The sequence below is a fragment of the Streptomyces sp. NPDC048291 genome (genome assembly GCF_043201715.1).
Classification (GTDB): Bacteria; Actinomycetota; Actinomycetes; order Streptomycetales; family Streptomycetaceae; genus Streptomyces.
In genome coordinates this window covers 114,049-226,867 of the sequence record NZ_JBICZC010000006.1, presented here as the reverse complement: position 1 = coordinate 226,867, position 112,819 = coordinate 114,049, and the positions used below count along the sequence as shown (strand labels likewise).

Below are 112,819 nucleotides of genomic sequence, written 5' to 3'. Positions count from 1 at the left end.
GGTGTCGTACGGGGACTCCATCGAGGAGGACCTCGTCCGCCGTGACTTCACGGTCAACGCGATGGCGGTGGCGCTGCCGGAGAAGGAGTTCATCGACCCCCACGGCGGTCTCGAAGACCTGGCGCTGCGTGTGCTGCGCACCCCGGGGACGCCCGAGGACTCCTTCTCGGACGACCCGCTGCGGATGATGCGGGCCGCCCGCTTCGCCGCCCAGCTCGACTTCGAGGTGGCCCCCGAGGTCGTCGCGGCGATGAAGGACATGGCCGGCCGTCTGGAGATCGTCTCGGCCGAGCGGGTCCGGGACGAGCTGAACAAGCTGATCCTCTCGGCCCACCCCCGCAAGGGGCTGACCCTGCTCGTCGACACCGGCCTCGCCGACCATGTCCTGCCCGAGCTGCCTGCCCTGCGGCTGGAGAGCGACGAGCACCACCGGCACAAGGACGTCTACGAGCACACGCTGATCGTCCTGGAACAGGCCATGGCGCTGGAGGAGAACGGCCCCGACCTCACCCTCCGGCTCGCCGCGCTGCTGCACGACATCGGCAAGCCGCGCACCCGGCGCTTCGAGAACGACGGCAGGGTCTCGTTCCACCACCACGAGGTGGTCGGAGCGAAGATGACCAAGAAGCGCATGACGACGTTGAAGTACTCCAACGAGCTGGTGAAGGACGTCTCGCAGCTGGTCGAACTCCATCTGCGCTTCCATGGCTACGGCACCGGGGAGTGGACGGATTCGGCGGTCCGTCGCTATGTCCGTGACGCGGGCCCACTGCTGGACCGTCTGCACAAGCTCACCCGGTCCGACTGCACCACCCGCAACAAGCGACGGGCCGCGGCGCTCTCCCGTGCCTACGACGGTTTGGAGCAGCGCATCGCCGAACTCCAGGAGAAGGAGGAGCTCGACGCGATCCGTCCGGACCTCGACGGCAACCAGATCATGGAAATCCTGGGTATCCGTCCCGGCCCGGAGGTCGGCGAGGCCTACAAGCACCTGCTGGAGCTTCGGCTGGAGAACGGGCCGATGGGGCACGACGCGGCGGTGACCGCGCTCAAGGAGTGGTGGGCCGGGCAGGGCTGAAGGGGCACGGCGTGGTCATGTTTCACGTGAAACATGACCACGCCGTGACGCAACGAGGGGCGATGTTTCACGTGAAACATCGCCCCTCTTCTCTCTTTGGTCTTCTCTCCTCACTGAGGGGTCGCGTGATCCTGTTGTGCCCGGCGGTCGTACTCGAAGCGGGCCATGGCCGCGGCAACCGCTGCGTAGACAAGGGCGACCGTGATGACGAGGGTCGCGGAGCGGCCGTCCGGCGGAAGCATCAGCGCGGCTACAGCGGCGGCCCCGACGAAGGCGACGTTGAAGAGCACGTCGTAGACGGAGAAGATCCGGCCGCGGAAGCCGTCGTCGACGGACGACTGCACGAGGGTGTCCGTGGCGATCTTCGCGCCCTGGGTGATGAGTCCCAGGACGAAGGCGGCGACGAGCATCGGAACGGTCGTGAACGGGAGGCCCAGGGCGGGCTCCAGTACGGCTGCCGACGCGGCGCACACGACGATCCAGCGGCCGGGGCCGAGCCGCCCCGCGGTCCATGGCGTGATCACGGCCGCGGCGAAGAATCCCGCTCCGGAGATGCTCAGGGCCAGCCCCAGCAACCCGAGCCCGTCGTCCGGGTCGGAGGAGAGGGCGTAGCGGCACAGCATCAGCACCAGGACGAGCAGCGCGCCGTAGCAGAAGCGCATCGCCGTCATGCTGACCAGTGCCCAGGCTGCCTCACGGCGACGCGGTGCGGCGAGATGCCGAATCGCCTCCATGAGGTCGCGCGCTGTGGTGATCGCCGCCGCTCCCAGGCTCGGCTGGGCCGGCTTCCGGTCCGGGCCGAGGAGGTCGGGGGCCATGGTCAGGGAGGCGAGGGCCGCGCCCAGGTACAGCGTGGCACCCAGCAGCACCACGGCGGCATCGGAATCCGAGGCTGCCAGCCGTACGGCGAAGGCGAGTCCGCCGCCGACGGTCGCGGCGAGGGTGCCGGCGGTCGGGGAGAGGGAGTTGGCGAGCACCAGCCGGTCGGTGTCGACCACCCGTGGCAGTGCGGCGGACAGACCGGAAAGGACGAATCGGTTGACGGCCGTGACGCAGAGGGCGGAGGCGTAGAAGAGCCAGTCGGGGACGTGGCTGACCATGAGGACAGCGGTGGCCGCGGCCAGCAGTGCGCGCAGGAGATTGCCGTAGAGAAAGATCTGGCGGCGGCGCCAGCGGTCCAGCAGGACGCCGGCGAAGGGGCCCACGAGGGAGTAAGGGAGGAGCAGGACGGCCATGGCAGAGGCGATCGCGGCCGGCGAGGTCTGCTTCTCGGGGGAGAAGACGACGTAGGCGGCGAGGGCGACCTGGTAGACGCCGTCCGCTCCCTGGGAGAGCAGGCGTATGACGAGTAGACAGCGGAAGTTCCGCAGGCTCAGCAGGACACGCAGGTCGCGGACGACGGGCATGGGGCACAGCCTCACATATGGGGCCGCAGACAGGAGAAGGGTCCCCGGATCGGATGACCCGGGGACCCTTCTGAGCCCTGGCAGGAGCGATTTTTGCGAGCTTGAGCGGTGGAGCTTCAGCGCCCGGCGGTGTGCCGGGTCAGCGCTCGACGTCGCCGCGGATGAACTTCTCCACGTTCTCGCGGGCCTCGTCGTCGAAGTACTGGACCGGCGGGGACTTCATGAAGTAGCTGGACGCGGAGAGGATCGGGCCGCCGATGCCGCGGTCCTTGGCGATCTTCGCGGCACGCAGGGCGTCGATGATGACACCGGCGGAGTTCGGGGAGTCCCAGACCTCGAGCTTGTACTCCAGGTTCAGCGGGACGTCACCGAAGGCGCGACCCTCCAGGCGGACGTACGCCCACTTGCGGTCGTCGAGCCAGGCGACGTAGTCGGACGGGCCGATGTGGACGTTCTTCTCGCCGAGGTCCCGGTCGGGGATCTGGGAGGTGACGGCCTGCGTCTTGGAGATCTTCTTGGACTCCAGGCGCTCACGCTCGAGCATGTTCTTGAAGTCCATGTTGCCGCCGACGTTCAGCTGCATCGTGCGGTCCAGGATGACGCCCCGGTCCTCGAACAGCTTCGCCATGACGCGGTGCGTGATGGTGGCGCCGACCTGCGACTTGATGTCGTCACCGACGATCGGCACACCGGCCTCGGTGAACTTGTCCGCCCACTCCTTGGTGCCGGCGATGAAGACCGGGAGGGCGTTGACGAAGGCGACCTTGGCGTCGATGGCGCACTGGGCGTAGAACTTCGCCGCGGCCTCGGAACCGACGGGCAGGTAGCAGACGAGGACGTCGACCTGCTTGTCCTTGAGGATCTGGACGACGTCGACCGGCTCGGCCTCGGACTCCTCGATGGTCTGGCGGTAGTACTTACCGAGACCGTCGAGGGTGTGGCCGCGCTGGACGGTGACACCGGTGTTGGGCACGTCGCAGATCTTGATGGTGTTGTTCTCGGAGGCGCCGATGGCGTCCGCCAGGTCGAGGCCGACCTTCTTGGCGTCCACGTCGAACGCGGCGACGAACTCCACGTCCTTGACGTGGTAGTCGCCGAACTGCACGTGCATCAGGCCGGGGACCTTGGACGCCGGGTCGGCGTCCTTGTAGTACTCGACGCCCTGCACCAGCGATGCGGCGCAGTTGCCCACGCCGACGATGGCTACGCGAACCGAACCCATTCCGGTTGCTCCCTGTGTGTACGAGTGAGGCCCTGAACGGGTCTCACGTGGCGGTGTCGTCGGACGCATCCGGCCGGAGAGAATCCCCGGACCGGGGCAGGGCGCCCGGCGCTCCATTGGTGGTGTTCTGCTGAGCGGACCCCCCGGAGGCGGAACCCTTCAGGTCCCGCCCGGCCCGCTCGCTCTCGATGAGCTCGTTCAGCCAGCGCACTTCGCGCTCCACGGACTCCATCCCGTGGCGCTGGAGCTCAAGCGTGTAGTCGTCGAGGCGTTCCCGGGTGCGCGTCAGCGAGGCGCGCATCTTCTCCAGGCGCTCCTCCAGCCGGCTGCGGCGGCCCTCCAGCACGCGCATCCGCACATCGCGCGAGGTCTGCCCGAAGAAGGCGAACCGCGCCGCGAAGTGCTCGTCCTCGTACGCGTCGGGGCCGGTCTGGGACAGGAGCTCCTCGAAGTGCTCCTTACCTTCGGCCGTCAACCGGTAGACGATCTTGGCGCGGCGGCCGGCGAGCGGCGCGGCGAGAGCGTCCTCGGCGGTGCTTCCCGGCTCCTCGATCAACCAGCCGTTGGCGACCAGCGTCTTGAGGCAGGGGTAGAGCGTTCCGTAGCTGAAGGCACGGAACACGCCGAGTGACGTGTTGAGGCGTTTCCGCAGCTCATAGCCGTGCATCGGGGACTCGCGGAGCAGACCGAGGACGGCGAACTCAAGGATGCCGGAGCGCCGGCTCATGGTCGCCTCCTCTCGTCCGCGGTGCGCTTATCTCGCTCTGATGTATCGACTCGATACATCACGACGATAGATCGGCTTCCCTCGTGCGACAAGAGGGACGACGGTGAACGGGATCACATCACCAATTCGTTGGAGGCAACTTGCCTGATTTGGGGTGAACTTCAGGGCTCGGCGGGTTTTGGTGGTGCGTAGTCTGTGCGGCATGCACACCACCGGGAACCAAGTGACGCCTGGGGGGCGTCCACGTCCTCGGTGCCGTACGGGTGAATGCAGGACCGACCACATCCGTATTTCGGGGGGACCGGAAATCAGCCGCCGTTCCAGGCGCCCACGGGTGCGCCTGCCCGAGGAGTAATCGTTCGATGAGCGAGCACCGTCGCAAACCGCCGCCGCCGCAGGGAGGCGGACGTGCCGCGGCCCGACGCGGCCAGTCCGGACCGACCTCCAGCCGCCGCGTGGCACCGCGAGGCGCCACCGGGTCTCCTTCCGACTCCTATGGGTCCAGTTCCTATGGGTCGGACTCGGGCTCGGGAGGTGAGGAGCGTCCGTACGGCGGCCGTGCCGAGGCACGCCGGGCGGCGCAGAGAGGTACGGAAAACAGTCGCCGCAGAGGGGCCGACAACGGAAGCCGTGGTCCGGGTGGTCCTGCCGGGCCGGGGCGTGGCAGAGGCCGGGCGTCGACGGCGCCCGGCAAGAAGCGCCTGATCGACTACCCCAGGGCGAACAGATTCGGCTGGCGCCGCTGGGTCCCCTCCTGGAAGCTCGTCTCCGGGCTGTGCATCACCTTCTTCGGCAGCCTGGTGGCGCTGGTCGGCGTCAGCTACGCCATGGTGGGTGTCCCGAACGAGAACACGGCGGCACAGTCCCAGAACAACGTCTACTACTGGGCCGACGGCAAGCAGATGGTGGCGACGGGCACCGGCGTCAACCGGCAGAACGTCAACATCGCCCAGATTCCCGAAGCCATGCAGAGCGCTGTGATCTCGGCGGAGAACAAGAGCTTCTACACGGACCCGGGCGTCGACTTCAAGGGCATCGCCCGCGCTCTCGTCAACATGGCCCAGGGTGGTGAGACGCAGGGTGGTTCGACGATCACCCAGCAGTTCGTCAAGAACACCTACCTCAGCCAGGACCAGACGCTCACGCGCAAGTTCAAGGAGATGTTCATCTCCATCAAGGTCGGCACCAAGTTCAGCAAGTCGCAGATCATGCAGGGCTACCTGAACACCTCGTACTTCGGCCGTGGCGCGTACGGGATCCAGGCCGCCGCCCAGACCTACTACGGCGTGGACGCGAAGGACCTCACCCCGAGCCAGTGTGCCGTCCTGGCGGCTCTGCTCAAGGGCGCGACGTACTACGACCCCGCCGGCAACCCGGACATCGACCCCTCAGCCTCCCAGAAGGCCAATTACCAGCGGTCGCACGACCGCTGGGGCTGGATCCTCGAGGAGATGCACAAGGACCAGCGCCTGACGGACGCCGAGTACCAGACGGCCGTCAAGAAGTACCCGATGCCTCAGGGCCGCAAGGCGGTCAAGGGCATGACCGGGCAGATCAGCTACCTCGCCGACACGGCCAAGAAGTACGTCCTCGCGCACTCCAACGTCACGGAGGCACAGTTCGACCAGGGCGGCTTCCAGATCTACACGACCTTCCAGAAGGACAAGGTCAACGCGCTGACCGGGGCCGTGGAGAAGGTCCAGAAGGCGCGTCTGGACCCGAAGAACCGGGACAAGGACAAGTACGTCCAGTTCGGTGCCGCGTCGGTGGTGCCCAACGACGGTGCGATCGTCGCGCTGTACGGCGGTGCCGGCTACGAGAACAACCACTTCACCAACAACGCCGACACCTCCGGTGTCCCCGTCGGTTCGACGTGGAAGCCGTTCGTCCTGGCTGCCGCCATGCAGTACGGGACGTACAAGACCGACGGCGTGGGCGTCTCGCCGCTGAGCAAGTACAACGGCAACGACAACCTCAAGGTCAGAAACAACGACGGCACCTACGTCCTCAACAAGGATGGCTCGGTCTTCCACCAGAGGAACGAGAGTGGCTATCCCTGGGGCTACATCACGCTGCGCAAGGCGATGGAGCAGTCGATCAACACCCCGTTCGTGCAGCTCGGCGTGGACGTCGGCATGACGAAGGTGCGGGGCGTGGCACAGGCGTCCGGGATCCTGCCCGACAGTATGTCCCAGGACCTGAACCCGTCGTTCGCCATCGGTACGTCCACCCCGAGCGCGATCCGCATGGCCGATGCCTACGCGACCTTCGCCGCCTCCGGCCAGCACGCGGACCCGTACTCGGTGACCGAGGTCAAGCAGGACGGAACCGACCTTCCGGGCTTCAGTAAGCCCAAGGTGACCACGGCGATGCCTGAAAGCATCGCGAACAACGTCACGGACACGCTGGAGAACGTCATCCAGAACGGTACGGGTACCAACGCCAAGGCCCTGGGCCGTACGGCGGCGGGCAAGACCGGTACCACCGACAGCAACAAGTCGGCCTGGTTCGTCGGCTACACCCAGCAGCTGGCCACGTCGGTGGCGATGTTCCGCGAGAACCCGAAGGACGCCGAGCTGCTCTCCATGAACGGCACCGCCGGCGTGGCGTCCATCCACGGTGGTGACATCCCGACCTCGGTGTGGACCGAGTACATGGAGTCCGCGCTCAAGGGCAAGAACGACCCGGGCTTCCCGGACGCCACCAAGATCGGTGATATCGCCGACGAGGTGGGGATGCCCTCGCCGACGCCGAGCCCGAGCATCACGCCGAGCGAGACGCCGACCGAGACGCCGAGCGTCACCCCGAGCGAGACGGCGACCTCTCCTTCGCCCACGGTGACGGAGACCTGCCAGTTCGCCTGGAACTGCTCGACCGACGGCGGTGACACCGGCGGCAGTACATCGGGAACGACGTCCTCGCCGTCAGCAACGGAAACGACCGGCGACACCACCACCAGAGGCAATGCCAACGGCGGAGGAAACCTCTTCGGCGGATCAACCGGCTAGCCGCGCGGTCTGCCGGCTGGTGACCATTTCGCCCGCCGAAGTCTGTTTCACGTGAAACATGGGCCGCCGCACCCGGCGAGGTGCGGCGGCCCTCGGCGTATTCCTAGGGAGGTACGGCAGGATGGGCCCCATGCCCAGTGCAGAGACGACGCCCGCGGGCGTGCGCGAGCCGGAGCCGGTGCGGCCGACCAGGGATGACGAGGTCGCCGCGGCCGGGAGTGAGCTGATCGGCGGCCCCATCGGGCGGCGTGCCCTGCTCGGCACGTCCTGGTGGACGCCGCTACGCGTGGTCGTCATCGTGGCGGTCGGGATGTTCGCCCTCGGCATGGTGCAGAAGATGCCCTGCTACGACAGCGGCTGGTTCTTCGGCGCGAGTTCCCAGTACACCCACGCCTGCTACTCGGACATTCCGCACCTCTACCAGGGGCGTGGTTTCGCCGACGGTCTGGTGCCGTACTTCGACAAGCTCCCCGGCGACATGGACTACCTCGAATACCCGGTGCTGACCGGTGTGTTCATGGAGGTCGCCGCATGGCTCACGCCGGGCAGCGGCAGCATCCAGCTCCAGGAGCAGGTGTACTGGTTCGTCAACGCCGGGATGCTGATGCTGTGCGCGGCCGTCATCGCGGTGTGCGTGGTCCGCACGCACCGCCGGCGGCCCTGGGACGGTCTGCTGGTCGCTCTGGCGCCCGCTTTCGCCCTGACCGCCACCATCAACTGGGACCTCCTGGCGGTCGCTCTGACGGCCGCGGCGATGCTGATGTGGTCCCGGAGCCGTCCCCTGGCCTTCGGCGTCCTCCTGGGGCTTGCCACGGCCGCCAAGCTGTACCCCGTCTTCCTGCTGGGGCCGCTGTTCCTGCTGTGCTGGCGCGCGGGCAAATGGCGGGAGTTCTTCGTTGCCACCGCCGGAGCGGTGGTCGCCTGGCTCGTCGTGAACCTGCCGGTGATGATCTTCGCCTTCGACGGGTGGTCGAAGTTCTACACGTTCAGCCAGGAGCGGGGCGTCGACTTCGGTTCCTTCTGGCTGATCTGGGCGCAGAACACGACCACCCCGCCCAGCACCGACTTCGTGAACACCGCGGCCACGGTCCTGGTGCTGCTCTGCTTCCTGGGTATCGCCGCCCTGGCCCTCACCGCCCCGCGCCGGCCGCGCTTCGCCCAGCTGGCCTTCCTGGTGGTGGCGGCCTTCATCCTCACCAACAAGGTCTACTCCCCGCAGTACGTGCTGTGGCTGGTGCCGCTGGCCGTCCTCGCCCGGCCCAAGTGGCGGGACTTCCTGATCTGGCAGGCGTGCGAGGTGGCGTACTTCCTGGGGATCTGGATGTACCTCGCGTACACGACCAGCGGAGACGCCCACAAGGGGCTGCCGACCGACGGCTACCACTGGGCCATCGCCGTGCACCTGCTGGGCACGCTCTACCTGTGCGGCATGGTTGTGCGCGACATCCTCATGCCCGAGCGGGACGTGGTGCGCCGCACCGGGGAGGACGATCCCTCCGGCGGGGTGCTGGACGGAGCGGAGGACGTCTTCGTGCTCGGCGCGGCGGCCCGTCCCCCGCGCCATGCGGCCCACTTCGAGGGGCCGCAGGTGGAATGGGGAAGCCGATCGCCCGAGGACGGTTCGCTCTGAGCGAACATCCCAGGTTCTGAAGGGAGAAAGGGCCGTACACGGAGTCCGTGTACGGCCCTTTCGATGTCCGGGAGACCGTCAGCGGTCCACGATGCGGTCGAACTGTGTGGTGGTGTGCCGCAGATGGGCCACCAGTTCCTCGCCGACCGTCGGCTCCGGGGCGTCTGTCGGCACGAAGAGGATCGACACCTGCATGTGCGGCGGCTCCGCGAACCAGCGCTGCTTGCCGCCCCAGACGAACGGCGAAAGGTTCCGGTTCACCGTGGCCAGGCCGGCCCGTGCGACGCCCTTGGCGCGCGGCATGACGCCGTGCAGGGCCTTCGGGGCCTCCAGGCCCACCCCGTGCGACGTACCGCCCGCCACGACCACCAGATAGCCGTCCGAGGCCGCCTTCTGCTGCCGGTAGCCGAACCGGTCGCCCTTGGCGACGCGGGTGACGTCCAGGACCGCCCCGCGGTACTCGGTGGCGTCATGGTCCCCCAGCCACAGCCGGGTGCCGATCCGGGCCCGGAACCGGGTCTGCGGGAACTGCTGCTGCAGCCGGGCGAGTTCGTCGGCCTTGAGGTGGCTGACGAACATCGTGTGCAGCGGCAGCCGGGCCGCGCGCAGCCGGTCCATCCAGCCGATGACCTCCTCGACGGCGTCCGAGCCGTCGGTGCGGTCCAGGGGCAGGTGGATGGCGAAGCCCTCCAGCCGCACGTTCTCTATGGCCGAGTGCAGCTGCGGCAGGTCCTGCTCGCTGATGCCGTGCCGCTTCATCGTGGACATCACCTCGATGACCACGCGGGCGCCCACCAGGCCGTACACGCCGTCGATGGACGACACCGAGCGGATGACCCGGTCGGGCAGCGGCACGGGCTCCTCACCCCGTCGGTACGGGGTCAGCACCAGCAGGTCGCCGCCGAACCAGTCCTTGATGCGCGCGGCCTCGTACGTCGTGCCGACGGCGAGGATGTCCGAGCCGAGCCGCGTGGCCTCCTCCGCCAGCCGCTCGTGCCCGAAGCCGTAGCCGTTGCCCTTGCAGACCGGGACCAGGCCGGGGAACTGCTCCTGCACGTGCTTGTGGTGCGCCCGCCAGCGCGCGGTGTCGACGTAGAGCGTGAGCGCCATGGCCGGACCTGGAACCTTTCTGGGTGGCTGGGGTTGCCAGAGGAGTGCGGTGTGTCAGGGCTATAGAAGCACGGAGCGTGACGTCAGCGGCGCGACATGTAGATGTCGAGCGCCTTGTGGAGCAGCTTGTTCAGCGGGAAGTCCCATTCGCCGAGGTACTCGGCGGCCTGGCCGCCGGTGCCCACCTTGAACTGGATCAGGCCGAAGAGGTGGTCCGTCTCGTCCAGCGAGTCGGAGATGCCGCGCAGGTCGTAGACGGTGGCGCCGAGCGCGTAGGCGTCCCGCAGCATCCGCCACTGCATGGCGTTCGAGGGCCGCACCTCGCGGCCGATGTTGTCGGAGGCGCCGTAGGAGTACCAGACGTGCCCGCCGACGATCAGCATGGTCGCCGCGGACAGGTTCACCCCGTTGTGCCGGGCGAAGTACAGCCGCATCCGGTTCGGGTCCTCGGTGTTGAGGGCCGTCCACATGCGCTGGAAGTACGACAGCGGGCGCGGCCGGAAGTGGTCGCGCACGGCCGTGATCTCGTACAGCCGCTGCCACTCCGCCAGGTCCTGGTAGCCGCCCTGCACCACCTCGACGCCGGCCTTCTCGGCCTTCTTGATGTTGCGTCGCCACAGTTGGTTGAAGTTCTTGTGGACGTCTTCCAGGGAACGGTTCGCCAGCGGCACCTGGTAGACGTAGCGCGGCTGGACGTCGCCGAAGCCGGCGCCGCCGTCCTCGCCCTGCTGCCAGCCCATCCGGCGCAGCTTGTCGGCCACCTCGAAGGCGCGCGGCTCGATGAAGTCGGCCTCGATGTCGCGCAGCCGCTTCACGTCCGGGTTCTGGATGCCGGCCTTGATGGAGTTGGCCTCCCAACGCCGGATGATCACCGGCGGGCCCATCTTCACCGAGAACGCGCCCTGCTGCTTGAGGTGGGCCAGCATCGGCTGGAGCCACTCGTCGAGATTCGGCGCGAACCAGTTGATGACCGGGCCCTCGGGGAGGTAGGCGAGGTAGCGCTTGATCTTGGGCAGCTGCCGGTACAGCACCAGGCCCGCGCCGACCATCTCGCCGGTGCGCTCGTCGAACCAGCCGAGGTTCTCCGAACGCCACTCCGCCTTGACATCGGCCCAGGCCGGGACCTGCATGTGGCTAGCCGCCGGCAGACTCTGGATGTACGCCAGATGCTGTTCGCGGCTGATGGTCCTCAGGGTCAGGCTCATGTCGGGGCGCTCCTCGGGCTGGTGTGTCCCCATGGGTACAGGGGCTCCGGCTCTCGCGCCGAAGCCTACTGCGCCTCGCCCGCGGCCCGACTGGCCGTACGGCACCTACGCCCCGGCTCCGGTCCGGCCGGGGCGTTCCACGGTTGTGCGGGGGCGCCTGCTCAGCCGAACAGGCCGCCGTGCGCCATGCCGATGAAGAAGCCGATGCCCGAGGCACCGAGACCCAGGATCAGACCGAAACGCTCGCGTGTGGTGATCGAGACCCACTGCCCGTACAGACCGGTGAAGAGGCCGATCAGGCCGGTCCAGGAGCTGAGCAGGTGCAGGCTGTGGAAGAACGACGTGATGAAGGCGATCAGCCCGAGCGCCAGCGTCACTGCCATCAGTGAGTCCTGGAGCGGATGGGTCTTGCCGTCGGTGGCGAACAGGGATCCGGCGGTGTTGGGTCGCAATGCCTGTGCCATGGGGCACCTCCTGCGGAAGGTGGCGCATCGTAGCGCCGCTCACACCCGATGTGTACAGATTGAGGGCCATGGCCGCCGGATTTCAACCGGAAGCGGGTGTGCGGGTAGTCTGTAGCGTCTGCACCGGTGTCTGCCCAGGCCCTGCCCGGGATCCCAAGGGGAACCCCCGAATGTCAGTGGCTGCCGATACCGTTGCGTACGCATCACAACCCTCCTGCCACGGAACGACCGTGGCCGCTGAGTCCAAAGGAGGTGGGTTCCACATGCGTCACTACGAGGTGATGGTCATCCTCGACCCCGATCTGGAGGAGCGCGCTGTCGCCCCCCTGATCGAGAACTTCCTCTCCGTCGTCCGTGAGGGCAACGGAAAGGTCGAGAAGGTCGACACCTGGGGCCGTCGTCGTCTCTCGTACGAGATCAAGAAGAAGCCCGAGGGCATCTACTCGGTCATCGACCTGCAGGCCGAGCCTGTGGTCGTGAAGGAGCTCGACCGCCAGATGAACCTGAACGAGTCGGTCCTCCGGACCAAGGTCCTCCGCCCCGAGACCCACTGAGCTCTCCGCTCAGCTGATCTCGGGATTTCGAGTAGCAGCACAAGCAGCCAGCAGCAAACCCGCCGAGAGGTTCCCCCATGGCAGGCGAGACCGTCATCACGGTCGTCGGCAATCTTGTCGATGACCCCGAGCTGCGCTTCACCCCCTCCGGTGCGGCGGTCGCGAAGTTCCGTGTCGCGTCCACCCCCCGCACCTTCGACCGTCAGACCAACGAGTGGAAGGACGGCGAGAGCCTGTTCCTGACCTGCTCGGTCTGGCGTCAGGCGGCGGAGAACGTCGCGGAGTCGCTCCAGCGAGGCATGCGCGTCATCGTGCAGGGCCGGCTGAAGCAGCGGTCCTACGAGGACCGTGAGGGTGTCAAGCGCACGGTCTACGAGCTGGACGTCGAGGAAGTCGGCGCCAGCCTGCGGAGCGCCACGGCCAAGGTCACCAAGACCGCCGGTGGCGGTGGCCGCGGTGGCCAGGGTGGTTACGGCGGCGGCGGCGGTGGCGGTGGCGGCCAGGGTGGCGGCGGCTGGGGCGGTAGCTCCGGTGGCGGCAACCAGGGCGGCGCCCCCAACGACGACCCCTGGGCCTCCGGCGCTCCCGCCGGTGGTGGCAACCAGGGCGGTGGCGGCGGCTGGGGCGGCGGCTCCGGCTCCGGCTCCGGCGGCGGTGGCGGCTACTCGGACGAGCCCCCCTTCTAAGGGGCAAGGGCTCGTATCCCCACTTCTTGATCACACAGGAGAAACACCATGGCGAAGCCGCCTGTGCGCAAGCCTAAGAAGAAGGTCTGCGCTTTCTGCAAGGACAAGGTCACGTACGTGGACTACAAGGACACGAACATGCTGCGGAAGTTCATTTCCGACCGCGGCAAGATCCGTGCCCGCCGCGTGACCGGCAACTGCACGCAGCACCAGCGTGACGTCGCCACGGCCGTCAAGAACAGCCGTGAGATGGCGCTGCTGCCCTACACCTCCACTGCGCGCTAAGGGAAGGGTGACCGACTAATGAAGATCATCCTGACCCACGAGGTCTCTGGCCTCGGTGCCGCCGGCGACGTTGTCGACGTCAAGGACGGCTACGCACGCAACTACCTGATCCCGCGGAAGTTCGCGATCCGCTGGACCAAGGGTGGCGAGAAGGACGTCGAGCAGATCCGTCGTGCTCGCAAGATCCACGAGATCCAGACCATCGAGCAGGCCAACCAGGTGAAGGCCCAGCTCGAGGGCGTCAAGGTCCGCCTGGCCGTCCGTGCCGGCGACGCCGGCCGCCTCTTCGGTTCCGTCACCCAGGCCGACATCGCTTCGGCGATCAAGGCTGCCGGTGGCCCCGAGGTCGACAAGCGCCGCATCGAGGTCGGTTCGGCGATCAAGACGCTGGGCGCTCACGAGACGTCCGTGCGTCTGCACCCCGAGGTTGCCGCCAAGGTCAACATCGAGGTCGTCGCGGGCTGACGCTGCGCTCTGCACGAGCCGTAGCTGCATAAGGGCCGCACCCGTGAAGGGTGCGGCCCTTGTCTTTTGGTCGGCTCTCGTCGTCGACAGTGGTGTCGAGTCGCGGGTGTTTCACGTGAAACGTGACAGCCCGCGATGTTTCACGTGAAACCGTCGCCAGTGCGCGTCGGTCAGCGCGTCGCGCCGGTCACGATCCATCGGCCGGAGCGGGCACGCAGCCAGAGGGTGAGCATCCTTACGGCGATCATCAGCGTCATAGCTCCCCAGAGCGCTGTGAGCCCGCCGCCGAGGGCGGGGACGAGCAGCGCCACCGGAGTGAAGACCGCGAGCGTGAGGACCATGGCCCCGGCAAGATACGGCCCGTCTCCGGCGCCCATCAGGACACCGTCGAGGACGAAGACCACGCCGGAGATCGGCTGGGAGAGCGCCACGATGAGCAGTGCGGGCAACGCAGTGCTCTTCACGGCGGGGTCGCCGGTGAACAACGGGAGGAAGAGGGGCCGGGCGGCGATCACGAGCAGGCCCAGGATCACTCCGGTGGCGACGCCCCACTGCACCATGCGTCGGCAGGCTTCGCGGGCACCGACGGCGTCACTCGCGCCGAGATAGCGGCCGATGACGGCCTGTCCGGCGATCGCGATCGCGTCCAAGGCGAAGGCCAGCAGGCTCCACAGGGACAGCACGATCTGGTGGGCGGCGATATCGGCATCGCCCAGCCGGGCCGCCACGGCAGTGGCGATCATCAGGACGGCCCGCAGTGAGATCGTCCGGACGAGCAGGGGCACACCAGCCTGTGCCGAGGCCCGTATCCCGGCGGCATCGGGGCGCAACGACGCCCCGTGCCTGCGGGCACCCCGCACGACGACGGTCAGGTAGACCGCCGCCATTGCGCACTGGGCGATGACGGTGCCCCAGGCGGAGCCGGCGATGCCCAGTCCGGCCCCGTAGACGAGCGCCGCGTTGAGTCCGGCGTTGGCGATGAACCCCGCTACAGCGACGTACAGCGGTGTCCGGGTGTTCTGGAGGCCGCGCAGGACGCCGGTGGCGGCGAGCACGACCAACATGGCCGGGATGCCGAGGGAGGAGATCCTCAGATAGGTGGCCGCGTAGGGAGCCGCGGTGGCCGAGGCGCCGAAGACGTCCACGACGCCGGAGGCGAAGGGCAGGAGGACGGTGATGACCGCCGCACCGAGCAGCAGTGCCAGCCAGATGCCGTCCATTCCCTGGCGGATGGCTGCCTGGAGATCGCCTGCGCCGACCCGGCGGGCGACGGCGGACGTGGTGGCGTAGGCGAGAAAGACGAAGACGCTCACGGCGGTGGTGAGGAGAGCCGAGGCGATTCCGAGACCGGCGAGTTGCGCGGTGCCCAGGTGTCCGACGATCGCGCTGTCGGCCATGACGAAAAGCGGCTCGGCGACGAGTGCGCCGAAGGCCGGGACAGCCAGTGCGATGATCTCTCGGTCGTGCCCCCGTCGGGTGGCCTCGGAGGTCGCGGGAGCCTGTGACATGGGCGCTAATCTAATCGTCCACAGGTAAGTGATGCAAATACTTAGTGCCCCTTACCCGCCTCGGTGCGGCCCGCGCTGTCGCCCGTTGTTCGAAGGGATCTTGGCCCGACTGGGAAAGTTTTTCTTCTGCACAGTCGGTGGATGGGAAAAGTGCTGGTCAGGAGATGTTGTGGATGGCGATCGAGGGCTTGTTCACAGGGCTGTCCACCGTGTCGTGCACAGGTTTTGGCGGGTTCTCCACAGCATACGGGCGGTCGTCCACATGGCCTGTGGATAACCAGATTGGCTGACGGTGCCCGCGGGCCTAACGTGGTCCGGCACCCGCTCCTTGTCGCGGCCTCGGAAACCTCACAAAACCGACGCGTCCAGAACCGGAATGGGGCGTCCTGGTTGTCAGTGCCGTGCCGTACAAAAGAGGGCATGGCGAGGTCCGCGGTGCGGACGGGAGGAGGTGTCTCGGTGAGCATTTCCGAGCCCTTGGACGATCCGTGGGCCGACGCCGGTCCGGGTGATCGTCTGCCCGCCTCCCGCCGGCGGGACGAGGGCGGTCGAGGCCGGGACGACCGGCACGACCGGGGCCGGGACAGCGGAGACTGGGACGGTGGGGGCGCCACCTTCGAGCGGGTTCCCCCGCAGGACCTGGACGCCGAGCAGTCCGTGCTCGGCGGCATGCTCCTCTCCAAGGACGCCATCGCCGACGTCGTCGAGATCCTCAAGGGCCACGACTTCTACAAGCCCGCGCACGAGACGATCTACCAGGCGATCCTCGACATCTACGCGAAGGGCGAGCCGGCCGACCCCATCACCATCGCCGCCGAGCTCACCAAACGCGGCGAGATCAACAAGGTCGGCGGCGCCTCCTATCTGCACACCCTCGTCCAGACGGTACCCACGGCGGCGAACGCCGAGTACTACGCGGAGATCGTCCACGAGCGGGCGGTGCTGCGCCGCCTGGTCGAGGCGGGCACCCGCATCACACAGATGGGATACGCGGCCGACGGCGACATCGACGAGATCGTCAACAGCGCCCAGGCGGAGATCTACGCCGTCACCGAACAGCGGACCAGCGAGGACTACCTGCCGCTCGGCGACATCATGGAGGGCGCCCTCGACGAGATCGAGGCGATCGGCTCCCGCACCGGTGAGATGACGGGTGTGCCCACCGGCTTCACGGACCTGGACTCGCTCACCAACGGCCTGCATCCGGGCCAGATGATCGTCATCGCCGCGCGTCCCGCCATGGGCAAGTCGACCCTCGCGCTGGACTTCGCCCGGGCCGCCTCCATCAAGAACAACCTGCCCAGCGTCATCTTCTCCCTCGAAATGGGCCGCAACGAGATCGCGATGCGTCTGCTGTCCGCCGAGGCCCGGGTCGCCCTGCACCACATGCGCTCCGGCACGATGACCGACGAGGACTGGACCCGGCTGGCCCGCCGGATGCCGGACGTCTCGGCCGCCCCGCTCTACATCGACGACTCCCCGAACCTGTCGATGATGGAGATCCGCGCCAAGTGCCGTCGGCTGAAGCAGCGCAACGACATCAAGCTCGTGATCATCGACTATCTGCAGCTGATGCAGTCCGGCGGCAAGCGGTCCGAGAGCCGCCAGCAGGAGGTGTCGGACATGTCGCGAAACCTCAAGCTGCTGGCCAAGGAGCTGGAGGTGCCGGTAATCGCGCTCTCACAGCTCAACCGTGGTCCCGAGCAGCGTACGGACAAGAAGCCGATGGTCTCCGACCTGCGTGAGTCCGGCTCCATCGAGCAGGACGCCGACATGGTCATCCTGCTCCACCGCGAGGACGCCTACGAGAAGGAGTCGCCGCGCGCGGGCGAGGCCGACATCATCGTCGGCAAGCACCGAAACGGCCCGACCGCGACGATCACCGTGGCCTTCCAGGGCCACTACTCCCGCTTTGTGGACATGGCGCAGACCTGAGTCGACCCATAGAGCAGATCTGCTCCGGGCCGGGTCGGCACCGACCTGGTCCGTCCCGGTGAAATGGACTCGACTCAGGTCCGCCCACCAGATGGACTGGGCGCATGACGACATTCCAGGAAGAGCTGCTCCCCGCCACCCGACGGGCGCTGCTGCACCGGATCGCCGTGGCCCAGTCGGAAGGCCGGGCGCCCTCGCTGGTGGCGGCGGTCGTTCGAGGCGGGCGGGCCGTCTGGCACGGGGCGCGGACCTCGGTGGACGGGCATGGGCCGGACGAGAACGTGCAGTACCGGATCGGCTCGATCACCAAGACGTTCACTGCCGTTCTGGCCCTCCGGCTGCGTGACGAGGGGCTGCTCGACCTCGGTGACCCGTTGGAGAAACATCTGCCGGGCACCGGTGCGGGGGAGGCGACCATCGCCGAACTCCTCGCGCACACCGGTGGCTTGGCGGCCGAGTCACCCGCACCCTGGTGGGAGCGCACCCCGGGCTCGCTACGTCCGGAGCTCAGCGACGTGCTCGGCGAGCAGCCCCTCCTGCACCCCGTCGGCCGCCGCCACCACTACTCCAACCCCGGCTACACCCTGCTCGGCGCGCTGGTCGAGGAACTCCGTGGTGTCCCCTGGGAGGAGGTACTGCGGCAGGAGGTGCTCCGGCCCCTGGGCCTCGACCGCACGAGCGCCCAGCCGCAAGCGCCGCACGCGGGTGGCTGGGCGGTGCACCCCTGGGCCGACGCCCTGCTCCCGGAGCCGTCGGAGGACCTCGGGCGGATGGCACCGGCCGGGCAGCTCTGGTCCACCACCGGCGACCTGGCCCGCTTCGCGGTGTTCCTGGCGGCCGGGGACGACCGGGTACTGAGCGCCGAGTCGGTGCGGGAGATGCGCACCCCGGCAGCCCCCGCCGAACCCGCCGACGTGCTGGACGGTGCCACCTACGGCCTCGGCCTGCAGATCCAGCGCCGTGACGGGAGGCTGTTGGTCGGGCACTCCGGCTCGCTGCCCGGCTTCCTGGCCAACCTCACCATCAGCGTGGACGACGACGTGGCGGCCGTGGTGCTGGCGAACTGCACCTCCGGCCCGCTGCTGTCCGCCACCGGTGCCGACCTCGTCCGGATCGTCGCGGACGCCGAGCCGCGCATCCCCGAACCCTGGCGCCCTCTGCCGCAGGTCGAGCCGTCCGTCCTGGAGCTGGCAGGCCCGTGGTACTGGGGCACACATGCCTTCGTGCTGCGGGTGTCGGCCGACGGGCTTGTCTCACTGGGGCCGCTGACCGGCGCCGGCCGCCGTGCCCGTTTCCGTTCCAACGGCGACGGCACCTGGACCGGCCTGGAGGGCTATTACGCGGGAGAGCTGCTACGGCCTGTACGGCGCCCGGACGGCACCGCGAGCCATCTGGACCTCGGATCGTTCGTGTTCACACGTCAGCCGTACGACGAGACGGCTCCTGTGCCCGGTGGGGTGGACCCCGAGGGATGGCGGGGGATCGGTTAGCGGACGACAGAGCGGGGGCGGTGTTTCACGTGAAACACCGCCCCCGCACGCATGCTCCGCTCGGCGTGAGCCGTCGGGGTTCAGATTTCGAGCTTGAACCCCGTGTGCGACGCGGTGAAACCGAGCCGCTCGTAGAAGCGATGGGCGTCGACCCGGGACGTGTCCGACGTGAGCTGGACCAGCCGGCAGCCCTGGCGGCGGGATTCGTCGATGGCCCACTCGATGAACCGGCTACCCAGCCCGCTGCCGCGCTCGTCGGCGTGGATACGTACACCTTCGATGATCGACCGGGTGGCACCACGCCTCGACAGCCCCGGAATGACCGTGAGTTGGAGTGTGCCGACGACGCGGCCTTCGCGGACGGCGACGACCAGCTGCTGGTTGGGATCGGCGCTGAGCCGTTCCAGGGCGCGCAGATAGGGCGTCAGGTCGTCCGGCGTCTCCCGCTGGGCGCCCAGCGGGTCGTCGGCGAGCATGCCGACGATGTCCGGGACGTCGTCGGCGACCGCGGTGCGTATGTCAAGGTCTCCCATACCCGCAGCCTATGCGGGCACGTGCAGCGACTCCACGGCCCGGACCAGGGGAGCCAGGTCCGGGTTCCTGGCCGCTTCGTCGAGGGACTCGCGCAGTGCCGTGTCGTTGGTGGGGCGAGCCTCTTCCAGCAGCCCGAGGCCTGCCTCGGTGACGTTGGTGTAGATGCCGCGGCGGTCGGTCGGGCAGAGGTAGCGCTCCAGAAGGCCGCGGTCCTCCAGGCGCGTGACCAGCCGGGTGGTGGCGCTCTGGCTGAGTACGACCGCGTCGGCCACCTGCTTCATCTGCAGATGGCCCCCTTCGCCGTCGTGCTGCCGGCTGAGGACGTCGAGCAGGGAGTACTCGCGCACGCTCAGATCGTGCTTGGCCTGAAGGGCGCGCTCGATGTGCGCCTCGATCCTGCCGTGCAGCAGGGAAAGGGCACACCAGCCCTGGGCGAGGGCAGTGAGCGCGGGGTCCGTCGCTGTCATGGGCGTTTTCCTCCGTCCAGGAGCCGCTGCACCCAGGATAGAGCAGTCGCGCAATATCCCTCGCTTGCATATAGCCCGCGTGTGCAACTATTGTGAACGCACGCAAAGCGCACCTGCAATCGTCTGGGAAGGACCTACACCCATGCCTCTCGCGCTTCTGGCCCTCGCGATCGGGGCCTTCGGAATCGGAGCGACCGAATTCGGGATCATGGGCCTGCTGCCCGAGGTCGCTGGTGACTTCGGGGTCTCCATCCCGACCGCCGGCCTGCTCGTCACCGGCTACGCGCTGGGCGTGGTGATCGGCGCCCCGCTGATGACCGTGCTGGGCACGAAGGTTCCTCGCAAGCGGATGCTGATGCTGCTGATGGGCTTCTTCATCGCCGGCAACCTGCTGACCGCCGTAGCCCCCGTCTTCGCCGTCATGCTGATCGGCCGGGTGGTCGCCTCCCTCGCCCACGGCGCCTTCTTCGGGATCGGCTCGGTCGTGGCGGCCGAGCTGGTCTCCCCGAGCAAGAAGGCAGGGGCCATCGCGATGATGTTCACCGGCCTCACCGTCGCCAACGTCATCGGCGTCCCGCTCGGCACCCTCGTGGGTCAGCACGCCGGCTGGCGCGTCACCTTCGGCATCATCGCCGCCCTCGGCGTCGTCGGCCTGGCCGGTATCGCCAAGCTGGTCCCCGAACTGCCCAAGCCGCAGGGCGTGCAGCTGCGGCACGAGCTGGCCGCGTTCAAGAACACCCAGGTCCTGCTCGCCATGGCGATGACCGTCCTCGGCTTCGGCGGGGTCTTCGCGGCCATCACCTACATCGCGCCGATGATGACCCACGTCACCGGTTTCACCGACGGCTCCGTCACCTGGCTGCTGGTTCTCTTCGGTCTCGGCATGGTCGCCGGCAACCTGGTCGGCGGGAAGTTCGCCGACCGCGCCCTGATGCCCATGCTGTACGTGTCCCTGGGTGCCCTGGCCGTCGTCCTCGCCCTCTTCACCCTCACCGCGCACAGCAAGATCGCCGCCGCCGTGACCGTCACCCTGATCGGCGCCCTCGGCTTCGCCACCGTTCCGCCGCTCCAGAAGCGTGTCCTGGACCAGGCACACGGCGCTCCCACCCTGGCCTCGGCCGTGAACATCGGCGCCTTCAACCTCGGCAACGCCCTGTCCGCCTGGCTCGGAGGCATCGTGATCGCCGCCGGCTTCGGCTACACCTCCCCCAACTGGGTCGGCGCCGCCCTCGCCGCGGCCGCTCTCGCCCTCGCCTTCCTGTCGGCCGCACTGGAGCACCGCGACAGCGCCCCGAGCGCGGTGGTCACCGGCGGCACGCCCGCAGGACAGCGGGCCTCGGTCCACCACTGACCGCCCGCGCATTTCTCACCGCACGTCAGCACCATCCAAGGAGAACCATGAGCACCACCCCCGTCGCCCCGCTCACCACCCAGGACGCCGAGTTCCTGATCACCGAGGCCGGCCGCGCCGCCGAGGCCGCCGGGGTCACCGTCAGTGTCACCGTGCTGGACGCCGGGGGTCATCTGCTGGCCTTCCGGCGGGATGACCGCGCCGTGCTGATCTCCGGTGAGACCAGCACCCGCAAGGCCTACACGGCACTCCAGCTGAACACCCCCACCGCCGACCTCGTCGACGCCGTCCAGCCCGGCGGCCTCTTCCACACCCTGCCCACGGCGCTCGACCGGCCGCTGCTCTTCATCGCGGGCGGTGTCCCCGTCCAGCGCGACGGCCGGCTCATCGGGGCGATCGGTGTCGGGGGCGGCGCGCCCGACCAGGACCACGGCTTCGCCACCGCCGCCGTAGCGGCACTCGCCTGACAGAACCTCGCTCGACGGCGGACGCCGGCTCCCCGGGGAGCCGGCGTCCGCCGGTGTCGAAGGCTGCTCAGCCCGCCGCGACCGTCAGCGGCGCGAACCGCCGTGTCCAGTCCCCCGGTGGCTCCGTGATCCCGTAGGTCATCACCGAGTTCATGGCGACGGAGGCCAGCCCGCGCGCCTTGGCCCAGGCCAGCAGTTCCTCGTGCCGGACGTCGATGTCGGTACGGAGCGGGCGGTCGGTGTGGGCGGCGAGTGAGGCGATCAGGGACTTCGCCGTCTCCGTGTCGCGGGCGATCAGCGGTCCGACGACATGCGTGTCCATGTTGGGCCAGGCGGCCGCGTACCCGACGATCCGCCCGTCGCTCACGGCGACGCGCAGCAGGTCCGAGAACGCGGGCAGCCGGGTGATGAGCGGGGTGCGGTCGACGCCGAACACCTCCTCGTCGAGCCGGAGGACGGAACCGAGGTCCTCGGCGGTGGCCGCCCGGGTCACCACCCGAGGCTCGGGCTCGCCCGGCGTGAAGGAGCCGCAGAGCATCTCCGAACGCCCCGTGACCTTGAATCCCAGCTCCTCGTAGAGCGGCCGGCCGTACGGCGTCGCGTACAGGGTCAGCGGAGTCGTTCCCATCGCCGAGATGATGTGCCGCATCAGCCGGCGCCCGATGCCCCGGCGGGCGTGTCGTTCGGCGACCAGGACCATGCCGACCGCGCCGAGATGCGGGCGTTCCCTCGGGCCGTACTCCGTGACGACACAGGCGGCGACCAGGCCGCCTCCGGGGTCGTCGATCCCGTACCCCTTCCCGGCCGTGAGGAGCAAGCGCCACTTGTGTTCCTCACGGGGCCACCCCCGATCCTCGGACAAGTCGGCGCAGGCGCTGAGATCGCGTGGCGTCAGTCGGCGGATGGGCAGAGGGGCGTCGGAAGGAGTTGACACGCAGGTCAGGCTTGCCGACCGATACCCCCGGCGTCCACCTGTTTCAGGTTGGACGTACGTGCTTTTGGCCATGTCGTGTCCGGGGGCTCAGCCCCTGGACAAGGCAAGGGGCGTTTCACGTGAAACATCGCCGTATGGCCCCCACGCGGTGCCGCGCCAAGGAGTCCTGTGTGCTGCCCGTTAGCCTCGAGCCCATGGCGCGACTTCACCTCTTCGATCTCGACGGCACTTTGCTGCACGGCACCTCTGCACCCGTCGAGATATCCCGTCAACTCGGTCTGGAAGCGGAGACCGTGGAGCTTGACCGGGCGATTTCGGCGGGACGGATAGCTCCGCCGGAGTATGCGGCGCGGGTGTACACCCTCTGGGCCGAGCTGACCGAGGCACATGTGACGGCAGCCTTCGACGGCGCGCCGTGGCTGGCCCGTATCCGGGATGTCTGGGCCGAGATCAGGGGAACGGGGGACTACTGCGCGGTGGTCTCGCTCTCGCCCTCGTTCTTCGTGGAACGTCTGCTGGACTGGGGAGCCCACGCGGCCTTCGGATCCCGCTTCCCGGCGGTGCCGTTCGTCGAACCGGTGGATCCGGCGGGAGTCCTCACCGCCGCGGGCAAGGTCACGATCGCGGACCGGCTGTGCGAGCGGTTCGGGGTCGGCCGTGCGGACTGCGTCGCCTACGGCGACTCGATGTCGGACAGGGACTTGTTCGGCGCGGTTCCGGTGTCCGTGGCGGTCAACGCGGACGGACATCTCGCCGGTCTCGCGACGTACTCCTACACGGGCCGGGATCTATGGGATGCCTATGAATTGGCGCGCGGCGCCCGGTAATTGAGGGAACCAGCGGTTCGCCCGTTGCCAGTTTCACGGGGGAGACAGGGGGGACTTGTGTGCGTGGCGACGGCCGGTAGGGTCGACTCCGGTTAACGTCCGGGGCCGGACGCTCCCGGCGGGAGTGATTGCGGCCCATGTCACACTCTCGCCTTACTTGTCCGTACACGGGGAATCGCGGGTTGAATGTGGTCGTGTCGGCCACGGGGCCCGACCGGGGAGAGCTAGCCGTCAACGGGGGAAAGCAAGCACCTTCCGAGTGAAGTGCGCAGACCGACCGCAAGATGTTCGAGGCGAGGGCACACCATGGACGCTCCGACCACCACGTCGGCGGGCAACGACGGGGCCGGCGGAGGCAACTGGTTCCCGTCCCACGACGGGCCCGCGGTCGATCCCTCCGCCGGACCTCCGGGCGTGGCGCCGGGAGGCGGGCAGGAACCGCCCCAGGGCCGTCCTCTCGTGCCCGCAGAGCCCCGGGAGCGAATACGGCAGTCGGCGGAGTCGACGCGCCTTCAGGGAGCCCCTCAGGGCCCCTCCACTGGACAGCGCGCGGCGCCAGGCTCCTTCCCCACCGCGACCGGGCATCCCGCACCCGGCTCCTTCGAAGAGCGCGTCCCGCCACCGCGGAGCGCTCAGCAGCCGCAGAGCGCCTCTCCGGACGCGGTCCGCATCCGCGGCACCATGGCCGAGATCGGTCCGATCGCCGACAAGGTCACCTCGTACTTCTACGCACTGCTCTTCGTCCGCCACCCCGAACTGCGCTCGCTGTTCCCGGCCGCCATGGACACCCAGCGGGACCGGCTGCTGAAGGCGCTGCTCACCGCGGCCGAGCACATCGACAACCCGCCCGTCCTGGTCGAGTACCTCCAGAACCTGGGACGCGGCCACCGCAAGTACGGCACCAGGCCCGAGCACTACCCGGCCGTCGGGGAGTGCCTCATCGGCGCACTCAGCAAGTACGCCGCGGGCAGCTGGGATCCCGAGACGGAGGCGGCCTGGGTACGGGCGTACACGACGATGTCCCAGGTGATGATCGACGCGGCGGCCACGGACGAACTGCGCGCGCCGGCCTGGTGGCACGCGGAGATCGTCGCCCACGACCTCAGGACCGCGGACGTCGCGGTGCTCACACTCCGTCCGGACCAGCCGTACCCCTTCCTTGCCGGGCAGTACGCGAGCCTGGAGACACCTTGGTGGCCGCGCGTGTGGCGGCACTACTCCTTCGCCTCCGCGCCCCGCTCGGACGGCCTGCTCACGTTCCATGTGAAGGCCGTCCCGGCAGGCTGGGTCTCCAACTCACTGGTGCACCGTGCCCGCCCCGGTGACGTCGTCCGCCTCGGCCCGGCCGGTGGCTCGATGACCGTCGACCACATGCGGGACAGCGGACTGCTCTGCCTGGGCGGCGGCACCGGCATCGCGCCCATCAAGGCGATGGTCGAGGACATCGCCGAGCGCGGCTCGCGCCGCCCGGTCGAGGTGTTCTACGGCGCCCGTACCGACCACGACCTCTACGACATCGACACCCTGCTCCGGCTCCAGCAGAGCCATCCCTGGCTCGCGGTCCGTGCGGTCGTCGACCAGCGGGCTCACCTCCAGCTCCCCGACGCCATCCGCGGCTACGGCCCGTGGATCGAGTACGACGCCTATCTCTCGGGTCCGCCCGGCATGATCCGCAACGGGATCACCGCGCTACGGGCCGCCGGCATTCCCGCGCACCGCATCCGGCACGACTCGGTCGAGGAACTGGTCGTCGTCGGCGACTGACCCGTCACCCGAGATCCGGGGCGTGCATGGCCCGCACGCCCTCGATGTTGCCGTCCAGGTAGTGCCGCAGCGACAGCGGTACGAGATGGACGGAGGCGATCCCGACACGGGTGAACGGGACACGCACGATCTCGTACTCGCCGGCGGGCTCGTCGACTTCAGGACCGTGCCGAAGGGCCGGGTCCATGGACTCCAGCCGGCAGACGAAGAAGTGCTGCACCTTCACACCGGTCGCGCTGCCGCTCTCACCGATGTGCTCCACGGTGTCCACGAAGCAGGGCACCACGTCGGTGATCTTGGCGCCGAGCTCCTCGTCCACCTCGCGGTGCAGGGCATCGACGACGGTGGCGTCCTCCGGCTCGACCCCGCCACCAGGCGTAACCCAGTAGGGATCGACACCGGGCTTGGTGCGCTTGATCAGAATCAGGTCGTCGCCGTCCAGGAGAACGGCACGGGCGGTGCGCTTGACCACGGGTCGGACGGTCATGGGAGAAATGTGGCCCAGCTGGTTCCACGTGAAACATCGCGAAGCGCCACCGTACGGCCGCATTGAGTCAACTCCGCAGGATGTGCTCAGCCCCAGTCCGCGGACGCCTGCTGGAGCCACTCGTGCGCACGTGCCACATGCGGCATGGCGAGCGTGCCGGTACGCACCACGAGGAAGTACGTCCGAAGCGGAGGCACTGCGGGATCGTGCAGCGACACGACCTCACCGCGGTCCAGGGCGTACGTGCACAGATACCGGGGCAGCACGGCGAGGCCGGCACCCGCGACCGCGCAGGCGAGGACCGCGCGCAGATCCGGCACCACGACCGTGCCCGAGGCGGCCGGCCGCGTGTCGAAGACGGAACCCCAGTAACGCGAGACGAACGGCAGCGACTCGTGGACCTCGACGACCGGGAGGTTGTCCAGGGCGGCGGCGCCCTTGCCGCGCACCATGCCGTCGCCGATTTCCTCGGCCCAGCGCGGAGCGGCGACCAGTACATGCTCCTCGTCGCAGAGCGCGGCGGCGGTGAGCAGGGCGCCGCGCGGCCGGACCGTACTGATGGCCAGGTCATGGTGACCGGCGGACAGCCCCTCCAGGGTTTCCTCGGCGTTCCCGAACGAGGCACGCAGTGCGAAGCCCTGCCCGTCGTCTCCGGCGAGCTCCGCGAGAGCGGGAAGGGCGCGCTCGGCGGTGAACTCGGGCGGTCCGGCGAGGTGCAGGGTACGCACCGAGGAGTCGTCGTCGAGACCGCGTTCCGCTATCTCCACGAGGGCGTCGAGATGCGGGGCGGCCTTGTGGGCGAGTTCGTCGCCGATGGTCGTGGGGGTCACCCCGCGGGCCTGGCGCAGGAAGAGCGGTCGGCCCAGTTGCCGTTCCAGGGTCCGGATCTGGGAGGTCACGGCGGGCTGCGAGAGGCCGAGCAGGGCCGCGGCGCGGGTGAAGGAGCCGGCCCGGTGCACGGTGACGAAGGTGCGCAGCAAGGTCAGATCCATCGCACGCCCTTCCCTTCGGCCTGCCCTTTTCCGCCTCCGGACAGGCCTTCAACTATAAATAAGTCGATAGGTCTCTGTCGCTACAGTGATTGGACACTGACGCAGAGTCAACTAGCCTTGGTCGCGCGGTTCTTGGCGCGCGAGAACCGGGACGGTCCGAGCCACGAGGGGGGAGGCTCGGACCGTCCGTTATGCGTAGCCGGACCCGTGGGGGCGTCCGTAATCCGGTCACCGGTCCGACTCGTCGAGGGCGCGCAGTACATCGGCCACGAGGTCCTCGGGGTCCTCGGCCCCGACCGAGAGCCGGACGAAGCCGTCCGGCACGTCGTCCCCGCCCCAGCGGCGCCGCCGCTCGGCCGTGGAACGCACTCCGCCGAAGCTCGTCGCGTCGTCGACCAGCCGCAGGGACTCGAGAAAGCGCTCGGCACGCGTGCGCGTGGGCAGCGTGAAGGAGATCACCGAGCCGTAGCGGCGCATCTGCTGCGAGGCGATCTTGTGCGCGGGGTCGTCGGGCAGTCCCGGGTAGCGCAGGGCGGTCACCTCGGGCCGCTCACGCAGTGCCTCCGCGAGCAGCAACGCGGTCGCGTTCTGCCGGTCCACCCGCAACTGGAGGGTGGCGAGGGAGCGATGGGCCAACCAGGCTTCCATCGGTCCCGAGATCGCCCCGATGATCTTGCGCCAGCGGCGTACGGCGGCCATGGCCGCCGCGTCGCGCCCGGCGACGTACCCCAGCAGGACGTCCCCGTGGCCGGTGAGCTGCTTGGTGCCGCTGGCCACGGAGAAGTCGGCGCCCAGCGCCAGCGGCCGCTGGCCGAGCGGGGTGGCGAGGGTGTTGTCGACGGCGACCAGGGCGCCACGTGCGTGTGCCGCCTCGGCGAGCCGCCGGATGTCGCAGACGTCGAGCCCGGGGTTGCACGGCGACTCGATCAGCAGCAGCTTCGCACCGTCCAGGACGTCGAGCTGCGCGTCGCCGGCGGTCGGTGCGGTGCGTACCTCGATGCCGTACGCCTCCAGCTGGGCTCGGACCAGCGGCAGCACCTGGTAGCCGTCGGAGGGCAGGACGACCGCATCCCCGGCGCTCAGCTGGGAGAAGAGCACCGCGGCGATCGCCGCCACACCGGAGGCGAACACCAGCGTCTCGACGCCCGCGTCGCCGGGTGCCTCCAACTCGCCGATGGCCCGCTCCAGATGGGTCCAGGTCGGGTTCTCGTCGCGGCCATAGGCGTACGGGCCGCTCACCTCGCCCGGCAGATGGAAGTGCGCGGCGAAGACCGGCCCGGGCAGGGTCGGCTCGTTCTTGACCGGTTCGGGCAGGCCCGCGCGCACCGCGCGCGTGCCCTCGCCCATCGTCGCGTCGCTCATGCCGCTGTCCCCTCCGCTTCGGCCCGTACCGCGGCGAGCAGACCCGTACTCGCCGCCTCCACCATCTCAAGACACTCCTCGAAGCCGTCCAGACCGCCGTAGTACGGATCCGGTACGTCCGGGTCGTCGCCTGCCGCAGGGTCGAACGAGCGCAGCAGCCGGACCTTGCGCGCGTCCTCCTCGGTGGGCGCGAGGCGGCGCAGCGCCTTGAGGTGGCCGGAGTCGAGGGCGATCACGAGGTCGAGGCGGGCGAACCACGACGCCTGGAACCGGCGGGCGGTGTGCTCGCTGTCGTAGCCGTGCTCCTCCAGGACGCGGGCGGTGCGCGGGTCGGCGCCGTCGCCCTCGTGCCAGCCGCCGGTGCCGGCGCTGTCGGCCTCCACGCGGTCGTCGAGCCCGGCCTCGGCCACGCGGGCGCGGAAGACGGATGCGGCCATCGGGGAACGGCAGATGTTGCCGGTGCAGACGAAGCAGACGCGGTAGGTCATCGGGTTCTCAGTCCGAGTCGGGAAGGATCATGTTGAGGGCCCAGGACACGATCGAGATGATCAGACCGCCGAGGACGGCCGTCCAGAAGCCCTCCACGTGGAAGCTCAGGTCGAGCTTGTCGCACACCCACGAGGTCAGCAGCAGCATCAGCGCGTTGACCACCAGGGTGATCAGGCCGAGCGTGAGGATGAACAGCGGGAAGGTCAGGACCTTCACGATCGGCTTGACCAGGAAGTTGACCAGGCCGAAGACCAGGGCGACCAGGATCAGCGTCCAGACCTTCTTGGCGGTGCTGTCGCCGGTCAGGGTGATCTTGTCGAGCAGCCATACGGCGACCGCCAGGGCGCCCGCGTTGGCGATCGTCTTGACTACGAAATTCTTCATGTGTCTGATCGTGACAGAAGAGATCGGATGCAAATAGTGAGGCGAGGGCGACAACTGCGATGAAGGCATTCCGGCTGGACGAACTGGAGGCGGAGCGCGCCGCCAACGACGGGGCCTACCTGCAGTTCCTGCGCGAGCGGAACATGTCGGTCGGCCTCTACGCCCTCGACGCGGGCTCGCACGACCCGCAGCAGCCGCACAACCAGGACGAGGTCTACTTCGTCGTCAGCGGCCGTGCCGCGATCACCGTGGGCATGGAGACCACGCAGGTGGCCCGGGGCAGCGTGGTGTACGTGCCGGCCGGGGTGGCCCACAAGTTCCATCACATCAGCGAGGATCTGCGGGTTCTGGTCGTCTTCTCTCCCCCCGAGGCCTGACCCCGGCCTCGGGGTTCCCTAGGGGAAGGGTCAGGGGAGGACAAGGGATCCCGGGCCTCCGTACGACCCCTTCGCGGCTCTAGCATCGGGTGCGGGACATCGCATCGTGCGGGACGCACGAGACCGTACGTGCCGGAGCGCACGAGAAAGCGGAGGACAGGGCAATGCGAGAGATCTTCACAGGTCTGCCGTGGTGGGTGAAGTGGATCGCGGTGCCGGTCATCGCGCTGGTGGTGTTCGGCGGCCTGATCACGGCCGTGATCGGTTGGGTGGTCTTCCTGCTCTTCAAGCTGCTGATCTTCGTGGCGCTGGTCGGCGGACTGATCTACATCGTGCGGAAGTTCATGTCGAACTCCTCGTCGAAGAGCGACTGGTGAGGACCGCGGGAATCGGTGGCCGGTAATCAGGAGTCACCGGTTCCCTCGGGCGAGGGAAGTTTCCCGTACGGGCCGACCGGGAGCGTCGGCGGACGGTTAGAGTCGCTGACCCCCTCGCGCTCCGGGAGTGACTCTTGGCCACGCTTGACGCCACCTCCGCACCCACGGAACACCCTCCGCCCCCGACCCAACGCAGTTCCGGCACACCCCCCGTGCAGCGGCCGGCCTCCCCGGCCGTCCCCGCGCAGCCGCATACGGCCACCCTCATCGGCTCCGTGCAGCGCGCGATGCGCCTGCTGGAGTGCGTCGCCGGACACGAACACGGCGCCCCCGCCAAACAACTGGCCCGCGCGACCGGCCTCGCCCTGCCCACCGCGTACCACCTGCTGCGCACCCTGGTCCACGAGGGCTACCTGCGCCGTGACAAGGGGCTGTTCTTCCTCGGTGAGGCGGCGGAGCGGCTGAGCAGCAGCGGAGCGCAGCAGAAACGTCGCAGCGCGGTCGTCGACACCCTCGCCCACTGGCGGGATTCGATCGGTGTCCCGGTGTACTACGCCATGTACCGGGACGGCGAGATCGAGGTCATGAGCATCTCCGACTCCCCGGCCGCCCCGGCGGTCGAGGAGTGGGCCGGCTTCCGTGAGACCGGGCACGCGCACGCCGTCGGCCAGTGCCTCCTCTCCCAGCTGGACCAGGACGTCCGCCGCGACCATCTCCGCCGCTATCCCGCGCGGCCCCTCACCCCGTACACGGTCCGTGACGACCAGACACTGCTGCGACGGCTGGAACGGACGCGGCGGATGGAGCCGGTGGTGGAGCGCCAGGAGTACGCACTGGGGACGGTGTGTGCGGCGATCCCCCTCACCGTCGGCACGACGGCCGCCACGATCGCCATCTCCCTCCCCCTCCACCAGGCCGACCGGCTGCTGCCCGCCGTCCGGCAGTTGCAGGCCGAAGTGGGCCGGCACCTGGGGTCCCTGGCCATCGCTATCAGTATCTGAAAACTCACTCCTTGTGATCTCCCGTGTACTTTCAGCAAGATTTGACCACCAGCAAAGGGATAAAACCCGGCCAGTCGGTGTCATATGACGGGGTAGGCAATGCGCGAGTCCGTACAAGCAGAAGTCATGATGAGCTTTCTCGTCTCGGAGGAGCTCTCCTTCCGCATCCCCGTGGAGTTGCGCTACGAGACCTGTGATCCCTATGCCGTCCGGCTCACCTTCCATCTGCCCGGGGACGCCCCGGTGACCTGGGCCTTCGGCCGGGAGCTGCTGATCGACGGGGTGGGGAGGCCGTGCGGGGAGGGCGATGTGCACATCGCGCCCGCCGATTCCGAGGTGCTGGGAGAGGTGCTGATCCGGCTTCAGGTCGGCGGCGACCAAGCGGTGTTCCGCTCCTCCGCGCCCCCGCTGGTCGCCTTCCTCGACCGCACGGACAAGCTGGTGCCGCTCGGCCAGGAGGGCTCGCTCGCCGACTTCGACGCCCACCTCGACGACGCCCTGGACCGCATCCTGGCCGAGGAGCCAAGCGCCGGGTGAAGCGCCACGGCACGGAGCCGCGCGCCGCTCGGCCGGGCCGTGTGAGGACACGCAGGAACGCTTCTGCGCGTCCGTGCGCGGCCCCTGCCGGAATGCTTCTCCTTAGGTGCACCGTCCGCGCCCCCACCTCGTGGACGGCCTTCTCCCGGGCCGTCCACCGCGCCTCACCGCTTGCGGCGCCGCCCCCGCCCGCCGCGCGCCGCGGCCGGCGCGGCCGGCGCGGCCTCCACGGGTACGGGCGTCCCGGCGCCCGGCCGGTCGGCCGACACCACCAGGGCCGCGAGCAGCGTGGTGACCGGAACCGAGGCGACCAGGCCGATCGAGCCGACCAGGGTGCGCACGATCTCCTCGGCCACCAGTTCGCTGTTGGCGACCGTGGCCACACTGCTCTGCGCGATCGAGAAGAGCAGCAGCAGGGGCAGCGCGGCGCCCGCGTAGGCCAGCACGAGAGTGTTGACGACGGAGGCGATGTGGTCGCGGCCGATGCGGATGCCCGCCCGGTACAGCCCGCGCCAGCCCATCGTCGGGTTGGCCTCGTGCAGTTCCCAGACGGCCGAGGTCTGGGTCACCGTCACGTCGTCCAGGACACCCAGCGAACCGATGATGACACCGGCCAGCAGCAGGCCGCTCATGTCGATCGAGGGGTACAGGCCGTGGATCAGGCCGGTGTTGTCGTCGGTGTTGCCGGTGAGCGCGGCCCAGTCGATGAACTCCGAGCCGAGCAGGCCGATCAGGCACAGGGAGACCAGCGTGCCCAGCACCGCCACCGAGGTCCGGGCCGACAGCCCGTGACAGATGTACAGGGCGATCAGCATGATGGCGCTCGACCCGACCACCGCCATCAGCAGCGGATTCGAACCCTGCAGGATCCCCGGCAGGATGAACATGGTCAGCACCAGGAAGCTGACGGCCAGCGCGACCAGCGCCATCACACCGCGCAGCCGGCCCACCACCACGACGGCGAGCGCGAAGATCCCGGCCAGCAGGGCCATCGGGAACTTCCGGGTCACGTCGGTGACCGAGTACTGCAGGTCCTTGGGGGCGGAGGGCTCGTACGCGGCCACGACCTGCTCGCCCTCGTGCAGTTGCCGTGACTGGTCGGGCTGCACGATCTCGGTGAAGGTACGGCCCTTGTCCTTGCCGGTGTCGACCCGGACCGTGGCCTTCTTGCAGGTACTGTCCTCCTCCTTCGAGGACGTGCCGTCGGCTGTGGAGGCGTCGCCGGTCGAGCCGCCTCCGGAGGCGTTGACCGACTTGCAGCTGACCGAGACGACCTTGGTGACCGTCGCCGCCTGCGTCTGGCGGTCGAAGCCGACGCCGGTGCGCTCGTGGGGCGGGGCGCCGCCGGGCCACAGCACCACCAGGCCGACCACGACCGCCGCGGTGAAGGGGATGAGGATCGCCGCGATGACCTTGCGCAGATGCTTGGAGACGGGCGCGGCGGGACCGTGGCTGTGGCTGTGCCCGTGCGAGTGGCCGTGACCGCCGCCGGGCCCGGAGCCGCTCTGGTCGGGGCCGGGAGCGGGCGAGTGGCCCTGGGCCTGGCCGTGGGCCCCGTGGCCCCCGTTGCTCTGGGCCTCGTCGTGGCCGTGGGCATGGCCGTTGTCGTGATGGTGGGCGTGGCTGAGAGCCTGCCCGCGGTCGTACTGCTCGCCCTGCCCATGGGTGTGTCCGTCACCGGCACCAGGGCCCCCGTGGCCGGGTCCGCCGCCCTGCGGGGCGCCGTTGCCGCGCCGCGGGTCTGGGGGCGGATAGGGGTGCTGCTGTGTCGAGGTCACCGCCCGATCATCGCAAGAACGGCAGGGGCCCTCTGTTCACCGCGCCCGAATTGACGCTAGCGTGGAGGCACCTTTGCACACGCGGGAGCTCGGAGCACCGGGCTGAGAGGGCGCTGACCTCCGTATTCGCGATGTTTCACGTGGAACGAGTGATGTTTCACATGGAACGCCGCCCGACGGAAGCCGCTGCGTCGACCGCCGAACCTGTTACCGGGTAATGCCGGCGTAGGGAGTAGGTCTCATGACCAACAAGGACGTACGCACGCCTGCCTTCAGCCAGGACGAACAGCCCGTTGCGGGCGAAAAGTCCCCGGAGGCCGGGAAGTCCATCGGCTGGCACAAGGGGTATGTCGAGGGCTCCCGCCCCGACCTGCGGGTGCCGGTCCGTCAGGTGCATCTCACCAACGGGCAGTCGGTCACGCTCTACGACACCTCGGGCCCGTACACCGATCCGCTCGTCGAGACCGATGTCCGCCGGGGTCTGTCGCCGCTGCGGGAGAACTGGATCGTCGCCCGGGGCGACACCGAGGAGTACGCGGGCCGGCCCGTCCGTCCCGAGGACGACGGGATCAAGCACACCTCGCCGCGCGGTGGCCTGCGCAACCTGGACGCGGTCTTCCCGGGCCGCCCGCGCCAGCCGCGCCGAGGCCGGGGAGGCGAGCCGGTGACGCAGCTCGCGTACGCCCGCCGGGGCGAGATCACCCCGGAGATGGAGTACGTGGCCATCCGCGAGAACGTTTCTCCCGAGGTGGTCCGCGAGGAGATCGCGGCGGGCAGGGCCGTACTGCCCGCCAACGTCAACCACCCGGAGATCGAGCCGATGATCATCGGGAAGCGGTTCCTGGTGAAGGTCAACGCCAACATCGGCAACTCCGCGGTCACTTCCTCCATCGAGGAGGAGGTCGAGAAGATGACCTGGGCGACCCGCTGGGGCGCCGACACGGTCATGGACCTCTCCACCGGCCGCAACATCCACACCACCCGCGAATGGGTGCTGCGCAACTCCCCCGTCCCCATCGGCACGGTGCCGCTCTACCAGGCGCTGGAGAAGGTCGACGGCAGGGCCGAGGAACTGACCTGGGAGATCTACAAGGACACGGTGATCGAACAGGCCGAGCAGGGCGTGGACTACATGACCGTCCACGCGGGCGTGCGCCTGCCGTACGTGCCGCTCACCGCCAACCGCAAGACCGGCATCGTCTCGCGCGGCGGCTCGATCATGGCGGCCTGGTGCCTCGCGCACCACAAGGAATCGTTCCTGTACGAGAACTTCGAGGAACTCTGCGAGATCCTCGCCGCCTACGACGTCACGTACTCGCTGGGCGACGGGCTGCGCCCCGGCTCCATCGCGGACGCCAACGACGAGGCCCAGTTCGCGGAACTGCGCACGCTGGGGGAACTCAACCGGATCGCCAGGCGTTTCCATGTACAGACGATGATCGAAGGCCCGGGCCATGTCCCGATGCACAAGATCAAGGAGAACATCGACCTTCAGCAGGAGATCTGCGATGAAGCTCCGTTCTATACGCTCGGCCCGCTGACCACGGACGTCGCGCCGGCGTACGACCACATCACCTCGGGCATCGGTGCCGCGATGATCGCTTGGTGGGGCACGGCGATGCTCTGCTACGTCACGCCGAAGGAGCACCTGGGCCTGCCCAACCGGGACGACGTCAAGACCGGCGTGATCACCTACAAGATCGCAGCCCACGCGGCCGACCTCGCCAAGGGCCACCCGGGCGCGCAGGAGTGGGACGACGCGCTGTCCGACGCCCGCTTCGAGTTCCGGTGGGAGGACCAGTTCAACCTCGCCCTGGATCCGGACACGGCCCGCGAGTTCCACGACGAGACGCTTCCGGCGGAGCCGGCGAAGACGGCCCACTTCTGCTCCATGTGCGGGCCGAAGTTCTGCTCGATGAAGATCTCCCAGGACATCCGCCGTGAGCACGGCGGGAGTCGGGCCGAGGTCGAGGCGGGTATGGCGCAGAAGTCGAAGGAGTTCGCGGCGGCGGGGAACCGGGTGTATCTGCCGATCGCGGACTGACGGCGGAATCGGGAGCGTGCCGGAGCCCTGGGAGGCGCGGTGCCCGTCGGCCTTCCCCGACACGGTCTCGTGGACCGGGTGTCCGGCCTGCGCCCCCTCGGCGGGGGCGCAAGCCGGGTTATTCCGGCTGGTGTTCCGGGCCTCCGAAGTCCGGGCTGGTGTAGTCCGGGCTGGTGAAGCTCGGGCGGGGGGCGGGTGCGGCGCCGTCGTCGGTGCTGAAGCCGGGGCGGTCGTAGCCGAGACGCGGCATCCGGCCCGCCGGGCCCGAGGGGGCGGTGCGGCGCAGGCCGGCCGTGCCGGAGTCGGCGGCCAGCGCCTCCCGCAGGAAGGGCAGGATGCCGCGTTCCAGCAAGGCGTCCCGCCAGGCCTCCCGGGCCTTGGCCACCTCCCCGCCGGGTTCGCCGTAGGCTCCGGCCTCCAGCGAGGGGCTGTTGCGCAGTGCGGTGAGCAGCAGCCCCGCGCCGGCCATGATGATGGCGGCCGCGGTCACGACGCCGAACACCCAGCCCGCGGTGAGCATGGTCTGGGCGAACGCCGGAGCCGGGTCCAGCATCTTCAGGACGTAGCCGAAGAGCAGGAAGATCGCCGCGGCGGTGCCGGCGAGCACCGGCGCCAGGACCAGGGCGAGGGCGAAGCCCCCGGCACCGGTGGTCTCGGCGGCCTCGCCGATGGTGGTGGCGAGCCCCATCGCACCGCCCGGGCCCGGTTCCGCGGAACCGGAGTCCTGGACGGCGGCCGGGGTGGACCGCGCAGGATTGCGCAGTTCCTCGCGGACCTTCACGTAGTGCTGGTACTCGGTCGCCGCGGCCGCCGCGATCAGTGCGGTGGCGTTGAGCGCCATGGTGCGCAGCTGTTCGGTGTTCAGACGCTGGCCTATACCGGCCAGTTCGGGACGGTAAGGGGCGGAGCGCAGCGCCTCGTCGAGGATCCGCTCGTAATCCTGGCGGTCCTCGCTGTGCAGGTGCTGCGGAACGCTGTTCATGTGCATCCCCCGATGCTCCGTAGGGCTGGTGGCTCGCACGCCGGCGAACCGTCGGGCAGAAACGGAGGGGAGCCTGCTACGGATAAACCGATGGTAGAGCCGTTACGGCACGCGGTGACAGGGGGTTGCCGGAAATTGGGGGTGGCCCGTGTGTGACGTCGGGGGGATGAAACCGCCCGCCTGACGCTCAGGCGTTCAGCGGGAGTTGCCTCACCAGCAGCTTTCCGGCCATGGTCACGCCGCCGTCCATGGCGATGGCGAGTCCGTCGGCGTAGACGTGCGGTCCTTCCACAACGGGGCCGCTGTCCTCTTCGCCCTCCTCGGAGCCGACTTCGCCCAGCAGATAGGGAATCGGGCTGTGTCCGTGAACGATGCGGGTACCGCCGTACGTATCGAGGAGGGAACGGACTGCGTCTGCACCCCCCTCGTCGCGGAAGGAGAAGCGCTTGGTGAACTTGCGGAAGAGATCCCACACCTCGTCCGCGTCATTGCGCGTGATGGTCTCGCGGACCGTGTCGTTGACCGCCTCGATCGAGTCGCCGTAGTCGAGGTAGGCGGTGGTGTCGGAGTGGACCAGCAGGTAGCCGTCGACCTCCTCGACGGCGTCCAGCCGGGCCATCCACTGGAGGTGGTGGTCCTGGAGCCGGTCCATGTCGGTCTTCTGGCCGCCGTTGAGCAGCCAGGCCGCCTGGAAGGTGGCGGTGCCCGCGCCGGAGTTGACCGGTGTGTCGCCGAACCGCTTGGCGCCGAGCAGCAGCAGCTCGTGGTTGCCCATGAGGGCCTTGCAGTAGCCGCCGGCCGCCGCCGCCTCGGCGGACAGCCGCATCACCAGGTCGATGACGCCGATACCGTCCGGACCCCGGTCGGTGAAGTCGCCGAGGAACCAGAGCCGGGCGACGCCCGCGCACCAGTGCCCGTCCGCGTCGATCAGGCCCTGTTCCCGCAGCGCGGCGAGCAGCTCGTCGAAGTAGCCGTGCACGTCACCGACGACGTACAGCGGGCCGGGCTCGTCCGCGGGCTGCGCGGCCGGTTCGACGGGCGTCTGGAGCGTGTCGCCGCGGTTGATGACCGGCAGGTCGCGCTGGGTGGGCGTGTACCCGTCCGGATACCCCTCGGGGTACATGTCGTCGACCGCCGGGACGACGTCACCGGGGTGGGTGCTGGCGGCGTACGGACCGGTCTCGTTGACGTACCCGGGCACCCGGAAGTCGCGCAACGTCGCCGTCCGCTCCGCCTCGGGTCCCTGACCGGCCCCCTGAGTCATCAGACCCCTCCACCATCGCGCCGCATCTGCACCGCTTCGGACTGCCTGGTCGCAGCGGCCCGCGGTGTCGTGGGCCCATCATAGGAATGCCCGTCGCGCCGTGTGATGACCCAGGGGTGGTGAATCCGGGCAGGACTCCAGTTCAGCGTGGCTTTCGCCCCGGTTGGGCAGGGGTTCGACCACCAGCCGACCGGCTGCCGGCCGCCGTCCGACGACGCCCGGCAGCCGTGCCGCCCCGATCTCCGCGTGTCCGTGCTACTCCTCCTCCGGTGCCCGCGGCGGGCTGACCGTGGTGCGCTGCGCGCGTCGCTGGGAGGAGGTACGCACGATCAGTTCGGTCGGTATCACCTGCTCGACCGGCTGGTCCGACTCGACCCCCTCGATCGCGTCGATGAGCAGCTGCACCACCGCCGTGCCGATGCGGCGCGGCTTCAGGGAGAGCGTGGTGATGGGCGGCTCGGTGTTGGCGTACACGGTCGACTCGCTGCAGCACACCAGGAGCAGGTCGTCGGGGACGCGCAGTCCGTAGCGGCGGGCGGCGGCGAGCAGGTCGGTGCCGTTGGGGTCGAAGAGCCCGTAGACGGCGTCGGGGCGGTCCGGCCGGGCCAGCAGCCGGTCGGCGGCGACGGCGCCCGCGCACGGGTCGTGCGCCGGGTAGGCCTCGTAGACCGGGTCCTGGCCGACCCGCTCGCACCAGCGCAGGTAGGCGGTGGTCGACAGGTGCGTGTACGTGTCCGTCGTGGTGCCGGTGAGCAGGCCGATGCGGCGGGCGCCGGCGTCGGCGAGGTGGTCGAGGATGCCGAGTACGGCGGCCTCGTGGTCGTTGTCCACCCAGGCGGTGACCGGGAGCGAGCCGGCCGGGCGGCCGTCGGAGACCACCGGCAGGCCCTGCCGGACCAGTTCGCTGACCACCGGGTCCTGGTCGGAGGGGTCGATGACGACCGTGCCGTCCAGGGCGACGTTCGACCACACGTCGTGGCGCGAGGTCGCGGGCAGGATGACGAGGGCGTAGCCACGGGCGAGCGCGGCCGAGGTGGCGGCCCGCGCCATCTCGGCGAAGTACGCGAACTCGGTGAAGGTGAAAGGTTCATCCCCGTACGTCGTCACGGTCAGGCCGATGAGTCCCGACTTGCCGGTACGGAGGGTGCGGGCGGCGGCCGAGGGGCGGTACCCCAGCCGGTCGGCGACCTCTCTGACGTGGCGCCGGGTGGCATCCGGGAGCCGCCCCTTGCCGTTCAGGGCGTCGGAGACGGTCGTGATGGAGACTCCGGCGGCGGCGGCCACGTCTCTGATGCCCGCCCGGCCCGGCCGGCTGCCTCGCCGAGAGGTTTCCGCGCGGCTCACCTGGTGCTTCCCTGCTGCTGTCATGGCGAGCCGATAGTAGGGCTCATGCGGTGGGGTAGTGCGGACGCATATGCACGCGTTGACAGGCACGTTTCTGCAAGGTCAAACAGGGTCAACTTCCTTAGAAAGAAAGTCAGTTGAACGATCCAATAGGGAGACGTGACTTGTCGGCACGGATGGGCCTGCCAAGTGCCTGATGTCTCGAAGAGGTCTCAACTCACCTGCACGGGTGATGCGCGCTACGGCGTGAGCCACCGGCGCGTAGATATATGTAGGGCGCGCCCCCGATAAATGCGCCTTCGTGTGGTGATGCCCGTGATGCCAGTGGGACGGACGGGGTTCGCCGGTCCGGCGCTGCACCGGAACTTCCGCTGTACTCGGCGGCGCCGAATCCTCATAAGGTGAGCAGTATTGGATGCCGGCGGCGCGGACGGTCCGCCGGTGGTCGCGAGGAGGACTGCGGTGAGCGAGACGAGCCCCAAGCTGCGCGCCGAGCTGGAGGGTATCCCCACCTACAAGCCGGGCAAGCCGGCCGCGGCGGGCGGCCCGGTCGCGTACAAGCTCTCCTCCAACGAGAACCCGTATCCCCCGCTGCCCGGCGTGATGGAGTCCGTCACCGCGGCCGCCTCCTCCTTCAACCGCTACCCGGACCTGGCGTGCACCGGGCTGGTGAACGAGCTCTCGGACCGCTTCGGTGTCCCGCTCGGGCACCTGGCCACCGGCACCGGGTCGGTCGGTGTGGCCCAGCAGCTGATCCAGGCCACCAGCGGCCCCGGCGACGAGGTGATCTACGCGTGGCGGTCCTTCGAGGCTTATCCGATCATCACGCAGATCAGTGGCGCCCGGTCGGTCCAGGTGCCGCTCACTTCCGGCGACGTGCACGACCTGGACGCGATGGCCGACGCCATCACCGACCGGACCCGCCTGATCTTCGTCTGCAACCCCAACAACCCGACCGGTACGGTCGTGAAGCGGGCCGAACTGGAGCGGTTCCTGGACCGGGTGCCGAGCGACGTGCTGGTGGTCCTGGACGAGGCCTACCGGGAGTTCATCCGCGACCCCGAGGTGCCCGACGGCGTCCAGATCTACCGTGAGCGGCCGAACGTCTGCGTGCTGCGGACCTTCTCCAAGGCGTACGGCCTCGCCGGGCTGCGCGTCGGCTTCGCGATCGCGCACGAGCCGGTGGCCGCGGCGCTGCGCAAGACGGCGGTTCCCTTCGGCGTGAGCCAGCTCGCCCAGGAGGCGGCGATCGCCTCGCTGCGGGCCGAGGACGAGCTGCTGGGCCGGGTCGGCTCGCTGGTGTGCGAGCGGCAGCGCGTGGTCGAGGCGCTGCGCGGGCAGGGCTGGACGGTGCCCGAGACCCAGGCCAACTTCGTGTGGCTGCGGCTGGGGGAGCGTACGACCGCCTTCGCGCAGCTCTGCGAGGCGCACGGTGTGGTCGTCCGGCCCTTCCCGGGCGAGGGGGTGCGGGTGACGGTCGGCGAGACCGAGGCGAACGACATCTTCCTGAAGGTGACCGAGGCGTTCCGCAAGGAGCTGTAGTGCCCGCGGGGCCGCGGCGGGGGCATCCCGCGGTCCGGCGGTGTCAGGTGCACGGGGTCGCACGGCCGGAACGAGGGCCGAGCGGCCCCGTTCGCATGCTCCGGTGGGGCCGGAAGGCTCAAGTGCGACCCCCCTTCGATGTTCGAGAGTGAGTGCGCCATAATGGCTTGTGAATGTGAATGCATTCACAAGCGCGTCCCGTTTGTTCCGTGATGTACGCGACAAAGGGGGCGAAGTGCCGCTGTACCACGGCGACGTAAGGAGACTGACGACGTGTACCTGGCTCTGGCGCCGGAGACACTGGCGCGCTGGCAGTTCGGCATCACCACCGTCTACCACTTCCTGTTCGTCCCGCTGACGATCTCGCTGGCCGCCCTCACGGCCGGCCTGCAGACCGCCTGGGTGCGCACGGAGAAGGAGAAGTACCTCAGGGCGACCAAGTTCTGGGGCAAGCTCTTCCTGATCAACATCGCGATGGGTGTGGTCACCGGCATCGTGCAGGAGTTCCAGTTCGGCATGAACTGGTCCGACTACTCACGGTTCGTCGGTGACATCTTCGGTGCTCCGCTCGCCTTCGAGGCGCTGATCGCCTTCTTCTTCGAGTCCACCTTCATCGGGCTGTGGATCTTCGGCTGGGACAAGCTGCCCAAGAAGATCCACCTGGCCTGCATATGGATGGTCTCCATCGGCACGATCCTGTCCGCGTACTTCATCCTCGCGGCCAACTCGTGGATGCAGCACCCCGTCGGCTACAAGATCAACAAGGCGAAGGGGCGGGCCGAGCTCACCGACTTCTGGGCCGTCCTCACCCAGAACACCGCGCTGGCCCAGGCCTTCCACACGCTGAGCGCCTGCTTCCTCACCGGCGGCGCGTTCATGGTCGGCATCGCCGCCTTCCACCTGTTCCGCAAGAAGCACATCAGCGTGATGAAGACCTCGCTGCGGCTCGGCCTGATCACCGTGGTCATCGGCGGTCTGCTCACCGCGGTCAGCGGCGACACCCTCGGCAAGGTCATGTTCAAGCAGCAGCCCATGAAGATGGCCGCCGCCGAGGCCCTGTGGGACGGCCAGAAATCGGCGCCGTTCTCGATCTTCGCCTACGGCGACGTGAGCAAGGGCCACAACACCGTGGAACTCTCCGTCCCGGGCGTGCTGTCGTTCCTCGCGGACGACGACTTCAACTCGTACGTGCCCGGCATCAACGACACCAACAAGGCCGAGCAGCAGAAGTACGGCGCCGGCGACTACCGGCCCATCGTCCCGGTCACCTTCTGGGCGTTCCGCTGGATGATCGGCTTCGGCATGGCCTCCTTCGCCATCGGCCTCGCCGGGCTCTGGCTGACCCGCAAGAAGTTCATGCTGCCGCAGCACCTGCGGGTCGGTGAGGACGACGTGCCGAACCTGGTCCTCTTCAGGAACAAGGCGCTCAGCCCCAAGCTCGGCAGGCTCTACTGGCTGGTGGCGATCTGGACACTGGGCTTCCCGCTGATAGCCAACTCCTGGGGCTGGATCTTCACCGAGATGGGCCGCCAGCCCTGGGTCGTCTACGGCGTCCTGCAGACCCGCGACGCGGTCTCCCCCGGCGTCTCCCAGACCGAGATCCTCATCTCGATGATCACCTTCACCGCGCTGTACGCCGTCCTCGCCGTCGTCGAGGTCAAGCTGCTCGTGAAGTACGTGAAGGCGGGCCCGCCCGAACTCACCGAGGACGACCTCAACCCGCCCACGAAGATCGGCGGCGAGGCCCGTGACGCCGACAAGCCGATGGCCTTCTCGTACTAGGCCGAGGGAGACGCAGTCATGGAACTTCACGACGTCTGGTTCGTCCTGATCGCCGTCCTGTGGACCGGCTACTTCTTCCTGGAGGGATTCGACTTCGGGGTCGGCATCCTCACCAAGCTGCTCGCCCGGGACCGCCTGGAGAAGCGGGTGCTGATCAACACGATCGGCCCGGTCTGGGACGGCAACGAGGTGTGGCTGCTCACTGCGGGCGGCGCGACCTTCGCCGCCTTCCCCGAGTGGTACGCCACGCTCTTCTCCGGCTTCTACCTGCCGCTGCTGGTCATCCTGGTCTGCCTGATCGTCCGGGGCGTCGCCTTCGAGTACCGGGCCAAGCGCCCGGAGGAGAACTGGCAGCGCAACTGGGAGACCGCGATCTTCTGGACCTCGCTGATCCCGGCGTTCCTGTGGGGCGTGGCCTTCGGGAACATCGTGCACGGGGTGAAGATCGACCGGAACTTCGAGTACGTCGGCACCGTCTGGGACCTGCTCAACCCCTACGCCCTGCTGGGCGGACTGGTGACGCTGACCCTGTTCACCTTCCACGGCTCGGTGTTCACCGCGCTCAAGACGGTCGGTGACATCCGGGTGCGGGCGCGGAAGCTGGCGACCAAGGTCGGGGTCCTCGCCGCCGCACTGGCGCTGGCCTTCCTGCTGTGGACCCAGGTCGACAGCGGTGACGGCAAGAGCCTGGTGGCGCTGGTCGTGGCGGCCGTCGCACTGGTGGCCGCCCTCGGCGCCAACCTGCGGGGCCGTGAGGGATGGGCGTTCGCCTTGTCCGGCGTGACCATCGTGGCCGCCGTGGCGATGCTCTTCCTTTCGCTCTTCCCGAACGTCATGCCGTCGTCGCTCAACGGGGACTGGAACCTCACGGTCACCAACGCCTCGTCGAGCCCGTACACCCTGAAGATCATGACGTGGCTCGCGGCGATCGCCACGCCGCTCGTCATGCTCTACCAGGGCTGGACCTACTGGGTGTTCCGGAAGCGGATCGGTACGCAGCACATCGCGACCGAAGCCGCGCACTGAGTCCGAGGAGTGGGTGTTTCACGTGAAACACCCACTCCGGGTCGAAGGGCATGTTTCACGTGAAACCAATTGATCCTCGTCTGCTGCGTTACGCCCGTGCCACCCGGCTCTTCCTGGTGGCCGTCGTCGGCCTCGGTGTCGTAGGCGCCGGGCTGGTCATCGCCCAGGCCATGCTGATCGCCGAGGTGGTCGTCGGTGCCTTCCAGCACGGTCACTCGGTCTCCGAACTCCGCACCCCCCTACTGCTGTTGGTGGCTGTGGCCGTCGGCCGGGCGGTGGTCTCCTGGCTCACCGAACTCGCCGCGCACCGGGCGAGTGCGGCGGTCAAGTCCGAGCTGCGGGGCCGGCTCCTCGAGCGTGCCGTGGCGCTCGGTCCCGGCTGGCTGAGCGGACAGCGGACCGGGTCACTGGTCACCCTCGCGACGCGCGGGGTCGACGCCCTCGACGACTACTTCTCGCGCTATCTGCCGCAGTTGGGGCTGGCGGTGGTCGTACCGGTCGCGGTGCTGGCCCGGATCGTCACCGAGGACTGGGTGTCCGCGGCGATCATCGTCGGGACCCTGCCGCTGATCCCGCTCTTCATGGTCCTGATCGGCTGGGCCACCCAGTCCCGGACGGAACGTCAGTGGCGGCTGCTGTCCCGGCTCTCCGGGCACTTCCTGGACGTGGTCGCCGGGCTGCCGACGCTGAAGGTGTTCGGCCGGGCCAAGGCGCAGGCCGAGTCCATCCGGCGGATCACCGGCGAGTACCGGCAGGCGACCATGCGGACGCTGCGGATCGCCTTCCTCTCCTCGTTCGCGCTGGAACTGCTCGCCACGCTGTCGGTGGCGCTGGTCGCCGTGACCATCGGCATGCGGCTGGTCCACGGCGACATGGACCTGTACATCGGGTTGGTCATCCTGGTCCTGGCGCCCGAGGCGTATCTGCCGTTGCGGCAGGTGGGCGCCCAGTTCCACGCGGCGGCGGAGGGGCTGGCGGCGGCGGAGGAGATCTTCGCGGTGCTGGAGACGCCGGTGCCGGTGTCCGGGGCCGGTGCGGTGCCCAGCGGTGCCGCTCTGGCCTTCGACGGGGTGACGGTCCGCTACCCGGGGCGCTCGGCGGACGCGGTGACCGACGTGTCGTTCACGGTCGATCCCGGGGAGACCGTCGCGCTGGTCGGCCCGAGCGGTGTGGGCAAGTCGACGCTGCTGAACGTCCTGTTGGGGTTCGTGCGGCCGGAGCGGGGGCGGGTGCGGGTCGGGGACGCAGATCTCGCCGACGTCGACCTGGCGGAGTGGCGGTCGCGGATCGCGTGGGTGCCGCAGCGGCCGCACCTGTACGCCGGGACGATCGCCGAGAACGTGCGGCTCGCGCGTCCCGACGCGGACGATGACGCCGTCCGGGGGGCGTTGCGGGACGCCGGGGCGCTGGAGTTCGTGGATGCGCTGCCGGAGGGGGCGGAGACGGTGCTCGGCGAGGACGGGGCCGGTCTGTCCGCGGGGCAGCGGCAGCGGCTGGCGTTGGCGCGGGCGTTTCTGGCCGACCGGCCTGTGCTGTTGCTGGACGAGCCGACGGCTGCGTTGGACGGGGTGACCGAGGGGGAGGTCGTGGCGGCGGTACGGAGGCTCTCCGAGGGGCGGACCGTGTTGCTGGTGGTGCACCGGCCGGCGTTGCTGTCGGCGGCGGACCGGGTGGTGCGGCTCTCCGGCAGCGAGGTCCCCAGGGGGCTCCGCCCCCTGGCCCCCCAGAACCTTCGCCCACCCACCACCCGACTCGGTCAGTCGGAAGGTGAGGTCGCGGAGGGGCTCGGTGGGCTGGGAAGCGAGCACTCGGACCGGCTCGGACGATCGGGACACGGGGTTGTGGAGCGGCTCGGCCAGCGCGAGGGCGAGGTTGCGGAGCGGCTCGGTGGGCTCGGCAGCGAGGGTGTGGAGCGGCTTGGGGTGTGGGAAGGCGAGGGCGTAGGGCGGCCTGGAGGGTGGGAAGGCCCGGGCGGAGAACAGGTTGGGTGGGCTGTGGGTGGGTCTGTGGAGTCGGTGTCCGGGGGGTGGCGGAGTGTGCTTGGTCGGGTTCGGGCGGCCTCCGGGGCGCGGCGGGGGCGGTTGTTGCTTGCGCTTCTGCTGGGGGCTCTCGCGCTCGGCAGTGCCGTCGGGCTGATGGCGACCTCCGGGTGGCTGATCTCGCGGGCCTCGCAGCAGCCGCCGGTGCTGTATCTGATGGTCGCCGTGACGGCCACGCGGGCCTTCGGGATCGGGCGGGCCGTGTTCCGGTACGGCGAGCGGCTGGTGTCCCACGACGCGGTGCTGCGGATGCTGGCCGACACGCGGGTCGCCGTGTACCGGCGGCTGGAGCGGCTCGCGCCCGCCGGGCTGCGGACGACGAGGCGGGGCGATCTGCTCAGCCGGCTGGTCGCCGACGTGGACACCCTCCAGGACTACTGGCTGCGGTGGCTGCTGCCCGCCGGAGCCGCGGTGGCGGTGTCCGCCGGGGCCGTGGGCTTCACGGCATGGCTCCTGCCCGAGGCCGGGGCCGCACTCGCGGTGGGGCTGCTGGCGGCCGGTGTCGGCGTTCCGCTGGTGACCTCGGCGGTGGCCCGGCGCGCCGAGCACCGGCTGGCACCGGCCCGCGGGCTGCTCGCCACCCGGGTCACCGACCTGCTCACCGGCACCGCCGAACTGACCGTCGCCGGCGCGCTGCCGGCCCGCACCGACGCGGCCCGGCGGGCCGACGGCACGCTCACCCGGATCGCCTCGCGCGGGGCCGCGGCCACCGCACTCGGCGACGGGCTGACCGCGCTGCTGACCGGCCTGACCGTCGCGGCCACCGCGCTGCTGGGGGCCCAGGGGGTCGCCGACGGCCGGCTGAGCGGGGTCGCGATGGCGGTCGTCGTGCTCACGCCGCTGGCCGCCTTCGAGGCCGTACTGGGTCTGCCCCTGGCCGTGCGGCACCGGCAGCGGGTGCGCAGGAGCGCCGAGCGCGTCTACGAGGTGCTGGACGCGCCCGAGCCTGTGCGGGAGCCGGAGCGGCCGCGTCAGGCGCCCGCCGCGCCCTTTCCCGTCGTCCTGAAGGGCCTGACGGCCCGGTACCCGGGGCAGCCGCGGGACGCGCTCGGCGGGCTCGACCTGACCCTGCACGAGGGGCGCAGGGTGGCCGTGGTCGGCGCGTCCGGCGCCGGGAAGTCGACCCTCGCCCAGGTCCTGCTGCGGTTCCTCGACCCGGGCGCGGGCTCCTACACGCTCGCCGGTGTGGACGCGTACGGCATGGACAGCGACGACGTACGGCGGCTCGTCGGGCTGTGCGCCCAGGACGCGCACCTCTTCGACAGTTCCGTGCGGGAGAACCTGCTGCTGGCCCGGAAGGGCGCCACCGAGGAGGAGTTGCGGGACGTGCTGGGCCGGGCCCGGCTGCTCGACTGGGTGGACGGGCTGCCCGACGGGCTCGACACCCTCGTCGGCGAGCACGGGGCGCGGCTGTCCGGCGGGCAGCGGCAGCGGCTGGCCCTCGCCCGGGCACTGCTCGCCGACTTCCCGGTGCTGGTTCTGGACGAGCCGGCCGAGCATCTCGACCTGCCCACGGCGGACGCGCTCACCACGGACCTGCTGGCCGCCACCGAGGGCCGTACGACACTGCTGATCACGCACCGGCTGGCGGGCCTGGCGGCCGTGGACGAGGTGATCGTCCTCGACGCGGGTCGGGTGGTGCAGCGCGGGAGCTACGCGGAGTTGGCCGCCACGGCCGGACCACTGCGCGACATGGCGGAGCGGGAGGCCGCGGCGGATTCGCTGGTGGGAGCGCGGTAGCCCCGCGCTGCGGGCGTCTCAGGCGCGGGCGGCGAGCAGCTGCTCGATCACGACGGCCACCCCGTCCTCGTTGTTGGCGACCGTGCGGCCGGAGGCGGCGGCGACCGCGGCGGGGTGGGCGTTGCCCATGGCGTACGACTGGCCGGCCCAGGTCAGCATCTCGACGTCGTTGGGCATGTCCCCGAAGGCGACGACCTCCGCGGGCGAGATGCCGCGCTCGGCGCACTCCAGGGCGAGTGTGCTGGCCTTGGAGACGCCCGGGCCGCTGATCTCCAGCAGGGCACTGGGGCTGGACCGGGTGACGGTGGCGCGCTCGCCGATGGCGAGGCGGGCGAGCGTGAGGAACGCGTCGGGGTCCAGGTCGGGGTGGTAGGCGAGGATCTTGAGCACGGGCTCGCCGGCGCTCGGACCGTCGGCCGCGAGGATCTCCTCGGCGACGAGCAGGTGGTCCGGTATCTCCAGGTGCAGCTTGGGATAGGCCGGCTCCTGGTGGAAGCCGTACGTCTGCTCGATCGCGTACACGGTGCCGGGCGCGGCCTCGCGCAGCAGCCGTACCGCGTCCAGCGCGTTCTCCCGGGCCAGGTCGCGCACCTTCACGAAGCGGTGGGCGCCGGGGCCGCCGTGCAGGTCGACCACGGCCGCGCCGTTGCCGCAGATCGCCAGGCCGTGGCCGTGGACGTGGTCGCTGACGACGTCCATCCAGCGGGCCGGGCGGCCGGTGACGAAGAAGACCTCGACACCGGCCTCCTCGGCGGCGGCCAGCGCGGCGACCGTCCTCGGGGAGACCGACTTGTCGTCGCGCAGCAGGGTGCCGTCGAGATCGGTGGCGATCAGCCGGGGCGGGGTCGCGAAGGCAGGGGTCTCGGGCTGTCGGGTCGCTGAGGTCACCGGGCCATTCTCGCGCATATGCCCGCACGGCCGTGCGGGCGGTCGCACAGATGAGACACAGACGACTCCGGAGGGTCCTCGGCCGCGCCTCAGGCGAGTTGGGCCGGGGCCTCCATGGCGATCTGCTCGAAGACCTTCTGCTCGGCCGCGAAGTCCGAGTCGGGGATGGGCCAGTGGATCACCAGCTCGGTGAAGCCCAGCTCCTGGTGGCGGCCGGCGAAGTCCACGAAGGCGTCCAGGGACTCCAGGGGACGGCCGCGGTCCGGGGTGAACCCGGTGAGCAAGATCTTGTCCGGTTCCGCCACGTCCCGGCCGATCGCCGCGCAGGCCTCGCCGAGCTTCCCGAGCTGTCCGCGGAGTGCCTCGACCGACTGCTCGGGCGTGCCGTTCTCGTACAGCTTCGGGTCGCCGGTGGTCACCCACGCCTGGCCGTGGCGCGCGGCAAGCTTCAGCCCGCGCGGGCCGGTGGCGGCGACCGCGAAGGGCAGCCGGGGCCGCTGCACACAGCCCGGAATGTCACGCGCCTCGTGGGCCGAGTAGAACTCGCCCTCGTACGTCACGGAGTCCTCGGTGAGCAGCCGGTCGAGCAGCGGCACGAACTCGGCGAACCGGTCGGCGCGCTCGCGCGGGGTCCACGGCTCCTGGCCGAGCGCGGTGGCGTCGAAGCCGTTGCCGCCCGCGCCGATGCCGAGGGTGACCCGGCCGCCGGAGATGTCGTCGAGGGAGATCAGCTCCTTCGCGAGGGGCACCGGATGCCGGAAGTTCGGCGAGGTGACGAGCGTGCCGAGGCGCAGTCGGTCGGTGACGGCCGCGGCGGCGGTCAGCGTCGGGATCGCCCCGAACCACGGGCCGTCCCGGAAGCTGCGCCAGGACAGGTGGTCATAGGTGTAGGCGGTGTGGAAGCCCAGTTCCTCGGCCCGCGTCCAGGCGGTGCTGCCGCCCTCGCTCCAGCGGCGGTACGGGAGGATCACGGTGCTCAGACGCAGACTCATGCGTCCGAGACTAAGGGGACCCGGCGACGGCGGACGAAACGGTCACCGTATGCGGCTGTTCAGCCACGGCGTGAGCAGGCCGACGGCGAGGTGCTCCTTGTCAGTGCGGATCGGGGAAGCGCAGGTACTTCGGCGGTACGGTCCGGGTCAGCCACACCCCGTTCGCGCTGATGTGGAAGACGTGCCCGTCCCGGTGCATCGTGCCCGCGTCGACCGACAGCACGACCGGGCGCCCGCGCCGGACACCGACCCGCGTCGCGGTCTCCCTGTCCGCCGACAGATGCACGTCGTGCCTGTTCATCGGCCTGAGGCCCTCGTCCCGGATCGCCTCCAGGTTCCGTGCGACGGTGCCGTGGTACAGGTACGGCGGCGGGGTCGCCGGGGGCAGTCCGAGGTCGACGTCGATGCTGTGGCCCTGGCTGGCGCGGATCCGGGTGCCCTCGATCGCGAACCGCTGCTTGTCGTTGGCGGCGACGACGTGGTCCAGCTCCTCGCGACTGACCGGGAAACCGTGTGCCGCTACCGCCGCGAGCAGCGCGTCGATCTCCACCCAGCCCGCCTCGTCCAGGCTGAGCCCGATGCGTTCGGGCTGGTGGCGCAGGTGTTTCGAGAGGTACTTCGACACCTTCACGGTGCGCCGCTCGTCCTGCGTTCCTTCGTTGTGTCTCGCGTTCATGCCATCAGCGTGCCGGGCGAGACGCGGATCACGCAGATATTTTTCGCCGCGGGTTTGATCCACAACCAAGTGCGGTTATCCACAAGGAAATTGGCCGAGTTGTGGACAAGTACTGGGCATTTCACGGTGTTTCGTCAAGATCGTTAACAGGGCTGTGATCTGTGGTGATGGCGTCCAACTGCCGTGCGCCGACCTCGCGTTCGGCCGCCAGTGCGATGAACTCCGCGATGCGGTCCGGGCCAACGAGACGTCGCACGGCCTCGATCGTCCCGGCGGGGAGGGACACGGGACGCGTCTCGTCCGGGGCTTTCGGCTGGTCCCCCGCGCCGAGCTGCCGACGGACCTCGCGGGGCGCGAACAGGCGCATGGCGCGGGCCAGTTCGGCGTCCATCGTCTGCCGGGCCAGCGGGCGCAGGCGCCGTACGAGCGAGGCCGCTTCGGCCGCGCCGGCGTCGGTGCGGTGGCCTGGGTCGTCGAGGTAGCGGGCGAAGACATGCTCGGTGGTGAACTCCAGGAAACGGGACGCTATGTGCTCGACCTGGAGTCTCAACTCCCGCAGGTGCTCCGAGATCGCGAGGAGGGGGACGCCGGCCGCGTACAACTCGGCTGCCACGGCCAGCTCCTGGGGGCTGGGGACGAGGAAGGAGCCGGGGTCGTCGGCCACCGGTTCCAGCACGCCGAGTGCCACGGCCTCGGCCACGGCCGCGTCGTCGGGGGTGCCGCCGAAGCGGGCGTCGAGATCGGCGCGGGTCAGGCGCACCGGTTCCTCGTCGGTCCAGGGGCCCTCGGCCTCGGTGACCAGCCCGAGGACGCCGGCCAGACCGCGGCCGGTGTCCCAGGCGTCGAGCAACTCCTTGATGGAGGCGAGGGTGTAGCCGCGGGAGAGGAGGTCGGCGATCTGGTGGAGGCGGGTGAGGTGGGCGTCGGAGTAGAGGTTGGCGCGGCCCCGGCGTTCGGGGCGGGGGAGCAGGCCCTTGTCCTGGTAGGCGCGGATGGTTCGGACGGTGGTGCGGGAGAGGTGGGCGAGGTCCTCGATGCGGTGGGTGGGGGTGGCCGGGGGCTCGGTCATGTGGGGTTCCTTGGATGGTGCGGCCGGGCGGGGGCCGGGGGGTGGGGACGCTTGCCGGCGCCGGCCGGGTGCCGCCGCGCCCACCCGTGCCGCCCCAGCGGCACGACTGCCCGCAGCTGAGTAGCCCCGTAAGGGCCGGAGTCGGAGGACGGCCGGTTACAACTTCGGTTCCACGCGCGCGAGCCTTCTCAGCACCCCCGGCGCCACCCGCGAAAGCACCCGCATCCCCCGCGCCTCCGCCGTCACCGGTACCACCGCGCGGTTGTGTTCCACCGCCTCCAGGATTGCCGAAGCAACCTTCTCCGGCGGGTAGTTGCGCATCCCGTACAGCTTCGCCGAGCGCTGCTGCCGGCGACGCTGCTCCTCCTCGTCGACCCCGGTGAAGCGGGCCGTCGACGTGATGTTGGTGTTGATGAAGCCGGGGCAGATCGCCGTCACCCCGATGCGCCGGGAGGCCAGTTCGGCGCGCAGGCACTCGGACAGCATCAGGACCGCCGCCTTGGAGGTGCTGTAGGCCGGCAGGGCGCGGGAGGGCTGGTAGGCCGCCGCCGAGGCGACGTTGACGATGTGGCCGCCCTGGGCGCGGTCCGCCATCCGGGCTCCGAAGAGGCGGCAACCGTGGATCACACCCCAGAGGTTGACGTCCAGGACCCGCTGCCAGTCCTGCGTCGTCGTCGTGAAGAAGGAGCCCGACAGGCCGATGCCCGCGTTGTTGACCAGCACGTCCAGGACGCCGTACTCGCGGTGGACCTTCTCCGCGAGCTTCTCCATGGCCTGCTCGTCGGAGACGTCCGCCGTCTCCGCCCACGCGTCCGCCGCGCCGACCAGCCGGGACAGCTCGGCGGTGCGGGCGGCGGCCTCCGCGTCCCGGTCCACCGCCACCACCCGCGCGCCCGCCTCCGCGAACGCGAACGCCGTCGCCCGACCGATGCCGCTGCCCGCGCCGGTGACCAGGACCAGCTGGCCGCCGAACCGCTGGGCATGGCGGTCGGCGGGCTTCGGCTCCGACTCCGGGCCGTCCTCGACCGACCGTACGAACTCCTCGATCCAAGCCGCCACCTGGTCCGGCCGGGTGCGCGGGATCCAGTGCTTGTCGGGCAGGGTGCGCCGGGTGAGCCGGGGCACCCAGCGCTCCAGGTCGTCGTAGAGCCGCTCGGAGAGGAAGGCGTCGCCGAGGGGCGTGATGAGCTGCACGGGCGCGTGCGCGTACGCGTCCTCGCGCGGGCGGCGCAGCCGGGCCCGTACGTTGTCGCGGTACAGCCAGGCGCCGTGTGCCGCGTCGGAGGGCAGGGAGGCCGTCGGGTAGTCGCCCGGAGGGAGCTTCTCGGCCCGCTGCAGGATCCCCGGCCAGGCCTTGCCGAGCGGGCCGCGCCAGGCCAGTTCGGGCAGGGCGGGGGTGTGCAGCAGGTACACGTACCAGGACTTGGCGCCCTGGCCGAGCAGCTGGCCCACCCGGCGGGGGGTCGGGCGCCGCACGCGCGCCTTGATCCAGTGCCCGAAGTGGTCCAGGGACGGCCCGGACATCGACGTGAAGGAGGCGATACGGCCCTCTGTGCGTCCCACCGTGGCGAACTCCCAGGACTGCACCGAGCCCCAGTCGTGGCCGACGAGGTGCACCGGGCGGTCCGGGCTGACCGCGTCGACCACCGCCAGGAAGTCGTCCGTGAGCTTGGCGAGGGTGAAGCCGCCGCGCAGGGGCTTCGGGGCCGTGGAGCGGCCGTGGCCGCGGACGTCGTACAGGACGACGTGGAAGCGGCCGGCGAGCCGGGTCGCGACCTCGGACCAGACCTCCTTGCTGTCCGGGTAGCCGTGGACCAGGACGACCGTCGGGTCCGCCGGGTCGCCCAGCTCCGCCACGCACAGGTCGACGCCGCCCGTGTGTACCCGGCGCTCGCGCGCGCCTTCCAGTGCCGTCACTTGTCCTCCGCCCAGCGCCGCACGTGCGGCAGATCGTCGTCCAGCCAGAAGGCGCTCTGCTCGGGGTCCCGGGAGTCGGTGACCACGAGGATCTCCTCGAACTTGGCGCCCGTGCCCCGGAAACCGAGGTGCGGTTCGACCGCCCACAGGCCCGGCCGCGGCGGGTGGTCGGAGAAGCGGTACGGCGACCACAGGGGCGACCAGCCCTCGCGGTGGCCGTGCAGCGCGTCGGCCGCCAGGCCCTTCAGGGACTGGGTGCCGAATCCGAAGAGGTGCGGTGACCAGCGGCGCTGCCGCACCCGGTCCACCTTGTGGGCGATCACCCCGAAGGGATACGCGCGGTGCCGGTTGGCGTAGCCCTGGCGGACCATCAGGCGGTCCACGTCCTCGTAGATCTCGCGCAGCGGGCGCCGCTCGCGCACCTCGCGCAGGATCAGCTCCCGGTGCGCCTCCAGGTCGGCCATCAGCCGGTCCTGCACGGGGTTGGGCCCGAGGGAGCCCGAGTAGCCGATGTCGGCCGTACAGCCCTCGTACACCGGGGCCAGGTCCAGGATGAAGGGCATCCCGGGCTCCAGCCGGCGGTCGGTCGGGAAGAACTGCAGCGGTATCCGGAAGCCGGTGAACGCCGTGCGGTCGCCGAACCAGGCGAAGGGGAGGTGGAACCAGTCCCGCACGCCCCGTGCGCGCAGCCATTCGCGCTGCATCCGGGCCGCCTCACGCTCGGTGATCCCCGGCTCCAGCCGGGCGGCGACCGCCTCCGCGCACTCGTACGCGAGCCGCTGCACCCGCCGGAAACCCTCGAGCTCCGTGGCGCGTTCTTCCTTCGAAGCCACTGCCGTCGTCATCCGCCCCGTCCCGTCCCCGTCTCCGTCGACTGCGGTACGTGCCCGTAACTTGACACCGATGAATGTGACAGTTGTTAGAGGCGGCGTCAATAGGCGGGGAAAGGCCTGTGGATAACTCTGCGTAGCTCTCAAGCAGGGGATCCCCTAGGGCCCCGTAATACTCGAGGCTGACGTCAAGACGGCTCCAAGGTCTGACGACCCGGGTGGCGGGGGTCACTACCTTCTATGGCGTGACTGTGATCGCGACCGAAAGCCTGAGCAAGCGGTTCCCCCGGGTGACCGCGCTCGACCGGCTGTCCGTGGACATCGGACCCGGTGTGACCGGACTCGTCGGAGCCAACGGCGCCGGCAAGTCCACCCTGATCAAGATCCTGCTGGGTCTGTCCCCCGCGACCGAGGGCAGCGCCGAAGTGCTCGGCCTCGACGTCGCGACCAAGGGCGCCGCCATCCGCGAGCGCGTGGGCTACATGCCGGAGCACGACTGCCTGCCGCCCGACGTCTCGGCCACCGAGTTCGTCGTGCACATGGCCCGCATGTCCGGCCTGCCGCCCGCCGCCGCGCGTGAGCGCACCGCCGACACGCTGCGCCACGTCGGGCTCTACGAGGAGCGGTACCGCCCCATCGGCGGCTACTCGACCGGCATGAAGCAGCGCGTGAAGCTCGCCCAGGCCCTGGTGCACGACCCGCAGCTGGTCTTCCTGGACGAGCCGACCAACGGCCTCGACCCGGTCGGCCGCGACGAGATGCTCGGCCTGATCCGCCGGATCCACACCGACTTCGGCATCTCGGTCCTGGTCACCTCGCACCTGCTCGGCGAACTGGAACGCACCTGCGACCACGTGGTCGTCGTCGACGGCGGCAAGCTGCTGCGCTCCAGCTCCACCACCGACTTCACGCAGTCCACGACCACCCTCGCCATCGAGGTCACCGACAGCGACGAGCACCCGGACGGCACCCGCGCGGTGCGCGACGCGCTCCACGCGCACGGGGTGGAGACGGACAACGAGGGCGGCGGCCTCCCCGGCGCCGGCCACATCCTGCTGCTCACCGCCCAGGGCGAGGAGACGTACGACCTGGTCCGCGACGTCGTCGCCGACCTCGGCCTCGGCCTGGTGCGCATGGAGCAGCGCCGGCACCACATCTCCGAGGTCTTCACCAACGACGACGAGCAGCGGAAGGAGGCGACCGTCCATGGCGGTTGACCAGCCCATCGCGGGACCGGGCGACCAGTCCCGCATCCACGACATCGGCTACCGCGGCTACGACGGCCCCCGCCTGGGCCGCGCCTACGCCCGCCTGTCCCTCTACTCGCAGACCCTGCGCGGCTCCTACGGCCTCGGCCGCTCGGTGAAGTCCAAGGTGCTGCCGATGCTGCTGTTCGCGGTGATGTGCGTGCCCGCGGCCATCATGGTCGCCGTCGCCGTCGCCACCAAGGCGCACGACCTGCCGGTGTCCTACACGCGGTACGCGATCATCATGCAGGCCGTCATCAGCCTGTACGTCGCCTCGCAGGCACCCCAGGCCGTCTCCCGCGACCTGCGCTTCAAGACCATCCCGCTGTACTTCTCGCGGCCCATCGAGACCGCCGACTACGTCCAGGCCAAGTTCGCCGCCCTGGCCTCCGCCCTGTTCATCCTGACCGGCGCCCCGCTGGCCGTGCTGTACGTGGGCGCCCTGCTCGCCAAGATGGACTTCGCCCACCAGAGCAAGGGGTTCGGTCAGGGACTGGTATCGGTGGCCCTGCTCTCCCTTCTCCTCGCCGGTATCGGCCTGGTCATCGCGTCGGTCACCCCGCGCCGCGGCTTCGGCATCGCCGCCGTGATCGCCGTACTGACCATCTCCTACGGCGCGGTCTCCACCCTCCAGGCCATCGCCGACTCCCAGGGCAGCACCGGGGCCATCCCGTGGATCGGCCTGTTCTCGCCGGTCACCCTGATCGGCGGCCTGAGCACCGCCCTGCTCGGCGGCACCAACACCTTCCCGGGCGGCGACGGACCCTCCCACGCCCAAGGCGCGGTGTACCTGCTCGTCGTCCTCGGCCTCATCGCCGCGAGTTACGGCCTTCTGCTGCGCCGCTACAAGAAGGTGGGACTGTGACCACGCTCTCCATCGACCACGTCTCCCGCTGGTTCGGCAACGTGGTCGCCGTCAACGACGTCACCATGACCATCGGCCCCGGCGTCACCGGCCTCCTCGGCCCCAACGGCGCCGGCAAGTCCACCCTCATCAACATGATGGGCGGCTTCCTCGCCCCCTCCACCGGCACGGTCACCCTCGACGGGCAGCCGACCTGGCGCAACGAGGCCATCTACAAGCACATCGGCATCGTCCCCGAGCGCGAGGCGATGTACGACTTCCTCACCGGGCGCGAGTTCGTCGTCGCCAACGCCGAGTTGCACGGCCTCGGCGCCAAGGCCGCCCAGAAGGCGCTCGCCACGGTCGAGATGGAGTACGCCCAGAACCGCAGGATCCAGACGTACTCCAAGGGCATGCGCCAGCGCGTGAAGATGGCGTCCGCCCTGGTCCACGACCCGTCCCTGCTCCTGCTCGACGAGCCCTTCAACGGCATGGACCCGCGCCAGCGCATGCAGCTCATGGAACTGCTGCGGCGGATGGGCGACGAGGGCCGCACGGTCCTCTTCTCCTCCCACATCCTCGAAGAGGTCGAGCAACTCGCCTGGCACATCGAGGTCGTGGTCGCCGGACGGCACGCGGCCAGCGGCGACTTCCGCAAGATCCGCCGCCTGATGACCGACCGCCCGCACCGCTACCTGGTCCGCTCCAGCGACGACCGCGCCCTCGCGGCCGCCCTGATCGCCGACCCCTCCACCTCGGGGATCGAGGTCGACCTCGCCGAGGGCGCGTTGCGCATCCAGGCCGTCGACTTCGGCCGCTTCACCGCCCTGCTGCCCAAGGTCGCCCGCGACCACGGCATCCGGCTGCTCACGGTCTCGCCGTCCGACGAGTCCCTCGAATCCGTGTTCTCGTATCTGGTCGCGGCGTAGGAGGCCGAAGATGTACGACCCCACAGTCGCCCGGCTCACCTACCGGGCCCTGCTCGGCCGCCGTCGGGCCCTCATCCTGGGCGCCCTGCCGCTGCTGCTCATCGCGATCTCCGTCGTCGTCCGCGGCCTCGCGGGCGCCGACGACCAGACGGCCGCCGACCTGCTCGGCGGCCTCGGGCTCGCCACGATGGTGCCGATCATCGGCGTCATCGCCGGCACCGGCGCGATCGGCCCGGAGATCGACGACGGCTCGGTGGTGTACCTGCTGTCCAAGCCGATCAAACGGCCGACGATCATCTTCACCAAGCTGATCGTGGCGATCGCCGTGACGATGGTGTTCTCCGCCCTGCCGACGCTCGTCGCGGGCTTCATCCTCAACGGCAACGGCCAGCAGATCGCCATCGCCTACACGGTCGCCGCGCTGGTCGCCTCCATCGCCTACGCCGCGCTCTTCCTGCTGCTCGGCACGGTGTCGCGGCACGCGGTGGTCTTCGGGCTCGTCTACGCCCTGGTCTGGGAGGCCCTGTTCGGCTCCCTGGTCCCCGGGGCGCGGACGCTGAGCGTGCAGCAGTGGTCCCTGGCGGTCGCCCACAAGGTGACCGGCGGCGACCTGGTCACGTCCGACGTGTCCCTGACGACGGGCACGGTGCTGCTGGTCGCGGTGACCGTCCTGGCCACCTGGTACGCCGGCCAGAAGCTGCGTTCGCTGACGCTGGCGGGCGAGGAGTAGACGCCCGCTTTACTGACGGGGGCTTCACCTGGGTCCGGGCACACTGGGCAAAGGGGATGTTCCGTGGAGAGGAACGGGGATGGCCGAGGGTTTCGCGGACGCCGACTGGGACGGTGTCGCGCTGGACGAGGAGTTCATACTCTCCGCGGAGACGTCCGAGCCGTCCGCGCGGGCGCGGATGCTGGCGGCTCGCTGGAAGGCCGAGAGTCCCGAGCCGCAGCCGTGGCGGTCGGACGAGCCGCCGGCGGGGTGGTTCTTCAGCAAGGGCCGGCGGCGTTGGTGGCGCCGGTAGGTGGTTCTTCGGCTGCGGGTGCGTGGGGGGCTGGTCGCGCAGTTCCCCGCGCCTCTAAAAGGGGCGCTTCAGCGGGCTCTTTTAATCAGTGGCACCCAACTCGGCTCACAGGCACAGTTGTTGTGTCACCCCATGAGCCGGGAGAGGAGCCGGACGATGTCCATGCACGACAGTACGTCCCGCTCCCGTCAGGGCAGCCGTCGGCGGATCGCCGTGTAGCTGCCCGGGGCGGCCGCTTCGAGCACGCGACGTCGCTCTCGCGTGGGCCGCCCACCCGGAGGATTGGCCGAGTGGTAAGGCACTGGCTTGCTAAGCCATGGTCGGGCCTGGAAAGCCCGCGCACGTTCGATCCGTGCATCCTCCGCAAGACGTTCAAGACGCCCCGGCCGTAGCGCCCCGTCAAGGGTGCGGGGAACTGCGCGACCAGCCCCCACGCACCCGCGGGCAAACGACGGGCCTCAGCCCAGCAGACGCTCCACGACCACCGCGATCCCGTCCTCCTCGTTGGAGGACGTCACCTCGTCGGCCACCGCCTTCAGCTCTTCATGAGCATTGGCCATGGCCACCCCCCGAGCCGCCCAGGCGAACATCGGGATGTCGTTCGGCATGTCGCCGAAGGCGATCGTGTCGGCGGACTTGAGGCCCAGCCGACGCGCGGCCAGGGAGAGACCCGTCGCCTTCGACAGCCCCAGGGGCAGCAGCTCCACGATGCCCTCGCCCGCCATCGCCACCGTGACGAAGCCCCCGGCCGCCTGCCGGGCCGCTTCCGCGAGCTCGTCGTCGGACAGCTCCGGGTGCTGTATGTAGATCTTGTTCAGCGGGGCCGCCCAGAGGTCGGCGACGTCCGTGAAGGGGGTCGACGGGAGATGCCCCGACACCGCGTACCCCGGCCCCACCAGCACGTCGCCGTCGAGGCCGTCACGGCTCGCCGCGAGGCGCAGCGGGCCGACCTCGGCCTCGATCTTCGCGAGGGCGATCGCGGCGAGCTGCCGGTCCAGCGTCACGGAGGTGAGCAGGCGGTGCGCCCCGGCGTCGTACACCTGCGCGCCCTGGCCGCACACGGCGAGGCCGTCGTAGCCGAGGTCGTCGAGGATGTGCCGGGTCCAGGGGACCGCGCGGCCGGTGACGACGATGTGCGCGGCGCCCGCCGCGGTGGCCGCGGCGAGCGCTTCACGGGTGCGCGGGGAGATCGACTCGTCGGAGCGCAGCAGCGTCCCGTCGAGGTCGGTGGCGATGAGCCCGTAGGGGAAGCTCACCGGGACACCGGCTCCAGGACCTCCCGGCCGCCCAGGTACGGGCGCAGCACCTCGGGCACGCGCACCGAGCCGTCGGCCAGCTGGTGGTTCTCCAGGATCGCCACGATCGTGCGCGGTACGGCGCACAGCGTGCCGTTGAGCGTCGAGAGCGGCTGCACCTTCTTGCCGTCCCGCATCCGGACCGAGAGCCGGCGGGCCTGGAAGCTGTCGCAGTTGGAGGCCGACGTCAGCTCGCGGTACTTGCCCTGGGTCGGGATCCACGCCTCGCAGTCGTACTTGCGGGACGCCGACGAGCCGAGGTCGCCCGAGGCCACGTCGATGACCTGGAAGGGCAGCTGAAGGCCGGTCAGCCACTGCTTCTCCCAGTCCAGGAGCCGCTTGTGCTCGTTCTCCGCGTCCTCGGGCGCGACGTAGGAGAACATCTCGACCTTGTCGAACTGGTGCACCCGGAAGATGCCGCGGGTGTCCTTGCCGTAGGTCCCCGCCTCGCGGCGGAAGCAGGGCGAGAAGCCCGCGTAGCGCAGCGGCAGCTGGTCCGCGTCGAGGATCTCGTCCATGTGGTAGGCGGCGAGCGGGACCTCGGAGGTGCCGACCAGGTAGTAGTCGTCCTTGTCCAGGTGGTACACGTTCTCCGCGGCCTGGCCGAGGAAGCCGGTGCCCTCCATGGCGCGCGGGCGGACCAGCGCGGGGGTCAGCATCGGGATGAACCCGGCCTCGGTGGCCTGCGCGATCGCCGCGTTGACCAGCGCCAGCTCCAGGAGCGCGCCGACGCCTGTCAGGTAGTAGAAGCGCGAGCCGGACACCTTGGCGCCGCGCTCGACGTCGATGGCGCCCAGCGCCTCGCCGAGCTCCAGGTGGTCCTTGGGCTCGAAACCCTCGGCGCCGAAGTCGCGGATGGTGCCGTGCGTCTCCAGGACGACGAAGTCCTCCTCACCGCCGACCGGGACGTCGGGGTGCACGAGGTTGCCGAGCTGCAGCGCGAGGCGCTTGGTCTCCTCGTCGGCCTCGTGCTGCTCGGCGTCGGCGACCTTGACGTCGGCGGCGAGCTGGCCGGCCTTCTTCAGCAGCTCGGCCTTCTCGTCGCCGGCGGCCTTGGGAATGAGCTTGCCGAGCGACTTCTGCTCGTTGCGCAGCTCGTCGAAGCGGACGCCGGAGGACCTGCGCCGCTCGTCGGCAGAGAGGAGGGCGTCGACGAGCGCGACGTCCTCTCCACGGGCGCGCTGGGACGCGCGCACACGGTCGGGGTCCTCACGGAGCAGGCGAAGGTCAATCACGCAGCCAAGGCTACCGGTGCGGGGTTGCCCCCCACGAATCACTATTCACACGTGTTCCGAATCGCGGCTTACGTTCCGTTATGGGGGAATTGCCGAGCGTGTCAATAAAAAGTGTCTCACTCCCCGGGACGGGGCAATGCCGGGGCTCGCGGTTGACTGGATTCCCTTGTGGAGGGCGGGACTTGGAGGTGCGGTTGTCCACAGGAATCCACGCCCTCCCGAGAGTTATCCACAGGGTGTGTGGATGGGGTGTGGACTTCGGAATTGATCACTCCGCGATCAGCGCCTGAAGAGAGGAATTCCCGGATCAAACCGGGACAACACCCTCTTTCGAGTGGAAAGGCATCGCTCCAAAAGATGAACCATGGGAAACGAGTGGACGAAGGGTGATGTGGGCGAGCGGGGTCGCGCCGACGGCCCGTAGGGCGATTTGTCGACAGACTCATGCGTCGCTGTCGACTTGTCCCCAGGTCGAGATGCGTGCCTGTGGATAACCCCTGTGGATAACGAAGATATGAGGGTGTGACCGGTTAGAAGCGGCCGTCCTGGCAGCGCGCCACCCAGTCCGAGGCGGCGACGAACTCCTCGTCCGACGTCCCCGGCAGCGTGGGCCCCACGGTCTCGCCCGGCCTGACGTCCGCCCGCGGGTAGGAGCCCAGGAACCGCACCTGGCGGCAGATCCGCTTCAGCCCCATCAGGGCCTCCGCCACCCGCCGGTCGGAGATGTGACCCTCGGCGTCGATGCAGAAGCAGTAGTTGCCGATGCCGGCGCCGGTCGGCCGGGACTGCAGGAGCATGAGGTTGATGCCCCGGGTGGCGAACTCGCCGAGCAGGTCGCGCAGCCCGCCGGGGTGGTCGTCGTTCTGCCAGAGCACGACCGAGGTCTTGTCCGCGCCGGTCGGGGCCGCGGGCCGGGCCGGACGGCCGACCAGGACGAACCGGGTCTGCGCGTTCTCCGCGTCGTGGATCCCGGTCTCCAGGGCCTCCAGGCCGTACCGCTCGGCCGCGAACTCGCCCGCGAAGGCCGCGTCGTAACGGCCCTCCTGGACCAGCCGGGCACCGTCCGCGTTCGAGGCGGCGGACTCCCAGACGGCCTCCGGGAGGTGGGCCCGCAGCCAGTTGCGGACCTGCGGCTGGGCGACCGGGTGGGCGGTCACCGTCTTGATCTCGGAGAGCTTGGTGCCGGGGCGGACCAGCAGCGCGAAGGTGATCGACAGCAGCACCTCGCGGTAGATCATCAGCGGCCGGCCCGCGACCAGCTCGTCGAGGGTCGTGGTGACCCCGCCCTCGACGGAGTTCTCGATCGGCACGAACGCGGCCTCGGCCTCGCCGTTGCGTACGGCGTCCAGCGCGGACTGCACGGAGACGTACGGGATGAGCTCCCGGGTGGCGGCCTCCGGAAGCGTGCGCAGGGCGACTTCGGTGAAGGTGCCTTCGGGACCGAGATACGCATAGCTCGCTGGCATGTCCCTCACCCTAATGGGCGCAGGGGGACGCGGCTCCCTTGTCTCATCGGATCCACTCGACCGGGTGGTTTGAACCCCGGAAACGCACCAATAGTGATCAGAAACCACTGTGGTAACCGGAGATCGCCCGGCCATCGCCGGATATCACCCGATTGTCGGCCCTCTCTCAGCCCTCCAGGAGCCGCTGCCCCACGTACTCCCCGGAGGCCGCGCCGCCCGGCACCGCGAACAGGCCGCTTGCCTCGTGGCGGATGTACTCGGACAGTGCGTCGCCGCGGTCCAGCTTCCGCTGCAGCGGCACGAACCCGCGCAGCGGATCCGCCTGCCAGCAGACGAAGAGCAGCCCCGCGTCCGGCGTCCCGTCCGCGTCGATGCCGTCGTGGTACGAGAACGGGCGCCGCAGGATGGCCGAGCCCCCGTTCTGGTCGGGCCGGGTGATCCGGGCGTGGGCGTTGACCGGGACGACGTACTCCCCGTCCGCCCTGGCCTTCTCCAAGTCCATCGCCGTCGTCTCGGTGCCCCCGGTCAGCGGTGCCCCGTTCGACTTCTTCCGCCCGATCACGTTCTCCTGGGCCGTGAGCGACAGCTTCTCCCAGTCGTCGAGGAGCATGCGGATCCGGCGTACGACGGCGTAGGAGCCGTTCGCCATCCACGCCGGGTCGCTGGACCCGGTCGACGGCACGAAGATCCGCCGGTCGAAGTCCGAGTCCGTCGGCTTCGGGTTGCGCGTGCCGTCCAGCTGGCCCATGAGGTTGCGGGCCGTCATGGGGTGCGCGGTGGCACCCGGGGTGCGGTTGAAGCCGTTCATCTGCCAGCGGACCTTCGCCGCGCTGCCCGCGTCCTTCTGGATCGCGCGCAGGGCGTGGAAGGCGACCAGGGCGTCGTCGGCGCCGATCTGCACCCACAGGTCGCCGTTGCTGCGCGACCTGTCGAGGTGGTCGGAGGAGAAGTCGGGCAGCGGGTCCAGCGCGGACGGCCGCTGCTTCTCCAGGCCGGTACGGCTGAAGAAGCTGTTGCCGAAGCCGAAGGTGAGCGTCAGTGAGGAGGGGCCCGCGTCCCGGGCCACGTCCGTGTCGTCCTGCGTCATCGGCTCGCCCGCCATCAGCCGCTGGGCCGTCGTCGACCAGCGGCGCAGCAGCGCGGCGGCCTCGGTGCGCCCCGCGCCCGCCGCCAGGTCGAAGGCGACGAGATGGCCGCGCGCCTGGAGGCCCTCGGTGATGCCCGGCTGATGTTTCCCGTGAAACATCGCCCGGTCGGAGCCGACCGAGCTGAGCGGGGTGGCCTGGGCGGGGGCGGCCGCGTAGCCGACGCCCGTGCCCGCCGCGCCGAGCACGAGCCCGGTGGCCCCGGCGGTGCCGAGCAGCGCGCGCCGGCTGACGCCCCCCGCCGGGGGAGCCTCGGCGGCGGGGGTACGGGCCTCGTGGACGGACTGGGACTGTTCGGGCATGGTGCGGTTCAGCCGATCTGCGCGTTCTTGGAGACGGTCACCTGGTCGATGTCGGAGGTCCGGACGGTGACGGAGACCTTCCAGTCGCCGGCGATGGGGATCTGCACGCCGTTGGCCGCCCAGTGCCCGGTGGTGACGTGGTCGGGGTTCACGGGAAGCGGGCCGAGCTTCTTGGCGTCGAGGGTGAAGGCGACCTTCACCTCGGGGATGTCGAACGCGCGGCCGTTGGGACGCTGGACGTAGACGTGCATCTCGTTGCTGCCCACGGTCGCGGGGTCCAGGTCGACGCGGACGACGCCCTTGCCGTCCTTGCCGCCGGTGTCGAAGGACATGTCGAGGGTCAGCGCGCCCGAGGACGAGCTCGACGACGCGGAGGAGGACGTCGCGGCGGTGGCCGCCTTGGCGTCCTGCTCGGTACGGCCCGGCTCGGTCTGCGTCAGGACGGTGGTGACCGCGAGCAGGGCGACGGCGACCCCGGCCTCGGCGAGCACCGAGCGGCGCAGGCCGAAGCGGTGCGGGTCGGCGTCCCGGAGGCGCTTCTGCCGGGCGGTGTCCATGGCGGACTGCTGCCGGGCGAGCTGGGCGGCCCGCTCGGGGTCGTCGTCGGCGGACCCGGCCTTGCCGGAGCCGCCGGACGCGGCAGAGACACCGGTGCCGGACCCGGCGGCCTTGACGTAGGCCTCCTTCGTGGCGACCGACGCCTTGACCGTCTCCTTCGTCCCCTCCGACGACTCGGTCTCCTCCGGCTCCTCGGTCTCCTCCGGCTCCTCGGTCTCCTTCTCCTGTGCCGTCTCTTCCTCGTCGGTGGCCCGCGTCCCCCCGGCAGTCGCGAGCCGCCCCGTCCACCGGCGCGAGATGGAGGCGATGCCGACGAGCAGCGCCACGAGCCCGATCTTGACCAGCAGCAGCTCGCCGTACGCCGTGTCGGTGAACGCCGACCAGGAGCCGAGCTGGCGCCAGGACTGGTAGATGCCGGTGGCGACCAGCGCGAGCACCGACCCGAAGGCGACGCGGGAGAAGCGTTGTACGGCGGCGGACTCGACCGGCGCTTCGGCGGGTGCCCGGTAGAGGGCGACCAGCAGGGCGGTGAGGCCGCCAAGCCAGGCGGCGACGGCGAGCAGGTGGATGACGTCGACCGGCATCGCGATGCCCGGCTGGAGCCCGGTGGAGGCGTGCTCGGCCATGGCCCAGCTCGCCGCGAGCCCGGCGGCCACGACGGTGCCGCCGATGGCGAGCCCGAACGTCAGGTCGCGCTTCTCCTCTTCCTCGCGCTTGTCGTAGGCGCCGAAGAGGACGGCGATGAAGAGGGCGGCCGCCGCGAGCAGCAGCAGCCGGGAGACCAGGGCCGCGCCGGTCTTGGTCTGCAGGACCTGGCCGAGGAGGTTCAGGTCGAAGATGTCGCCGACGCTGCCGGAGGTCGTGTAGGAGCCGCGCAGGAGCAGCAGCCAGAGGGTCGCGGCGGTGAGCGTCAGCCAGCCGCCGACGACCAGGCGCTGCATGGCCCGTACACCGGAGCCGCGCTGCCAGCAGGCGAGGACGAAGGCGGCGCCGCCGACGAGCACGATGTACCCGGCGTACGACATGTACCGCCCGAAGCCGTAGAGCCAGCCGACGACCCCGCCGCCCGCCTCCTGGTCCCCGACCGAGGCGACGGTCTTGGAGGGCGCCCCGACGGAGAAGGTGAAGGCGCCCGCGACGGGGTGGCTGTCCGCCGAGACGACCTGCCAGGCGACGGTGTACGTGCCCTTGCCCAGCCCGCTCTTGAGCTGCACGCCGTACGTCGTCCCGCTCAGGTTGTCCGGCTTGGCCAGGTCGACCCGCTTGCCCTGGGGGTCCAGGACCCGGATCGAGTTGTCGTTCATGGACACGTTCTCGGAGAACGTGAGCGAGACCTGGTCGGGTGCCTTGGTGACCACCACCCCCTGAGAGGGGTCGCTGCCGGTCAGCGCGGCGTGCGCCGAGGCCGGCCCGGCGCCGGCCAGCAGCGCGCCGGTGACGGCGAGGAACAGCAGCACCAGGGTGCGCAGGCGGGGGGTGATGGTCCGCATCAAGGTCGGTCCTCCCTCAGTGTCCGGTCGACGGGTTGTACGTGGCGGACTTCACCGGCATCTCGACGGTGAGCGGACCGGATTCGGCGAACTTGAGTTTCAGGGTGATCGTGTCGCCCTGCTCCGGGCGGTGCTTCAGCTTCTCGAACATCAGATGGTTGCCCCCACTTTTGAACACGAGTTGACCGTGTGCGGGCACCTTGAAGGAGGTGACCTCCTCCATGGCCCCGCCGTTGGTCTCGTGCATGGTGATCTCGCCGGCGGAGGCGCTGGTGACGGAGGTCAGCTCGTCCTGCGTGCCGCCCTTGTTGGTGATCGTCAGGAATCCGGCGGCCATGTCGGCGGAGACCGGCTGCGGCATGTAGGAGGCGCCGACGGACAACTCGGCCGCCGAGGAGCCCGAGCCCGAGCCGCCGCAGCCCGCGAGGGCGGCCAGCGCCCCCGCGATCGCTATCCCGGTCAGGGCGGAGCGCCTGAGGGGTTTCACGGGTTCTCCCCCTTGATCAGCTTGGGGAGGTCCTTGGTGTAGTCGTCGACGGTGGCGTCCTCGCCGTAGAGGACGTATCCGCCGTCGGTCTTCGGCGAGAACGCGATGACCTGGGTGCCGTGCACCGAGACGACCTTGCCGGTCTTCTTGTCCTTGTGGGTCGGCTCGATGGCGATGCCGAGGGTGCGGGCGCCGGCCTGGATGGTGGCGAAGTCGCCGGTCAGCCCGACGAAGCTCGGGTCGATGCCCTTGAGCCACTTGCCGAGTTCGGAGGGGGTGTCGCGGGCCGGGTCGGTGGTGACGAACACGACCCGCAGCTTCGCCTGGTCGGCCTTGGACAGCGACTTCTTGGCGACCGCGAGGTTGTTCATGGTCAGCGGGCAGACGTCGGGGCAGTGCGTGTAGCCGAAGTAGACCAGCGTCGGCCTGCCCTTGGTCTCCGCGCGCAGGTCGTACTTCTCGCCCTTGGTGTCGGTGAGCACCAGGTCCGGCTTCCCGAACGGCGTGTCCAGGATGGTCGCGGCCTTGTTCGAGGTGTCCTCGCCGACCACCGTGACGGGTGACGTGGAGTCGTCGCCGCTGCCGCAGGCGGAGAGGGTCAGGGTGGCGGCGGCGAGCAGCGCGGCCGCGGCGAACGTCTTCTTGCGCATACGAAAATGTCCCAGATGTGAGAGATCCGGCACGCACCGGGGGGCCGAACGACAGCTGTCCGACAGCTGCGAGAACTGCTGCGACAGCTACCGCGACAGCCGTTGCGACGGTCGCTACGACAGCGTCGCACGACCCCCTGTGCGCGTTACGGACGCGGAACTCAGGCCTCGGTACCGGTGGTGGTCCGGCGGCGGCCGGCGAGGACGCCGTAGGCGACCCCGGCCGCGCCGACGACGATGCCGACGACACCGAGGACGCGGGCGGTGGTGTCACTGCCGCCCGTGGAGCCGGAGTCGTCGGATGCGGTGGTCTCGGTCTTGGCGGAGGTCTCCTCGGCGGTGCCCTCGGCCGCGGCGGACCCGTGGTGGTCGCCCGTGGCGGCGGAGAGCGCGAGGACCGGGGCCGGGTTCTCCGGCTCGTCCTGGCCCTCCTGCTGGACCTCGATCCAGCGGACGACCTCCTTGTTGGAGTACGTCTGGACGGCCTTGAAGACCAGTTCGTCGGTGTTCTCGGGCAGGGCGCCCACGGAGAGCGGGAACTTCTGGAAGTAGCCCGGCTCGATGCCCTTGTCCTCGGCGGTCCAGGTGACCTTGGTGACCGCCTGGTCGATCTTCTCGCCGTGCATCTCCAGCGGCTTGGCCAGCTTGGACTTGGTGACGTCGATCTTCCAGCCGGCCATCGGCTGCGGCATCACGGACGCGATCGGGTGGTCCGCGGGGAAGCTGACCTCGACCTTGGTGGTCGAGGCGTCGTCGCGCTCGTTGGGGACCTTGAAGTCGATGACCGCGTAACCGCCCTTGGCGGCGGTGCCCTCGGGCTGCACGCTGACGTGCGCGAACGCGGGCGAGGTGACGGCCAGCACGGCCGTACCCGTGACGGCGGCGACGGCGGCGATACGAGAGGCCTTCATGGCGGAAGCCTTCATGGCAGGGAGCACTCCACTCCGAGTGAGTTCTGTCGTTAAGGGGGCGTGCGGAAAACGCACGCGCGCGTGCCGCACGACGGCGGCCGGCCCCTCCGGATCCGGGCAGACCCCGGGGAGTGCTCTGGTCGCGTCGTGTCAGGCGGCGAGAACGAGTACGGCGGCGGCCGCGGGCGGCCCGCGCCGGATCACCGAGTGCTGGAGCGCGACCGTGCGCGGGGCGGACGGTATGTCCCAGGCGCTGCGGCGGTCACGCGCGGGTGCCTCGGGTACGGCCATGAGCCCGGCGCACAGGGCGCGCGTCAGCGCGAGCGCACCGCGCAGGGAACGGATCAGCGCCCCCTCGGCGACCCCGTGCGCCGAATCGGCCGACAACCGGATCAGCCGCAGCAGCGCCAGGTCGCCCCGGCGCAGCAGCCACCCGGCCACGACGGCCGCGAGCACGTGTCCGAGCAGCATGGGCACGGACGGCAGCAGCGAGCCGGAGGCCCCGGCGGCGTCCGCGGCATGGGCCGCCCCGCTCGTGCCGGTGGCCGGAACCGAGGTGCTGAGATGCGCGTCCGTGAGGATCCTGTACGCGTGGGCGGGACTGATCTGCGCCGCCCCTGCCCCGCACACCAGCCGTGCGGCCCGCTCCACCAGCGAGGCGTCGCTCAGGGACACCGACGACATCGACGGCATGGATGCCATGGACGACGCGGACATCGAGCCGCCGGACATCGCGGAACCACCGTGCTGACCGAGGCCGAACAGCGTGTGGAGGACGGTCTGCACGACCGCGAGCAGCGCCACGATCCCGGGCAGCGAGCGGGCCCGGCCGGTCAGCGGGACGACGAGTGCCAGGGTGCCCAGGAAGCCCGCGCCGAGCGTCCACAGCGGAACGGTCGCGCAGGAGGCCAGGGTGTGCCCCGCCGCGGCCAGCAGCACGCAGAGCGCGGCGAACACCGCGGCCCGCAGGAGCCGCAGTCCGCTTCCGGTGCGCGCCGCGCGCGGGTGGGGGGCAGTCATGGCGGGCTCATCATCGCACTGGACCCGCACCCGCTTTACGTCAGGTCCGGAAGATTCCGTTACGCCCGGAGGGATTCCGTTGCGCCCGTGAGCGGTGTTCGCCGGAAAGAATCGAAAGATCATCCTTGTGACGAACCACCCGCTCATACACCGAAACCTCCACCCGCGCATCCCCCGGATGGGCGTTCTCACATGAACGGAGTGCTTACACCCGCGCACGGGTGGCAATAGGTATCGGTATGTCGAGCCGCGGCCGGGAGGCTGGAGCATGAGCATCTGGTGGTCACTCCATCTGCGGCGTGAGGCCGCGAGCGTGCCGCTCGCCCGACGGCTGCTGATCGGCACGATGGAGACGGCGGGCGTCGACCCCGACATCTCCTACGACCTCTCCGTCGCCCTCAGCGAGGCCTGTGCGAACGCCGTCGAGCACGGCGGGGCCGGCCGTCCCTCGGAGGCGTACCGGGTCACCGCCTACCTGGACGGCGAGAAGTGCCGTATCGAGGTGGCCGATTCGGGGCCGGGGCTCGCTCCCGGGTTCGCCCGTACCCAGGACCTCAGGCCCGCCCGTCCCGACGCCGAGAACGGGAGAGGCCTCTGTCTCATCAGAGAACTCGCGGATCACGTCCACATCGGCAACAAGCCGGGCCGCGGCGGCACCGTGGTCAGCTTCGACAAGATCCTCAAGTGGAAGAAAGATCCTTCCCTGCTTTCGGCATGACTCTCGCTCCGGCATAACACCCGCGCTAGGGTGCGCGCATGATTCTCAGAAAGATTAAAGAAAGCCTGCTCATCCCCGGTGTGATATTGCGTCCCATTGCCGTCGGCGACGCGAAAGCGCTGTGTGCCGCATACGTCGGCAACCGACGTCATCTCGAACCCTGGGAACCGGTCAGACCCGAGTCCTTCTTCACCGTCGAGGGTCAGACCGAGCGCATCGAAGGCCTGGTGGGACAGGCTGCCGACGGCCTCGTGGCGCCCTGGCTCATGGAGTCGGCCGAGGACGGCCGGATCGTCGGGGCGATCACTCTTTCCGGGATTTCCCTCGGCCCTTTCTGCAGTTCCTACGTCGGCTATTGGGTGGCCGGTGATCAGCAGGGCCGAGGTCTGGCCACCGCGGCCCTGGAGCGGGTCTGCGAGATCGCCCGGGACGTGGTGGGACTTCACCGGATCGAGGCGTCCACCCTGATCGAGAACACGACCTCCCAACGGGTGCTGAAGAAATGCGGGTTCGAGACGATCGGGGATGCCCCGCAGTATCTGCACATCGATGGAGAATGGCGGGACAGCCGGCTGTTCCAGCGGGTCCTGCACGACCGCGTCCCGGCGCTGTGACCAGTGGCTTCCCGACTGGTTCAGCTTCCTGGGCGTTCACAGGTCGTTGCCAGCTCCCGCCCATGCCCCTGACAAACGACGTTCATAGCTTCGTCGGCCATGACGGGAAACCACAAAAACACGTCGATCACCCGCCGCCGTGCCCTCGCGGTCTCCGGCGGCACGGTGGCGGCCGGCGGCCTCGCGGTCGCCGGCTTCCAGTCGGCCTTCGCCGACACGACCGACAGCACCGACGCGGACGCCACGGCCTCCGCCGCCTCCACCAGCAGTGAGTGCATGACGCTGATGACCAGCGTCACGGAGGGCCCGTACTACCTCGATGGTGCCTTGGTGCGCAAGGACATCACCGAGGGCAAGGCCGGCGTTCCGCTGACCCTGCGCCTGACCGTCGTCGACGCCACCGACGGCTGCACCCCGGTCAAGGGCGCCGCGGTCGAGATCTGGCACTGCGACGCCTGGGGCTACTACTCCGGCTACACCACCGCCAACCCCGGCGGCTCCGCCCCCGCGGAGAGCGAGGAGGGCGACTCCGCCGACGACCAGACCTACCTGCGCGGTTACCAGATCGCCAACGCCAACGGGGTCGTCAAGTTCGAGACGATCTTCCCGGGCTGGTACACCCCGCGCACCTGCCACATCCACGTGAAGGTGCACACGGGCGGCGAGAAGGAGGACGGCACCTACGAGGGCGGCAAGGTCAACTACACGGGCCAGCTCTTCTTCGACGACGACATCGCCGAGGAGATCTTCACGCTCGAGCCCTACTCGAAGCACAGCGGCAGCTACACCGTCCTCGCCGACGACATGGTGTACGACGGCGGCGGCGCCTCCAGCGGTCTGCTGACCCTGAAGGCCGTGCACAAGAAGGACCCCTCGAAGGGCTACAAGGGCTCGCTGACCCTGGGCATCGACCCGGACGCCGAGAGCACCGGCGCCGGCAGCGGTGGCGGCGGCACCCCGCCGAGCGACGCGCCGACGGGCACGCCGCCGAGCGACGCCCCCAGCGACAGCGCCTCCCCTTCGGCCTCCGCCTCCTCATAAGGTAAGGGACATGACAAGCCGCGAGGACGACGCGCTGGCGCAGGCCGCCGTGGCCGCGCTCACCGGTCAGCTGGCCCTGGCCCCCAAGCCGGGCCTGCCCGACCCGCGTGACCTGGACGCCCGCAGCAAGCGCCGGGAGCACGACAGTCTGCGCTGGTCGGCCAGGGCACTGGCGCCCGGCCTCGCGGCGATGGCCGCCTCCGCCCGCCGTACCGGCGAAGCCACTCCGGTGCTGCGGGCGGAGCTCGGTGCGATCGGCCGGTGCACCGAGCACTCGGTCGGCCTGGCCGGCGGCGGCCACAAGGGCGCCCTGTGGGCCCTCGGCTTCCTGGTCGCCGCGGCCGCCCTCGACCCCCGCGCCAAGGCCCGCGAGATGGCCATGAACGCCCGGAAGATCGCCGCGTTCAACGACAAGGGCGCTCCCAAGCGTCCCTCCCGGGGCTCGTCGATCTCCGCGAAGTACGGCGCGGCCGGCGCCCGGGGCGAGGCCAGGGCCGGATTCCCGCACGTACGCAGGGCACTGGACGCGCTGGCGACGGCCCGCAAGGCGGGCGCCACCGAGAACCAGGCCCGCCTGGACGCTTTACTGACGGTGATGTCCACCCTCCAGGACACCGAACTCCTCTACACCGCGGGCCCGTTCGGCCTGCGCCAGGTCCAGTCGGGAGCCCGAGCGGTACTGGACGCGGGCGGCACGGCGACGGAGCCGGGCGCGCAGGCTCTGCGAGCCCTCGACGCGGACCTGCACGAAAAGGGCTGGAGCCCGAGGGGCAGCGCGGGCCTCCTGGCCGGAGCGTTGTTTCTGGATGGGCTGTCTGCAGCGCCCCTTTAGGGGCGCGGGGCTGTATTCGATTTGCGGCTGCCGCCGCGCGGGCGCGAGCAACCACACGAAACCCGCAGAGCGCAACGATGGCCGGGCACCCACCCAGGTACCCGGCCATGTCACATCCGTCAGCCCTTCAGCGAAGCCATCCAGCTCTCGACCTCGTCGGAACGGCGCGGCAGCCCCGCGCTGAGGTTCCGGTTCCCGTCGGCCGTCACCAGGATGTCGTCCTCGATCCGCACCCCGATCCCCCGGTACTCCTCCGGCACGGTCAGATCGTCGGCCTGGAAGTACAGCCCCGGCTCGACGGTGAGCACCATCCCCGCCTCCAGGACGCCCTCCACATACGTCTCGGTCCGCGCGGCAGCACAGTCGTGGACGTCGAGCCCGAGCATGTGCCCGGTGCCGTGCAGCGTCCACCGGCGCTGCAGCCCCAGCTCCAGCACCCGCTCGACCGGCCCCTCCACGAGCCCCCACTCGACGAGCCGCTCGGCCAGCACCCGCTGCGCGGCATCGTGGAAGTCGCGGTACTTGGCGCCCGGCTGCACGGCCGCGATGCCGGCCTCCTGGGAGTCGTACACGGCGTCGTAGATCTTCTTCTGGATCTCGCTGTACGTGCCGTCGATCGGCAGCGTGCGCGTGACGTCGGCGGTGTACAGACTGTGCGTCTCGACGCCCGCGTCCAGCAGGAGCAGGTCGCCCGAGCGGACCGGGCCGTCGTTGCGGACCCAGTGCAGCGTGCAGGCGTGCGGGCCGGCCGCGCAGATGGAGCCGTAGCCGATGTCGTTGCCCTCCACGCGTGCGCGGAGGAAGAACGTGCCCTCGATGTAGCGCTCGCTCGTGGCCTCGGCCTTGTCGAGGACCTTCACGACGTCCTCGAAGCCGCGGGCCGTGGAGTCGACGGCCTTCTGCAGCTCGCCGACCTCCCACTCGTCCTTGACCAGCCGCGCCTCGGAGAGGAAGACCCGCAGCTCCTCGTCGCGCTCGGCGGTGACCTTGTCGGTCAGCGCGGCCTGGATGCCGGCGTCGTACCCGCGGACGACCCGTACCGGGCCGGTGGCCTCGCGCAGCTGGTCGGCCAGCTCGCGCACGTCGGCGGCGGGGATGCCGTAGAGCGCCTCGGACTCGGTCAGCGAGTGGCGGCGGCCCACCCACAGCTCGCCCTGCCCGGAGAGCCAGAACTCGCCGTTCTCGCGGTCGGAGCGGGGCAGCAGGTAGACGGTGGCCACGTGGCCGTCGTCCTTCGGCTCCAGGACGAGTACGCCGTCCTCGGTCTGGTTGCCGGTCAGGTAGACGTACTCGACGGACGCCCGGAACGGGTAGTCCGTGTCGTTCGACCTGGTCTTCAGGTTGCCGGCCGGGATCACCAGGCGCTCGCCCGGGAAGCGGGCGGACAGCTCGGCGCGGCGGCGGGCGGTGTGCCCGGCCTGCTCGATGGGCTTGAGATCGCGCAGTTCCGTATCGGCCCAGCCGGACTTCATACTCTCGGCGAGCTCGTCGGACACGCCCGGGTACAGGCCGTTCTTGCGCTGCTTGATCGGCTCTTCGCTCTCTTCCGGGGTCTCCGGGAGCTCGTCGGCCACGTTCATCCTCCTCGACACTGCTGTGGATCCCGTCCATCGTACGTTCGTACCGGACGGGGTCCCAGGGCCGTAGGACTCCCGGCGATGTGAGACTCCCGGCCGGCCCGTCAGTCGAACCGGGCCGCCAGCAGGATCACGTCCTCCTCGCTGTCGGCCTCGTCCAGGCCGTCCGGCAGCACCGTGCGCAGGACGTGGTCGGCGATTGCCCCGGGGTCGTGGCGCAGCGCGCGCGGGACGCTCGCGGCGGCGGTGTGCAGCCGGGCGAAGGCGCGGTCCATGGGGTCCCCGGTGCGGTGCAGCAGTCCGTCGGTGTAGAGGAGGACGGTTTCGCCTGCTTCCGCCTCGATCTCCACGCTGGGCGCCTCCCAGCAGGCGAGCATGCCCAGCGGCGCGGAGACCGAGGTCTCCGCGAACTCGGTGCGGTGCTCCCCGATCAGCAGCGGCGGGCTGTGTCCGGCCCCGGCGAGGGTGACCTTGCGCAGCCCGGGTTCGCAGTAGGCGAACAGGGCGGTGGCCGAGCGGGCCGGTTCGGTCAGCCGCAGCAGCAGTTCCAGGTCGGAGAGGACCGCGACCGGGTCCTCGCCCTCCATCACGGCGTACGCCCGCAGCGAGGCGCGCAGCCGGCCCATCGCGGCCACCGCGCTCGGTCCCGAGCCGGTGACCGAGCCGACGGCGAGGCCGAGGGCGGCGTCGGGCAGCGGCAGCGCGTCGTACCAGTCGCCGCCGCCGCGCGGGCCGGTGCGGTGCCGGGCGGCGAGCTGGACGCCGGCCACCCGGGGCAGCCGGGAGGGGAGCAGTTCCTCGGCGATGGTCGCCATGCACGCGCGCGTGCGCTCGACCTCCAGCAGCCGGGCCAGGTGCTCGGCCGCGTACCGCACGTACAGGCCGACGAGGTGGCGCTGGCGCTCGTTCGGTTCGGCCGGCTCGTCGTACAGCCAGGCGACCGCGCCGAGGCGGTCGGCGGCGTCGGTGACGAGGGGGAGCGCGTAGCTGGCGGCGTAACCGAGGCGGGCGGCGACCTCGCGGTGGCGCGGGTCGAGGCCGTCCTCGGCGAACAGGTCGGGATGCGCGGTCTCGGCGGCGGCACCGGTGTCGTACGGCAGCGCGCCGCGCGGGACGGTCTCCAGGTGGCCGAGGTCCGCGCGGCCGAGTCCGAGGCCGAGCGTGCGGTGCGGGCCGAGCCCGTCGGCGGGCTCCAGCACCACCAGGCCGCGCCGGGCGCCCACCAGAGCGGCACCGGCGCGCAGCAGCTCCTGGAGGGCCGGCTCCAGCGCGCCGGTCCGGGTGAGCCGTTCGGTCAGTTCGTGCAGGGTGGTGAGGTCGGAGACCCACCCGGCCAGCCGGTCCTGGAGGACGGTGCCGGGGGCCGCGGCGGCGGGGGCCTTCGGGACGGGAGGCGCGGCCGGGGCGGCCGGAGCGGGGTGGACCGGCGCGACAGTGTGTGCGGGAGTGGGGACCGTTGAATCGATTCCAGCCACTTTCGGAGGGTGCGGGGCGTTCATCGCGTCCGGCTTTCAGACCTGTGCGTATTGCTCAAAAGCATCGCAAACCCCCATGTCCTTCTGCGCCGCTGGCAGTGTCTCCACATGTACACGCACTCGTGAGGGGATGTCCAGCATTGTCCTGCCGGGATTCCTGGTGTCCGTGGGCCTCTTGGGGTGTTCTCGAGGTGTTCTCCCGGACGGCTTGCACAAAAACGAAGTTGGCTTAAAACTGACTCGGGCAACGGTTCATTGCGGTCGACTGGCCTTGCTCCACGGAGCGTCACAGCGGTCGTGATGGGTACGTACTCGGAGAAGGCCAGGGGTGGTTGGGGGACTACCCGGAACCTGGCGACGGACCCGGGCGTCTTAACCACCGACGACCGTGCCCCATCCTCCCGTGGCGGAGGCGGAGAGAAACACTCGGAACGGCAAAACGCCAGACTTCGCCACCCCCACGCCGTGGCCGTGCTTTTGATAGACGCAGTACGAGACGTAGTGCGAGCAGTGCGAGTAGTACGACGTACAAGCAGTACGACGTACGAGCAGTACGACGCAGTTCTTGTGAACGCGGGCGCGGCCCCCGCTCGACCCCGAGGGGTTCCCCTTGCCCAGCGCAGGGGTGTGATGCGCCAACAGGTACGCACAGTGCAGTGATCGACACATGATGTGATGTGGTCCTCGGTGTTGCCAGCGGTGCAACGGAAAGGAACGAGCGCTCATGCGCGAGATCCTCGGAAGGCGACGCAGGCTCCTGTCCAGGCGGAACGACAAGGGGCCTGAGCTTCTCGGCGCGGCCCTGACCTTCGCGACGGAATGGCAGTGGCCCGTACTCCCGGGCGTGGCTCCCCACCCTCAGGGGCGGGCCCGGTGCGCGTGTCCCGACCCCGAGTGCACGGTGCCCGGTGCACACCCCTTCGACCCCGGCCTGCTCGCCGCCACCACCGACGCGCGCATGGTCCGCTGGTGGTGGGGGAACCGGCCGACGGCCCCGATCCTCCTCGCCACCGGAGCAACCGGCGGCGCGGCGCCCTGCGCGGTCAGCCTGCCGGCCCTCGCCGCCTCCCGCGCCCTCACCCTCCTCGACCGCCGCGGCATGCGCCTCGGCCCGGTGGTCGCAGCGCCCACCCGCTGGGCGCTGCTGGTCAAGCCGTACTCCATGGAGCAACTGGGCGAGCTGCTCTACGCCAAGGACTTCGTCCCCGGCTCGCTCCGCTTCCACGGCGAGGGCGGCTATCTCGCCCTGCCGCCCTCCGAGACCGGCCAGGGCGCCATCCGCTGGGAGCGGGCCCCGCTGCCCGGCTCGGCCAAGCCCTGGGTGCCCGATGTGGAGGCCGTGGTGGACGCCGTGGTCGACGCCCTCACCCGTACGGGTGTGAGCGCACCCGAGTTGTAGGGGTGTCGGGCGCGAGAACCCGGCTTGTCGCGTCCGTCTGGTTACCCTCCGCACATGAACGTGCGTCTACTCGCCCTCGCGGGCGTCATGGTGTGCGCGGTCGCGCTGCCGCTGGCCGTGGCGTCCGCAGGACAGGTGGGCGATGCCGGCGCACACCCCGCCCGGCACGACGACGAGAAGCTGCCGGTGCCCGTCCGGTCCCCCCTGGTGCTCGGCCTGGGCCTCGCCACGGCGGCCCGCTGCGGTCCCGAACTCACCTCGCCCGACGGCGTCGAGGCGCAGACCTGCGTGATGGCCCAGGGCGCGGACACCTGGGCGCGCACCTACTACCGCAACGCCACCGGAGCGGCCCTGGAGGGCGTGCTGAGCCTCCTCGGCCCGAACGGCCGCACCGTCCAGACGCACTGCGCCGCCGATGCCGCGGCCGACGACGAGCCCGCCACCTGTGAGACGCCCCGGGAGCACACCCGGGGCACGCTGGACGACTACACGGCCGTCACGGAGTTCGCGGCAGGCGACGACGACGGCCCCCTGCTGCTGCGCTCCGCGAGCAACTCGGGGGACGCCGGCCCCGGGGGCCCTGCTGCGGGCAACTCCCAGCGGTCAAACGGGAGTTGACGAATCGCTGCGGTCCGTACAGCGGACGCGGGCATGAAAAGGCCCGGTTGCTGGCGACGGGGGATGCACCAGCAACCGGGCTACTGAGACGGTAACAAGAGATCGGCGGTTCGCAAATTCGATCTCGGCTATTCGGACACGTATTTGCTTGCCGTGTAGGGAAGTTGTGACAGGAGTCACCCGGGTCGACGGGCCTGGGGCGGCTGACCGACCGGTCAGCCGCGACCCTGTGTCCGCACTGCTCGCCGGCTGATCGTCAGCTGAGCGTGACCTGTCGGTTGGTCAGTCCGCCGCGGGCCCGCCGCTCGTCCGCGGTGAGCGGTGCCTCCGAGGCCAGGGCGGTCGCGAGCCGCTCGGCGAACTCGGCGGCCGGCTTCTCCACGTCCTCCGCGCCGACCCCGCTCGGCAGGTCCCAGACCGGCACGGTGAGGCCGTGGGCGCGGAAGGAACCGACCAGCCGGGTCCCTTCGCCGAGCCCGGACCGGCCCGCCGCGTGCAGCCGCGCGAGAGCGTCCAGAAGCTGCTCCTCGGGGTACGGCATGACCCACCGCAGATGGTTCTTCGTGGGCGTCTCGCACCAGTAGGCGGAGTCGACGCCGGTCAGCTTCACCGTCGGGATGGCCGCCGCGTTGGCCCGCTCCAGGGAGGCGGCCACGTCCGGGGTGGCGTTCTCCGCGTCCTGCACCCAGAACTCGAAGCCGTCGTGCACAACTGGCTCGAACGGGCCCTTCGGGTCGAGCAGGTCCTGCAGCCGGGGGCTGTCGGCGGGGGCACGGCGGCTCTGCACCGGGGTGCCCGGCTCGGCGGCGAGGGCACGCCGGAGGGTGTCGGCGAGGTCGCGGCTGATGTCGCCGGAGGCCGTGTCGTTCTGCAGGCCGAGCAGGACCGTGCCGTCGTCGCGGCGCAGCGCCGGCCAGGCCATCGGCAGCACGGTGGCGAGCGTGACCGAGGGGACGCCCTCGGGCAGACCGTCCTTCAGGGTCAGCTCGACGGTGGCGGCGGGCACCAGCTCGCGCAGCGCCACCCAGTCGCCCTCGCCGGCCAGCCCCTCGAACGGGCGGTGCACCAGCTCGGTCGTCGCGTGCGCCGCCGCCCGGCCGTGGCAGGCCTTGTAGCGGCGGCCGCTGCCGCAGGGGCAGGGTTCACGGGCACCGACAACCGGATAGTTCACATCAGCGCCTTCGGCGCGGGCCGCATCGCTGAGCTGCGGCCGCGTGGCCGTCGTCTGGGGTCGCTTCTTGGCCATCTGGGTGTCTCCCGGTTACGGCTCGTCTCGTACGGGCGGAGCCTAGCCGTTCATGCCCTGGACCACGGGAACCTGTGGACAACGGCGCCGACACCGACCGTACGGCCCATGGGCCCCGCGCCGGTCCCGACTCAGTCGAGGTCGTCGAACGCGTCCGCGAAGTCCAGGTCGGCCATCTCCGGGACCGAGGGCGCCATGACGCGCGTGGCGAAGGCGTCGCGGCGGTCGTGGGTGCCCGGACCGCGCACGTCCTTGTGGACCACGACCCAGACGGTGACCTCGCCCCGGGCGTCGTCCCGGACGCCCCAGTCGTCGGCCAGGGCCGTGATGATGTTCAGTCCGCGTCCGCCGTGCGCCGTGACCGAGGGGGTCATCGGGGCCGGGCGGGTCGGGCCGCCGCCGTCCGTGACCTCGACGATCAGCCGGCCGCGCGTGTCGACCTGCCAGGCGGCCCGGACGTCGCCGTCCCCGGCCAGCGCTTCCCCCAGGGGACGCCCGTGTTTGCAGGCATTGCTCAAAAGTTCGGAAAGGATCAGTACGGCATCATCGATGACCGCTTCCGACAGGCCGCCCGTGCGCAACTGATCGCGCATGCGGTGTCTCGCCTTCCCCACGCCCGCAGGGCCATGGGGTACGGCCATGCTCGACGACGTGGGCACCTCCTGTGCCACCACCAACGCCACCCCCGAGACCTCCTTTGCCCCACGCCACGGTGTGGATGCCCCATTGGCCTGAACCGGAAACCGGCCAATGAATGTCCGGTGACGCATTCGCAACGAACGAATACGCGCCGAACGCGCCGGAGCACTCCCTGTCACACGTCGTCGCCGGATCCCCCGGATATGGCTGCGTGTGGCTGGAATTCGATGGTGTGGCCGAGAAGTGAGGATGCTGTGGCCGGGCTGTCGGGTCAAGAGGTGCGAGGTGTCCTTACTCGACTCTTTATCTGAACCCTGGTCAGAACGGGTACCAGGGCACTGTCCCCGGGACCCTCAGCGACCCAGCCGGCTCAGCACGGCCGCCGGCCGGTTGGTGATGATCGCGTCGATGCCGAGCTCCACGCACAGGTCCACGTCCTCCGGCTCGTTCACCGTCCAGACGTGCACCCGGTGCCCGTTGCGCCGCAACCGCTCGACATAGGCCGGGTGATTGCGGACGATCCGGATCGAGGGCCCCGCGATCCCCACCCCGGCCGGCAGCCGCCCGTCGCGCAGCCGGGGCGAGAGGAACTGCAGCAGATAGACGGTCGGCAGCGTCGGCGAGACCGCCCGCACCCGGGCCAGCGACCGCGCGGAGAAGCTCATGACCCGCACCGGCGACTCGGCGGGGGTGGCCGGAGCGTCCAGCCCGAACCGCTTGAGCAGGACCAGCAGCCGCTCCTCGACCTGCCCCGCCCAGCGCGTCGGGTGCTTGGTCTCGATCGCCAGCTCCACCCGCCGCCCGGCGTCCGCGACCAGTTCGAGCAGCCGCTCCAGCGTCAGTACGGAGGTGTCCGCACGGTCCTCGGGCCGGAACTCCCAGTCGGGCTCCTCGTCCCGCCCGCGCCAGGCCGGCCCCTTGCGCCACGAGCCGAAGTCCAGGGCGGCCAGCTCCGCGAGCTCCAGGGCCGAGACGGCGCCCCGCCCGTTGGACGTGCGGTTGACCCGCCGGTCGTGGACGCACACCAGGTGGCCGTCGGCGGTGAGGCGTACGTCGCATTCGAGGGCGTCGGCGCCGTCCTCGATGGCCTTCCGGTACGCGGCCAGCGTGTGCTCGGGGGCGTACTCCGAGGCCCCGCGGTGCGCGACGACCTGGATGCGATGCTGTGGTGCGTGGGTCACCGCGACATGGTGCCACCGAGCGGGGGTGCCTGGGGGCACCCCCGATGCCGGTAAAGAGAACTTTTGTCGGACAAGCACTATATAAAGGTTGTCCGTGTACCCACAGCCACCGCTTATGGTGCTCTGACGCCCTGTGGGAAAAGCTGACGGCATACAAAAGCACATGCACAGCTGAATCGCGCCGGACCGACAGCAAGCGTGAAAGAGCGTGACCGAGTGCGACCGAGAAGAAAAGCCGTGGACCGAGGAGAGAAGCTGTGAGCACCGAGAACGAGGGCAACCCGGTACCCCCGGCCCCGTCCGCACCTCCTGTGCCGCCGTCGTCTCCCGCTGCCTCGCCGCAGGCAGCAGCGTCCGACGGCGGGGAAGCGCCGACCGCCCCGATCCCGCCGACGCCCCAGAGCGCGCCCGCCGCACCCGCCGGCGACCCCTACGGGACCGCACCGCAGGCCCCGGACAGCGCCTGGCCGCCTCCGGCCCCCGCGACCCCCGCCTACGCGACCCCGTCCTACGCGGACCCCGGCGCGGGCGCAGGCGCCGCCTGGGGCTCGACGTACGACCAGCAGCACCAGCAGTACCAGCAGCAGCCGTTCCAGCAGCCGCAGCCCGCGCCGAAGAAGGGCAGCGGACGCGGCGGTCTGATCGCCGCCGTCCTGGTGGCCGCGCTGGTCGCGGGCGGCCTCGGTGGCGGCCTCGGCTACACGCTGGCGAAGAACAACGACGACAGCGGCTCCACGACCATCTCCTCGACCTCCAGCGGCGGCGCCACCCAGGTCAAGCGCGCCGCCGGCACCATCGCGGCGGTCGCGCAGAACTCGCTGCCCAGCACGGTCACCATCGAGTCCGAGGGGACCAACGGAGAGGGCGGCACCGGCACCGGCTTCGTCTTCGACAAGCAGGGCCACATCATCACCAACAACCACGTGGTCGCTGACTCCCTCGACGGCGGCAAGCTGACCGCGACGTTCCCGGACGGCAAGAAGTACGACGCCGAGGTCGTCGGCCACGCACAGGGCTACGACGTCGCGGTGATCAAGCTCAAGAACCCGCCGTCGGACCTGAAGCCGCTCGCCCTGGGCGACTCCGACAAGGTCGCCGTCGGCGACGAGACGATCGCGATCGGTGCCCCCTTCGGCCTGTCCAACACGGTCACCACGGGCATCATCAGCGCCAAGAACCGCCCGGTCGCCTCCAGCGACGGCAGCTCCACCAGCAAGGCGTCCTACATGAGCGCCCTGCAGACCGACGCCTCGATCAACCCGGGCAACTCCGGCGGCCCGCTCCTCGACGCCTCCGGCGCGGTGATCGGCATCAACTCCGCGATCCAGTCCGCCTCCAGCGGCGGCCTGGGCAGCACCGGACAGTCGGGTTCGATCGGCCTCGGCTTCGCCATCCCGATCAACCAGGCCAAGTACGTGGCCCAGCAGCTGATCAAGACCGGCAAGCCGGTCTACGCGAAGATCGGCGCGTCGGTGTCGCTGGAGGACGGCACCTCCGGCGCGCAGATCACCGACTCCGGCTCGGGCGGCTCCGCCGCGGTGGAGTCGGGCGGCCCCGCGGAGAAGGCCGGCCTCAAGCCCGGCGACGTCATCACCAAGCTGGACGACACGGTGATCGACAGCGGCCCGACCCTGATCGGCGAGATCTGGACCCACAAGCCCGGCGACAAGGTCGAGATCACCTACAAGCGTGGCGGCAGCGAACACACCACCACCGTCACCCTCGGCTCCCGCGTCGGCGACAACTGACCCGCACCCGCCCGCACGAACCGGTTACTCTGTTCCCCGCGCCGATCTCCATCGGCGCGGGGTGGGTTGCCCGAGCGGCCTAAGGGAACGGTCTTGAAAACCGTCGTGGCAGCGATGTCACCGTGGGTTCAAATCCCACACCCACCGCGTGATGTGAACGGCCCCTGACCAGGTGAGACGGTCGGGGGCCGTTGGCGTGTGTGCTGTGAGGTGGTCGGCCTCGGCGGGTAGTCGGACCTGCGCCGGGGGCTTCTCAGGTGCGCGGATACGATTTCCGGCCATGAAGCGTTCGATGATCGCGTTGGTCGGTGCGGGGGCGATCACGCTCGCCGTGGGCGGGTATGCCGTCGGGGCGACGCGTGACGGTGGTGCGTCCGGGCGGTCCGTCGCCTGCGCGCAGGCGGAGAAGGAGTTCACCGGGCGGGCCGGCCGGCTGCGGGAGCAGATGGAGCGGGAGTACCGGGACGAGGACTACGCCAATTCGATCAATCCGGACATGGAGTCGACGCAGGTGAGGATCCTCGGTCTCATCGTGGACCAGAACCCGACCTGCTTCGACGCCGGGACGCGTGCGGCGGCGACGTATCTGCGGCAGCACCGGACCGAGGGCGAGGAGGATGCCGCCGCGTGTGAACTCACCGGCGTCCCCGCCGAGAAGTGCAGCATCGCGGTTGGCTGAAACGGGGCTGCGTGGAGCAGTGCGCCCGGCAGGTTCCGGCTGTCGGTAGGGCCGGAGTGGTAGAGCAGCGGGCATGCGTTCATCCGACTGGTACCTGACCGACGACGTCGACGAATTCCTCGCCCGGGCCGGGGAGTTCCTGCGTTCGCGTCCCGGCCCGCACGTCATGCAGTCGACGTGGGCGGAGCGGGTGCGGGCGCGTGGGGCCGAGGCGTACGGCACCGGCGTTCCCGTCTTCGGGATGCTGGAGCGGGGCGGCGAGGTCCAGGCCACCTGCTACCGCCTTCCGCCCCGTGGGTACGGCCTCTCCCCGCTCACGCCCGAGCAGGCCGACTCCCTCGCCGCCCACCTGGCCGATCTCGGGCACCCCCTGCCCTCCGTCAGCGCGGACCACGACACGGCCACCGCCTTCGCCGAGGCCTGGCAGCGGCGCACCGGCGCGACGCCCCGGCTCCGCGACACCCGGCTGTGCCTCTACCGCCTCGGCACGCTCACCCCACCCGACCCGATGCCGGCAGGCCGGGGCCGCGCCCTGGGCGAGCAGGACCTCGAAGAGACCATGTCCTGGTGCGCCGGGTTCGCCGACGCCGTCGGGGAGGACGTCACCGTCGACGCCGCCACCTGGGCCGGGACCCGCTTCGCAGACAAGGCCTACACGCTCTGGGAGACCCCGGACGGCACTCCCGTCTCCGTCGCGGGCCTCAACCCGCTGATCGGCGGCCAGATGCAGGTGGACGTCGTCTACACCCCCTCCCACCTGCGCGGTCACGGCTACGCCGGGGCCGTGACGGCGGAGGTGAGCCGGGCCGCGCTGGCCGCGGGCGCACGGGACGTCGTCCTGTTCGCGGACCTGTCCAACCCCACCAGCAACGCCCTCTACCAGCGCCTCGGGTACGTCCGGCTGAGCGACTGGTCCGGGTACGACTTCTCGGCGACCGCCGCATCGTGAATCCCCGAGGGCGGCAGCGGTACCCGTGGGATCAGCCGGCGAGCCAGTCGTTGATGCGCTTCTCCCACTGCCTGTCGTCCGTCGTCTCCATGAACTCGCGGCGGTTGACGAGCAGGTAGATCTCGCCCAGGCCCGAGGAGGGGGACGAGGACAGGGTCGCGGTGGTGAGGATGAGGGGCTTGCCGGCGTTGAGGAGGCCGCCCAGGAAGCGGCCGTAGAGGTCGGTGAAGCGGGTCTCGGCCGCGGTGATGTCCGTGCGGGTCAGGACGAGGGAACCGGTGTCCGACCAGCCCGTGAGGACGAGCCGGTCGGGGTGGAGGAGGATCCGCCCGCGGCGCTGGAAGAGGGCCTTCTGGCTGACCAGCGCCGCGGCCCTGTCGGCTCCCTGCCTGCGGCTGAGCTCGTCGGCGGTGGCCGCGATGTAGTCGGCCTCGGCGAGCGGGGTGTCGGCGGTGTTCATGGGGTTCTCCGGTGGTGCCGGTAGTGAGGGTCAGGACACGGTCAGGGAGATGTGCTGGTGCAGGCGGTCCGCGGCGCTGCCGACGCCGAGGGTGAACGTCCCCGGCTCCACCACGGTGCGCAGTCGTTCGTCGACGAGGGTGAGGTCCCGGGCGGCCGTCACGGGGAACGACACCGTGACCCGTTCCCCCGCCGCCACCCGCCTCTTGGCGACGCCCCGCAGCCGGAGTCGCGGCAGGGAGACGCTCGCCCGGTCGTCGGTGACGTACAGCTGTACGACCTCGGTTCCGTCCCGCCCGCCCGTGTTCGTGATGTCGACGTGGAGGTGGGTCCGGCCGTCCCGCGTGATGTGCGTGTCGTCCAGCCGGATGCGGCTGTGCCGGAAGGTCGTGTAGCCGTGGCCCGATCCGAACGCGTACAGCGGCGTGGACGGCATGTCGGTGTAGGGGCCCGCGTCGGCCCGCGCGTGCTTCTGGTCGTAGGTCAGGGGCAGTTGGCCGACGTCGCGGGGGAAGGTGACCGGCAGGCGGCCGGTCGGCTCGGTCTTCCCGAACAGGACTTCCGCGACCGCCCGGCCGCCCGCCTCCCCCGGCAGCCAGGCGACCAGCAGCGCCGGCAGGTGCGCCGAGGCCCACGGCAGGGCCAGGGCGCGGCCGGTGACCAGCACGGCGACGGTCGGGGTGCCGGTGGCGTGCACCTCTTCGAGCAACTGCTGCTGTACGCCGGTCAGGGCGAGGGACGCGGTGTCCTTGAGCTCGCCGTCGGTACGGTCGGGCGAGAGGTAGCCGCCCCTGGTCCGCTCGCCCACGACCACCACCGCGACGTCCGCGTCCTTCGCCGCCGCACGCGCGGCGGCGAAGCCGGAGGTGTCCGTTCCGGTGACGTCGCAGCCGCGCTCGTACCGGACCCGGACCCGGTCGCCGAGCAGCCGGGTCAACGCCTCGCGGATCGAGGGGGTCTCGTGCAGCGCGGGGTAGGCGCTGTAGTCGCCGAGGAGATTGAGCCCGTCGTCGGCGCCGGGGCCGATCAGCGCCACCGTACGGACCCGGTCGGCGGCCAGCGGCAGCAGCCCGCCCTCGTTCTTCAGCAGCACCGTCGACTCGCGTGCGGCGCGCAGCGCGAGGGCCCGGTGCGGTGCGCAGTTGACGACCCGTTCCGCCCGGGCGGCGTCCACGTACGGGTTCTCGAACAGGCCCAGGCGTTCCTTCAGGGTCAGGACGCGTCGTACGGCACGGTCGAGCAGCGCCCCGTCGACCCGTCCCTCCCGTACGGCGGTGGCCAGTTGGTCGAGGTAGATCTCGTCCCAGGACAGGCTGATGTCGACCCCGGCGGCCAGCCCGAGCGCCGCCGCCTCCTGGGCGGTGCCCGCCACGTGTTCGCGGATCAGGCCGTGCAGGTCGTTGCCGATCACCACGCCGTCGAAGCGGAGTTCGTCCCGCAGGAGGTCGGTGAGGTACCTGCGTGAACCGTGGACCACCAGCCCGTCGACGGTCTGCTCGCTCGCCTCGGTCATCAGGGCCCCGGCCTCCGCGAAGCCCACCCGCCACGGCTCCAGATGGGTCTGGCGGAAGGCGCGTTCACCGATCTCGATCGAACTGGTCTCCAGGCCGCCGACGTTCGGGGACTCCATGGGGAAGGTGACCAGGGAGGTGACCACCGACTCGTCGGAGGTGAGGTCGTCGCCGGTGCCCTGCATGGCCGGCACCAGCGCACCGACCATGGCGGCCGTCAGGTACGGGTCCTCGCTGAACGCCCAGATCCCGCGGCCGTAGCGCGGGTCGCGGTTCAGCTCCGCGGTGATGGTGCTCAGCGCGTGGATCCCGACCGCGCGGGCCTCCCGGGCCACCGCCGCGTACACCTGGCCGATCAGGCCGGGGTCGAAGGTCGCGCCGAGTGCCAGCCCCTCCGGGAAGATCGTCGAGCCGGGGCCCACGGAACCGTGCGTGCCCTCGCTGATCTGCAGCAGCGGAATGCCGAGTGCGGTGTCCCGGGCGAGGCGTTGCAGCCGGTTGTGCTGCTCGGCCTGCTCGCGGGGCGTGAGCGGATGCGGCACCTCGAAGGAACCGAACAGGGTCTGGTCGACCAGGCCGAAGAAGCCGCCGCCCGGGCCGAGCCGCAACCGCCCGGCCCCCGTACCGACCACGGTCCGGCCGCGTACGTACGCCTCCCGGTGCTCCGCCGTGCCGGTCGGGTTCGTGGGATCGCCGATCAGTTCCTGCGGGAGACAGACGGGGACGTTCAACTGGGCGATCTTGTCGGCCGTCGTCATACGGGCCAGCAGGGCCTCGACGCGAGCGGAGGCGGATCCGTCCGCCTGTCGGTCCGACGCCGACCGTGATCCCGGGGCCGGGGCCGGGGCAGGGGCAGGGGCCGGGGCCGCGCCGGTTGTCACCGCGGCGGCGGTGGAGGCAGCGGCGGCAGCGGCGGCGCCCATCAGCGCACGCCGGGAAATCTTCGCCTGATCCATACCGCCAGCATGGCGAGCCGGCCCCGCCCGGTTCAGTTCCCGAAAGTCTGCGTCCGCACATCTTTCGTAGCCGCCTCGGCATTCCCAAGTCGCGGACCGCAGACCAGAGAAGACCGCGGAACACATCAGAAGACGGCGCTCAGACCTCGTGGTCCTTCGCCAGTTCCTCCCAGGCCACCTCCCGCAGCCCCTGGTTCGCGTCGTGGCCGGACGGTGGCTGAGGTGTGGCCTGTAACCAGACGATCGCGAGGGACGAGCCGTGCAGGACCGGGTCGTTGTCCGGCTCGACGGGTCCGGATTCGAACAGGCCGACGCGGGCGACCGGCGGGAGGAGCTCCACCGGGCCGAAGAGGCGGGTACGGCCGACGCGGTCGATGTCGGGGTGTTCGCGCGGGGGCGGGACCAGGTGGGTCGGGGCGCGGGGCTACTGGGCCACGGCCGCCGCCAACAGTCTCCCGACGCGGCGGTCGTTGAGGGCCCGGTGCGGATAGCCCTCCGGCAGCCCGCCGTACCTCGACGAGAGCCGGAGGTGGGAGAGGTCGATCGAGCGGCCGGAGGCGAGGACGACACGGGTCAGGGACACGGGCGGCAGGCTAGGTGGCGGAGCGGCTGGACGCGTTCGATTTTCGGGACCCCTCAGGACCTCGGGACCCCTCGGGACCCCTCAGGACCTCGGGACCCCTCAGGACCTCGGGACCTCAGGACCTCAGGACCTCAGGACCCCTCAGGACCTTTCAAGGCTTCTCAGGACCCCCGGAACCTCTCAGGACCCCCGGAACCTCTCAGGACCCCAGGACCTCTCAGGACCCCCGGGCCTCTCACGGTCGGCGGCCGGTCATGCGGGCCGCCGATGCGATCGTCGCGCGGGCCTCCTGTTCCGTCAGGCCCGTGTGGACCGCCGCGTCGATCAGCGGAGCCCGCAGCGCGCGGCCGATGCCGTTCTCGTAGGCGCGGCAGGCCGCCCAGAAGAGGCGCGTGTTGCGCTGGCCCTCATGGGCGGAGAGGACGAACTGGACCAGGCCCTGGCCGCGGTTGCCGACCGAGGGATGGGTCGCGGGGTGCGGCGGGCGCGGCGGCGGGAGCAGCAGGCGGAGCAGGGACGGGGGACAGGGGGCGGGGACCAGGTGCTCGGTGCCGGGGGCGGTGGCGTAGACGCCGTGGTCGGTACGGGAGCCGGGGCCGACCAGGTAACCGCCGGCGCCCCGGATGTCGATGCCGGGGGCGAGCCGGCCGGCCGAGTTGGGGACGACGGCGTCCGGCGGTCCGGTCAGCCAGAGGTGGCGGCCACCGCTCGGGGTGAGGACGACGACCGTCGGCGGGATGGTGAACAGGTGCCGCAGGGCCAGTTCGCGCAGGGCGGACGTGGAGTCCGTACCGCACTTCACGTCCAGGTCGACGCCGATGAGGTGGTGCGGGGGCAGCCCGCAGGCGATGCCGTAGCCGGTCGCCCAGGGGGCCGCGGCGAAGAGTTCGCGGATGCGGGACGGGTCGGTGGTGGCGTCGTACACCCCGTGGCCGGGTCGGCCGCACTCGCCGTGGCAGGGCGGCGGCGCGGGGTCGGTGTCGGGGGCGTGGCGGTGCGGGGAGCGCAGGGCCGGGAGTTTCGTGCGGGACAGGGGGATGACGGCCAGGCCGCGCTCCGCGGCTGACAGGGCGTGTGCGAGGGCCAGCGTCGTGGCCTGCCGATCGGTGGTGGCCATGCATCCATGTTCGTACGTACGTTCGAAAAAGGGAAGGGGGTGCCGGTGTGACACGCCGAGGGTGGTGACCCGGTCGCGGATCGGGGCCGGAACGGTTCTTCCCTTGGGGGGCCTGATGGGTGTCGATGTCCTGAGTAGTCATGACTGGTGGGGAAGTCGACCAAAGATGGTGAAAGGGGTTTATCAACTTGTCATCACGCTTGAGGGCGAATAAGGGCTTCCGGGGTGGTTCGCCAGGGATTCGGTGGGCAACTCTGGTCTCGCGACGTCGATGACACCCACCGAGGCGGTCGGCCAACTGCCCCGGAAAAAGCCTTACTTGACGTACTTCCGGCACAGCCGGGCTCTGAGAGGAAACAACATGGCAAGCATCCGTACCGCCCGCGTTCTCGCCGCCGTCTCCGCCCTCCCGCTCGCCGCCGCGCTCTTCACCGGCGTCGCGGCTGCGGACAACGGTGCGATCGCGGACAACGGATCGAGCGCCAACGTCGGCACGGCCGGCATCATCGGCAGCGGGGTCGGCCACAACAACAACGGCAATTCCTCCACCACCCAGCAGAACGCGGTGGGCAACGGCGCCTCGAACCAGAGCAACACCGCTCAGGTCAACGGCTCCGTGTGGTCCGCGATCCAGCAGGGCAACGACAACGTCGCCGTCCACTTCACCCAGCTGTGGTAAGCCCCGCCTGAACCCGGGTGGGGTGTGGTCTGTGGGGATGGGCAGTGCGTCCGCGCGGCGGTGCTCCGGCACCGCCGCGCAGGCGTTTCCGGCTCCTTCTGGCCGCCCGCTGCCGATCTCTCTCGACCTTGACAGCGCGCCGTATCTGACGGACAGTCAGAAACCATGCATCTGGCTCCCACCGAACGCCAGCAGCGGCTGCGTGCCGAACTCCGCGCCTACTTCCGGTCCTTGGTCCCGTCCCCGGCCCCCGAGGGCCCCGCCGAACGCCGTGACCTGCTGCGCCGCATCGGCGCGGACGGCCTGCTCGGCCTCGGCTGGCCCGTCGAGTACGGCGGTCAAGGGCGGGGCGCAGACGAGCAGTTCGTGTTCTTCGACGAGGCGTACCGGGCCGGCGCCCCCGTCTCGATGGTCACCCTGAACACGGTCGGGCCGACGCTGATGAAGTACGGCAGCGAGGCACAGAAGGCCCGCTTCCTGCCCGGCATCCTCCGCGGCGAGCTCGTCTTCGCCATCGGCTACAGCGAACCCTCCGCCGGCACCGACCTGGCCGCGCTGCGCACCCGGGCGGTGCGGGACGGCGACGGCTGGCGGATCGACGGGCAGAAGATCTTCACCTCGGGCGCCCAGCACGCCGACTGGATCTGGCTCGCGTGCCGCACCGACCCCGAGGCCCCCAGGCACCGCGGCATCTCGATCCTCCTGGTCCCCACGGACGCCCCCGGGTTCTCCTGGACGCCGATCGAGACGGTGGGCGGGCAGGTCACGACGGCGACGTACTACGACGGGGTCCGCGTCCCCGCCGGCAACCTCGTCGGCGCCGAGCACGACGGCTGGTCGCTCATCACCAACCAGCTCAACCACGAGCGGGTCGCCCTGGCCGCGACCGGCATGCAGGCCGAGGACTTCTACGCGGCCGCGCTCACCGCCGCCCGCACCCCCGATCCGGTGACCGGGCGGCGCCGTGTTGACGAGCCGTGGATTCGTTCCCGGCTGGCCGAAGCGCATGCCCGGCTGGCGGCGAACCGCCTGCTCAGCTGGCGTCTGGTGGGGGACGCGGGGGCGGGCAGGGTGGCCCCCGCGGAGGCCAGCGGGGTGAAGTTCGCGGGAACGGAATCGGCAGTCGCGACGTATCGCATGTGTCAGGAGATCATCGGCGAGGCGGCTTTGGTCCGGTCCGGCTCGCCGGGGGTGTTCGGGGACGGCGAGCTGGAGCGGCTCAACAGGGCGGCGCAGATCAACACGTTCGGGGGCGGGGTGAGCGAGGTGCAGCGGGAGATCGTCGCGACGATGCGGCTCGGGATGCGGAGGGGTGGCCGTGGCCGGGGGGACTGACGAGCTGGGGGCGCGGCTCAAGACGTACGAGGGGCAGCCGGCCTCCCGGGCGGGCACCGGCAAGGACCCGGTCAACCTGCCCATGATCCGGCACTGGTGCGAGGCGATGGGCGACACGAACCCGGCGTACGGGGGGCCGGACGCCATCGCCCCGCCCACCATGCTCCAGGCCTGGACGATGGGCGGCCTCTCCGGGAACACGGCACGCACCGGCGCGTACGACGAGATGTCCGCCCTGCTCGACGCGGCGGGCTGTGTCTCGATCGTCGCCACCGACTGCGAGCAGGAGTACCTGCGCCCGCTGCGGCCGGGCGACGAGCCGGCCTTCGACACGGTGATCGAGTCGGTGTCCGGGCGGAAGACGACGAAGCTGGGCACGGGCTACTTCGTCACCACGCGCACGGACATCCGGGTCGGCGGGGAGCTGGTCGGCGTGCACCGCCTGCGCGTCCTCAAGTACGTGCCCGCCGGGAAGCCTGCCAAGGCCCCGCCGCGCCCCCGCCCGGTGGTCAACCGGGACAACGCGGGCTTCTGGGAGGGCGTGGCCGAGGAGCGGCTCCTCGTCCAGCGCTGCACCGGCTGCGGCACCCTGCGCCACCCCTGGCTGCCGGGCTGCAACGCCTGCGGCTCCCCCGACTGGGACACGGTCGAGTCAGCCGGCGAGGGCACGGTCTGCTCGTACGTCGTGATGCACCACCCGCCCTTCCCGGCGTTCGACCCGCCCTACGCGGTCGGCCTGATCGAGCTCACGGAGGGCGTGCGGATGGTGAGCAACGTGGTGGGGGTGCCGTACGACAAGGTGCGGATCGGGCTGCCGGTACGGGTGGAGTTCCGCCGGTACGACGACGAGGGCGGGGCGTTGACCCTGCCCGTCTTCCGGGTCGCCGACGGGCTCGACGCTTCCGGCGGGGAGGTCTGACATGGACTTCACACCCACCGAGGCCCAGGCCGGGGCCCGTGACCTGGCCGCCAGGATCTTCGCCGACCTCGCCACCCACGACCGGCTGCGGGCGGCCGGGACCGGCAGCGACCCGGAGCTGTGGAAGGCCCTGTGCGCGGCCGGACTGGTGGCCGCGGTGGAGGAGCTGGGCCTGCTGGGACTGGTTCTCCTCCTGGAGGAACAGGGCCGCACCACGGCCCAGGTGCCCTACGCGGCGACCTGCGTGTACGGACAGCTGGCGATCACCGCGCACGGCACGGACGAACAGCGGGCGCGGCTGCTGCCGGGGATCGGCGACGGGTCGGTGGTGGTGACCGGGGCGTTCCCCGCCCAGCAGGGGGTACGGGCCTCGGAGGCGGGGCCCGCGGGGGAACGGCCCTCCGCGCGGGGCGGGCGGCTGAGCGGCACCGTCCCCGTCGTCCCGTGGCTGCGGGACGCCACCCATGTCCTGGTCGCGGACGCCGACGGGCGGCTGTGGCTGGTGCCGCTCGGCGAGGACATGTGTACCGGCACCGGCACGGGCACCGGCACCGGCACCGGCATCGGCACCGAGGAGGTCGAGCTGACCGCGCCGTGGTCGGCGGGGCGGCTCACCCTCGACGAGGCCCCCGCCGAGACGCTGGGCGGCGCGGACGCCTGCGCCGACGTCCTGGCCACCGCCCGCACCGCCTTCGCCGGACTCCAGGCGGGCGTCTGCGCGGGCTCCCTCGCCCGGGCCGTGGCCCACACCAACACCCGCGAGCAGTTCGGGCGCCCGCTCGCCACCCGGCAGGCCGTCCAGCTCCGCGCCGCCGACGCCCACATGGACACCGAGGCGATACGGGTGACGGCGTACGAGGCGGCCTGGCGGCGGGACGCCGGACTGCCGTACGCCACGCACGCGCTGACCGCGGCCTGGTGGGCGTCCGAGGCCGGGCAGCGGGTCGTGCACACCGGCCAGCACCTGCACGGCGGCGCGGGCGCCGACGTCGGCCATCCCGTGCACCGGCACTTCCTGTGGGGCCGGCAGCTGGACGCGTATCTGGGCAGTGGGGGCGAAGTGCTCCAGGAACTGGGGGAGTTGATCGCGAATGGCGACTGAGACGAGATGGCCGGCCGTGGGCGCCGCCCTGCCGCCGCTGGAGATCCCGATCACGCGGACGCTGATCGTGGCGGGGGCGATCGCGTCCCGGGACTACCAGGACGTGCACCACGACGCCGAACTGGCCCGGCAGAAGGGCTCCCCGGACATCTTCATGAACATCCTGACGACCAACGGTCTGGTCGGCCGGTACATCACCGACCACTTCGGCCCGACGGCCGTGCTCCGCAAGGTCGCCATCCGGCTCGGCGCGCCCAACTACCCGGGCGACACGATGGTGCTGACCGGCCGGGTCGAGGAGCTGGACGACGAGACCGGGACGGCGACGGTCCGGGTGGTCGGCGCCAACGGCATCGGCAACCACGTGACCGGCACGGTGACCGTCACCTTCACCGAGGCCACGGTGACCGTCACCCTCACCGACGAGGCGGACTCATGAGCGTGCGGAGCCGGGACTCGCTCGGCGGGCGGGCGGCGGTCGTCGGCATCGGGGCCACCGAGTTCTCCAAGGACTCGGGGCGCAGCGAACTGCGGCTGGCGGCGGAGGCGGTGCGGGCCGCGCTGGACGACGCGGGGCTGTCCCCGGCGGACGTGGACGGGATGGTGACGTTCACGATGGACACCAGCCCGGAGATCACCGTGGCGCAGGCCTGCGGGATCGGCGAGCTGTCCTTCTTCTCCCGCGTCCACTACGGGGGCGGCGCCGCCTGCGCGACCGTCCAGCAGGCGGCGCTGGCCATCGCGGCCGGGGTCGCCGAGGTCGTGGTCTGCTACCGCGCCTTCAACGAGCGATCGGGCCGCCGCTTCGGCTCGGGCGTGCAGCACCGGGAGCCGTCGGCGGAGGGGGCCGCGCTCGGCTGGGTGCTGCCGTTCGGGCTGCTCACCCCCGCGTCCTGGGTGGCGATGGCGGCGCAGCGCTACCTGCACACGTACGGGCTGACCCCGGAGGCGTTCGGGCACGTGGCGGTGGCCGACCGCGGGTACGCGGCGACCAACCCGGCCGCCTACTTCCACGGCCGCCCCATCACCCTCGCGGACCACGCGGCCTCCCGCTGGATCGTCGAGCCGCTCCGTCTCCTTGACTGCTGCCAGGAGACGGACGGCGGACAGGCTCTCGTCGTCACGTCGGTGGAGCGGGCGCGCGACCTGCCGCATCCGCCGGCCGTGATCGCGGCGGCCGCGCAGGGCGCCGGCCGGGCCCAGGAGCAGATGACCAGCTTCTACCGGGACGACCTGACCGGGCTGCCGGAGATGGGCGTGGTGGCCCGCCAGCTGTGGCGCACCAGCGGACTCGCGCCGGCCGACATCGACGTGGGGATCCTGTACGACCACTTCACGCCGTTCGTGCTGATGCAGCTGGAGGAGTTCGGGTTCTGCGGGCCGGGGGAGGCGGCGGACTTCGTGGCCGAGGCGCGGCTGCCGCTGAACACGCACGGGGGCCAGCTCGGCGAGGCGTACCTGCACGGGATGAACGGGGTGGCGGAGGGCGTGCGCCAGCTGCGCGGCACCGCCGTGAACCCGATACCGGGCGCGGGCCGGGTCCTGGTGACGGCCGGCACGGGCGTACCGACGTCCGGACTGGTCCTGACCTCGGACGACTGATCCCGCCACCGGGCCGCGCGATGCGGACGGGTGGGCTCTCCCGGGCCCCGGACGGGTGAGCCGCGGCCCCCGTCGTCCTCCCCCTCAGGGGTAAACCCGCAGGAGTTCCGCTCGCGTACTCCACCTTCAGGAGGTGTAGGCAGCCCCACCCCTACAACCTGAGGGGGACTCGGCTTCGGGACCTGCGGCCGATCCGCGGTGACACCGCTCGCTCATAGCGTGGAGCCATGACCACACCCGTCTGCACCAGCGCTTCGGACGCCGCCGCTGTCTCGGCGCGGCAGACCCGCCCCTTCGCCCGCCCGGCCCGTCCCTCCTATCCGTCGTTCGCGTCGTACGTCAGGGCCCGCCAGCCCGTCCTGCTGCGCACCGCCCGGTCGCTGACCGCGAACCCGAGCGATGCCGAGGACCTGCTCCAGACCGCGCTCGCCAAGACGTACGTGGCCTGGGAGCGGATCGAGGACCACCGGGCCCTCGACGGTTATGTGCGGCGGGCGCTGCTCAACACGCGGACCTCGCAGTGGCGCAAGCGCCGGGTCGACGAGTTCGTCTGCGACGAGATGCCCGAGCCCGAGCCGGTGCCCGGCGAGGACGACCCGGCCGAACGGCAGGCGCTGCACGACGCGATGTGGCGGGCCATCATGAAACTCCCGGCACGGCAGCGGGCGATGGTGGTGCTGCGGTACTACGAGGACCTGAGCGAGGTGCAGACCGCGGAGGTGCTGGGGGTCTCGGTGGGCACGGTGAAGTCGGCCGTGTCGCGTGCGCTCGGCAAGCTGCGCGAGGACCCCGAGCTGGACCTCGCCCGATAGCGGTCCGGGGCGTCCGGCGCGGCCGAACCGGCTTTGTTGGCTTTCTCCTAGTGACATACCGCCCGGTATGTGAGCAGAATCAGCGCAGCCCCTTTACCACCGAGTAGGCAATGTCGCCCCCGGGAGGACGCCGTGCTGAGCACCATGCAGGACGTACCGCTGCTGATCTCAAGGATCCTGACCCACGGGTCGAGGGTTCACGGCGCATCACAGGTGATCACCTGGACCGGCGAGGGCGAGGCGCACCGCCGCAGCTTCGCCGAGATCGGCGACCGCGCCGCCCAGTTGGCGCACGCCCTGCGGGACGACCTCGGAGTCCGGGGCGACGACCGCGTGGCCACCCTGATGTGGAACAACGCGGAGCACACCGAGGCGTACTTCGCGATCCCCTCCATGGGCGCGGTCCTGCACACCCTCAACCTCCGCCTGCCCGCCGAGCAGCTGGTCTGGATCGTCAACCACGCCGCGGACAAGGTCGTCCTCGTCAACGGCTCGCTGATCCCGATGATCGCGCCCCTGCTGGCCAAGCTGCCGACCGTCGAGCACATCGTGGTCTCCGGTCCGGGCGACCGCTCCCTCCTCGCCGGCGCCACCGCGGCCGTCCACGAGTACGAGGAGCTCATCGCCGGGAAGCCGACGACGTACGACTGGCCGGAGCTGGACGAGCGCCGGGCCGCCGCCATGTGCTACACCTCCGGCACCACCGGCGACCCCAAGGGCGTGGTGTACAGCCACCGTTCGATCTACCTGCACTCGATGCAGGTCAACATGGCCCAGTCGATGGGCCTCACCGACCAGGACATCTCCCTGGTCGTCGTGCCGCAGTTCCACGTCAACGCCTGGGGCCTGCCGCACGCCACCTTCATGACCGGCGTCAACCTGCTGATGCCGGACCGCTTCCTCCAGCCCGGCCCGCTCGCCGAGATGATCGAGCGCGAGCGTCCCACGCACGCCGCCGCGGTCCCCACCATCTGGCAGGGCCTGCTCGGCGAGCTCACCGCCCGCCCCCGGGACGTCTCCTCCCTCGGCCAGGTCACCATCGGCGGCGCCGCCTGCCCGCCCTCCCTCATGACGGCCTTCGACAAGCTGGGCATGCGGGTCTGCCACGCCTGGGGCATGACCGAGACCTCCCCGCTCGGCACCATCGCCCGCCCGCCGGCCCACGCGGTCGGCACCGCGGAGGAGTTCGCGTACCGCCTCACCCAGGGCCGTTTCCCGGCCAGCGTCGAGGCCCGGCTCAGCGGCCCCGGCGGCGAACGCCTCCCCTGGGACGGCGAGTCGGCGGGCGAGCTGGAGGTCCGCGGTCCCTGGATCGCGGGCGCCTACTACAACGGCCCCGACGCCGAACCCCTGCGTCCCGAGGACAAGTTCAGCGAGGACGGCTGGCTGAAGACCGGCGACGTCGGCACCATCTCCGCCGACGGCTTCCTCACCCTCACCGACCGCGCCAAGGACGTCATCAAGTCCGGCGGCGAGTGGATCTCCTCGGTCGAGCTGGAGAACGCGCTGATGTCCCACCCGGACGTCGCCGAGGCCGCGGTGGTGGCCGTACCCGACGACAAGTGGGGCGAGCGCCCGCTGGCCACGGTCGTCCTGCGGGAGGGCTCCACGGCCACCTTCGAGACCCTGCGCATCTTCCTCGCCGAGGAGGGCAAGATCGCCAAGTGGCAGCTCCCCGAGCGCTGGACGGTGATCGAGGCGGTGCCGAAGACGAGCGTGGGCAAGTTCGACAAGAAGGTACTCAGGAGGCGCTACGCCGAGGGCGACCTGGACGTCACCAGCCTCTGACGGCCGACAGCCCTTGAGCGCCCCGCCTTGAAGCGCCCCGCAAGGGGCGCGGGGCGGCAGTCGATCTGCGGCTGCCGCCGCGCGGGCGCGACCAGCCACGGACAACCCGCGGCCGACGGTCGGCAGTTCCCCCAACGGCGCTCCCTCAGTTCGTCCCGATCCGCGCCAACAGATCCACGATCCGGCTCTGCACCTCTGCACTCGTCGACCGCTCCGCCAGGAACAGCACCGTCTCTCCCGACGCCAGCCGCGGCAGATCCGCCTGGTCGACCGCCGCCGTGTAGACGACCAGCGGCGTCCGGTTCAGCTGCCCGTTCGCCCGCAGCCAGTCGATGATCCCGGCCTGCCTGCGGTGCACCTGCATCAGGTCCATCACCACCAGGTTCGGCCGCAGCTGCCCGGCCAGCGTCACCGCGTCCGCGTCGCTCGCCGCCCGCGCCACCTGCATCCCGCGCCGCTCCAGCGTCGACGTCAGCGCGAGCGCGATCTCCGCGTGCTCCTCGATCAGCAGCACCCGCGGCGGATGCTGCTCGCTGTCCCGGGGCGCGAGCGCCTTCAGCAGTACGGCGGGATCGGCGCCGTACGCCGCCTCCCGCGTCGCCTGCCCCAGTCCGGCCGTGACCATCACCGGCACCTCGGCCGCCACCGCCGCCTGCCGCAGCGACTGCAGCGCGGTCCGGGTGATCGGCCCGGTCAGCGGGTCCACGAACAGCGCCGCCGGGAACGCGGCGATCTGCGCGTCGACCTCCTCACGCGAGTTCACGATCACCGGCCGGTAGCCGCGGTCGCTCAGCTCCTGCTGGGTGGTGACGTCCGGCGCGGGCCACACCAGCAGCCGGCGCGGGTTGTCCAGCGGCTCCGGGGGCAGTTCGTCGTCCATCGGCTGCGGGCGCGGCGGGTCCGCGACCTCGACCGCCCCGCCCGGACCGTCCAGCGGCTCCGGGCCCTCGGCGGCGTTCACGTCCGGTGCGCCTATCGCGTACGACCGTCCGCCGCCCTCGGTGGCCCCCACCAGCCGGGACTGCCCGGCCAGCGACGGCTGCGGCAGCGGCTGGGCGGCGACCGGCTGCTCGGTCGGCGGATGCGGACGGGCGGCGGCCTGCGCGGCTTGTGCGGCCTGTTCGGCTCCCGGCTGCTCGGCAGCGGCACCCGGGTCGGGGCGCGTGCCCAGCTTGCGGCGCCGCCCGTTGCCGCCCGGCTGGTGCGGGGGCGGGGTCGGCGTCGGCTGCTGCACCTGCGCGGCCTGCCGCGAGAACGGCACCCCCTGCCCCAGCGTCCGCACACTGAACGCCCGGCCCTGCGTGGAGTCCGGGTCGACCGGTGCCGGTGTCGATACCGGCGTCGCCGCAGCCGCCTCGGCGGGCAACGGCTGAGCGGCTCGCGCCGGTTGGGCGGCGGCGGGGGCGTCGTCGGCGCCCGGCCACTGCTGCGGTACGGGCGCCACCGGCGCGGCCTCCGCCGGAAGCGGAAGCGGAAGCGGAAGCGGCTGGGCGGGGACCGGCTGGGCGGGACCCGGGACGGCGTCAGCGGCCGGGGCGGCCTGCCCGGGGACCACCGGAGCCGCCCCCAACTGCTGCTGCGGCGGCTGCGGTTGGTTCTGCGACGCTGCCTGCGCCGGTACGACCGCGCCCGGCAGCGCCTGCGGGACGCCGGGGACACCTGCCGTCGGCGCGACGGGGATCCCGGCCGGCGCGACGACCTGGGCCGCCGCCGGCCCGCCCTGCGCCGGAATGCCCTGCGGCTGTCCGGGCGGAACGGGCTGCCCGGACTGGCCGGGAACGCCCTGCGGCGGCACCGGCTGCTGCCCCGGCATCACGGGTTGCCCCGGCATCACCGGCTGCCCGGGAGCGACCGCCTGCGCGGGCACCGTCGGTACCGGTGCGACCGCCCCGGCCGCACCACCTGCCCCGGCCACCGGGGTGTTCTCGGCCGCCGCCGGCGGCTGGCCCACCGCCCGCCGCCGACGGCCGGTCGGCGCGTTGGTGGGGTGCGGCTGCGGCGGGGTGTGGTCCTCGGCCTGGTCGTGGGCCACGGCGTCGTGCCGCCCCTCGTCGCCAGCCGCCGCCATCGCCTCCGCCGCCGGGATCGCCTCCATCGCCTGGACCGGCTCGGGGCTGCGGTCGGCCTCGGCGGGCGGCAGCGCGAAGACCGGGCGGGGCCCCGCCTGCTGCTGCTCCGCCCGTTCGGCCGCGGCGGCCAGCGCCCGCCGCCGTCGGCCGCCGGACTGGCTGTCGTCGTACGCCGGCTCGGCTGCCGGCTCGGACGGCCCCGAGGGCAGCGCGGGCGGCAGCGCCTGCCGCTCGTCGGGCTCACGCCGGGCGCGCCGCCCCGACGCGGGCACCGGCACCGGCACGCCCTGCGGCGGAACGGTGCCGCCCAGCCCCGTACCCGCGGCGGCCGCCCCGGCACCCTGCTCGGCGGCCGTCACCACGGCACCCTCGGCGACCCCCGGGTCGCCGGCACCGTCGGCCGGGCGCCCGCGCCGCCGTCCGGTACCGCTGGACGCCGACTCCGCGCTCTCGATCGCGGCAGGGCCGATCTCCGGGACCGCCGCCTCGGCGGCGCGCCGGCGCCGCCGCCCGGTGGGCGCGGCCGAGGGCTCGCCCTCGCCGCCCGCCTCGCCGGGAACCTCGCTCTCCAGGAAGGCGTCCACGGAGGACCGCCGGGCCCGCCGCCGCCCACCGGCCGCGGGCTCCTCGGCGGCCGGGACGACGGCCACCTCGGCACCGGGCGGCGGGGGCACCGCTCCCGCCCCGCCTCCGATCGGCACCTCCAGCACGAACGCGCTGCCGCTCATGCCCGGCACCTCGTGGGTCTGCAGCACCCCGCCGTGGGCCCGCACGATCCCGCGCACGATCGGCTCGTGCACCGGGTCTCCCCCGGCGTAGGGGCCGCGCACCTCGATCCGTACGACCTCGCCGCGCTGCGCCGCCGCGACCACCACCGTGTTGTCCATGTAGCCGCCCGCGGAGACGGGCGCGTTGCCGGTCGCGTCGACGCCGGCCACGTCCGCGATGAGGTGCGCGAGCGCGACGGCGAGCCGCTGCGGGTCCACCTCGGCCTCGATGGGCGGCGCGTGCACGGCGAACTGCACGCGTCCGGGCCCGATCAGCTCCACCGCCCCGTCCACACCGGCGGCGACGACGGCGTCGAGCATGACCTTCGTGCGGTTGATGTCCTCCGACCCCGCGTCCAGCCGCTGGTACCCGAGCACGTTGTCGATGAGCTGGGTGATCCGCGAGTAACCGGCCGAGAGGTGGTGGAGCACCTGGTTGGCCTCGGGCCACAGCTGCCCGGCGTCGTCGGCGGCGAGCGCGGCGAGCTCGCGGCGCAGCTCGTCGAGCGGCCCGCGCAACGACTGCGCGAGCAGCGTCAGCAACTGCTCGTGCCGCCCGTGGAGAGCCTCGTACCGGTCCTTCTCGCGCTCGCCGAGGGCCGCGTACCGGTCCTCGTCGGCCGCCAGTTCCTCGGCATGCCGTTCGAGCAGCTCCTCGACCTCGGTGACGTGCTTCTGGCGCAGCGCGGTCAGGTCGGAGGCGTGCTCCTCGGAGAGCCGCTCCAGCTCGTCGGCGTGCGCCTTCTCCTGGGCCGTCTTCTCGTCGACGACGGTGTCGTACGGCCGCCGGTCGGCGAACGTCATCACGGCGCCGACCAGCTGGTCGCCGTCGCGCACCGGCGCGGTCGTCAGGTCGACCGGCACCCTCTTGTCGCCCTTGGCCCACAGCACCTGGCCGCGCACCCGGTGCTTGCGCCCGGAGCGCAGGGTGTCGGCGAGCGGCGACTCGGCGTACGGGAAGGGGGAGCCGTCGGTGCGCGAGTGCAGCACCAGGTTGTGCAGCTCCTTGCCGCCGAGCTCACCGGCCCGGTACCCCAGTATCTGGGCGGCGGCCGGGTTCACGAGGACGATCCGCCCGTCGGTGTCCGTCCCTACGACGCCCTCGCTCGCCGCCCGCAGGATCATCTCGGTCTGCCGCTGCGAGCGCGCCAGCTCTGCCTCGGTGTCCACCGTCCCGGTCAGGTCGCGGACGACCAGCATCAGCAGCTCGTCGCCGCTGTAGCCGTAACCGTCGTACGCCTGCTGCCCGTTCTCCAGGTTGGCGCTGGTGACCTCGACCGGGAACTCGGTCCCGTCGGTGCGCCGCGCGACCATCCGCGTCGGCTTGGTCCGCCCGCGCGGGTCCATGTGATCGGGCCGCCGCATGGACCCCGGGATCAGCCGCGAGTCGAACTGCGGGAGCAGATCGAGCAGCCCGCGTCCCACCAGCGCGGTGCCCGGGGCCTCGAAGGCCTCCAGGGCGATGGTGTTCGCGTTGACGACGGTGCCGTTGGCGTTGACCAGCACCAACGCATCCGGCAGCGCGTCCAGTATGGCTGCGAGGCGAGCAGCGCCTCGGGATGGCCTGCTGCTCACGAGACGCTTCCTCCCTGTTACCGCACCTTGCCGACCGCTCGGGCCATCTTGCCAACCGGCCCGCGGCGTGTCACGCGAGGGAGTCTAAGGGCACCGGTTGCGCTCACGACGCCGGATGAGAGGGAGGTCGCACGACGAAGTGACGACGAACATGTGACCGACACGCTTAGTCTCCCCCATACCTTCGCGAGACCTTTACGGAAGCGGGGCCGTGTCGGTGAATCGCCTGTGCCCGCTCTGGAGGGCGCGGGGCCGGGGCGCGGGGACCAGGGGATCAGGGGACTGGAGGGATCAGGAGACTGCCGGGGCAGGGCGGTCACCGGACCACCGGACCACCGGATCGGAGGGGCCGAGGCCTGCCTGTCCGTCACCCGAGCTCACTCGACGTGCCGAGGCCGGGCAGCAGCGGCACCATCCGGTCCCAGCGTCCGATCTCGCAGCCGTTGCTGCGGTCGTACGTCGCGTCGACCGGGCGGCCGGCCCAGGTCCCGGTGACATGGGCGGTGGCCGGGCCGCCGTAGAGCATGGTGCAGGCGGTGCCCGGGGCGACCGGCGCGAAGGTGTCCCGGCCCCACCTGGTGCTCCGGTCCAGCACCCGGCACGCGCCGCCCACGTCCGGGTGGCTGCCGGCGCCCGGGTGACAGGACAGCTCGTACGTCCCGTCCCGCCCGTCCCCGGCGTGCTGCACGGTGACGGTGAGGTGATCGGCGGCGACGGAGGCGGGCAGGGCGGGGACGGCCCCGAGGACGGCGGCGGCGACGACGGTGACGGCCCCGAGGGCGCCCCGCACGGCGAAGTACGACATACCCTGCCCAACGCACGCCCCGCCCGGACGTTGCGCGGCGCCCCCGCCGGGAGGAAGGACTTTGCCCTGCGGCCCGGCTGCCTAGTACCGTGGGAGCCGATTGGTGACAGCGCGCTCGACTGTGTCATCATCTGCACGCACCACTCGCGCTCACGCGAGCGGCTGTGCTGGAGGCGTCGCCTAGTCCGGTCTATGGCGCCGCACTGCTAATGCGGTTTGGGCCTTAAAGCCCATCGAGGGTTCAAATCCCTCCGCCTCCGCACCTGACTCAGGGAGTCCAACCGTTTCGGTCTGGGCTCCCTGTTTCGCGTTCACGCCCCGACCCGCCCGGCGGGAACCCGCCCGATACGGCGTTTCCGCAGCTCACAAGGGGTGCGGCTAACGGATTTCACATGGCGGCGGCAGTCATGTAATGTTCTTCCTGTCGCCGCGAGCGGGCCGAAAGGGCCAGGAGCGAAGACAAAAAACCAAAGAACAAGCACTCGTAGCTTAACGGATAGAGCATCTGACTACGGATCAGAAGGTTGCAGGTTCGAATCCTGCCGAGTGCACACAGGTGAGAGGCCCCGGAGAGATCCGGGGCCTCTTGCGTTCTGAGACTCCCCGAGGCCATCGAGCACCTCCACTGTCAGACCCTTCCGCCATGCTCTGCCCATGCTGATTGCGACGAACGCTCGGGGGCACGCGGTGAAGCACCCCTCCAAGCCGGCGATAGCCACGATGCTGGCGGACCTGGGACAGGGCGACCACCTGATCCTCGAACGGCGGGACGAGGACCGCGAGGGCGACTGGTACATCCAGGTGCTGTTCCGCGACAACAACACCTACCAACTGGAGTACCGGGACGGCGTCCCCGCCGAGCACTACCAAACCCTGACCTCCTCCCAGGACAAGGCCCGTCAGGCCCTCCTCGACTGGGCGGCCGACAAGCCGGACTGGCAGAACGGCTTCATGTGGAACAACATCGGCGCCATGTTCACCGGCCTCGCCGACGAAGCCACGGAGCACCCCACCCCCTAGCACCGCACTCCCGCCCATCGCGCGATCAGGTCGCCGGGAGCTTCGCGGTCCGGACCAGGTGGATCACGGGTACGCCTGCCGCAAGGTGCAGCGTCTTCACCTCGGCGTCGAGGTCGAGTCCAGCGATCAGGTAACGCCGCCACCACACGACTGAAGGACGCCGGCCTGGCCACGTTCGAGGAAAACGACACCTCCTGCTGCTACGCCATCCAGGACAAGGTGTGGGTGCACGGTCCCGGCAAGGAGCCGTGGGAGGTCTACGTGGTCAAGGCCGACGCCGACACCCTCGGCCGGTTTGGTCAGTCCATGCCGTCCGTCTCGGTGTCCGCCTCATCCAGTGACGGACACCGCCGTTCATGAACGCACGCAGGTGAACGATCCTGCACGCGGCCCTTCGAGGCGCCACCACAGTTGGAAAGCGTGCGCGTTCCCGCAGAGGTCCCCTGGTGCGCGGACGGCGCCGACAAGCTCGGCGCACGCCGGGTTCGGGAGGCGTGTTCGCGCACGGGCAGGGGCAATCCTCAGTAGACGATGACTCTCCAGCGCTCGACCCACAGCAGCCAGTCGCCTCCCGTGCCTCGCACCTGGACACGGTCGGCTTCCACCTGTCAGACGGTGCCGTAGAGCGTGGCGTCGGGGAGGTCGACCCTGACGACGTCGCAGACGTCCAGGTCATCCTCAACCGGCCGGCTCCACGCGTGCGCACAGTGCTCGCAGGCGTACTCGACCACGTGGCATCCCGCAACGCTCATCGGCCTACCCGGACGGACCGTCTCGACGAGGCATCGCGGGCACGGGTCGGCAGTGTGCGCGCCTATTGATCGCGACATCGTCCGATCCTGCTGGACAGCAACGAAGTACAGCAACCTCGGCGACCGCCATCGCCCAGCACCGTTCGCCGGGACCTTCCCCCCCCCGTGACCCCTTTGCGCTGTGGGGCCGCCGGGGCGGTGCAAGCGCATGTCGATGTGGCTTACGGGTGAATCCGGGCGTTCGCGGATCGGGCTGTGGCGCAGGGGTGGGAAGGCCCTTCTACGGACCGGACAGATCGCGGGCAGGGAGTGACCCATGCCGAAGTTCCTCATTCAGGCCACCTATACGCCCGAGGGGACGAAGGGCGTGCTCAAGGAAGGGGGGAGTGGGCGGCGGGCTGCCGTCGAGGATGTCGTGGCCGGGCTCGGGGGGACCGTCGAGGCGATGTATTTCGCCTTCGGGGAGGACGACTTCGTGTGCATCCTCGACTTCCCGGACGCGGTCTCCATGGCCGCTGTCAGCCTCAGCGTCAAGGCGAGCGGTGCGCTTCGTACCCGGGCCACGCCCCTGCTCACTCTCGACGAGATCGACGAGGCCGCTCGTCGGCAGGTCGCTTTTCGTCCTCCGGGGGCGTGAGCTGCTCGCGGCTCCAGGGGGCACCAGGTGGCGGGCGGCTTTGTGCGGGTTCAGCAGGGGGTCGCCGGGTCGTTTCTGTTGAGTTTCTCCAGGTAGTCGTGGGCGAGGGTGGTCGCGCGGGTGAACCAGTCGGTGAGGATGGCTAGTTCGTCGGGGGTGTAGTCGGCGAACAGTTCGGTGAGGCGGGCGTAGTGGCCGGCGTAGACCGCCTCGACCCGGGTGACGGCTTCCGGGACCGCGGCGACGCGGACCCGGCGGCGGTCGTCGGGGTCGGGGCGGCGGGTGACGTAGCCCGCGCGTTCGAGGCGGTTGAGGATGCCCGTCACCGCGCCGGTCGTCACGTGGGCGCGGGCGGCCAGGTCGCCCGCGGTCAGCAGGTCGTCGCCCGCCTCCAGGACGAAGGCGAAGCAGGTGAGGTCCGTGACGTTCACCCCGAGCCGCCGGGCCAGTTCCTGCTGGCCGATCACGTGGGCCGCGATGAGGTGGTCCATGGCGGACAGCGCCCGGGCCGGGTCTGCGGGCGGTCGCGGCTTGCCGTGCATCGTCGTTCCCGTTTCCCTGCGGATCCGGTCCCTGCGGATCCGCAGATTCCCTTAGCGCGTGAGAGGTATGGGGAGTAAATTTCTCACCCGGTGAGGGATTCTAGTCGTCCTCGCGTCGGACTGGGTGTTTCCGCTGCCTATGAAGGGGAGGCGGGTACGTGAGTCAGCACGACGAAGGCCACACGGTGGCAGGGTGGACCGGTACCGCGATCGCGACCGTGGGAAGCGGTGTGCTGGGGCTGGGGGTGTGTACGGTCTCGGCCGTCGCCCTGGTCGCGGGGCTCGCGGTGTGTGTCGTGAGCGTCCTGGTCACCTGGTATCTGCATCTCGCGGGGTGGGGCAAGCCGCCGGGCCCGCGGCCCCGGGCGCAGTGGCCCCTCCGGGTGCGCGACACCGGCGCCCGCGACGGCCACCCCGGATGCGTCTCCTGTCGGCTGGCGGGCCGGGGGCGGCGTACCGCGTCCGCGCTCCAGCCGGTGTCCGGCGCCGGCGAGACGGAGCCGACGGCGACCGCGGAGGCCCGCGGCTGAGCGGGACGCGGGACGGGAGAGGCTGAGCGGGACGCGGGAGAGGCTGAGCGGGACGGGTTGATCGGGAGGGGGTTGAGGAGCCCGCCGTTCGGCCGGCCCGAGGATCTCGTCCCCCTGTGCCGACCGGCCTGAGGGTTCCGGCCGTCCCCGCTGGCCCTCGCGCGCATGCTCGTTGTCAGTGCCGCCCTCTACCCTCGCAAGTGATGGCACAGGTGTGGAAATGCTCGGGGCTGCGGTGGTCGGACGACGGGCCCGTGCTGCGGTGGAGCGGTGGGCGCCGCAGTCCGCTCGGGTGGGGGAAGCGGGTGGCCTTCGGGGTCGCGGAAGGGGGTGTGCGGGAGTGCGTGGGGGCGCGCGGGCATGCCTGTCCGGCCCGGACACCCGTGTCGGGCAGGAGTACCGGAGCCCGGTGCGAGGAGTGTGCGCGGCTGGACCGGGCGCACTCCGTGGCCGCCGACACCATCGCCGACGATCCCCGGCCGTACCACGTGTATCTGGCGTGGTTCGGGCCCGGCCTGGTCAAGGTGGGGATCACGGCGGTCGAGCGCGGGTCGGCCCGGCTGCTGGAGCAGGGCGCCGTGAGCTTCAGCTGGCTGGGCGCCGGGCCGCTGATGGCCGCGCGGCGGGCCGAGGAGCTGTTGCGGGCCGCGCTCCGGGTGCCGGACCGGATCCCGTACGGCGACAAGCGCGTCGTACGCGCCCTGCTGCCGGCGACCCGGGCCGAGCGGGCGGTGGAGGTCGAGGGACTGCACGCGCTTGCTGTCGCGCTCGGCGGCTGGCCCGAGTCGCTGGTCCCGGAGCCGTGCCAAGTCGTCGATCACATGGCGGTGTTCGGGCTGGCGGGGGTGGCCGCAGCCGTCGGTGAGGTGGCCGGGCTGGTGCCCGGTGGCGTGGTGAGCGGTGAGCTGGTCGCGGCGGCCGGGCCGGATCTGCACCTGGCCACCCGGCGCGGTGTCGTCGTCCTCGACACACGCTTGCTGCCCGGCTGGGAGCTGACCGCCGCCGGGGGTGAGGAGGAAGACCAACTCCGGCTGCCGGTAAGGGAGTTCGAGGCTCCGCAGGACGGGCTCTTCTGAGTGGGGGCAGGGTCCGGAAGTCCTCCCCGCGCGGGAACCGCGCCGGGTCGGTACGCTCTCATCAGCGGTTCATCGGCGCTTCATGCACGCCCCGACGGACACACCGGACGTACACGGTCCGCACAGCCGGGGCCGGGCGTGATCACGAGTTCATGCACGCCTGATGGGATTCCCAGGTGTTCCCTGAGAGGCGCCTGTGCGTTTCTTAGGGAAAACACAGATTACTGAAAGCGTGTTCTCAGAGGACCCCGACAAGGTGTCCACCATGACCACGACCTCGCCCCAGGGGCGCACCGAACTGCTGAGGCCGGACGGGAGCCCCGTCCGAGTGCTTGTGGTGGACGACGAGCTGTCGATCACCGAACTTCTGAGCATGGCTCTTCGTTACGAGGGCTGGCAGATCAGGAGTGCGGGCGACGGCCAGGGCGCCATCCAGACCGCCCGGGAGTTCCGCCCCGACGCCGTCGTCCTCGACATGATGCTGCCCGACATGGACGGCCTCACCGTGCTGGGGCGCCTGCGGCGCGAACTGCCGGACGTGCCGGTGCTGTTCCTGACCGCGAAGGACGCGGTCGAGGACCGGATCGCGGGGCTCACCGCGGGCGGCGACGACTACGTCACCAAACCCTTCAGCCTCGAAGAGGTCGTGGCCCGGCTGCGCGGGCTGATCCGCCGCTCCGGTGCGGCCGACCGGCGGTCCGACTCCGTGCTCGTCGTCGGTGACCTCACCCTGGACGAGGACAGCCACGAGGTCTCGCGGGCCGGGGAGGGCATTCACCTCACCGCCACCGAGTTCGAGCTGCTGCGCTTCCTGATGCGCAACCCGCGGCGGGTGCTCAGCAAGGCCCAGATACTCGACCGCGTGTGGTCGTACGACTTCGGCGGGCAGGCCAACGTGGTCGAGCTCTACATCTCGTACCTGCGCAGGAAGATAGACGCCGGGCGCGAGCCCATGATCCACACCCGGCGTGGCGCCGGCTACCTGATCAAGCCCGCCGCGTCATGAGCGGGCGACGACGGCCGCGTACGCAGAAGCGGCGAGCGGGAAAGCCGCGCACCCTGCGGACCCGGCTCGTCGTCGTGTCCGTGACACTGATCGCCGTGGTCTGCGCGGTGATCGGGACCGTCACGACCCTGGTGCTGCGCGATCACCTCTACGGGCAGCTGGAAGGGAAACTGGGCGAGGTCGCGGCGCGCGTGGCGCCTCGCGACTTCGGCGGCCCGCTCGGCAGCCGGCCCAAGAGCACCGGCAACGGAACCGGGACCGGGACGACCTCGGGCACCGGTAGTACCGGGCCGAATCAGCAGCAGAAAGCCGACGGGACGACCGACCTCTCCGACTTCGTGACGGGTCCCCAGCCGGACGGCACCATCGCGGCCACGGTCCAGAACGGCACCATCACCGACTCCAAGCGGGGCGTGAAGTCCACCGAGACCTTCTCGATGAGCGCCAAGCCGCTCACGGACACCCAGCTCAAGGTGCTCAACTCCGTCGCCCAGGACCAGAAGACCCACAGCGTGGAGATGCCGGGCCTCGGCACCTACCTGGTCAAGTCCACGAGCAACGAGAGCGGCACCTACTACGTCGGTATCCCGACCTCCGACGTCGACGGCACCATCAACACCCTGATCATCGTCGAGATCAGCCTCACCGCCTCCGGCCTCATCGCCGCCGCCCTGGCCGGCACCGTGATGGTCAACGTCGCCACCCGCCCCCTCCGCCGGGTCGCCACCACCGCCACCCGGGTCTCCGAACTCCCGCTGCACACCGGCGAGGTGAACCTCAGCGAGCGCGTCCCGGAGACGGAGTGCGACCCGCACACCGAGGTCGGCCAGGTCGGCTCCGCGCTCAACCGGATGCTCAACCACGTGCACGGCGCCCTGCACGCCCGCCAGCAGAGCGAGATGCGGGTACGGCAGTTCGTCGCCGACGCCAGTCACGAGCTGCGGACCCCGCTCGCCTCCATCCGCGGGTACGCCGAACTCACCCGGCGCGGACGGGAGCAGGTCGGGCCCGACACCCGGCACGCCCTCGGCCGTATCGAGTCCGAGGCCGGGCGGATGACCCTCCTCGTGGAGGACCTGCTGCTGCTCGCCCGGCTGGACGCCGGGCGTCCGCTGCAGTTCGAGCACACCGACCTCATCCCGCTCGTCGTCGACACGATCAGCGACACGCGTGCCGCAGGCATGGACCACAACTGGCGCCTCGACCTGCCCGACGAGCCGGCGTTGGTCGCCGCCGACGCGGCCCGGATCCAGCAGGTGCTGATCAACCTGCTCGGCAACGCGCGCAAGCACACCCCGCCGGGGACCACCGTCACCGCCCGCATCCAGCGGCGCGGGCCGTGGCTGTGCGTGGACGTGGAGGACAACGGGCAGGGCATCCCACCGGACCTGCTGCCGCACGTCTTCGAGCGGTTCGCGCGCGGTGACTCCGCGCGCTCGCGGTCCACGGGCTCCACCGGTCTCGGGCTCGCCATCGTGCAGGCCGTCGCGACCGCACACGGCGGCGCCGTCACCGTGGACAGCGTTCCGGGCCGCACGGTGTTCACGCTGTATCTGCCGGCGCTTGCTCCGGCGGTCCCGCAGCCGTCCCCCGAAACGAACTGGCAATCGCACTCACAGGCACAGCACAGTGCCACCACATGGGTGCAACAGGGCGCTTGACGAGAGTCGATGCCATGCGAACCGACTCTTCTCCCGGCACCCTGCCGGCGCGGGAGCACCTCCCGGCCGGTAACGCCGGTACGCCTGTCCTGGACGTAGTGATCCCCGTCTACAACGAGGAGAAGGACCTCGGCCCATGCGTCCTCAGACTGCATGACCACCTCAAGCGAACGTTCCCGTACGCGTACCGCATCACCATCGCGGACAACGCGTCCACGGACACCACGCCCCAGGTGGCCAAGCAGCTGGAGGCGGAGATCGCCGAGGTCAAGTCGTTCCGGCTGGAGCAGAAGGGCCGCGGCCGGGCGCTGCGGACCGTCTGGTCGGCCTCGGACGCGCCGATCCTCGCGTACATGGACGTGGACCTGTCGACCGACCTGAACGCGCTGCTGCCGCTGGTGGCGCCGCTTATCTCCGGCCACTCCGACCTGGCGATCGGTTCCCGGCTGGCCCGCTCGTCGCGCGTGGTGCGCGGCGCCAAGCGGGAGTTCATCAGCCGCTCGTACAACCTGATCCTGCGCGGCTCGCTGCAGGCCCGCTTCTCGGACGCGCAGTGCGGCTTCAAGGCGATCCGGCGCGATGTCGCGCAGGTGCTGCTGCCGATGGTCGAGGACACCGGCTGGTTCTTCGACACCGAGATGCTGGTGATCGCCGAGCGCGCCGGGCTCCGTATCCACGAGGTGCCCGTCGACTGGGTCGACGACCCGGACTCGACCGTGCACATCGTGAAGACGGCCACCGAGGACCTCAAGGGCGTGTGGCGGGTCGGCAAGGCGCTGGCCACCGGTTCGCTGCCGCTGGACCGGATCGCCCGCCCGTTCGGTGACGACCCGCGCGACCGCGACATCCAGGACGTGCCGAAGGGCCTGGCCCAGCAGCTCGTCGGGTTCTGCGTGGTCGGCGGCCTGTCGACCCTCTTCTACCTGGTCCTCTACAGCCTCTTCCGGGAGTTCTCCGGCTCGCAGGTCGCCAACGCGCTCGCGCTGCTGGTGTCGGCGGTGGCGAACACGGCCGCCAACCGGCGCCTCACCTTCGGGGTGCGCGGCCGGGGCGGGGCGGTCCGGCACCAGGCGCAGGGCCTGGTCGTCTTCGGCATCGGCCTCGCGCTGACCAGTGGCTCCCTCGCCGCCCTGAACGCGGCGAGCAGCGACCCGGCGCACTCCACCGAGCTGGCGGTGCTGATCGCGGCCAACCTCGCGGCGACCGTGCTGCGCTTCCTGCTCTTCCGCGCCTGGGTCTTCCCGGACCGCGACGGCACCGGTACCGGCACCGGCACCGACCGGCAGGAGTCGACGGTCGTGGCTCAGCACAACCCGTCCTCCGCGACGTACACGACCGGCGGATACCAGCAGTACCCGCAGCCGTACCAGCCGCAGGGCCCGCTCCCGCAGCGCCCGTCGCACCAGCCGTACGCCCAGAACGGCACCACGACCACCCAGTTCCGCGCCGGTGAAGCCGCGGACGGCACCTGGAGGGACAGCACCATGCAGTTGCAGCCGGTGCGCCCCCACGACACCGAGCCGGGGGACCCCCGATGAGCACCGACACCGATCACGCGGCCCAGTGGGGCCCGCCCCCGACCGCGCCCCCCACGGCTCCCCCGCGGCCGCAGCACGCGCCGGACGCCCAGGAGGCCGCCGTACCGGCACCGGCCCCCGGGGCGGGTGAGCCCGAGCAGCCGTTCGTACGGAGACTGTGGCGCGGCCGGCCCGAGGACCCCCGCTGGGCGCGCCCGGCCTTCTTCGGCCTGCTGCTCGCCACCGCGGTGCTGTACTTCTACAACCTGAGCGTCAACGGCTACTCCAACTCCTTCTACTCGGCCGCCGTCCAGGCCGGCACCAAGAGCTGGAAGGCGATGTTCTTCGGCTCGCTGGACGCGGGCAACGCGATCACCGTCGACAAGCCCTCGGCGTTCATGTGGCCGATGGAGATCGCGGCCCGGATCTTCGGCCTGAACTCCTGGACGATCCTCGGCCCCGAGGTCCTCATGGGCGTCGGCACGGTCGCGGTCGTCCACGCCTCCGTGCGCCGCCGGTTCAGCCCCGCGGCCGGCCTGATCGCGGGCGCCGTGCTCGCGCTCACCCCCGTCGCGGCGCTGATGTTCCGGTTCAACAACCCGGACGCCATGCTGGCCCTGCTGATGGCGCTGGCCTGCTACTTCGTGGTCCGGGCCGTCGAGGACGGGCGGACGAAGTGGCTGGTGTGGGCGGGTGTGGCGATCGGCTTCGCCTTCCTCGCCAAGACGCTCCAGGCCTTCCTGATCCTGCCGGCGCTGGCGTTCGTGTACGCGGCCGTCGGCCCGCACAAGCTGAAGAAGCGGATCGGGCAGCTCGCCCTGGCGACGGTCGCGCTGGTCGTCTCCGCCGGCTGGTGGGTGGCGATCGTCGAGCTGTGGCCGGCCTCCTCCCGCCCGTACATCGGCGGCTCCCAGGACAACAGTTTCCTGTCGCTGACCTTCGGCTACAACGGCCTCGGCCGCATCAGCGGCGACGAGACCGGCAGCGTCGGCGGCGGTGGCGGCGGCACCGGCTCCGGCCAGTGGGGCGAGACCGGCTGGGACCGGATGTTCAACTCGGAGATCGGCAGCCAGATCTCCTGGCTGATCCCGGCCGCGCTGATCCTCCTCGCCGCCGGTCTGGTGGCGACCCGCAAGCTGAAGCGGACCTCGGTGACCCGGGCCTCGTTCCTGGTCTGGGGCGGCTCGCTGCTGATCACCATGATCGTGTTCAGCTACATGGCGGGCATCTTCCACCAGTACTACACGGTCGCCCTCGCCCCCTACATCGCCGCCGTGGTCGGCATGGGCGCGGGACTGCTGTGGGAGAAGCGCGCGGAGCTGTGGGCGTCGATCACCCTCGCCGCCGCCGTGGTCTCGGCCGCGGTCTGGGGCTACGTCCTCCTCAACCGCACCTCCAGCTACCTGCCCTGGCTGAAGTACCTGGTCCTGATCGGCGGTCTGGCCGCCGCGCTCGGCCTGGTCTTCGCGGGCCGGATCTCGCGGCAGCTCGCCCTCGGCGCGGCCGCGGTCGGCCTGCTGGCCGCGCTGGCGGGCCCGACGGCGTACACCTTCTCCACGGTCAACTCCGCGCACACCGGCTCCATCCCGACGGCCGGTCCGGCGGGCGCGAGCATGATGGGCTTCGGCGGCGGTGGCGGCGGCCGAGGTGGCTTCGGCGGTGGCACGGGCGGCGGTGGCGGCTTCGGCCAGAACCAGCAGGGCGGCAACGGCACCACTCAGGGCCAGGGCCAAGGCCAAGGCCAGGGCCAGAACGGCACCGGCGGCTTCCCGGGTGGCGGTACCGGTGGTACCGGCGGTACCGGCGGCTTCGGTGGCGGTATGCCGGGTCAGAACCAGCAGGGCGGCAACGGCACCACGCAGAACGGCACCGGCGGCTTCCCGGGCGGTACCCGGACGGGCGAGGCCGGTGGCATGGGCGGCGGTATGGGCGGTGGCGTCGGCGGTCTGCTGAACGGCGCGACCGTCTCCTCCGAGGCCAAGGCGCTGCTGCAGAAGAACTCCGCCCAGTACACCTGGGTCGCGGCGGCCATCGGCGCCCAGAACGCGGCGAGCTACCAGCTCTCCACCGGCGACGCGGTGATGGCGATCGGCGGCTTCAACGGCACCGACCCGTCCCCGACGCTGGCCCAGTTCAAGAAGTACGTGACCGAAGGCAAGATCCACTACTTCATCTCCTCCGGCACCGGAGGCGGCATGGGCGGCAGCAGCAGCGGCACGTCCTCGCAGATCAGCTCCTGGGTCGAGAAGAACTTCAAGAAGGTGACGGTGGGTTCGTCCACCTTCTACGACCTCACGCAGAAGGCGAGCACCAGCTGACGGACTCCTGAACAGCGGCGCAAGGGCGGTGACCTCCCAGGTCACCGCCCTTTGCCGTGCCCGGGGTATCGCTGTTGTACGTCGTATAAGAGCTGCCTTACGGTGTACAACATGACTTCTCAGGGCCACCCCCAGCGCTGGCTGATCCTCGGTGTGATCTGTCTGGCGCAGCTCACCGTGCTGCTCGACAACACCGTCCTCAACGTGGCCATCCCCTCCCTCACCCGGGAACTGCACGCGACCACCGCCGACATCCAGTGGATGATCAACGCGTACTCACTCGTCCAGTCCGGCCTGCTGCTCACCGCGGGCAGCGCGGCCGACCGCTACGGCCGCAAGAAGATGCTGGTCGCGGGTCTGGTCCTGTTCGGGGTGGGTTCGCTGGCCGCGGGCCTGGCCGGCACCACCGGCCAACTGGTCGCGGCGCGGGCCGGCATGGGCGTGGGCGGCGCGCTGCTGCTGACGACGACCCTGGCCGTGGCGATGCAGATCTTCACCCCCGACGAGCAGCCCAGGGCCATCGGCATCTGGAGTGCCGTCAACGCGCTGGGCTTCGCCGCCGGGCCGTTGATCGGCGGGTTCATGCTCAACCACTTCTGGTGGGGTGCGATCTTCCTGATCAACCTCCCGGTGGCGGCGCTGGCCCTGGCCGCCGTCATCGCCCTGGTCCCCGAATCCAGGAACCCGCAGGGCGACCGGCCCGACCTGCTCGGCGCGCTGCTCTCCACGGTCGGCATGGCCGCGCTGGTCTTCGCGATCATCTCCGGCCCGGAACACGGCTGGACGTCGGCGCGGGTGCTGGGCACGGCCGCCGTGGCGGTACTGGCGCTGAGCCTCTTCGGGTACTGGGAGAGCCGGATCCCGTACCCCATGCTCGACCCGCACTTCTTCCGGGACCGCCGCTTCACGGGTGCGGTCGCCGGCGCGGTCCTCATCACCTTCGGCATGGGCGGCGCGCTGTTCCTGCTCACCCAGCACCTGCAACTGGTCCTCGGCTACGGCGCGCTGGAGGCCGGCCTGCGGACGGCGCCGCTCGCGCTGACGGTCGTCGTCCTCAACTTCAGCGGCCTGTCGGCCAGGTGGGCGACGCGGCTGGGCACTCCGGTCGCGATCGCGCTCGGCATGCTGCTGATGTCGCTGGGCCTGGTCTCCATCGCCGTACTGGACGCGAGCGGTTACGGTGGCACGCTGCTCGGGCTGCTGCTGATCGGGGCGGGGTGCGCGCTCGCCAACCCGGCGATGGCGCACGCCATCATGGGGGCGATTCCTCCGGAGAAGGCCGGGGTGGGGGCCGGGATCAACGGCACGCTGGCGGAGTTCGGGAACGG

101 protein-coding genes, 4 tRNA genes, 1 pseudogene and 1 riboswitch (2 of these 107 running past the window's edge) are annotated in these 112,819 nt (G+C 70.7%); of the genes and pseudogenes, 58 read left to right on the top strand and 48 right to left on the bottom strand.

Features of this window, described 5'->3' with window-relative positions:
* Positions 1–1,078, top strand: partial view of a CCA tRNA nucleotidyltransferase gene (locus tag ACGF5O_RS17790; RefSeq protein ID WP_393810803.1) — the 3' portion only. 365 nt of this gene lie to the left of the window's left edge; the window shows 1,078 of its 1,443 coding nt (coding positions 366–1,443); the start codon falls outside the window, past its left edge; its stop codon occupies positions 1,076–1,078.
* Between the two features lie 110 nt (positions 1,079–1,188).
* On the opposite strand, the gene ACGF5O_RS17785 is transcribed toward ACGF5O_RS17790, so the two are convergent.
* From ACGF5O_RS17785 to ACGF5O_RS17775, 3 genes are all read right to left on the bottom strand, one after another.
* Positions 1,189–2,484, bottom strand: coding sequence for an MFS transporter (locus ACGF5O_RS17785; RefSeq protein WP_393810802.1), 1,296 nt, complete (start codon positions 2,482–2,484; stop codon positions 1,189–1,191).
* A gap of 139 nt (positions 2,485–2,623) precedes the next feature.
* Positions 2,624–3,706: an inositol-3-phosphate synthase gene (locus ACGF5O_RS17780; protein WP_393810801.1), complete on the bottom strand. Its 1,083-nt coding sequence runs from the start codon at positions 3,704–3,706 to the stop codon at positions 2,624–2,626.
* Between the two features lie 43 nt (positions 3,707–3,749).
* A complete protein-coding gene (locus tag ACGF5O_RS17775) occupies positions 3,750–4,433 on the bottom strand; it encodes a PadR family transcriptional regulator (RefSeq protein WP_393810800.1) in 684 nt (227 codons plus the stop codon).
* 362 nt (positions 4,434–4,795) lie between these two features.
* On the opposite strand from ACGF5O_RS17775, the gene ACGF5O_RS17770 reads away from it, so the two are divergent.
* Both ACGF5O_RS17770 and ACGF5O_RS17765 read left to right on the top strand, forming a co-directional pair.
* The gene (locus tag ACGF5O_RS17770) at positions 4,796–7,441 is read left to right on the top strand and encodes a transglycosylase domain-containing protein (RefSeq protein WP_393810799.1); all 2,646 of its coding nucleotides are present in this window, start codon (positions 4,796–4,798) and stop codon (positions 7,439–7,441) included.
* Between the two features lie 130 nt (positions 7,442–7,571).
* Positions 7,572–9,071 (top strand): glycosyltransferase family 87 protein, encoded by a 1,500-nt coding sequence (locus ACGF5O_RS17765; RefSeq protein ID WP_393810798.1) that lies wholly within the window; start codon positions 7,572–7,574, stop codon positions 9,069–9,071.
* A 78-nt stretch (positions 9,072–9,149) separates the two neighbouring features.
* Here ACGF5O_RS17765 and ACGF5O_RS17760 read toward each other — a convergent pair whose 3' ends face one another.
* From ACGF5O_RS17760 to ACGF5O_RS17750, 3 genes are all read right to left on the bottom strand, one after another.
* Complete coding sequence (locus tag ACGF5O_RS17760; RefSeq protein ID WP_393810797.1) at positions 9,150–10,181, bottom strand: alanine racemase; 1,032 nt, start codon at positions 10,179–10,181, stop codon at positions 9,150–9,152.
* An 83-nt stretch (positions 10,182–10,264) separates the two neighbouring features.
* A complete protein-coding gene (femX, locus tag ACGF5O_RS17755; RefSeq protein WP_393810796.1) occupies positions 10,265–11,386 on the bottom strand; it encodes a peptidoglycan bridge formation glycyltransferase FemX in 1,122 nt (373 codons plus the stop codon).
* Between the two features lie 161 nt (positions 11,387–11,547).
* The gene (locus tag ACGF5O_RS17750) at positions 11,548–11,850 is read right to left on the bottom strand and encodes a hypothetical protein (protein ID WP_391380899.1); all 303 of its coding nucleotides are present in this window, start codon (positions 11,848–11,850) and stop codon (positions 11,548–11,550) included.
* 263 nt (positions 11,851–12,113) lie between these two features.
* On the opposite strand from ACGF5O_RS17750, the gene rpsF reads away from it, so the two are divergent.
* From rpsF to rplI, 4 genes are all read left to right on the top strand, one after another.
* The gene (gene rpsF, locus ACGF5O_RS17745; RefSeq protein ID WP_093500872.1) at positions 12,114–12,404 is read left to right on the top strand and encodes a 30S ribosomal protein S6; all 291 of its coding nucleotides are present in this window, start codon (positions 12,114–12,116) and stop codon (positions 12,402–12,404) included.
* 77 nt (positions 12,405–12,481) lie between these two features.
* Positions 12,482–13,090: a single-stranded DNA-binding protein gene (locus ACGF5O_RS17740; RefSeq protein ID WP_393810795.1), complete on the top strand. Its 609-nt coding sequence runs from the start codon at positions 12,482–12,484 to the stop codon at positions 13,088–13,090.
* Between the two features lie 48 nt (positions 13,091–13,138).
* Complete coding sequence (gene rpsR, locus ACGF5O_RS17735; RefSeq protein WP_003949403.1) at positions 13,139–13,375, top strand: 30S ribosomal protein S18; 237 nt, start codon at positions 13,139–13,141, stop codon at positions 13,373–13,375.
* Positions 13,376–13,393: 18 nt separating this feature from the next.
* Positions 13,394–13,840 (top strand): 50S ribosomal protein L9, encoded by a 447-nt coding sequence (gene rplI, locus ACGF5O_RS17730; RefSeq protein ID WP_093500876.1) that lies wholly within the window; start codon positions 13,394–13,396, stop codon positions 13,838–13,840.
* A gap of 170 nt (positions 13,841–14,010) precedes the next feature.
* On the opposite strand, the gene ACGF5O_RS17725 is transcribed toward rplI, so the two are convergent.
* Positions 14,011–15,348, bottom strand: coding sequence for an MATE family efflux transporter (locus tag ACGF5O_RS17725; RefSeq protein ID WP_393810794.1), 1,338 nt, complete (start codon positions 15,346–15,348; stop codon positions 14,011–14,013).
* Positions 15,349–15,807: 459 nt separating this feature from the next.
* On the opposite strand from ACGF5O_RS17725, the gene dnaB reads away from it, so the two are divergent.
* Together dnaB and ACGF5O_RS17715 are read left to right on the top strand one after the other, a co-directional pair.
* Positions 15,808–17,283 (top strand): replicative DNA helicase, encoded by a 1,476-nt coding sequence (gene dnaB, locus ACGF5O_RS17720; RefSeq protein WP_393810793.1) that lies wholly within the window; start codon positions 15,808–15,810, stop codon positions 17,281–17,283.
* A gap of 104 nt (positions 17,284–17,387) precedes the next feature.
* On the top strand, positions 17,388–18,773 hold the full coding sequence (locus tag ACGF5O_RS17715; protein WP_393810792.1) for a serine hydrolase domain-containing protein: 1,386 nt from the start codon (positions 17,388–17,390) through the stop codon (positions 18,771–18,773).
* 80 nt (positions 18,774–18,853) lie between these two features.
* Here ACGF5O_RS17715 and ACGF5O_RS17710 read toward each other — a convergent pair whose 3' ends face one another.
* Together ACGF5O_RS17710 and ACGF5O_RS17705 are read right to left on the bottom strand one after the other, a co-directional pair.
* Positions 18,854–19,306 (bottom strand): GNAT family N-acetyltransferase, encoded by a 453-nt coding sequence (locus ACGF5O_RS17710; RefSeq protein WP_393810791.1) that lies wholly within the window; start codon positions 19,304–19,306, stop codon positions 18,854–18,856.
* Positions 19,307–19,315: 9 nt separating this feature from the next.
* Complete coding sequence (locus ACGF5O_RS17705; protein ID WP_393810790.1) at positions 19,316–19,774, bottom strand: MarR family winged helix-turn-helix transcriptional regulator; 459 nt, start codon at positions 19,772–19,774, stop codon at positions 19,316–19,318.
* A gap of 142 nt (positions 19,775–19,916) precedes the next feature.
* Between ACGF5O_RS17705 and ACGF5O_RS17700 the strand changes: the two genes are divergently transcribed.
* Complete coding sequence (locus tag ACGF5O_RS17700) at positions 19,917–21,125, top strand: MFS transporter (protein WP_393810789.1); 1,209 nt, start codon at positions 19,917–19,919, stop codon at positions 21,123–21,125.
* Positions 21,126–21,172: 47 nt separating this feature from the next.
* Complete coding sequence (locus tag ACGF5O_RS17695) at positions 21,173–21,592, top strand: heme-binding protein (protein WP_393810788.1); 420 nt, start codon at positions 21,173–21,175, stop codon at positions 21,590–21,592.
* A 67-nt stretch (positions 21,593–21,659) separates the two neighbouring features.
* Here ACGF5O_RS17695 and ACGF5O_RS17690 read toward each other — a convergent pair whose 3' ends face one another.
* On the bottom strand, positions 21,660–22,526 hold the full coding sequence (locus tag ACGF5O_RS17690) for a GNAT family N-acetyltransferase (protein ID WP_393810787.1): 867 nt from the start codon (positions 22,524–22,526) through the stop codon (positions 21,660–21,662).
* 194 nt (positions 22,527–22,720) lie between these two features.
* Between ACGF5O_RS17690 and ACGF5O_RS17685 the strand changes: the two genes are divergently transcribed.
* Both ACGF5O_RS17685 and ACGF5O_RS17680 read left to right on the top strand, forming a co-directional pair.
* Entirely contained in the window at positions 22,721–23,353 is a 633-nt protein-coding gene (locus tag ACGF5O_RS17685) for an HAD family hydrolase (RefSeq protein ID WP_393810786.1), read from the top strand.
* Positions 23,354–24,034: 681 nt separating this feature from the next.
* Positions 24,035–25,117, top strand: a complete 1,083-nt coding sequence (locus tag ACGF5O_RS17680; protein ID WP_393810785.1) for a globin domain-containing protein — start codon at positions 24,035–24,037, stop codon at positions 25,115–25,117.
* A 4-nt stretch (positions 25,118–25,121) separates the two neighbouring features.
* Here ACGF5O_RS17680 and ACGF5O_RS17675 read toward each other — a convergent pair whose 3' ends face one another.
* The 5 genes from ACGF5O_RS17675 to ACGF5O_RS17655 all read right to left on the bottom strand — a co-directional run bounded on the left by ACGF5O_RS17675 (position 25,122) and on the right by ACGF5O_RS17655 (position 28,831).
* Positions 25,122–25,604: an NUDIX domain-containing protein gene (locus ACGF5O_RS17675; RefSeq protein WP_393810784.1), complete on the bottom strand. Its 483-nt coding sequence runs from the start codon at positions 25,602–25,604 to the stop codon at positions 25,122–25,124.
* 86 nt (positions 25,605–25,690) lie between these two features.
* A complete protein-coding gene (locus ACGF5O_RS17670) occupies positions 25,691–26,596 on the bottom strand; it encodes a LysR family transcriptional regulator (RefSeq protein WP_393810783.1) in 906 nt (301 codons plus the stop codon).
* A gap of 228 nt (positions 26,597–26,824) precedes the next feature.
* Complete coding sequence (locus tag ACGF5O_RS17665; protein ID WP_393810782.1) at positions 26,825–27,958, bottom strand: cystathionine gamma-lyase; 1,134 nt, start codon at positions 27,956–27,958, stop codon at positions 26,825–26,827.
* A complete protein-coding gene (locus tag ACGF5O_RS17660; protein ID WP_393810781.1) occupies positions 27,955–28,446 on the bottom strand; it encodes a low molecular weight protein-tyrosine-phosphatase in 492 nt (163 codons plus the stop codon). The genes ACGF5O_RS17665 and ACGF5O_RS17660 overlap by 4 nt, the downstream gene beginning before the upstream one ends.
* A gap of 7 nt (positions 28,447–28,453) precedes the next feature.
* Complete coding sequence (locus ACGF5O_RS17655) at positions 28,454–28,831, bottom strand: phage holin family protein (RefSeq protein WP_393810780.1); 378 nt, start codon at positions 28,829–28,831, stop codon at positions 28,454–28,456.
* A gap of 59 nt (positions 28,832–28,890) precedes the next feature.
* Between ACGF5O_RS17655 and ACGF5O_RS17650 the strand changes: the two genes are divergently transcribed.
* The 4 genes from ACGF5O_RS17650 to ACGF5O_RS17635 all read left to right on the top strand — a co-directional run bounded on the left by ACGF5O_RS17650 (position 28,891) and on the right by ACGF5O_RS17635 (position 31,123).
* Entirely contained in the window at positions 28,891–29,208 is a 318-nt protein-coding gene (locus tag ACGF5O_RS17650) for a cupin domain-containing protein (protein WP_089100494.1), read from the top strand.
* 164 nt (positions 29,209–29,372) lie between these two features.
* The gene (locus tag ACGF5O_RS17645; RefSeq protein ID WP_393810779.1) at positions 29,373–29,585 is read left to right on the top strand and encodes a DUF5326 family protein; all 213 of its coding nucleotides are present in this window, start codon (positions 29,373–29,375) and stop codon (positions 29,583–29,585) included.
* A gap of 275 nt (positions 29,586–29,860) precedes the next feature.
* Positions 29,861–30,586 carry an IclR family transcriptional regulator gene (locus ACGF5O_RS17640; protein ID WP_393811084.1) on the top strand — a complete coding sequence of 242 codons (726 nt, stop codon included), beginning with the start codon at positions 29,861–29,863 and terminating at the stop codon, positions 30,584–30,586.
* 99 nt (positions 30,587–30,685) lie between these two features.
* Positions 30,686–31,123: an SsgA family sporulation/cell division regulator gene (locus tag ACGF5O_RS17635; RefSeq protein ID WP_362580710.1), complete on the top strand. Its 438-nt coding sequence runs from the start codon at positions 30,686–30,688 to the stop codon at positions 31,121–31,123.
* A gap of 164 nt (positions 31,124–31,287) precedes the next feature.
* Here the strand turns inward: ACGF5O_RS17635 and ACGF5O_RS17630 are convergent, their stop codons facing one another.
* Positions 31,288–32,901 carry a YibE/F family protein gene (locus ACGF5O_RS17630; protein WP_393810778.1) on the bottom strand — a complete coding sequence of 538 codons (1,614 nt, stop codon included), beginning with the start codon at positions 32,899–32,901 and terminating at the stop codon, positions 31,288–31,290.
* 71 nt (positions 32,902–32,972) lie between these two features.
* Positions 32,973–33,150: riboswitch (TPP riboswitch) on the top strand.
* Here ACGF5O_RS17630 and thiC point away from each other — a divergent pair.
* Positions 33,143–34,945, top strand: a complete 1,803-nt coding sequence (gene thiC, locus ACGF5O_RS17625; protein WP_393810777.1) for a phosphomethylpyrimidine synthase ThiC — start codon at positions 33,143–33,145, stop codon at positions 34,943–34,945. Its footprint overlaps the riboswitch before it by 8 nt.
* Before the next feature lie 118 nt (positions 34,946–35,063).
* Here thiC and ACGF5O_RS17620 read toward each other — a convergent pair whose 3' ends face one another.
* The 3 genes from ACGF5O_RS17620 to ACGF5O_RS17610 form a co-directional block, all read right to left on the bottom strand.
* Positions 35,064–35,933 (bottom strand): hypothetical protein, encoded by an 870-nt coding sequence (locus ACGF5O_RS17620; RefSeq protein ID WP_393810776.1) that lies wholly within the window; start codon positions 35,931–35,933, stop codon positions 35,064–35,066.
* A 181-nt stretch (positions 35,934–36,114) separates the two neighbouring features.
* Complete coding sequence (locus tag ACGF5O_RS17615) at positions 36,115–37,191, bottom strand: metallophosphoesterase (protein ID WP_393810775.1); 1,077 nt, start codon at positions 37,189–37,191, stop codon at positions 36,115–36,117.
* A 255-nt stretch (positions 37,192–37,446) separates the two neighbouring features.
* Entirely contained in the window at positions 37,447–38,559 is a 1,113-nt protein-coding gene (locus ACGF5O_RS17610) for a LacI family DNA-binding transcriptional regulator (protein WP_362580719.1), read from the bottom strand.
* A 438-nt stretch (positions 38,560–38,997) separates the two neighbouring features.
* On the opposite strand from ACGF5O_RS17610, the gene hisC reads away from it, so the two are divergent.
* From hisC to cydD, 4 genes are all read left to right on the top strand, one after another.
* Positions 38,998–40,077: a histidinol-phosphate transaminase gene (gene hisC / locus ACGF5O_RS17605; protein WP_393810774.1), complete on the top strand. Its 1,080-nt coding sequence runs from the start codon at positions 38,998–39,000 to the stop codon at positions 40,075–40,077.
* Between the two features lie 273 nt (positions 40,078–40,350).
* The gene (locus ACGF5O_RS17600; RefSeq protein WP_393810773.1) at positions 40,351–41,859 is read left to right on the top strand and encodes a cytochrome ubiquinol oxidase subunit I; all 1,509 of its coding nucleotides are present in this window, start codon (positions 40,351–40,353) and stop codon (positions 41,857–41,859) included.
* An 18-nt stretch (positions 41,860–41,877) separates the two neighbouring features.
* Positions 41,878–42,885 carry a cytochrome d ubiquinol oxidase subunit II gene (gene cydB / locus ACGF5O_RS17595; protein ID WP_393810772.1) on the top strand — a complete coding sequence of 336 codons (1,008 nt, stop codon included), beginning with the start codon at positions 41,878–41,880 and terminating at the stop codon, positions 42,883–42,885.
* 50 nt (positions 42,886–42,935) lie between these two features.
* A complete protein-coding gene (cydD, locus tag ACGF5O_RS17590) occupies positions 42,936–46,664 on the top strand; it encodes a thiol reductant ABC exporter subunit CydD (RefSeq protein ID WP_393810771.1) in 3,729 nt (1,242 codons plus the stop codon).
* Positions 46,665–46,682: 18 nt separating this feature from the next.
* Here cydD and ACGF5O_RS17585 read toward each other — a convergent pair whose 3' ends face one another.
* The 6 genes from ACGF5O_RS17585 to ACGF5O_RS17560 form a co-directional block, all read right to left on the bottom strand.
* Positions 46,683–47,570 carry an HAD-IIB family hydrolase gene (locus tag ACGF5O_RS17585; protein ID WP_393810770.1) on the bottom strand — a complete coding sequence of 296 codons (888 nt, stop codon included), beginning with the start codon at positions 47,568–47,570 and terminating at the stop codon, positions 46,683–46,685.
* A gap of 71 nt (positions 47,571–47,641) precedes the next feature.
* Complete coding sequence (locus ACGF5O_RS17580; RefSeq protein WP_393810769.1) at positions 47,642–48,544, bottom strand: LLM class flavin-dependent oxidoreductase; 903 nt, start codon at positions 48,542–48,544, stop codon at positions 47,642–47,644.
* Positions 48,545–48,644: 100 nt separating this feature from the next.
* Complete coding sequence (locus ACGF5O_RS17575) at positions 48,645–49,220, bottom strand: RNA 2'-phosphotransferase (RefSeq protein WP_393810768.1); 576 nt, start codon at positions 49,218–49,220, stop codon at positions 48,645–48,647.
* Between the two features lie 121 nt (positions 49,221–49,341).
* Complete coding sequence (locus ACGF5O_RS17570) at positions 49,342–50,289, bottom strand: MerR family transcriptional regulator (protein WP_393810767.1); 948 nt, start codon at positions 50,287–50,289, stop codon at positions 49,342–49,344.
* 156 nt (positions 50,290–50,445) lie between these two features.
* Positions 50,446–52,206: an SDR family oxidoreductase gene (locus ACGF5O_RS17565; protein ID WP_393810766.1), complete on the bottom strand. Its 1,761-nt coding sequence runs from the start codon at positions 52,204–52,206 to the stop codon at positions 50,446–50,448.
* Positions 52,203–53,051: a M24 family metallopeptidase gene (locus ACGF5O_RS17560; RefSeq protein ID WP_393810765.1), complete on the bottom strand. Its 849-nt coding sequence runs from the start codon at positions 53,049–53,051 to the stop codon at positions 52,203–52,205. Before ACGF5O_RS17560 ends, ACGF5O_RS17565 begins: the two co-directional genes overlap by 4 nt.
* 236 nt (positions 53,052–53,287) lie before the next feature.
* Between ACGF5O_RS17560 and ACGF5O_RS17555 the strand changes: the two genes are divergently transcribed.
* From ACGF5O_RS17555 to ACGF5O_RS17530, 6 genes are all read left to right on the top strand, one after another.
* Complete coding sequence (locus ACGF5O_RS17555) at positions 53,288–54,253, top strand: ABC transporter ATP-binding protein (RefSeq protein ID WP_393811083.1); 966 nt, start codon at positions 53,288–53,290, stop codon at positions 54,251–54,253.
* Positions 54,243–55,148, top strand: coding sequence for an ABC transporter permease (locus ACGF5O_RS17550; RefSeq protein ID WP_393810764.1), 906 nt, complete (start codon positions 54,243–54,245; stop codon positions 55,146–55,148). The genes ACGF5O_RS17555 and ACGF5O_RS17550 overlap by 11 nt, the downstream gene beginning before the upstream one ends.
* Positions 55,145–56,056 (top strand): ABC transporter ATP-binding protein, encoded by a 912-nt coding sequence (locus tag ACGF5O_RS17545; RefSeq protein WP_393810763.1) that lies wholly within the window; start codon positions 55,145–55,147, stop codon positions 56,054–56,056. The genes ACGF5O_RS17550 and ACGF5O_RS17545 overlap by 4 nt, the downstream gene beginning before the upstream one ends.
* A 10-nt stretch (positions 56,057–56,066) precedes the next feature.
* Positions 56,067–56,786, top strand: coding sequence for an ABC transporter permease subunit (locus tag ACGF5O_RS17540; protein WP_393810762.1), 720 nt, complete (start codon positions 56,067–56,069; stop codon positions 56,784–56,786).
* Positions 56,787–56,865: 79 nt separating this feature from the next.
* Positions 56,866–57,078 carry a hypothetical protein gene (locus ACGF5O_RS17535; protein ID WP_393810761.1) on the top strand — a complete coding sequence of 71 codons (213 nt, stop codon included), beginning with the start codon at positions 56,866–56,868 and terminating at the stop codon, positions 57,076–57,078.
* Positions 57,079–57,354: 276 nt separating this feature from the next.
* Positions 57,355–57,442, top strand: a tRNA-Ser gene (locus ACGF5O_RS17530).
* Positions 57,443–57,536: 94 nt separating this feature from the next.
* On the opposite strand, the gene ACGF5O_RS17525 is transcribed toward ACGF5O_RS17530, so the two are convergent.
* The 9 genes from ACGF5O_RS17525 to ACGF5O_RS17485 form a co-directional block, all read right to left on the bottom strand.
* Positions 57,537–58,334: an HAD family hydrolase gene (locus ACGF5O_RS17525; RefSeq protein ID WP_393810760.1), complete on the bottom strand. Its 798-nt coding sequence runs from the start codon at positions 58,332–58,334 to the stop codon at positions 57,537–57,539.
* Positions 58,331–59,608, bottom strand: coding sequence for a serine--tRNA ligase (serS, locus tag ACGF5O_RS17520; protein ID WP_393810759.1), 1,278 nt, complete (start codon positions 59,606–59,608; stop codon positions 58,331–58,333). The genes ACGF5O_RS17525 and serS overlap by 4 nt, the downstream gene beginning before the upstream one ends.
* Before the next feature lie 530 nt (positions 59,609–60,138).
* Positions 60,139–61,074: a prephenate dehydratase gene (pheA, locus tag ACGF5O_RS17515; protein WP_393810758.1), complete on the bottom strand. Its 936-nt coding sequence runs from the start codon at positions 61,072–61,074 to the stop codon at positions 60,139–60,141.
* A 166-nt stretch (positions 61,075–61,240) separates the two neighbouring features.
* On the bottom strand, positions 61,241–62,521 hold the full coding sequence (gene efeB, locus ACGF5O_RS17510; protein ID WP_393810757.1) for an iron uptake transporter deferrochelatase/peroxidase subunit: 1,281 nt from the start codon (positions 62,519–62,521) through the stop codon (positions 61,241–61,243).
* An 8-nt stretch (positions 62,522–62,529) separates the two neighbouring features.
* The gene (locus ACGF5O_RS17505; protein WP_393810756.1) at positions 62,530–64,572 is read right to left on the bottom strand and encodes a copper resistance CopC/CopD family protein; all 2,043 of its coding nucleotides are present in this window, start codon (positions 64,570–64,572) and stop codon (positions 62,530–62,532) included.
* Between the two features lie 13 nt (positions 64,573–64,585).
* Positions 64,586–65,056, bottom strand: a complete 471-nt coding sequence (locus ACGF5O_RS17500) for a copper chaperone PCu(A)C (RefSeq protein ID WP_393810755.1) — start codon at positions 65,054–65,056, stop codon at positions 64,586–64,588.
* Positions 65,053–65,706: an SCO family protein gene (locus ACGF5O_RS17495; protein WP_393810754.1), complete on the bottom strand. Its 654-nt coding sequence runs from the start codon at positions 65,704–65,706 to the stop codon at positions 65,053–65,055. Before ACGF5O_RS17495 ends, ACGF5O_RS17500 begins: the two co-directional genes overlap by 4 nt.
* Positions 65,707–65,867: 161 nt before the next feature.
* Positions 65,868–66,617, bottom strand: coding sequence for a YcnI family protein (locus tag ACGF5O_RS17490; RefSeq protein WP_393810753.1), 750 nt, complete (start codon positions 66,615–66,617; stop codon positions 65,868–65,870).
* 150 nt (positions 66,618–66,767) lie between these two features.
* Positions 66,768–67,637 carry a hypothetical protein gene (locus ACGF5O_RS17485; RefSeq protein ID WP_393810752.1) on the bottom strand — a complete coding sequence of 290 codons (870 nt, stop codon included), beginning with the start codon at positions 67,635–67,637 and terminating at the stop codon, positions 66,768–66,770.
* Positions 67,638–67,905: 268 nt separating this feature from the next.
* Here ACGF5O_RS17485 and ACGF5O_RS17480 point away from each other — a divergent pair, with 268 nt between their 5' ends.
* The 4 genes from ACGF5O_RS17480 (at position 67,906) to ACGF5O_RS17465 (ending at position 70,842) form a co-directional block, all read left to right on the top strand.
* Complete coding sequence (locus tag ACGF5O_RS17480; RefSeq protein WP_393810751.1) at positions 67,906–68,355, top strand: ATP-binding protein; 450 nt, start codon at positions 67,906–67,908, stop codon at positions 68,353–68,355.
* 38 nt (positions 68,356–68,393) lie between these two features.
* Positions 68,394–68,969 (top strand): GNAT family protein, encoded by a 576-nt coding sequence (locus tag ACGF5O_RS17475; protein WP_362580762.1) that lies wholly within the window; start codon positions 68,394–68,396, stop codon positions 68,967–68,969.
* A 99-nt stretch (positions 68,970–69,068) separates the two neighbouring features.
* Positions 69,069–70,010 (top strand): intradiol ring-cleavage dioxygenase, encoded by a 942-nt coding sequence (locus ACGF5O_RS17470; RefSeq protein ID WP_393810750.1) that lies wholly within the window; start codon positions 69,069–69,071, stop codon positions 70,008–70,010.
* Positions 70,011–70,020: 10 nt separating this feature from the next.
* Positions 70,021–70,842 (top strand): triphosphoribosyl-dephospho-CoA synthase, encoded by an 822-nt coding sequence (locus ACGF5O_RS17465; RefSeq protein ID WP_393810749.1) that lies wholly within the window; start codon positions 70,021–70,023, stop codon positions 70,840–70,842.
* A gap of 119 nt (positions 70,843–70,961) precedes the next feature.
* On the opposite strand, the gene ACGF5O_RS17460 is transcribed toward ACGF5O_RS17465, so the two are convergent.
* Together ACGF5O_RS17460 and ACGF5O_RS17455 are read right to left on the bottom strand one after the other, a co-directional pair.
* A complete protein-coding gene (locus ACGF5O_RS17460) occupies positions 70,962–72,422 on the bottom strand; it encodes an aminopeptidase P family protein (RefSeq protein ID WP_393810748.1) in 1,461 nt (486 codons plus the stop codon).
* 101 nt (positions 72,423–72,523) lie between these two features.
* Positions 72,524–73,918, bottom strand: coding sequence for a PP2C family protein-serine/threonine phosphatase (locus ACGF5O_RS17455; protein WP_393810747.1), 1,395 nt, complete (start codon positions 73,916–73,918; stop codon positions 72,524–72,526).
* A gap of 700 nt (positions 73,919–74,618) precedes the next feature.
* Here ACGF5O_RS17455 and ACGF5O_RS17450 point away from each other — a divergent pair.
* Together ACGF5O_RS17450 and ACGF5O_RS17445 are read left to right on the top strand one after the other, a co-directional pair.
* Positions 74,619–75,293 carry a bifunctional DNA primase/polymerase gene (locus ACGF5O_RS17450; RefSeq protein WP_393810746.1) on the top strand — a complete coding sequence of 225 codons (675 nt, stop codon included), beginning with the start codon at positions 74,619–74,621 and terminating at the stop codon, positions 75,291–75,293.
* A 54-nt stretch (positions 75,294–75,347) separates the two neighbouring features.
* Positions 75,348–75,911 carry a hypothetical protein gene (locus ACGF5O_RS17445; protein WP_393810745.1) on the top strand — a complete coding sequence of 188 codons (564 nt, stop codon included), beginning with the start codon at positions 75,348–75,350 and terminating at the stop codon, positions 75,909–75,911.
* Between the two features lie 256 nt (positions 75,912–76,167).
* Here the strand turns inward: ACGF5O_RS17445 and ACGF5O_RS17440 are convergent, their stop codons facing one another.
* The 3 genes from ACGF5O_RS17440 to ACGF5O_RS17430 form a co-directional block, all read right to left on the bottom strand.
* A complete protein-coding gene (locus ACGF5O_RS17440) occupies positions 76,168–77,157 on the bottom strand; it encodes a DUF5926 family protein (protein ID WP_393810744.1) in 990 nt (329 codons plus the stop codon).
* A 131-nt stretch (positions 77,158–77,288) separates the two neighbouring features.
* The gene (locus ACGF5O_RS17435; protein ID WP_393810743.1) at positions 77,289–77,927 is read right to left on the bottom strand and encodes an ATP-binding protein; all 639 of its coding nucleotides are present in this window, start codon (positions 77,925–77,927) and stop codon (positions 77,289–77,291) included.
* Between the two features lie 222 nt (positions 77,928–78,149).
* The gene (locus ACGF5O_RS17430; protein WP_393810742.1) at positions 78,150–78,977 is read right to left on the bottom strand and encodes a glycerophosphodiester phosphodiesterase; all 828 of its coding nucleotides are present in this window, start codon (positions 78,975–78,977) and stop codon (positions 78,150–78,152) included.
* A 257-nt stretch (positions 78,978–79,234) separates the two neighbouring features.
* Between ACGF5O_RS17430 and ACGF5O_RS17425 the strand changes: the two genes are divergently transcribed.
* The 4 genes from ACGF5O_RS17425 to ACGF5O_RS17410 all read left to right on the top strand — a co-directional run bounded on the left by ACGF5O_RS17425 (position 79,235) and on the right by ACGF5O_RS17410 (position 82,353).
* Entirely contained in the window at positions 79,235–80,725 is a 1,491-nt protein-coding gene (locus ACGF5O_RS17425; protein WP_393810741.1) for a S1C family serine protease, read from the top strand.
* A gap of 60 nt (positions 80,726–80,785) precedes the next feature.
* Positions 80,786–80,872 (top strand) — tRNA-Ser (locus ACGF5O_RS17420).
* Positions 80,873–81,005: 133 nt separating this feature from the next.
* Entirely contained in the window at positions 81,006–81,404 is a 399-nt protein-coding gene (locus ACGF5O_RS17415) for a hypothetical protein (protein WP_393810740.1), read from the top strand.
* 73 nt (positions 81,405–81,477) lie between these two features.
* Positions 81,478–82,353 carry a GNAT family N-acetyltransferase gene (locus tag ACGF5O_RS17410; protein ID WP_393810739.1) on the top strand — a complete coding sequence of 292 codons (876 nt, stop codon included), beginning with the start codon at positions 81,478–81,480 and terminating at the stop codon, positions 82,351–82,353.
* A 31-nt stretch (positions 82,354–82,384) separates the two neighbouring features.
* Here ACGF5O_RS17410 and ACGF5O_RS17405 read toward each other — a convergent pair whose 3' ends face one another.
* The 5 genes from ACGF5O_RS17405 to ACGF5O_RS17385 form a co-directional block, all read right to left on the bottom strand.
* Positions 82,385–82,813, bottom strand: coding sequence for a hypothetical protein (locus ACGF5O_RS17405; protein WP_393810738.1), 429 nt, complete (start codon positions 82,811–82,813; stop codon positions 82,385–82,387).
* A 30-nt stretch (positions 82,814–82,843) separates the two neighbouring features.
* On the bottom strand, positions 82,844–85,279 hold the full coding sequence (locus ACGF5O_RS17400) for a glycoside hydrolase family 3 C-terminal domain-containing protein (RefSeq protein ID WP_393810737.1): 2,436 nt from the start codon (positions 85,277–85,279) through the stop codon (positions 82,844–82,846).
* Positions 85,280–85,418: 139 nt separating this feature from the next.
* Positions 85,419–85,619 (bottom strand): hypothetical protein, encoded by a 201-nt coding sequence (locus ACGF5O_RS17395; RefSeq protein WP_393810736.1) that lies wholly within the window; start codon positions 85,617–85,619, stop codon positions 85,419–85,421.
* A gap of 84 nt (positions 85,620–85,703) precedes the next feature.
* Entirely contained in the window at positions 85,704–85,862 is a 159-nt protein-coding gene (locus ACGF5O_RS17390) for a hypothetical protein (protein ID WP_393810735.1), read from the bottom strand.
* A gap of 235 nt (positions 85,863–86,097) precedes the next feature.
* On the bottom strand, positions 86,098–86,979 hold the full coding sequence (locus tag ACGF5O_RS17385; protein ID WP_393810734.1) for a bifunctional DNA primase/polymerase: 882 nt from the start codon (positions 86,977–86,979) through the stop codon (positions 86,098–86,100).
* A gap of 361 nt (positions 86,980–87,340) precedes the next feature.
* Between ACGF5O_RS17385 and ACGF5O_RS17380 the strand changes: the two genes are divergently transcribed.
* The 8 genes from ACGF5O_RS17380 to ACGF5O_RS17345 all read left to right on the top strand — a co-directional run bounded on the left by ACGF5O_RS17380 (position 87,341) and on the right by ACGF5O_RS17345 (position 95,216).
* Positions 87,341–87,658 (top strand): hypothetical protein, encoded by a 318-nt coding sequence (locus ACGF5O_RS17380; RefSeq protein WP_393810733.1) that lies wholly within the window; start codon positions 87,341–87,343, stop codon positions 87,656–87,658.
* A gap of 165 nt (positions 87,659–87,823) precedes the next feature.
* Complete coding sequence (locus ACGF5O_RS17375; RefSeq protein WP_393810732.1) at positions 87,824–88,993, top strand: acyl-CoA dehydrogenase family protein; 1,170 nt, start codon at positions 87,824–87,826, stop codon at positions 88,991–88,993.
* Positions 88,977–89,912 (top strand): bifunctional MaoC family dehydratase N-terminal/OB-fold nucleic acid binding domain-containing protein, encoded by a 936-nt coding sequence (locus ACGF5O_RS17370; RefSeq protein WP_393810731.1) that lies wholly within the window; start codon positions 88,977–88,979, stop codon positions 89,910–89,912. Before ACGF5O_RS17375 ends, ACGF5O_RS17370 begins: the two co-directional genes overlap by 17 nt.
* 1 nt (position 89,913) lies before the next feature.
* A complete protein-coding gene (locus ACGF5O_RS17365; RefSeq protein ID WP_393810730.1) occupies positions 89,914–91,014 on the top strand; it encodes an acyl-CoA dehydrogenase family protein in 1,101 nt (366 codons plus the stop codon).
* On the top strand, positions 91,004–91,453 hold the full coding sequence (locus ACGF5O_RS17360; RefSeq protein WP_393810729.1) for a MaoC family dehydratase: 450 nt from the start codon (positions 91,004–91,006) through the stop codon (positions 91,451–91,453). The genes ACGF5O_RS17365 and ACGF5O_RS17360 overlap by 11 nt, the downstream gene beginning before the upstream one ends.
* On the top strand, positions 91,450–92,616 hold the full coding sequence (locus ACGF5O_RS17355) for a lipid-transfer protein (RefSeq protein WP_393810728.1): 1,167 nt from the start codon (positions 91,450–91,452) through the stop codon (positions 92,614–92,616). The genes ACGF5O_RS17360 and ACGF5O_RS17355 overlap by 4 nt, the downstream gene beginning before the upstream one ends.
* Positions 92,617–92,843: 227 nt before the next feature.
* Positions 92,844–93,428 carry a SigE family RNA polymerase sigma factor gene (locus ACGF5O_RS17350; protein WP_393810727.1) on the top strand — a complete coding sequence of 195 codons (585 nt, stop codon included), beginning with the start codon at positions 92,844–92,846 and terminating at the stop codon, positions 93,426–93,428.
* 132 nt (positions 93,429–93,560) lie between these two features.
* Entirely contained in the window at positions 93,561–95,216 is a 1,656-nt protein-coding gene (locus ACGF5O_RS17345; RefSeq protein ID WP_393810726.1) for a long-chain fatty acid--CoA ligase, read from the top strand.
* Positions 95,217–95,361: 145 nt separating this feature from the next.
* On the opposite strand, the gene ACGF5O_RS17340 is transcribed toward ACGF5O_RS17345, so the two are convergent.
* Both ACGF5O_RS17340 and ACGF5O_RS17335 read right to left on the bottom strand, forming a co-directional pair.
* A complete protein-coding gene (locus tag ACGF5O_RS17340) occupies positions 95,362–99,627 on the bottom strand; it encodes a PAS domain-containing protein (protein WP_393810725.1) in 4,266 nt (1,421 codons plus the stop codon).
* Between the two features lie 367 nt (positions 99,628–99,994).
* Positions 99,995–100,432 carry an SSI family serine proteinase inhibitor gene (locus ACGF5O_RS17335; protein ID WP_393810724.1) on the bottom strand — a complete coding sequence of 146 codons (438 nt, stop codon included), beginning with the start codon at positions 100,430–100,432 and terminating at the stop codon, positions 99,995–99,997.
* A 169-nt stretch (positions 100,433–100,601) separates the two neighbouring features.
* On the opposite strand from ACGF5O_RS17335, the gene ACGF5O_RS17330 reads away from it, so the two are divergent.
* The 4 genes and pseudogenes from ACGF5O_RS17330 to ACGF5O_RS17315 form a co-directional block, all read left to right on the top strand.
* Positions 100,602–100,692: transfer RNA gene (locus tag ACGF5O_RS17330), tRNA-Ser, on the top strand.
* Between the two features lie 218 nt (positions 100,693–100,910).
* Positions 100,911–100,983 (top strand) — tRNA-Arg (locus ACGF5O_RS17325).
* Positions 100,984–101,086: 103 nt separating this feature from the next.
* Entirely contained in the window at positions 101,087–101,452 is a 366-nt protein-coding gene (locus tag ACGF5O_RS17320; protein WP_393810723.1) for a hypothetical protein, read from the top strand.
* A gap of 97 nt (positions 101,453–101,549) precedes the next feature.
* Positions 101,550–101,812, top strand: a pseudogene (locus ACGF5O_RS17315) (glyoxalase/bleomycin resistance/dioxygenase family protein); the annotation flags it as partial.
* 248 nt (positions 101,813–102,060) lie between these two features.
* Here the strand turns inward: ACGF5O_RS17315 and ACGF5O_RS17310 are convergent.
* Complete coding sequence (locus ACGF5O_RS17310) at positions 102,061–102,204, bottom strand: hypothetical protein (protein ID WP_393810722.1); 144 nt, start codon at positions 102,202–102,204, stop codon at positions 102,061–102,063.
* A 316-nt stretch (positions 102,205–102,520) separates the two neighbouring features.
* Between ACGF5O_RS17310 and ACGF5O_RS17305 the strand changes: the two genes are divergently transcribed.
* On the top strand, positions 102,521–102,841 hold the full coding sequence (locus tag ACGF5O_RS17305) for a GYD domain-containing protein (protein WP_393810721.1): 321 nt from the start codon (positions 102,521–102,523) through the stop codon (positions 102,839–102,841).
* A 50-nt stretch (positions 102,842–102,891) separates the two neighbouring features.
* Here ACGF5O_RS17305 and ACGF5O_RS17300 read toward each other — a convergent pair whose 3' ends face one another.
* Positions 102,892–103,383, bottom strand: a complete 492-nt coding sequence (locus tag ACGF5O_RS17300; protein ID WP_393810720.1) for a MarR family winged helix-turn-helix transcriptional regulator — start codon at positions 103,381–103,383, stop codon at positions 102,892–102,894.
* A gap of 158 nt (positions 103,384–103,541) precedes the next feature.
* Between ACGF5O_RS17300 and ACGF5O_RS17295 the strand changes: the two genes are divergently transcribed.
* The 7 genes from ACGF5O_RS17295 to ACGF5O_RS17265 all read left to right on the top strand — a co-directional run.
* Positions 103,542–103,913, top strand: coding sequence for an HGxxPAAW family protein (locus ACGF5O_RS17295; RefSeq protein ID WP_393810719.1), 372 nt, complete (start codon positions 103,542–103,544; stop codon positions 103,911–103,913).
* Positions 103,914–104,116: 203 nt separating this feature from the next.
* Positions 104,117–104,989, top strand: a complete 873-nt coding sequence (locus ACGF5O_RS17290; protein WP_393810718.1) for a DUF2797 domain-containing protein — start codon at positions 104,117–104,119, stop codon at positions 104,987–104,989.
* A 265-nt stretch (positions 104,990–105,254) separates the two neighbouring features.
* Positions 105,255–105,995 (top strand): response regulator transcription factor, encoded by a 741-nt coding sequence (locus ACGF5O_RS17285; protein ID WP_046727718.1) that lies wholly within the window; start codon positions 105,255–105,257, stop codon positions 105,993–105,995.
* Positions 105,992–107,656: an ATP-binding protein gene (locus tag ACGF5O_RS17280; RefSeq protein ID WP_393810717.1), complete on the top strand. Its 1,665-nt coding sequence runs from the start codon at positions 105,992–105,994 to the stop codon at positions 107,654–107,656. Before ACGF5O_RS17285 ends, ACGF5O_RS17280 begins: the two co-directional genes overlap by 4 nt.
* Positions 107,657–107,670: 14 nt before the next feature.
* On the top strand, positions 107,671–109,194 hold the full coding sequence (locus ACGF5O_RS17275) for a glycosyltransferase (RefSeq protein ID WP_393810716.1): 1,524 nt from the start codon (positions 107,671–107,673) through the stop codon (positions 109,192–109,194).
* Positions 109,191–111,491, top strand: coding sequence for a glycosyltransferase family 39 protein (locus tag ACGF5O_RS17270; protein ID WP_393810715.1), 2,301 nt, complete (start codon positions 109,191–109,193; stop codon positions 111,489–111,491). Before ACGF5O_RS17275 ends, ACGF5O_RS17270 begins: the two co-directional genes overlap by 4 nt.
* 111 nt (positions 111,492–111,602) lie before the next feature.
* Positions 111,603–112,819 carry the 5' portion of an MFS transporter gene (locus ACGF5O_RS17265; RefSeq protein WP_393810714.1) on the top strand. 166 nt of this gene lie beyond the right edge of the window, so 1,217 of the gene's 1,383 nt are visible here — the first part of the coding sequence; it begins with the start codon at positions 111,603–111,605; its stop codon lies off the right edge, out of view.

Bases quoted from the DNA above. Each gene is read 5' to 3' on its own strand.
- ACGF5O_RS17785 (WP_393810802.1), bottom strand. From the start codon at position 2,484: ATGCCCGTCGTCCGCGACCTGCGTGTCCTGCTGAGCCTGCGGAACTTC.
- ACGF5O_RS17780 (WP_393810801.1), bottom strand. From the start codon at position 3,706: ATGGGTTCGGTTCGCGTAGCCATCGTCGGCGTGGGCAACTGCGCCGCA.
- ACGF5O_RS17775 (WP_393810800.1), bottom strand. From the start codon at position 4,433: ATGAGCCGGCGCTCCGGCATCCTTGAGTTCGCCGTCCTCGGTCTGCTC.
- ACGF5O_RS17770 (WP_393810799.1), top strand. From the start codon at position 4,796: ATGAGCGAGCACCGTCGCAAACCGCCGCCGCCGCAGGGAGGCGGACGT.
- ACGF5O_RS17765 (WP_393810798.1), top strand. From the start codon at position 7,572: ATGCCCAGTGCAGAGACGACGCCCGCGGGCGTGCGCGAGCCGGAGCCG.
- ACGF5O_RS17760 (WP_393810797.1), bottom strand. From the start codon at position 10,181: ATGGCGCTCACGCTCTACGTCGACACCGCGCGCTGGCGGGCGCACCAC.
- femX (WP_393810796.1), bottom strand. From the start codon at position 11,386: ATGAGCCTGACCCTGAGGACCATCAGCCGCGAACAGCATCTGGCGTAC.
- ACGF5O_RS17750 (WP_391380899.1), bottom strand. From the start codon at position 11,850: ATGGCACAGGCATTGCGACCCAACACCGCCGGATCCCTGTTCGCCACC.
- rpsF (WP_093500872.1), top strand. From the start codon at position 12,114: ATGCGTCACTACGAGGTGATGGTCATCCTCGACCCCGATCTGGAGGAG.
- ACGF5O_RS17740 (WP_393810795.1), top strand. From the start codon at position 12,482: ATGGCAGGCGAGACCGTCATCACGGTCGTCGGCAATCTTGTCGATGAC.
- rpsR (WP_003949403.1), top strand. From the start codon at position 13,139: ATGGCGAAGCCGCCTGTGCGCAAGCCTAAGAAGAAGGTCTGCGCTTTC.
- rplI (WP_093500876.1), top strand. From the start codon at position 13,394: ATGAAGATCATCCTGACCCACGAGGTCTCTGGCCTCGGTGCCGCCGGC.
- ACGF5O_RS17725 (WP_393810794.1), bottom strand. From the start codon at position 15,348: ATGTCACAGGCTCCCGCGACCTCCGAGGCCACCCGACGGGGGCACGAC.
- ACGF5O_RS17715 (WP_393810792.1), top strand. From the start codon at position 17,388: ATGACGACATTCCAGGAAGAGCTGCTCCCCGCCACCCGACGGGCGCTG.
- ACGF5O_RS17710 (WP_393810791.1), bottom strand. From the start codon at position 19,306: ATGGGAGACCTTGACATACGCACCGCGGTCGCCGACGACGTCCCGGAC.
- ACGF5O_RS17705 (WP_393810790.1), bottom strand. From the start codon at position 19,774: ATGACAGCGACGGACCCCGCGCTCACTGCCCTCGCCCAGGGCTGGTGT.
- ACGF5O_RS17700 (WP_393810789.1), top strand. From the start codon at position 19,917: ATGCCTCTCGCGCTTCTGGCCCTCGCGATCGGGGCCTTCGGAATCGGA.
- ACGF5O_RS17695 (WP_393810788.1), top strand. From the start codon at position 21,173: ATGAGCACCACCCCCGTCGCCCCGCTCACCACCCAGGACGCCGAGTTC.
- ACGF5O_RS17685 (WP_393810786.1), top strand. From the start codon at position 22,721: ATGGCGCGACTTCACCTCTTCGATCTCGACGGCACTTTGCTGCACGGC.
- ACGF5O_RS17680 (WP_393810785.1), top strand. From the start codon at position 24,035: ATGGCCGAGATCGGTCCGATCGCCGACAAGGTCACCTCGTACTTCTAC.
- ACGF5O_RS17675 (WP_393810784.1), bottom strand. From the start codon at position 25,604: ATGACCGTCCGACCCGTGGTCAAGCGCACCGCCCGTGCCGTTCTCCTG.
- ACGF5O_RS17670 (WP_393810783.1), bottom strand. From the start codon at position 26,596: ATGGATCTGACCTTGCTGCGCACCTTCGTCACCGTGCACCGGGCCGGC.
- ACGF5O_RS17665 (WP_393810782.1), bottom strand. From the start codon at position 27,958: ATGAGCGACGCGACGATGGGCGAGGGCACGCGCGCGGTGCGCGCGGGC.
- ACGF5O_RS17660 (WP_393810781.1), bottom strand. From the start codon at position 28,446: ATGACCTACCGCGTCTGCTTCGTCTGCACCGGCAACATCTGCCGTTCC.
- ACGF5O_RS17655 (WP_393810780.1), bottom strand. From the start codon at position 28,831: ATGAAGAATTTCGTAGTCAAGACGATCGCCAACGCGGGCGCCCTGGCG.
- ACGF5O_RS17650 (WP_089100494.1), top strand. From the start codon at position 28,891: ATGAAGGCATTCCGGCTGGACGAACTGGAGGCGGAGCGCGCCGCCAAC.
- ACGF5O_RS17645 (WP_393810779.1), top strand. From the start codon at position 29,373: ATGCGAGAGATCTTCACAGGTCTGCCGTGGTGGGTGAAGTGGATCGCG.
- ACGF5O_RS17635 (WP_362580710.1), top strand. From the start codon at position 30,686: ATGCGCGAGTCCGTACAAGCAGAAGTCATGATGAGCTTTCTCGTCTCG.
- thiC (WP_393810777.1), top strand. From the start codon at position 33,143: ATGACCAACAAGGACGTACGCACGCCTGCCTTCAGCCAGGACGAACAG.
- ACGF5O_RS17620 (WP_393810776.1), bottom strand. From the start codon at position 35,933: ATGCACATGAACAGCGTTCCGCAGCACCTGCACAGCGAGGACCGCCAG.
- ACGF5O_RS17615 (WP_393810775.1), bottom strand. From the start codon at position 37,191: ATGACTCAGGGGGCCGGTCAGGGACCCGAGGCGGAGCGGACGGCGACG.
- ACGF5O_RS17610 (WP_362580719.1), bottom strand. From the start codon at position 38,559: ATGACAGCAGCAGGGAAGCACCAGGTGAGCCGCGCGGAAACCTCTCGG.
- cydB (WP_393810772.1), top strand. From the start codon at position 41,878: ATGGAACTTCACGACGTCTGGTTCGTCCTGATCGCCGTCCTGTGGACC.
- cydD (WP_393810771.1), top strand. From the start codon at position 42,936: ATGTTTCACGTGAAACCAATTGATCCTCGTCTGCTGCGTTACGCCCGT.
- ACGF5O_RS17585 (WP_393810770.1), bottom strand. From the start codon at position 47,570: ATGCGCGAGAATGGCCCGGTGACCTCAGCGACCCGACAGCCCGAGACC.
- ACGF5O_RS17580 (WP_393810769.1), bottom strand. From the start codon at position 48,544: ATGAGTCTGCGTCTGAGCACCGTGATCCTCCCGTACCGCCGCTGGAGC.
- ACGF5O_RS17575 (WP_393810768.1), bottom strand. From the start codon at position 49,220: ATGAACGCGAGACACAACGAAGGAACGCAGGACGAGCGGCGCACCGTG.
- ACGF5O_RS17570 (WP_393810767.1), bottom strand. From the start codon at position 50,289: ATGACCGAGCCCCCGGCCACCCCCACCCACCGCATCGAGGACCTCGCC.
- ACGF5O_RS17560 (WP_393810765.1), bottom strand. From the start codon at position 53,051: ATGACGACGGCAGTGGCTTCGAAGGAAGAACGCGCCACGGAGCTCGAG.
- ACGF5O_RS17550 (WP_393810764.1), top strand. From the start codon at position 54,243: ATGGCGGTTGACCAGCCCATCGCGGGACCGGGCGACCAGTCCCGCATC.
- ACGF5O_RS17540 (WP_393810762.1), top strand. From the start codon at position 56,067: ATGTACGACCCCACAGTCGCCCGGCTCACCTACCGGGCCCTGCTCGGC.
- ACGF5O_RS17535 (WP_393810761.1), top strand. From the start codon at position 56,866: ATGGCCGAGGGTTTCGCGGACGCCGACTGGGACGGTGTCGCGCTGGAC.
- pheA (WP_393810758.1), bottom strand. From the start codon at position 61,074: ATGCCAGCGAGCTATGCGTATCTCGGTCCCGAAGGCACCTTCACCGAA.
- efeB (WP_393810757.1), bottom strand. From the start codon at position 62,521: ATGCCCGAACAGTCCCAGTCCGTCCACGAGGCCCGTACCCCCGCCGCC.
- ACGF5O_RS17495 (WP_393810754.1), bottom strand. From the start codon at position 65,706: ATGCGCAAGAAGACGTTCGCCGCGGCCGCGCTGCTCGCCGCCGCCACC.
- ACGF5O_RS17490 (WP_393810753.1), bottom strand. From the start codon at position 66,617: ATGAAGGCCTCTCGTATCGCCGCCGTCGCCGCCGTCACGGGTACGGCC.
- ACGF5O_RS17485 (WP_393810752.1), bottom strand. From the start codon at position 67,637: ATGACTGCCCCCCACCCGCGCGCGGCGCGCACCGGAAGCGGACTGCGG.
- ACGF5O_RS17480 (WP_393810751.1), top strand. From the start codon at position 67,906: ATGAGCATCTGGTGGTCACTCCATCTGCGGCGTGAGGCCGCGAGCGTG.
- ACGF5O_RS17475 (WP_362580762.1), top strand. From the start codon at position 68,394: ATGATTCTCAGAAAGATTAAAGAAAGCCTGCTCATCCCCGGTGTGATA.
- ACGF5O_RS17470 (WP_393810750.1), top strand. From the start codon at position 69,069: ATGACGGGAAACCACAAAAACACGTCGATCACCCGCCGCCGTGCCCTC.
- ACGF5O_RS17465 (WP_393810749.1), top strand. From the start codon at position 70,021: ATGACAAGCCGCGAGGACGACGCGCTGGCGCAGGCCGCCGTGGCCGCG.
- ACGF5O_RS17460 (WP_393810748.1), bottom strand. From the start codon at position 72,422: ATGAACGTGGCCGACGAGCTCCCGGAGACCCCGGAAGAGAGCGAAGAG.
- ACGF5O_RS17455 (WP_393810747.1), bottom strand. From the start codon at position 73,918: ATGAACGCCCCGCACCCTCCGAAAGTGGCTGGAATCGATTCAACGGTC.
- ACGF5O_RS17450 (WP_393810746.1), top strand. From the start codon at position 74,619: ATGCGCGAGATCCTCGGAAGGCGACGCAGGCTCCTGTCCAGGCGGAAC.
- ACGF5O_RS17445 (WP_393810745.1), top strand. From the start codon at position 75,348: ATGAACGTGCGTCTACTCGCCCTCGCGGGCGTCATGGTGTGCGCGGTC.
- ACGF5O_RS17440 (WP_393810744.1), bottom strand. From the start codon at position 77,157: ATGGCCAAGAAGCGACCCCAGACGACGGCCACGCGGCCGCAGCTCAGC.
- ACGF5O_RS17435 (WP_393810743.1), bottom strand. From the start codon at position 77,927: ATGCGTCACCGGACATTCATTGGCCGGTTTCCGGTTCAGGCCAATGGG.
- ACGF5O_RS17415 (WP_393810740.1), top strand. From the start codon at position 81,006: ATGAAGCGTTCGATGATCGCGTTGGTCGGTGCGGGGGCGATCACGCTC.
- ACGF5O_RS17410 (WP_393810739.1), top strand. From the start codon at position 81,478: ATGCGTTCATCCGACTGGTACCTGACCGACGACGTCGACGAATTCCTC.
- ACGF5O_RS17405 (WP_393810738.1), bottom strand. From the start codon at position 82,813: ATGAACACCGCCGACACCCCGCTCGCCGAGGCCGACTACATCGCGGCC.
- ACGF5O_RS17400 (WP_393810737.1), bottom strand. From the start codon at position 85,279: ATGGATCAGGCGAAGATTTCCCGGCGTGCGCTGATGGGCGCCGCCGCT.
- ACGF5O_RS17385 (WP_393810734.1), bottom strand. From the start codon at position 86,979: ATGGCCACCACCGATCGGCAGGCCACGACGCTGGCCCTCGCACACGCC.
- ACGF5O_RS17380 (WP_393810733.1), top strand. From the start codon at position 87,341: ATGGCAAGCATCCGTACCGCCCGCGTTCTCGCCGCCGTCTCCGCCCTC.
- ACGF5O_RS17375 (WP_393810732.1), top strand. From the start codon at position 87,824: ATGCATCTGGCTCCCACCGAACGCCAGCAGCGGCTGCGTGCCGAACTC.
- ACGF5O_RS17365 (WP_393810730.1), top strand. From the start codon at position 89,914: ATGGACTTCACACCCACCGAGGCCCAGGCCGGGGCCCGTGACCTGGCC.
- ACGF5O_RS17360 (WP_393810729.1), top strand. From the start codon at position 91,004: ATGGCGACTGAGACGAGATGGCCGGCCGTGGGCGCCGCCCTGCCGCCG.
- ACGF5O_RS17355 (WP_393810728.1), top strand. From the start codon at position 91,450: ATGAGCGTGCGGAGCCGGGACTCGCTCGGCGGGCGGGCGGCGGTCGTC.
- ACGF5O_RS17350 (WP_393810727.1), top strand. From the start codon at position 92,844: ATGACCACACCCGTCTGCACCAGCGCTTCGGACGCCGCCGCTGTCTCG.
- ACGF5O_RS17335 (WP_393810724.1), bottom strand. From the start codon at position 100,432: ATGTCGTACTTCGCCGTGCGGGGCGCCCTCGGGGCCGTCACCGTCGTC.
- ACGF5O_RS17320 (WP_393810723.1), top strand. From the start codon at position 101,087: ATGCTGATTGCGACGAACGCTCGGGGGCACGCGGTGAAGCACCCCTCC.
- ACGF5O_RS17310 (WP_393810722.1), bottom strand. From the start codon at position 102,204: ATGAGCGTTGCGGGATGCCACGTGGTCGAGTACGCCTGCGAGCACTGT.
- ACGF5O_RS17305 (WP_393810721.1), top strand. From the start codon at position 102,521: ATGCCGAAGTTCCTCATTCAGGCCACCTATACGCCCGAGGGGACGAAG.
- ACGF5O_RS17300 (WP_393810720.1), bottom strand. From the start codon at position 103,383: ATGCACGGCAAGCCGCGACCGCCCGCAGACCCGGCCCGGGCGCTGTCC.
- ACGF5O_RS17290 (WP_393810718.1), top strand. From the start codon at position 104,117: ATGGCACAGGTGTGGAAATGCTCGGGGCTGCGGTGGTCGGACGACGGG.
- ACGF5O_RS17285 (WP_046727718.1), top strand. From the start codon at position 105,255: ATGACCACGACCTCGCCCCAGGGGCGCACCGAACTGCTGAGGCCGGAC.
- ACGF5O_RS17280 (WP_393810717.1), top strand. From the start codon at position 105,992: ATGAGCGGGCGACGACGGCCGCGTACGCAGAAGCGGCGAGCGGGAAAG.
- ACGF5O_RS17275 (WP_393810716.1), top strand. From the start codon at position 107,671: ATGCGAACCGACTCTTCTCCCGGCACCCTGCCGGCGCGGGAGCACCTC.
- ACGF5O_RS17270 (WP_393810715.1), top strand. From the start codon at position 109,191: ATGAGCACCGACACCGATCACGCGGCCCAGTGGGGCCCGCCCCCGACC.